107 protein-coding genes and 2 riboswitches (1 of these 109 cut by a window edge) are annotated in these 112568 nt (G+C 65.8%); of the genes, 40 read left to right on the forward strand and 67 right to left on the reverse strand.

Annotated elements, in window-relative coordinates:
• From GGQ64_RS01345 to GGQ64_RS01355, 3 genes are all read right to left on the reverse strand, one after another.
• Positions 1-76 carry the 5' end (the start) of an MlaD family protein gene (locus GGQ64_RS01345; protein ID WP_183798080.1) on the reverse strand. The gene continues 1295 nt to the left of window position 1, outside the view, so only the first 76 of its 1371 coding nucleotides appear in the window; it begins with the start codon at positions 74-76; the stop codon falls past the left edge of the window.
• A gap of 134 nt (positions 77-210) precedes the next feature.
• Positions 211-1047: an ABC transporter ATP-binding protein gene (locus GGQ64_RS01350; protein ID WP_183798082.1), complete on the reverse strand. Its 837-nt coding sequence runs from the start codon at positions 1045-1047 to the stop codon at positions 211-213.
• Positions 1047-2180: an ABC transporter permease gene (locus tag GGQ64_RS01355; protein ID WP_343059400.1), complete on the reverse strand. Its 1134-nt coding sequence runs from the start codon at positions 2178-2180 to the stop codon at positions 1047-1049. Before GGQ64_RS01355 ends, GGQ64_RS01350 begins: the two co-directional genes overlap by 1 nt.
• Before the next feature lie 158 nt (positions 2181-2338).
• Between GGQ64_RS01355 and dgcA the strand changes: the two genes are divergently transcribed.
• Positions 2339-3322 carry an N-acetyl-D-Glu racemase DgcA gene (gene dgcA / locus GGQ64_RS01360; protein WP_183798086.1) on the forward strand — a complete coding sequence of 328 codons (984 nt, stop codon included), beginning with the start codon at positions 2339-2341 and terminating at the stop codon, positions 3320-3322.
• Here the strand turns inward: dgcA and GGQ64_RS01365 are convergent.
• A complete protein-coding gene (locus tag GGQ64_RS01365) occupies positions 3274-4494 on the reverse strand; it encodes an MFS transporter (protein WP_183798088.1) in 1221 nt (406 codons plus the stop codon). The two genes, dgcA and GGQ64_RS01365, sit on opposite strands and share 49 nt — an antisense overlap.
• A gap of 137 nt (positions 4495-4631) precedes the next feature.
• Positions 4632-5450: a UDP-2,3-diacylglucosamine diphosphatase gene (locus GGQ64_RS01370; protein WP_183798090.1), complete on the reverse strand. Its 819-nt coding sequence runs from the start codon at positions 5448-5450 to the stop codon at positions 4632-4634.
• Between the two features lie 251 nt (positions 5451-5701).
• Here GGQ64_RS01370 and GGQ64_RS01375 point away from each other — a divergent pair, with 251 nt between their 5' ends.
• Entirely contained in the window at positions 5702-8014 is a 2313-nt protein-coding gene (locus GGQ64_RS01375) for an NADP-dependent malic enzyme (RefSeq protein ID WP_183798092.1), read from the forward strand.
• A gap of 81 nt (positions 8015-8095) precedes the next feature.
• On the opposite strand, the gene GGQ64_RS01380 is transcribed toward GGQ64_RS01375, so the two are convergent.
• Complete coding sequence (locus tag GGQ64_RS01380; RefSeq protein WP_183798094.1) at positions 8096-8461, reverse strand: winged helix-turn-helix transcriptional regulator; 366 nt, start codon at positions 8459-8461, stop codon at positions 8096-8098.
• Between the two features lie 110 nt (positions 8462-8571).
• Here GGQ64_RS01380 and GGQ64_RS01385 point away from each other — a divergent pair, with 110 nt between their 5' ends.
• Positions 8572-9276 carry a glutathione S-transferase family protein gene (locus GGQ64_RS01385; RefSeq protein WP_183798096.1) on the forward strand — a complete coding sequence of 235 codons (705 nt, stop codon included), beginning with the start codon at positions 8572-8574 and terminating at the stop codon, positions 9274-9276.
• A gap of 37 nt (positions 9277-9313) precedes the next feature.
• Here the strand turns inward: GGQ64_RS01385 and GGQ64_RS01390 are convergent, their stop codons facing one another.
• Positions 9314-10390, reverse strand: coding sequence for a phytanoyl-CoA dioxygenase family protein (locus tag GGQ64_RS01390; RefSeq protein ID WP_183798098.1), 1077 nt, complete (start codon positions 10388-10390; stop codon positions 9314-9316).
• Between the two features lie 365 nt (positions 10391-10755).
• Here GGQ64_RS01390 and GGQ64_RS28160 point away from each other — a divergent pair, with 365 nt between their 5' ends.
• Positions 10756-11853: a DUF2865 domain-containing protein gene (locus GGQ64_RS28160; RefSeq protein WP_183798101.1), complete on the forward strand. Its 1098-nt coding sequence runs from the start codon at positions 10756-10758 to the stop codon at positions 11851-11853.
• 21 nt (positions 11854-11874) lie between these two features.
• On the opposite strand, the gene bluB is transcribed toward GGQ64_RS28160, so the two are convergent.
• The 4 genes from bluB to GGQ64_RS01415 all read right to left on the reverse strand — a co-directional run bounded on the left by bluB (position 11875) and on the right by GGQ64_RS01415 (position 17071).
• Positions 11875-12561: a 5,6-dimethylbenzimidazole synthase gene (bluB, locus tag GGQ64_RS01400; RefSeq protein WP_183798103.1), complete on the reverse strand. Its 687-nt coding sequence runs from the start codon at positions 12559-12561 to the stop codon at positions 11875-11877.
• A gap of 46 nt (positions 12562-12607) precedes the next feature.
• Positions 12608-12840, reverse strand: a riboswitch (cobalamin riboswitch).
• Positions 12841-12916: 76 nt separating this feature from the next.
• Positions 12917-14416, reverse strand: a complete 1500-nt coding sequence (locus GGQ64_RS01405) for a diguanylate cyclase domain-containing protein (protein WP_183798105.1) — start codon at positions 14414-14416, stop codon at positions 12917-12919.
• 148 nt (positions 14417-14564) lie between these two features.
• The gene (locus tag GGQ64_RS01410) at positions 14565-15383 is read right to left on the reverse strand and encodes a TolB family protein (protein WP_183798107.1); all 819 of its coding nucleotides are present in this window, start codon (positions 15381-15383) and stop codon (positions 14565-14567) included.
• Between the two features lie 8 nt (positions 15384-15391).
• A complete protein-coding gene (locus GGQ64_RS01415; RefSeq protein ID WP_183798109.1) occupies positions 15392-17071 on the reverse strand; it encodes an NAD+ synthase in 1680 nt (559 codons plus the stop codon).
• Between the two features lie 278 nt (positions 17072-17349).
• Between GGQ64_RS01415 and GGQ64_RS01420 the strand changes: the two genes are divergently transcribed.
• Positions 17350-19242, forward strand: coding sequence for an LTA synthase family protein (locus tag GGQ64_RS01420; RefSeq protein ID WP_425488481.1), 1893 nt, complete (start codon positions 17350-17352; stop codon positions 19240-19242).
• 147 nt (positions 19243-19389) lie between these two features.
• Here the strand turns inward: GGQ64_RS01420 and GGQ64_RS01425 are convergent, their stop codons facing one another.
• The 10 genes from GGQ64_RS01425 to GGQ64_RS01470 form a co-directional block, all read right to left on the reverse strand.
• Positions 19390-19737, reverse strand: coding sequence for an RcnB family protein (locus GGQ64_RS01425; protein ID WP_183798113.1), 348 nt, complete (start codon positions 19735-19737; stop codon positions 19390-19392).
• A 133-nt stretch (positions 19738-19870) separates the two neighbouring features.
• Positions 19871-21493, reverse strand: a complete 1623-nt coding sequence (locus tag GGQ64_RS01430; protein WP_183798116.1) for a family 43 glycosylhydrolase — start codon at positions 21491-21493, stop codon at positions 19871-19873.
• A gap of 254 nt (positions 21494-21747) precedes the next feature.
• Entirely contained in the window at positions 21748-22779 is a 1032-nt protein-coding gene (gene mgrA / locus GGQ64_RS01435) for an L-glyceraldehyde 3-phosphate reductase (protein ID WP_183798118.1), read from the reverse strand.
• A gap of 93 nt (positions 22780-22872) precedes the next feature.
• Positions 22873-24060 (reverse strand): Gfo/Idh/MocA family protein, encoded by a 1188-nt coding sequence (locus GGQ64_RS01440; RefSeq protein ID WP_183798120.1) that lies wholly within the window; start codon positions 24058-24060, stop codon positions 22873-22875.
• An 11-nt stretch (positions 24061-24071) separates the two neighbouring features.
• A complete protein-coding gene (locus GGQ64_RS01445; protein WP_183798122.1) occupies positions 24072-24833 on the reverse strand; it encodes a TIM barrel protein in 762 nt (253 codons plus the stop codon).
• Between the two features lie 49 nt (positions 24834-24882).
• A complete protein-coding gene (locus GGQ64_RS01450) occupies positions 24883-27354 on the reverse strand; it encodes a beta-mannosidase (RefSeq protein WP_183798124.1) in 2472 nt (823 codons plus the stop codon).
• Positions 27355-27402: 48 nt separating this feature from the next.
• Positions 27403-28491 carry an ABC transporter ATP-binding protein gene (locus GGQ64_RS01455; protein ID WP_183798126.1) on the reverse strand — a complete coding sequence of 363 codons (1089 nt, stop codon included), beginning with the start codon at positions 28489-28491 and terminating at the stop codon, positions 27403-27405.
• Between the two features lie 4 nt (positions 28492-28495).
• On the reverse strand, positions 28496-29437 hold the full coding sequence (locus tag GGQ64_RS01460; protein WP_183798128.1) for a carbohydrate ABC transporter permease: 942 nt from the start codon (positions 29435-29437) through the stop codon (positions 28496-28498).
• Positions 29430-30359 (reverse strand): carbohydrate ABC transporter permease, encoded by a 930-nt coding sequence (locus GGQ64_RS01465; RefSeq protein ID WP_183798130.1) that lies wholly within the window; start codon positions 30357-30359, stop codon positions 29430-29432. The genes GGQ64_RS01460 and GGQ64_RS01465 overlap by 8 nt, the downstream gene beginning before the upstream one ends.
• A 107-nt stretch (positions 30360-30466) precedes the next feature.
• Positions 30467-31702, reverse strand: coding sequence for an ABC transporter substrate-binding protein (locus GGQ64_RS01470; protein WP_183798132.1), 1236 nt, complete (start codon positions 31700-31702; stop codon positions 30467-30469).
• A gap of 408 nt (positions 31703-32110) precedes the next feature.
• Between GGQ64_RS01470 and GGQ64_RS01475 the strand changes: the two genes are divergently transcribed.
• Complete coding sequence (locus GGQ64_RS01475) at positions 32111-33145, forward strand: LacI family transcriptional regulator (protein WP_183798134.1); 1035 nt, start codon at positions 32111-32113, stop codon at positions 33143-33145.
• Positions 33146-33249: 104 nt separating this feature from the next.
• On the opposite strand, the gene gndA is transcribed toward GGQ64_RS01475, so the two are convergent.
• From gndA to ccoG, 5 genes are all read right to left on the reverse strand, one after another.
• A complete protein-coding gene (gene gndA, locus GGQ64_RS01480; protein ID WP_183798136.1) occupies positions 33250-34686 on the reverse strand; it encodes an NADP-dependent phosphogluconate dehydrogenase in 1437 nt (478 codons plus the stop codon).
• A gap of 180 nt (positions 34687-34866) precedes the next feature.
• A complete protein-coding gene (ccoS, locus tag GGQ64_RS01485; RefSeq protein WP_183798138.1) occupies positions 34867-35043 on the reverse strand; it encodes a cbb3-type cytochrome oxidase assembly protein CcoS in 177 nt (58 codons plus the stop codon).
• Positions 35040-37340, reverse strand: coding sequence for a heavy metal translocating P-type ATPase (locus tag GGQ64_RS01490; protein WP_183798140.1), 2301 nt, complete (start codon positions 37338-37340; stop codon positions 35040-35042). The genes ccoS (GGQ64_RS01485) and GGQ64_RS01490 overlap by 4 nt, the downstream gene beginning before the upstream one ends.
• On the reverse strand, positions 37337-37840 hold the full coding sequence (locus GGQ64_RS01495; RefSeq protein ID WP_183798142.1) for a FixH family protein: 504 nt from the start codon (positions 37838-37840) through the stop codon (positions 37337-37339). Before GGQ64_RS01495 ends, GGQ64_RS01490 begins: the two co-directional genes overlap by 4 nt.
• Entirely contained in the window at positions 37837-39420 is a 1584-nt protein-coding gene (gene ccoG / locus GGQ64_RS01500; protein ID WP_183798143.1) for a cytochrome c oxidase accessory protein CcoG, read from the reverse strand. Before ccoG ends, GGQ64_RS01495 begins: the two co-directional genes overlap by 4 nt.
• A gap of 138 nt (positions 39421-39558) precedes the next feature.
• Between ccoG and GGQ64_RS01505 the strand changes: the two genes are divergently transcribed.
• The 3 genes from GGQ64_RS01505 to GGQ64_RS01515 all read left to right on the forward strand — a co-directional run bounded on the left by GGQ64_RS01505 (position 39559) and on the right by GGQ64_RS01515 (position 41017).
• Positions 39559-39972, forward strand: coding sequence for an SRPBCC family protein (locus GGQ64_RS01505; RefSeq protein WP_183798145.1), 414 nt, complete (start codon positions 39559-39561; stop codon positions 39970-39972).
• A complete protein-coding gene (locus tag GGQ64_RS01510; protein ID WP_183798147.1) occupies positions 39972-40328 on the forward strand; it encodes a VOC family protein in 357 nt (118 codons plus the stop codon). The genes GGQ64_RS01505 and GGQ64_RS01510 overlap by 1 nt, the downstream gene beginning before the upstream one ends.
• A 281-nt stretch (positions 40329-40609) precedes the next feature.
• Positions 40610-41017 (forward strand): type II toxin-antitoxin system VapC family toxin, encoded by a 408-nt coding sequence (locus tag GGQ64_RS01515; protein WP_183798149.1) that lies wholly within the window; start codon positions 40610-40612, stop codon positions 41015-41017.
• Between the two features lie 121 nt (positions 41018-41138).
• Here the strand turns inward: GGQ64_RS01515 and ccoP (GGQ64_RS01520) are convergent, their stop codons facing one another.
• The 4 genes from ccoP (GGQ64_RS01520) to ccoN (GGQ64_RS01535) are packed head-to-tail and all read right to left on the reverse strand — an operon-like array spanning position 41139 to position 44594.
• The gene (gene ccoP, locus GGQ64_RS01520) at positions 41139-42032 is read right to left on the reverse strand and encodes a cytochrome-c oxidase, cbb3-type subunit III (RefSeq protein WP_183798151.1); all 894 of its coding nucleotides are present in this window, start codon (positions 42030-42032) and stop codon (positions 41139-41141) included.
• Between the two features lie 4 nt (positions 42033-42036).
• Positions 42037-42189, reverse strand: coding sequence for a cbb3-type cytochrome c oxidase subunit 3 (locus GGQ64_RS01525; RefSeq protein ID WP_183798153.1), 153 nt, complete (start codon positions 42187-42189; stop codon positions 42037-42039).
• A gap of 12 nt (positions 42190-42201) precedes the next feature.
• Positions 42202-42933 carry a cytochrome-c oxidase, cbb3-type subunit II gene (gene ccoO, locus GGQ64_RS01530; RefSeq protein ID WP_183798155.1) on the reverse strand — a complete coding sequence of 244 codons (732 nt, stop codon included), beginning with the start codon at positions 42931-42933 and terminating at the stop codon, positions 42202-42204.
• 14 nt (positions 42934-42947) lie between these two features.
• Positions 42948-44594, reverse strand: coding sequence for a cytochrome-c oxidase, cbb3-type subunit I (ccoN, locus tag GGQ64_RS01535; RefSeq protein WP_183798157.1), 1647 nt, complete (start codon positions 44592-44594; stop codon positions 42948-42950).
• A 102-nt stretch (positions 44595-44696) separates the two neighbouring features.
• Between ccoN (GGQ64_RS01535) and GGQ64_RS01540 the strand changes: the two genes are divergently transcribed.
• The gene (locus GGQ64_RS01540) at positions 44697-45269 is read left to right on the forward strand and encodes a hemerythrin domain-containing protein (protein ID WP_246422231.1); all 573 of its coding nucleotides are present in this window, start codon (positions 44697-44699) and stop codon (positions 45267-45269) included.
• A gap of 27 nt (positions 45270-45296) precedes the next feature.
• Here the strand turns inward: GGQ64_RS01540 and GGQ64_RS01545 are convergent, their stop codons facing one another.
• The 6 genes from GGQ64_RS01545 to GGQ64_RS01570 all read right to left on the reverse strand — a co-directional run bounded on the left by GGQ64_RS01545 (position 45297) and on the right by GGQ64_RS01570 (position 50963).
• Positions 45297-46250, reverse strand: coding sequence for a lipid A biosynthesis lauroyl acyltransferase (locus GGQ64_RS01545; RefSeq protein ID WP_183798159.1), 954 nt, complete (start codon positions 46248-46250; stop codon positions 45297-45299).
• Entirely contained in the window at positions 46247-47275 is a 1029-nt protein-coding gene (locus tag GGQ64_RS01550; protein ID WP_183798161.1) for a zinc-binding dehydrogenase, read from the reverse strand. Before GGQ64_RS01550 ends, GGQ64_RS01545 begins: the two co-directional genes overlap by 4 nt.
• Before the next feature lie 275 nt (positions 47276-47550).
• The gene (locus GGQ64_RS01555) at positions 47551-48837 is read right to left on the reverse strand and encodes a beta-ketoacyl-ACP synthase (RefSeq protein ID WP_183798163.1); all 1287 of its coding nucleotides are present in this window, start codon (positions 48835-48837) and stop codon (positions 47551-47553) included.
• 11 nt (positions 48838-48848) lie between these two features.
• Entirely contained in the window at positions 48849-50051 is a 1203-nt protein-coding gene (locus GGQ64_RS01560) for a beta-ketoacyl-ACP synthase (RefSeq protein ID WP_183798165.1), read from the reverse strand.
• Positions 50048-50554 carry a 3-hydroxyacyl-ACP dehydratase FabZ family protein gene (locus GGQ64_RS01565; protein ID WP_183798167.1) on the reverse strand — a complete coding sequence of 169 codons (507 nt, stop codon included), beginning with the start codon at positions 50552-50554 and terminating at the stop codon, positions 50048-50050. Before GGQ64_RS01565 ends, GGQ64_RS01560 begins: the two co-directional genes overlap by 4 nt.
• A 130-nt stretch (positions 50555-50684) precedes the next feature.
• Positions 50685-50963: an acyl carrier protein gene (locus GGQ64_RS01570; protein ID WP_183798168.1), complete on the reverse strand. Its 279-nt coding sequence runs from the start codon at positions 50961-50963 to the stop codon at positions 50685-50687.
• 334 nt (positions 50964-51297) lie between these two features.
• On the opposite strand from GGQ64_RS01570, the gene GGQ64_RS01575 reads away from it, so the two are divergent.
• Positions 51298-52023 carry a Crp/Fnr family transcriptional regulator gene (locus GGQ64_RS01575; RefSeq protein WP_183798170.1) on the forward strand — a complete coding sequence of 242 codons (726 nt, stop codon included), beginning with the start codon at positions 51298-51300 and terminating at the stop codon, positions 52021-52023.
• Positions 52024-52106: 83 nt separating this feature from the next.
• On the opposite strand, the gene GGQ64_RS01580 is transcribed toward GGQ64_RS01575, so the two are convergent.
• Positions 52107-52862, reverse strand: coding sequence for an SDR family NAD(P)-dependent oxidoreductase (locus GGQ64_RS01580; RefSeq protein WP_183798172.1), 756 nt, complete (start codon positions 52860-52862; stop codon positions 52107-52109).
• 147 nt (positions 52863-53009) lie between these two features.
• Here GGQ64_RS01580 and GGQ64_RS01585 point away from each other — a divergent pair, with 147 nt between their 5' ends.
• Entirely contained in the window at positions 53010-53615 is a 606-nt protein-coding gene (locus tag GGQ64_RS01585) for a TetR/AcrR family transcriptional regulator (RefSeq protein WP_183798174.1), read from the forward strand.
• Here GGQ64_RS01585 and cbiB read toward each other — a convergent pair.
• Genes cbiB through GGQ64_RS01610 form a run of 5 tightly spaced genes read right to left on the reverse strand, consistent with a single transcriptional unit; the run spans position 53612 to position 58302 of the window.
• Entirely contained in the window at positions 53612-54592 is a 981-nt protein-coding gene (gene cbiB, locus GGQ64_RS01590) for an adenosylcobinamide-phosphate synthase CbiB (RefSeq protein ID WP_183798176.1), read from the reverse strand. The two genes, GGQ64_RS01585 and cbiB, sit on opposite strands and share 4 nt — an antisense overlap.
• A 17-nt stretch (positions 54593-54609) precedes the next feature.
• Complete coding sequence (gene cobD / locus GGQ64_RS01595) at positions 54610-55644, reverse strand: threonine-phosphate decarboxylase CobD (protein WP_183798179.1); 1035 nt, start codon at positions 55642-55644, stop codon at positions 54610-54612.
• Positions 55641-56948, reverse strand: coding sequence for a cobyrinic acid a,c-diamide synthase CobB (locus tag GGQ64_RS01600; protein WP_183798180.1), 1308 nt, complete (start codon positions 56946-56948; stop codon positions 55641-55643). Before GGQ64_RS01600 ends, cobD begins: the two co-directional genes overlap by 4 nt.
• Complete coding sequence (gene cobA, locus GGQ64_RS01605; RefSeq protein ID WP_183798183.1) at positions 56945-57787, reverse strand: uroporphyrinogen-III C-methyltransferase; 843 nt, start codon at positions 57785-57787, stop codon at positions 56945-56947. The genes GGQ64_RS01600 and cobA overlap by 4 nt, the downstream gene beginning before the upstream one ends.
• Positions 57787-58302 carry a cobalamin biosynthesis protein gene (locus tag GGQ64_RS01610; protein WP_425488474.1) on the reverse strand — a complete coding sequence of 172 codons (516 nt, stop codon included), beginning with the start codon at positions 58300-58302 and terminating at the stop codon, positions 57787-57789. Before GGQ64_RS01610 ends, cobA begins: the two co-directional genes overlap by 1 nt.
• A 379-nt stretch (positions 58303-58681) precedes the next feature.
• On the opposite strand from GGQ64_RS01610, the gene GGQ64_RS01615 reads away from it, so the two are divergent.
• Positions 58682-59509, forward strand: coding sequence for a TSUP family transporter (locus GGQ64_RS01615; RefSeq protein WP_183798186.1), 828 nt, complete (start codon positions 58682-58684; stop codon positions 59507-59509).
• Positions 59510-59515: 6 nt separating this feature from the next.
• On the opposite strand, the gene GGQ64_RS01620 is transcribed toward GGQ64_RS01615, so the two are convergent.
• From GGQ64_RS01620 to GGQ64_RS01665, 10 genes are all read right to left on the reverse strand, one after another.
• The gene (locus GGQ64_RS01620) at positions 59516-60322 is read right to left on the reverse strand and encodes a class I SAM-dependent methyltransferase (protein ID WP_183798188.1); all 807 of its coding nucleotides are present in this window, start codon (positions 60320-60322) and stop codon (positions 59516-59518) included.
• A 246-nt stretch (positions 60323-60568) separates the two neighbouring features.
• Positions 60569-61180 carry a cob(I)yrinic acid a,c-diamide adenosyltransferase gene (gene cobO / locus GGQ64_RS01625; protein WP_246422276.1) on the reverse strand — a complete coding sequence of 204 codons (612 nt, stop codon included), beginning with the start codon at positions 61178-61180 and terminating at the stop codon, positions 60569-60571.
• Between the two features lie 70 nt (positions 61181-61250).
• The gene (locus GGQ64_RS01630; protein WP_183798192.1) at positions 61251-61640 is read right to left on the reverse strand and encodes a GFA family protein; all 390 of its coding nucleotides are present in this window, start codon (positions 61638-61640) and stop codon (positions 61251-61253) included.
• Positions 61637-66046: a cobaltochelatase subunit CobN gene (cobN, locus tag GGQ64_RS01635; RefSeq protein WP_183798194.1), complete on the reverse strand. Its 4410-nt coding sequence runs from the start codon at positions 66044-66046 to the stop codon at positions 61637-61639. Before cobN ends, GGQ64_RS01630 begins: the two co-directional genes overlap by 4 nt.
• 290 nt (positions 66047-66336) lie before the next feature.
• Entirely contained in the window at positions 66337-67389 is a 1053-nt protein-coding gene (cobW, locus tag GGQ64_RS01640) for a cobalamin biosynthesis protein CobW (protein WP_183798196.1), read from the reverse strand.
• 4 nt (positions 67390-67393) lie between these two features.
• The gene (gene cobU, locus GGQ64_RS01645; protein WP_183798198.1) at positions 67394-67921 is read right to left on the reverse strand and encodes a bifunctional adenosylcobinamide kinase/adenosylcobinamide-phosphate guanylyltransferase; all 528 of its coding nucleotides are present in this window, start codon (positions 67919-67921) and stop codon (positions 67394-67396) included.
• Complete coding sequence (locus GGQ64_RS01650; RefSeq protein ID WP_183798200.1) at positions 67921-68721, reverse strand: CbtA family protein; 801 nt, start codon at positions 68719-68721, stop codon at positions 67921-67923. The genes cobU and GGQ64_RS01650 overlap by 1 nt, the downstream gene beginning before the upstream one ends.
• A 12-nt stretch (positions 68722-68733) precedes the next feature.
• Complete coding sequence (locus GGQ64_RS01655) at positions 68734-68910, reverse strand: CbtB domain-containing protein (RefSeq protein WP_183798202.1); 177 nt, start codon at positions 68908-68910, stop codon at positions 68734-68736.
• A 44-nt stretch (positions 68911-68954) separates the two neighbouring features.
• Positions 68955-69270: riboswitch (cobalamin riboswitch) on the reverse strand.
• Positions 69271-69368: 98 nt separating this feature from the next.
• On the reverse strand, positions 69369-71198 hold the full coding sequence (locus GGQ64_RS01660; RefSeq protein WP_183798204.1) for a peptidoglycan-binding domain-containing protein: 1830 nt from the start codon (positions 71196-71198) through the stop codon (positions 69369-69371).
• A gap of 182 nt (positions 71199-71380) precedes the next feature.
• A complete protein-coding gene (locus GGQ64_RS01665; RefSeq protein WP_183798206.1) occupies positions 71381-72841 on the reverse strand; it encodes a cobyric acid synthase in 1461 nt (486 codons plus the stop codon).
• A 227-nt stretch (positions 72842-73068) separates the two neighbouring features.
• On the opposite strand from GGQ64_RS01665, the gene GGQ64_RS01670 reads away from it, so the two are divergent.
• From GGQ64_RS01670 to GGQ64_RS01695, 6 genes are all read left to right on the forward strand, one after another.
• Positions 73069-73212, forward strand: a complete 144-nt coding sequence (locus tag GGQ64_RS01670) for a hypothetical protein (RefSeq protein ID WP_183798208.1) — start codon at positions 73069-73071, stop codon at positions 73210-73212.
• 750 nt (positions 73213-73962) lie between these two features.
• Complete coding sequence (locus tag GGQ64_RS01675) at positions 73963-74961, forward strand: ABC transporter substrate-binding protein (protein ID WP_183798210.1); 999 nt, start codon at positions 73963-73965, stop codon at positions 74959-74961.
• 258 nt (positions 74962-75219) lie between these two features.
• Positions 75220-76128, forward strand: coding sequence for an ABC transporter permease (locus GGQ64_RS01680; protein WP_183798212.1), 909 nt, complete (start codon positions 75220-75222; stop codon positions 76126-76128).
• The gene (locus tag GGQ64_RS01685; protein WP_183798214.1) at positions 76121-77170 is read left to right on the forward strand and encodes a quaternary amine ABC transporter ATP-binding protein; all 1050 of its coding nucleotides are present in this window, start codon (positions 76121-76123) and stop codon (positions 77168-77170) included. The genes GGQ64_RS01680 and GGQ64_RS01685 overlap by 8 nt, the downstream gene beginning before the upstream one ends.
• A 332-nt stretch (positions 77171-77502) precedes the next feature.
• Positions 77503-78516, forward strand: a complete 1014-nt coding sequence (bmt, locus tag GGQ64_RS01690) for a betaine--homocysteine S-methyltransferase (protein WP_183798216.1) — start codon at positions 77503-77505, stop codon at positions 78514-78516.
• Between the two features lie 298 nt (positions 78517-78814).
• The gene (locus GGQ64_RS01695) at positions 78815-79156 is read left to right on the forward strand and encodes a hypothetical protein (protein WP_183798218.1); all 342 of its coding nucleotides are present in this window, start codon (positions 78815-78817) and stop codon (positions 79154-79156) included.
• 63 nt (positions 79157-79219) lie between these two features.
• Here the strand turns inward: GGQ64_RS01695 and GGQ64_RS01700 are convergent, their stop codons facing one another.
• From GGQ64_RS01700 to GGQ64_RS01710, 3 genes are all read right to left on the reverse strand, one after another.
• Positions 79220-79963 (reverse strand): phosphodiester glycosidase family protein, encoded by a 744-nt coding sequence (locus tag GGQ64_RS01700; RefSeq protein ID WP_183798220.1) that lies wholly within the window; start codon positions 79961-79963, stop codon positions 79220-79222.
• A gap of 62 nt (positions 79964-80025) precedes the next feature.
• Positions 80026-80718 carry a 4Fe-4S dicluster domain-containing protein gene (locus GGQ64_RS01705; protein ID WP_183798222.1) on the reverse strand — a complete coding sequence of 231 codons (693 nt, stop codon included), beginning with the start codon at positions 80716-80718 and terminating at the stop codon, positions 80026-80028.
• Between the two features lie 107 nt (positions 80719-80825).
• Positions 80826-82400, reverse strand: a complete 1575-nt coding sequence (locus GGQ64_RS01710) for a trimethylamine methyltransferase family protein (protein ID WP_183798224.1) — start codon at positions 82398-82400, stop codon at positions 80826-80828.
• A gap of 306 nt (positions 82401-82706) precedes the next feature.
• Between GGQ64_RS01710 and GGQ64_RS01715 the strand changes: the two genes are divergently transcribed.
• A complete protein-coding gene (locus GGQ64_RS01715) occupies positions 82707-83405 on the forward strand; it encodes a corrinoid protein (RefSeq protein WP_183798226.1) in 699 nt (232 codons plus the stop codon).
• 57 nt (positions 83406-83462) lie between these two features.
• Here GGQ64_RS01715 and GGQ64_RS01720 read toward each other — a convergent pair whose 3' ends face one another.
• On the reverse strand, positions 83463-83621 hold the full coding sequence (locus tag GGQ64_RS01720) for an entericidin domain-containing protein (protein ID WP_183798228.1): 159 nt from the start codon (positions 83619-83621) through the stop codon (positions 83463-83465).
• A 17-nt stretch (positions 83622-83638) separates the two neighbouring features.
• Here GGQ64_RS01720 and GGQ64_RS01725 point away from each other — a divergent pair, with 17 nt between their 5' ends.
• From GGQ64_RS01725 to GGQ64_RS01765, 9 genes are all read left to right on the forward strand, one after another.
• A complete protein-coding gene (locus GGQ64_RS01725; RefSeq protein WP_183798230.1) occupies positions 83639-84298 on the forward strand; it encodes a DUF1638 domain-containing protein in 660 nt (219 codons plus the stop codon).
• A 198-nt stretch (positions 84299-84496) separates the two neighbouring features.
• Complete coding sequence (locus GGQ64_RS01730) at positions 84497-85261, forward strand: formyl transferase (RefSeq protein WP_183799097.1); 765 nt, start codon at positions 84497-84499, stop codon at positions 85259-85261.
• 179 nt (positions 85262-85440) lie between these two features.
• Entirely contained in the window at positions 85441-85743 is a 303-nt protein-coding gene (locus GGQ64_RS01735) for a virulence factor (RefSeq protein WP_183798232.1), read from the forward strand.
• A complete protein-coding gene (locus GGQ64_RS01740; RefSeq protein WP_183798234.1) occupies positions 85736-86311 on the forward strand; it encodes a methylenetetrahydrofolate reductase C-terminal domain-containing protein in 576 nt (191 codons plus the stop codon). The genes GGQ64_RS01735 and GGQ64_RS01740 overlap by 8 nt, the downstream gene beginning before the upstream one ends.
• A gap of 3 nt (positions 86312-86314) precedes the next feature.
• The gene (locus tag GGQ64_RS01745) at positions 86315-87409 is read left to right on the forward strand and encodes a methylenetetrahydrofolate reductase (protein WP_183798236.1); all 1095 of its coding nucleotides are present in this window, start codon (positions 86315-86317) and stop codon (positions 87407-87409) included.
• Positions 87410-87494: 85 nt separating this feature from the next.
• The gene (locus GGQ64_RS01750) at positions 87495-88460 is read left to right on the forward strand and encodes a methyltetrahydrofolate cobalamin methyltransferase (RefSeq protein ID WP_183798238.1); all 966 of its coding nucleotides are present in this window, start codon (positions 87495-87497) and stop codon (positions 88458-88460) included.
• A 5-nt stretch (positions 88461-88465) separates the two neighbouring features.
• Positions 88466-88813, forward strand: coding sequence for a hypothetical protein (locus tag GGQ64_RS01755; RefSeq protein WP_183798240.1), 348 nt, complete (start codon positions 88466-88468; stop codon positions 88811-88813).
• 177 nt (positions 88814-88990) lie between these two features.
• A complete protein-coding gene (locus GGQ64_RS01760) occupies positions 88991-91066 on the forward strand; it encodes an ASKHA domain-containing protein (protein ID WP_183798242.1) in 2076 nt (691 codons plus the stop codon).
• A gap of 182 nt (positions 91067-91248) precedes the next feature.
• A complete protein-coding gene (locus tag GGQ64_RS01765; protein WP_183798244.1) occupies positions 91249-94002 on the forward strand; it encodes a cation-transporting P-type ATPase in 2754 nt (917 codons plus the stop codon).
• Between the two features lie 10 nt (positions 94003-94012).
• Here the strand turns inward: GGQ64_RS01765 and GGQ64_RS01770 are convergent, their stop codons facing one another.
• Both GGQ64_RS01770 and GGQ64_RS01775 read right to left on the reverse strand, forming a co-directional pair.
• Complete coding sequence (locus tag GGQ64_RS01770) at positions 94013-94933, reverse strand: LysR family transcriptional regulator (RefSeq protein ID WP_183798245.1); 921 nt, start codon at positions 94931-94933, stop codon at positions 94013-94015.
• 41 nt (positions 94934-94974) lie between these two features.
• Positions 94975-95244: a hypothetical protein gene (locus tag GGQ64_RS01775; RefSeq protein ID WP_183798246.1), complete on the reverse strand. Its 270-nt coding sequence runs from the start codon at positions 95242-95244 to the stop codon at positions 94975-94977.
• Positions 95245-95362: 118 nt separating this feature from the next.
• On the opposite strand from GGQ64_RS01775, the gene GGQ64_RS01780 reads away from it, so the two are divergent.
• Positions 95363-95584, forward strand: coding sequence for a hypothetical protein (locus GGQ64_RS01780; RefSeq protein WP_183798247.1), 222 nt, complete (start codon positions 95363-95365; stop codon positions 95582-95584).
• A gap of 143 nt (positions 95585-95727) precedes the next feature.
• On the opposite strand, the gene GGQ64_RS01785 is transcribed toward GGQ64_RS01780, so the two are convergent.
• A complete protein-coding gene (locus GGQ64_RS01785; RefSeq protein WP_183798248.1) occupies positions 95728-96324 on the reverse strand; it encodes a GNAT family N-acetyltransferase in 597 nt (198 codons plus the stop codon).
• 312 nt (positions 96325-96636) lie between these two features.
• Here GGQ64_RS01785 and GGQ64_RS01790 point away from each other — a divergent pair, with 312 nt between their 5' ends.
• A complete protein-coding gene (locus GGQ64_RS01790) occupies positions 96637-97650 on the forward strand; it encodes a GlxA family transcriptional regulator (RefSeq protein ID WP_183798249.1) in 1014 nt (337 codons plus the stop codon).
• Positions 97651-97696: 46 nt separating this feature from the next.
• On the opposite strand, the gene GGQ64_RS01795 is transcribed toward GGQ64_RS01790, so the two are convergent.
• The 5 genes from GGQ64_RS01795 to GGQ64_RS01815 all read right to left on the reverse strand — a co-directional run bounded on the left by GGQ64_RS01795 (position 97697) and on the right by GGQ64_RS01815 (position 103919).
• A complete protein-coding gene (locus GGQ64_RS01795) occupies positions 97697-99019 on the reverse strand; it encodes a diguanylate cyclase (RefSeq protein ID WP_343059383.1) in 1323 nt (440 codons plus the stop codon).
• A 139-nt stretch (positions 99020-99158) separates the two neighbouring features.
• Positions 99159-99986 carry a response regulator gene (locus GGQ64_RS01800; RefSeq protein ID WP_183798250.1) on the reverse strand — a complete coding sequence of 276 codons (828 nt, stop codon included), beginning with the start codon at positions 99984-99986 and terminating at the stop codon, positions 99159-99161.
• Between the two features lie 324 nt (positions 99987-100310).
• Positions 100311-100574, reverse strand: a complete 264-nt coding sequence (locus GGQ64_RS01805) for a hypothetical protein (RefSeq protein WP_183798251.1) — start codon at positions 100572-100574, stop codon at positions 100311-100313.
• Between the two features lie 126 nt (positions 100575-100700).
• The gene (locus GGQ64_RS28035) at positions 100701-103202 is read right to left on the reverse strand and encodes a mechanosensitive ion channel domain-containing protein (protein ID WP_183798252.1); all 2502 of its coding nucleotides are present in this window, start codon (positions 103200-103202) and stop codon (positions 100701-100703) included.
• A gap of 156 nt (positions 103203-103358) precedes the next feature.
• On the reverse strand, positions 103359-103919 hold the full coding sequence (locus GGQ64_RS01815) for a DUF924 family protein (protein ID WP_183798253.1): 561 nt from the start codon (positions 103917-103919) through the stop codon (positions 103359-103361).
• Positions 103920-104133: 214 nt separating this feature from the next.
• On the opposite strand from GGQ64_RS01815, the gene GGQ64_RS01820 reads away from it, so the two are divergent.
• Positions 104134-104619: a hypothetical protein gene (locus GGQ64_RS01820; RefSeq protein WP_183798254.1), complete on the forward strand. Its 486-nt coding sequence runs from the start codon at positions 104134-104136 to the stop codon at positions 104617-104619.
• A gap of 92 nt (positions 104620-104711) precedes the next feature.
• Positions 104712-105140, forward strand: coding sequence for an OsmC family protein (locus GGQ64_RS01825; protein ID WP_183798255.1), 429 nt, complete (start codon positions 104712-104714; stop codon positions 105138-105140).
• Positions 105141-105169: 29 nt separating this feature from the next.
• Here GGQ64_RS01825 and GGQ64_RS01830 read toward each other — a convergent pair whose 3' ends face one another.
• Entirely contained in the window at positions 105170-105742 is a 573-nt protein-coding gene (locus GGQ64_RS01830) for a DUF1349 domain-containing protein (protein ID WP_183798256.1), read from the reverse strand.
• 318 nt (positions 105743-106060) lie between these two features.
• Here GGQ64_RS01830 and ccoN (GGQ64_RS01835) point away from each other — a divergent pair, with 318 nt between their 5' ends.
• The 7 genes from ccoN (GGQ64_RS01835) to ccoS (GGQ64_RS01865) are packed head-to-tail and all read left to right on the forward strand — an operon-like array spanning position 106061 to position 110771.
• Positions 106061-107719 (forward strand): cytochrome-c oxidase, cbb3-type subunit I, encoded by a 1659-nt coding sequence (gene ccoN / locus GGQ64_RS01835; protein WP_183798257.1) that lies wholly within the window; start codon positions 106061-106063, stop codon positions 107717-107719.
• 3 nt (positions 107720-107722) lie between these two features.
• Positions 107723-108454, forward strand: a complete 732-nt coding sequence (ccoO, locus tag GGQ64_RS01840; RefSeq protein WP_183798259.1) for a cytochrome-c oxidase, cbb3-type subunit II — start codon at positions 107723-107725, stop codon at positions 108452-108454.
• A gap of 4 nt (positions 108455-108458) precedes the next feature.
• Positions 108459-108632 (forward strand): cbb3-type cytochrome c oxidase subunit 3, encoded by a 174-nt coding sequence (locus GGQ64_RS01845; protein ID WP_183798261.1) that lies wholly within the window; start codon positions 108459-108461, stop codon positions 108630-108632.
• The gene (gene ccoP, locus GGQ64_RS01850) at positions 108623-109525 is read left to right on the forward strand and encodes a cytochrome-c oxidase, cbb3-type subunit III (protein ID WP_183798263.1); all 903 of its coding nucleotides are present in this window, start codon (positions 108623-108625) and stop codon (positions 109523-109525) included. Before GGQ64_RS01845 ends, ccoP (GGQ64_RS01850) begins: the two co-directional genes overlap by 10 nt.
• Complete coding sequence (locus GGQ64_RS01855; protein ID WP_183798265.1) at positions 109522-109710, forward strand: hypothetical protein; 189 nt, start codon at positions 109522-109524, stop codon at positions 109708-109710. The genes ccoP (GGQ64_RS01850) and GGQ64_RS01855 overlap by 4 nt, the downstream gene beginning before the upstream one ends.
• A 43-nt stretch (positions 109711-109753) precedes the next feature.
• Complete coding sequence (locus tag GGQ64_RS01860; RefSeq protein ID WP_183798267.1) at positions 109754-110542, forward strand: DUF2189 domain-containing protein; 789 nt, start codon at positions 109754-109756, stop codon at positions 110540-110542.
• A 46-nt stretch (positions 110543-110588) separates the two neighbouring features.
• Positions 110589-110771, forward strand: coding sequence for a cbb3-type cytochrome oxidase assembly protein CcoS (gene ccoS / locus GGQ64_RS01865; RefSeq protein WP_183798269.1), 183 nt, complete (start codon positions 110589-110591; stop codon positions 110769-110771).
• 36 nt (positions 110772-110807) lie between these two features.
• Here ccoS (GGQ64_RS01865) and GGQ64_RS01870 read toward each other — a convergent pair whose 3' ends face one another.
• Both GGQ64_RS01870 and GGQ64_RS01875 read right to left on the reverse strand, forming a co-directional pair.
• On the reverse strand, positions 110808-111464 hold the full coding sequence (locus GGQ64_RS01870) for a methionine ABC transporter permease (RefSeq protein WP_183798271.1): 657 nt from the start codon (positions 111462-111464) through the stop codon (positions 110808-110810).
• The gene (locus GGQ64_RS01875) at positions 111445-112551 is read right to left on the reverse strand and encodes a methionine ABC transporter ATP-binding protein (protein WP_183798273.1); all 1107 of its coding nucleotides are present in this window, start codon (positions 112549-112551) and stop codon (positions 111445-111447) included. The genes GGQ64_RS01870 and GGQ64_RS01875 overlap by 20 nt, the downstream gene beginning before the upstream one ends.
• Positions 112552-112568: the final 17 nt, after the last annotated feature.

Raw genomic sequence — 112568 nt, forward strand, 5'->3', positions numbered from 1 at the left:
AGACGAAGCCGAACGCGGCTGCGATGACCAGCAGCGTGAAGAAGCCGACGATTGCGTAGTTGGCCTTTGTTTCCATGGTTCTCTCAGTCACCCGCATTCGTCGAAGGAGCGCCCCGCGCCGCCTCGACAATCTCCACGTCACACAGCCGGGAATCGGTGCCCGGTTCCGTCAATTCAACCGTACCCTGTCCCTTGCGTCCAGCCGCGCCGTCAGTTCCGGACGATGGACCGCGCGCGCTTGCCCTTGAAATAGGCCTGCACCCAGGGATCGTCAAAGGCCAGCATGTCCTCGATGGTGCCTTCCACCAGCACCCGCTTCTTGCCCAGGACCGCGATCCGGTCGCAGACGGAGAACAGGCTGTCCAGGTCGTGGGTCACCATATAGACGGTAAGCCCCAGGGTGTCTCGTAACTTGGCGATCAATTCGTCGAATTCGGCAGCCCCGATCGGGTCGAGGCCCGATGTCGGCTCGTCCAGGAACACGAGGTCGGGATCGAGCGCGAGCGCACGCGCGAGTGCCGCGCGCTTGATCATGCCGCCGGAAAGCTCGGAGGGAAACTTCTCTGCCGCCTCGGGCGCAAGGCCGACCAGCTCGATCTTGAGCCGGGCCAGGTCGTCCATCATCGCCTGCGGCAGGTCGAGGTATTCGCGCATCGGCACCTGGATGTTCTCCAGCACCGTCAGCGAGGAGAACAGCGCGCCCTGCTGGAACAGCACGCCGAGCCGCATGTCGAGCGCCAGGCGCTCGGTCTCGCTCGCCTGGTCGAAATCGGCGCCGAGGATGCGGATCGTCCCGCCCCGTCGCGGCAGAAGCCGCAGCACCGTGCGCATCAGCACCGACTTGCCGGCACCGGACGCGCCGACGAAGCCGAGGATCTCGCCGCGGTAGATGTCGAGGTTCAGCTTGTCGAGCACCAGGTGGTCGCCGAAGCCGACGGTCAGGTCCTTGACCGACAGGATGATCTCCCGATCCGTTGCGGCTTTCCCCTTGTCGGTGCCGGTGCCTGCCTCCGCTTCCCCGCTCTCGTCCACGCCTGCCCCGCCCATCAGAAATCGATCGCCGCATAGAACATGGCGAAGAGGCCGTCCATCAGGATCACCACGAAGATCGACTTCACCACGGAGGCCGTGACGTGCAGGCCGAGCGATTCGGCGCTGCCACCGACCTTCAACCCTTCCACCGAGGCGACGATACCGATCACCAGCGCCATGAAAGGTGCCTTGATCATGCCCGACACGATGGTCGAGATGTCGATCGCCTCGCGCAGCCGCGACAGGAACGTATCATAGGTGATGCCCGAATAGGCCTTGGCCACCACCGCGGCCCCGGCCAGCGCGGCGAAATTGGCAATGACGGTCAGAAGCGGCAGGGCGATGGTCAACGCCACCAGCCGCGGGAACACCAGCACGCCGACCGGTGACAATCCCATGACCTTCAGCGCATCGATTTCCTCGCGCATCTTCATCGAGCCGATCTCGGCCGTGATCGCGCTGCCCGAACGACCGGCGATCATGATCGCGGTCAGGAGCACGCCGATCTCGCGCAACTGCAGGATGCCGACGAGGTCGACGACGAACACCTCGGCACCGAAATAGCGCAACTGGAAGGCGCCCTGCTGGGCGATGATCGCGCCGATCAGGAACGACATGAGAACGATGATCGGCACCGCCCTGACGCCCATCCGGTCGATCTGGTTCACGATCGCCGCCGGCGAAACGCCGCTGCGCCGGCCAAGCTTCAACTGCGCGCCACGGACTGCCGAGCCGAGGATGAACATCGCCGCGACCAGATCACCCCAGACCTCCACGACGTTGCGGCCGATCGGCGTGAAGAAGCGGGTGAACAGGCTCGGGCGCGCGCTTTCCGGTTCCGGCTCCGAAATCTCGGCAGGCAGCGCATTGATCAGGTCGGAAAAACGCCCCTGCGGGTCGACGAGGTCGACCTGCGCGCCCTTCTCCTGCCGCTCGCCGATCGCCTGGCGGATAAGCCAGGCCCCGGCCGTATCCATGCCCTCGATCCCGCTGAGGTCGATCTGGAGGGGCTGGTTGGAATTGCCGGCGGAAAGCTCATCGAGCTTACGCTTGGCACCGACGGCCGTCTGCGCACGCCACGCGCCCGTAAGCCGCCAGACCGAACCACGCTGCGGATCGTCTGCGACCTCGATTTCTGCGGAGGGGATGGCCGAAGACTTCAATGCTCTTGCTTCTTCCCGGACGATGTAACCAATGATGCCGTAAACCGTTGATCGCGACTCATACCCGCTCGACCGTCATCTGTCACCGCCGGAAGCCGGAACACAACCACGCCGATCTCGAATTTGCCAGGAAACCGAAAGATATGCGCCGACAACTCGCCTCTTCCACCGAGCGTTTCCCGATCGCCGGCAGCTTCACGATTTCGCGCGGCTCCAAGACGGAAGCCGTCGTCGTCACCTGCAGGCTTACGGCGGGCGGTCACACAGGCCAGGGCGAATGCGTGCCCTACCCGCGCTACGGCGAATCGGTCGACAGCGTGCTGGCCGAAATCGAGGCTGCACGCCCGGCGATCGAAGCCGGTCTGGAGCATAAGGAGCTCGGCCGGGCCATGCGCGCCGGTGCCGCCCGCAACGCCGTCGATTGCGCGCTGTGGGACCTGGAGGCGAAGCTTGCGGGCGAACCGGCCTGGAAGCACGTCAACGACGCCGAACCGCAACCGCTGGTGACGGCCTACACGATTTCGCTCGGCGAGCCGGACGCGATGGCCGCCCAGGCGGCGCACCACGCCCATCGCGCGCTGCTGAAGGTGAAGGTCGGCACGGCGGACGACGCCTCGCGCATCCGCGCCGTCCGCGCCGCAGCACCGACGTCGCAGATCATTCTCGATGCCAACGAGGGCTGGACCGAGGAAACGCTTACCCGCCACCTCGCGATCTGCGTCGAGTGCGATGTCGCCCTCGTCGAGCAGCCGCTTCCGGCCGGCCGGGACGAGGCGCTGCGGCATGTCGAGCGCAAGGTGCTCGTCTGCGCCGACGAGAGCGTGCACCTGAGCGCCGATCTCGCAGCGCTTTGCGATCGCTACGACGCCATCAACATCAAGCTCGACAAGGCCGGCGGGATGACGGAGGCGCTCGCCATGCGCGACGAAGCCCGCCGCCTCGGCCTGAAGATCATGGTCGGATGCATGGTCGGCTCGTCGCTGGCGATGGCGCCGGCCGTCCTCCTCGCACAGGGCGCGGACTTCGTCGATCTCGACGGACCGCTGCTGCTCGCGCGCGACCGCGACCCCGCGCTGCGCTACGAAGGTTCGCTCGTGTTCCCGCCGAACGCCAGCCTCTGGGGCTGAAGCGCCCGCGCCAGCACCGTCAGCGACAGCCCGAGCGCCGCCACCACCGACATCGCATAGAAGCCGTCGATGCCGTACCAGGAAAACAGATAGCCGGACAGAAACGTGGTCAGCGCCATCAGGATGCCGTTGTAGAAGAAATAGAGCCCCTGCGTGGAAGCCTCCCTTTCCTCGGCGACCCGTTCGACGATGCGCCCCTGCACGCCGACATGGACGCTCGCATAGGTCAGCGCATGCAGGCACTGCAGCGCGACATATCCCGAGAACCCAAGAGCATGCGGGAAGACAATCCACCGGAAGACCGCGACCGAACTGCCGAAGACGATCAGGGTCCACAGGCTGAAGCGGCGCAGCAGTCGGGCGGAGAGAATGAAGAAGGCGATCTCGGCGGCTACCCCGACGCTGAAGAGCAGGCCGACCTCGGTTCCCGAATAGCCCTCCGCGCCCCACAGGATCGCGGCGAAGGCGAAGTACATGCCATGGCTGGCGTTGACCAGCGCCGCACCGATCATCATCAGTTGCACGTCCATCTGCCCGGCGGGAGCCGCTGGCGCCACCGCCAGCGCCGAGATGGGGGACGGCCGCCGGGGCTTGCCGATCCGCGGCGCGATGAAGGCGCACACGACCGTCGACACGAAGCCCACGGTCATCGCCGGCAGTACCATGGCCCCTCCGAAGATGCCGGAAAGCCACCCGCCGATCATGGTCGAGACGATAAAGGCGACCGAGCCCCAGAAGCGCATCTGGCTGTAGTCGAAGTTCCAGCGGCGGACGCCGCTGAGCGCGATCGCATCGGTGATCGGCAGGTAGGGCGCATAGACGATGCCCTGCAGCGTATAGAGGATCAGGACCGGCCAGAAGTGCTCGACGAACAGGAGCGCGATCGCCGTCGCGAGCGACATCATCCCCGACCAGACCAGCACGATCGCCCGGTCGCCGATCCGGTCCGCGATCATGCCGGCGATCGGTGCCGCGATCACGCGCACCACCAGCGGCACGGCCAGCACCACCCCGATCTCCCAGTCGCTCATCGACAGCGAGTTCAGCCAGACGGGGAAGAAGGGCAATGCGATGCCGTTAACGAGCATCGGGGCGCAGAAGACGATGGCGGTGCGCAGGACGAAGAGGCGCGGCGCAGCGCCGCTTGCGACCATGCCGTAAGGCGCATTCATATCCGAAAAAACCTGAACAGAGGGACACAGCACGCCTAGCACGGCGAGGCACGTACGCCAATCCGTCAATTCACGGACGTGTCACGCCGCCGGATCACGTTTTCATTGTCCCTGTTTCCGCGCCGTGAGGGCGGCTTTCAGGCCGCCTCCGGCACGCCCTGGCTGCGCGGAAGGATCGTGATCGGCGCGGGCACGGCGGGCGATCGCCAGGTCACCAGTTCCATCGTCCCGTCCCAGTGCTCCACCACCGCCGTGCAGCTTTCGACCCAGTCGCCGGTGTTGATGTAGCGGATGCCGTCGATGTCCTCGATGACGGCGTGATGGATGTGGCCGCAGATGACGCCGTCCGCACCATGTTTGCGGGCCTCGTCGGCCACCACCTTCTGGAAGGCGCCGATGAAATTGACCGCATGCTTGACCTGCAGTTTCGCCCAGGCGGAGAACGACCAGTAGGGCAACCCCAGCCGCCGCCGCACGGCTGCCAGCGCGATGTTGATCACGATCGCCGCGTCATAGGCCCAGTCGCCGAGATAGGCGAGCAGGCGGGCATTGCGCACCACCACGTCGAACTCGTCGCCATGCAGCACGAGATATTTCTTTCCGTCCGCCGCCTCGTGGACGATCTGCTGGGCGACCTCGATGCCGCCGAAATGCACGCCGGGAAAGTCGCGCAGGAACTCGTCGTGGTTGCCGGGGACGTAGATGATGCGCGTACCCTTGCGCGCCTTGCGCAGCAGCTTCTGCACCACGTCGTTGCAGCTCTGCGGCCAGTACCAGCTGCGCTTCAGCCGCCAGCCGTCGACGATGTCGCCGACGAGGATGATCGTCGCCGCCTCGTGATAGCGCAGGAAGTCGAGCAGGAAGTCGGCTTTTGCTGCCTTCGAGCCGAGATGCACGTCCGACAGGAACAGGGTCCGGACACGCCGGACGTTCGGTTCTGGGGCGTGGGCGTTCATGGTCGTCTACTCCCGCGATCGAGCTTCGGTGAAGGTGCCTTTCGCGCTAGCTCAAAACCAGACTCGTGTTTCAGGGGAATGACAGGGCCTGTTCACAACCACATCGCCGCCTTATGCGACCGGTCCGGCGCACCCCCGGCATTTGACGGTTGCATGCACCGGCAATTGGGGCTTTATGGCAACGGCAAACTTCGCGGCGCACCCATCCGTGCCGGAAGACCGAACATCGATTGGAATCGGGCAGGAAGAAAATGACGACTGGCGACAAACCGAAAGCGAAACCCACCCCGCCGAGCGGCGACATCGACCAGCAGGCCCTGTTCTTCCACCGTTACCCCCGCCCCGGCAAGCTGGAGATCCAGCCGACCAAGCCGCTGGGCAACCAGCGCGATCTCGCGCTCGCCTATTCGCCGGGCGTCGCCGCCCCCTGCCTCGCCATCCGCGACAACCCCGAGACCGCAGCCGACTACACGGCCCGCGCCAACCTCGTCGCGGTCATCTCCAACGGCACCGCCGTCCTCGGCCTCGGCAACATCGGCCCGCTCGCCTCCAAGCCCGTCATGGAAGGCAAGGCGGTGCTGTTCAAGAAATTCGCCGGCATCGACGTGTTCGACATCGAGATCGATGCGGCAAGCGTGGGCGAGATGGTCAACGTCGTCTCCGCACTGGAGCCGACCTTCGGCGGCATCAACCTCGAGGACATCAAGGCGCCGGAGTGCTTCGAGGTCGAGCGCCAGTTGCGCGAGAAGATGGACATCCCCGTCTTCCACGACGACCAGCACGGCACCGCCATCATCGTCGCCGCCGCCATCCTCAACGGCCTGGAACTTGCCGGCAAGGACATCGCCAAGGCCAAGATCGTCGCCTCCGGCGCCGGTGCGGCAGCCCTTGCCTGCCTCAACCTGCTGGTAACGCTCGGCGCAAAGCCCGAGAACATCTGGGTGCACGACCTCGAGGGCCTGGTCTACAAGGGCCGCGAGGTGCTGATGGACCAGTGGAAGTCCGTCTATGCGCAGGACACCGACAAGCGGACGCTGGCCGAGACGATCGACGATGCAGACGTCTTCCTCGGCCTGTCCGCCGCCGGCGTGCTCAAGCCGGAGCTCCTGGCCCGCATGGCCGAGAAGCCGTTGATCATGGCACTCGCCAACCCGAACCCCGAGATCATGCCGGAAGAGGCGCGCGCCGCCCGCCCCGATGCGATGATCTGCACCGGCCGATCCGACTTCCCCAACCAGGTCAACAACGTCCTCTGCTTCCCCTACATCTTCCGCGGCGCGCTCGATTGCGGCGCCCGGACGATCAACGAGGAGATGAAGATGGCGGCGGTGCGCGCGATCGCAGCACTCGCCCGCGAGGAAGTCTCCGACGTCGCCGCCCGCGCCTACTCCGGCGAGACCCCGGTGTTCGGTCCGAACTACCTGATCCCTTCGCCCTTCGACCAACGGCTGATCCTGCGCATCGCCCCGGCCGTCGCCCGCGCGGCCGCCGAAAGCGGCGTCGCAAACCGGCCGATCACGGATTTCGACGCCTATCTCGACCAGCTCAACCGCTTCGTATGGCGCTCCGGCTTCATCATGAAGCCGATCTTCGTCGCCGCCAAGAACGCCGAGAAGAAGCGCGTCGTCTTCGCCGAGGGCGAGGACGAGCGCGTGCTGCGCGCCGCCCAGGTGCTGCTCGAGGAAGGTACCGCCAAGCCGATCCTGATCGGCCGCCCGCAGATCATCGAGACCCGCCTGAAGCGCTACGGCCTGCGCATCCGCCCCGGCGCCGACTTCGAGGTGATCAACCCCGAGGACGACCCGCGCTACCGCGACTATGTCGACGACTACTTCAAGTTGGTGGGTCGCCAGGGCGTGATCCCGGAAGCCGCGCGCACGATCGTGCGTACCAACCAGACCGTGATCGGCGCGCTTGCGCTGCGTCGCGGCGAGGCCGATGCACTGATCTGCGGCGTCGAGGGCCGCTACGCGAGGCACATGCGCGATGTCCGCCAGATCATCGGCCTGCGCGAGGGCGTCACAGATTTCTCCGCGCTCAGCCTGCTGATCTCCCAGCGCGGCGCGACCTTCTTCACCGACACCTATGTCAGCTTCGACCCGACGGCCGAGGAAGTGGCGCAGATGACGGTGATGGCGGCCAAGGAAATCCGCCGTTTCGGCATCACCCCGCGCGCGGCCCTGGTCTCGCATTCCAACTTCGGCTCGCGCGATTCCGTCAGCGCCTTCAAGATGCGCGAGGCGATGGCGATCGTACGCGAGAGGGCGCCCGAGCTCGAAGCAGACGGCGAAATGCACGGCGATTCGGCGATCTCCGAGGCGCTGCGCCAGCGCGTCATGCCGGGCAGCACGCTCACCGGAGAGGCCAACCTGCTGGTCTTCCCCAACCTCGACGCCGCCAACATCACCCTCGGCGTCCTGAAGACCATGACCGACGGCCTGCATGTCGGCCCGATCCTGCTCGGCGCCGCCATGCCCGCCCACATCCTGTCGCCGTCCGTGACCTCACGCGGCGTCGTCAACATGGCGGCGCTGGCCGTGGTCGAGGCGTCCTACCCGGCCTGAACGCCGCATCTGGCATTCACGAAAAGGCGCGTCACAGGCAGGCGCGCCTTTTGTCTTTTTGACCACCACGGACGTCCATGCTCAAGAAGCGACCTGCGGCGCGGGCACCTCGGCCACGCCCGAAGCCCTGGCACGGGCCGGCTCGTTCTGCTCCCACCAGTCGGAGATGGCGTCGATCAACGGCACCAGCGCCAGTCCCGCCGGCGTCAGGTCGTACTCGACGCGCAGCGGATAGCCCTCGAACGCCGTGCGCTGCACGATCCCCGCGGTTTCCAGTTTGCGCAGTTCCAGCGTCAGCATGCGGTGCGAGACCGTCGGATTGTCGCGACGCAGGTCCGCAAAGCGCTTTGTGCCATCCTTCAGGTAGTAGATCAAAAGCGTCGGCCAACGGCCGCTCAGGACCTGCATGACCTCCTCGATCGGGCAGCGCGAGACGAGATCCTTCATGGCGTTCTCCGGCGTGGTGACAAAAAAGTGCGTAATTTACATGGGGTACGGCAGGAGTTAGGTCCAGTGTCGCTGCGCAGCATGATCGACAGAAATCATGGAGAACGACATTGGAACCGATCCTCGTTTACGGCTTCCCCGCGGGAAGCTCGATGGGCCTCGTCGCAGCGCTGGAATGGCTCGGCAAGCCCTACCGCCTCTGCCGCGTCGACATGCTGGGCGAGATGCGCGAGCCCGCCTATGCCCGCATCAACGCACGCCACGAAACCCCTGCGCTGGTGACCGACGACGGCAGCGTGCTGACCGAGACGATGGCGATCGCGCACTGGTTCGCCGCCCGCGACAGCGATCGCCACATCAGCTTCGAACCGCGCTCCGCGGAAGCCGATCGCATGCTGCAACTGATGGCCTTCCTCAACACCGGCTTCACCGGCGCCTTCACGCCCCTCTGGGCGGCCCTTGAAATGGCGGAGCCGGACCCGCCGATGCAGGCTGTCCTGCGCCGCTTCGGCCGCGAGATGGTGATCGAGCGGCATGACAAGCTGGAAGCGATGATCGGGGAGACACCCTATCTGGTGGGAGACCATCCGACCCTTGCGGATGGCGTGCTGGTCGGGGTCGCACGCTGGCTCGAATTTCACGAGGTCGCTTCGTCTGATCGCTGGCCGAAGCTCGCCGCCCTCCGCCGCAGGCTGGATGCCGACCCCGCCGTGCGCTATGCGATCGCGATCGAAAGCGGCGAGGTACTCGCGGGAACAGGCGCCTGCCGCGGCCATGTTCCCCTGCCGGAAGTGATCGAACGCTTCGGGCGCTGAAAGACCGGAGGCCGGGGTCGCTCCCGGCCTCGACGCTCTACTTCTGCCTGTCAGCCCCCGGCTGCTTCAGCCGCTTCGACCACTCGCCGGCCTTGCCAAGGCCGGCCTTGACCCATGGGGAGCCCTTGAGGCCGAGCTTGCCGCGCAGGCCCATGGCGCCGATGATCAGGCGGTTCATCTGTGACTTGATGACAGGCAGAGAGGCGATGTGCAGGCCGGTAAACGGCAGGAACGGGTTGCGGCGCAGCGAACCGTAGATCTCGATGCGCGTCGTCTGCTTGTAGCTCGGGCACCGGGCGTGGAAGCCGTGGGTATCGGCGACGATCAGCGTGTTGGCCTTCACCACCATCTTCACTGGCTGGCCATAGCCGAGCGCGGTCAGTTCGTGCGGCATGATGCGCAGCGAGCCGCGGGCGGAATACTTGTTCTCGATCGTATCGGCGCTTTCGCTGATGCGCTGCTCCCAGGCCAGCCGCTGCGGCGTGATCTTGTGCGAGCCGGGCACGTAGGAGAACGGCCCGTCCTCCTCGCCGACGTCCTTCAGGAACAGCCACGCCTTCGCCGTCGGCTGGAACGTATCGCTGTGGAGCGCTGTCTGCGGATCGGACGAGACGGCCTTGGACGGCGGCGAGGCCAGCGCCATCACCACCTGCACCACCAGCAGCGGCTGGCCGTCGCTGGAGGAGACGTAGCGCAGGAGATTGGTCATGCGCGGATCGTTGCGCGCCGCCTTGAAGCCCGGAAGGCGCTCCACGTCGCTGTCGTCGATCAGCGCGCGGCGCGTGACCGTCGCACCCTGCAGCATGTCGTAACGGTCGAAGTCGCTGTTCTCCAGCTCAGACGTCACCTGCGCGAACACCTCCGGCGGCAGGAAGTTCTCGATCTTCACGAAGCCGTTCTCGTCGTATTCGCGTCGTTGCTCGGCCGTCACCAGGCGCGCGAGCGACTTGCGCCGCCAGTCGGCCATGTCCATGGCGAGCGACACCCGCTTGGCATGGAGGCCCATCTTGTTCAGGGTCTTGCTGCCTAGGATCGGATTGTCCGCGAAGGACTTGGCGCCGGACGCCAGCTGGAGCGCATAGAACGGGCTGAGCAGAACGGAGGAAAGGCGCATGCGATGACCTATGGTGCGTTCGACGGAATGGCGGCGCCGGAAGGCGGGCAACATGACCGCCAGGGGCCGCCGCAGCCAGCAATTTGCTACACCATGGGCACGGCGATGGCAATTCGCCGCACAAAACATGAAGACAAAATTCAACTATTATTGACGTTAATCACTTTTCGACGAGCGCATTGCTCATTCGCCCCCCAAAGCTATGATCGGGACAGGCGAGTTGCCCGGTGGGGATGCCCGAGCCTGCGGCGGAATTTCCGGTTTCCGCCCCGCCGCCGGAACCGAAAGGCCGATTCGGCGTTACCCGAGCCGCCCTCGCCTGCCGGAGCCGAGCCGCGAGGGGTAACGCGACAGGAGCTGATGACGTGCCGTGGGGATTGGGAAGAGTGGTGGTGCTGGCTGTCGCGACGGCCCTGACAATCGCCTTGCCGCACGCGCCGACTTCTGCCCAGACGACCGAACTCTGCGGCGATCTCCAGTCTCAGCTTGCAAACCTCCCGCTCGCGGTTGACAGCGGCGAGCAGGCGCGCAGCTATTCCAGCGCGATCGCCAGACAGAACATGGAGCTGCGCCGAGCGAGAGGCGACCTTCGCCGTCTCGGCTGCAGCACGGGCAGCGTCAAGGTCTTCGGCGGCCAGAACGCCGGCGCCTGCGCCTCCATCACCTCCACCATCGATCAGATGGACCGCAACCTCCAGGTCCTCGTGAAAAAGCGCAACGAGATGTCTTTCGCCGGCGGCGACCCGGCCGAGCGCGGCCGCATTCTGGCCAAGCTGTCCGAAAACGGCTGCGGGGAGGCCATCGCGATCGAGGCGTCCACGGAGGCCGAGATGACCCTGGAGGGCGGCGATCTTCCCGAGGCCGACGATCCGCTGGCGGCGATGCCGACGACGTTCAGCAACATGGGCGCGGCATCGCAGGACGGTCCCTTGCAAACGCTGTGCGTGCGCACCTGCGACGGCGGCTTCTTCCCGATATCGTCCGCCGCCACCCCACTCGACTTCCGCCGCGACCAGCGGACCTGTTCGACGATGTGCCCGCAGACGGAGACGGAACTCTTCTACCAGCCGATCCAGTCGCTCGACAGCGGCAACATGATCTCGACGCTGACCGGCCGGCCCTATTCCGCCCTGCCGAATGCCTACGCCTACCAGAGCCGCGACCGCACGGCCGACAAGGCCTGCGGCTGCGACCTTGCGGGCTACTACCGGAAGATGACGGGCACCGGCGGCGGCAGTGCGCCCGACGCAGCAAAAGGCGCGACGCCGGGCACGACCCGGCAGAATGTCGGTTCGGTCACGACGATCCGGATGCATCCCGTCGCCAGCGCCTCGGCATCCGAGAAGGTCGTCAACGAGCGGCCCTACGACCCCGAGAAGGACAAGGTGCGGATGGTCGGGCCGAGCTTCCTGCCCGACGACCAGCCGGCGCTGGACCTGCGCAATCCCGCCGGAGCGAACTGAACCGGCGATATATTGCAGGCGTCAGCGCCGCTGCCCCCACCGGTCGGCGAAAACCAGGTCCTCGAGCGGCAGCCGCTGACGCCAGCCCTTCACGGCCAGTTCAGGCTCCTCGTAGAGCGCATCGACGAAACCGAGGCACAGCCAGGCGACGATCTCGATCCGCTCGGGAATGCCGAGAAGCGCGCGGACATCGGCATCGTGGAAGATGCTGACCCAGCCGACGCCGACGCCTTCCGCCCGCGCCGCCAGCCACAGGTTCTGCACCGCGCAGACGGTCGAATAGACGTCCATGCGCGGATTGTGCGTGCGCCCCAGCACGACGCTGCCGGCCCGGTCCAGATCGCAGGTGACGCAGAGGCTGACGGGCGCCTTGAGAATCCCCTCGAGCTTCAGTGTGCGGTAGCGTTCCTGCCGCTCGCCGGAAAAGAGTGCGGCGGCCTCCTCGTTGGCGCGCTGGAACGCCCGGTGCGCGCCTGCAAGCACCTGCGGATCGCGAATGACGATGAAGCTCCAGGGCTGCATGAAGCCGACGGACGGTGCGCTGTGGGCAGCCCCCAGCAGGCGCTCCAGCAGATCGTCCGGCAGGGGATCGGCGAGGAACTGGTCGCGCACGTCGCGACGCGTCTCGATGGCGCGGTAGACGGCCGCCCGTTCGGCCGGCGTAAAGGGTTGGACGGCAACAGGCTCGTCCCGTTTGGAAGGTCGCATCGTCAACTCCCCAACAATGCTCACGACCCCTCCGCCGTCCGCGCGGGCAGGTCCATCTCGCCAGGCCGGTCTTCTGACTCCGGATCGTCCGGCCGGGCCCGCCTTCCCGGTCCTTCGACCAGTGGCGATATGGCGAGGGGCTTTCCCCCGCGGCCTTGCCGTCCCCGTCACAGCGTTGGGCACGTTCCGGCTTCGAGGCCCGGACGTCGTCCGCAACCCCACCGGATTCCCGATTCTCCCCGGCTCGTTCGCGGGGGCACCTGGCAGCTTCATTTGCACATGCCGCAGGCCACGGCGCAAGGGGCGCGAGCGACAGGCCGATGGCGTTTGCCGGATATCCCCCGAAGGCGCTCGTTCAGGCCGCCTCGATGTCCGAAGCAGCGTCGGACCCGCCAGGCACGCCGTAGTGGGCGCAATTGCGGCCCGCGTGCTTGGCTGCATAGAGGGCCGCGTCGGCGGCCAGCATGATCGCATGCGGCGTCCGGCCGTGCTCGGGAAAGGCGCCGATGCCGGCGCTGCCGCCGAGCTGGAGCAACTGCCCCTGGAAGGGCACGGGAACCTGCGCGTCGCGCACGAACGCCTCGGCAAGCGGAAGGGTGACGTCCCGGTCGGCGATCCCCGGCAGCAGGACGGCGAACTCGTCGCCGCCGAGACGCGCGACGACGCCGCGGTCGCCGAGCCGGGCCATGAACCGCGAGGCCATGACCCGCAACACCTCGTCGCCGGCCGCGTGGCCGTGCCGGTCGTTGACCGCCTTGAACCGGTCGAGGTCGATGGCGATGATCGAGAACGTCCTCTGCCCCTTGCTGGAAAGATCGGTGACCGCAAGGTCGAACCCGGAACGGCTGAGCACGCCCGTCAGCGCGTCATGGCGAGCCAGATGGGCGTTCTTCGCCTCGCTGCGCTCGAGCGCGCGCACGAGCGAGGAGAACTTGAGGGCACCAAACCCCATGACGACGACGAAGATGGCGATCAGGGCCGCGATGTGCGGCACCGCCATGGTCCAGACGAACGATCCCGGGCGGTTGGGATGCCACGACGCCACCATCGGGTTGTAGGCATCGCCCCCCACACCGGTCGTCAGCAGGTTGGCGTCGTCGGTCGTGATCGGCGAGAAGCCGAGGCCGGTGAGCCCCAGGCGCCGCTCCGAATCCGCCAGCATGGAGGCCGTGATCGGCTTCACTGTGATCATCAGTACCGGGCTCCTGCGATCGTCGGGGATGAACAGCCGCCGCGGCACCACCGCCTGCACCACGACGATGCTCATGACCTGCTCGATCACGCGCATGCCCGTCGCGCTGATCTGCGGCACGCCGCCATGAACCGCGTTGGCGTTCGACATCGACTTCGCCACGATCCAGCCATCGCGGGTGCGCCGCAGGGCGGCGTAGTAGTTCTCCGTGGCCCGTTTCACAAGGTCGCTCATCCAGTAGCGCACGCCGTCGGCCTCCTCGCCCGGCACGACGATCCCGTTGTGCATGGCAAGGACCGTCTCTCCGGACGGCCGTGCGAAGACGAGCCAGGAAAAGCCGGACTCGCGCCACAGCCAGTCCCTCAGGTCGCGCCGGACAAAATCTTCGCCGAGCCGCCCGTTTGCGAGTTCGTCGAAGCTCTTGTCCCAGACCGACAGGCCGCTCTGGTAGAGCACCACCTGTTCGATCTGGTTGCGGAACTCGCTCTTGACCAGCGTCTTTTCGGTCTCGGCGACGAAGTCGTTCGCCTGGCGGATGGAGTAGTCGAGGACCAGGAAATTGGCGCTGGCGAACAAGAGGACGATCACCGCCGATGCGATGACGATCCCCAGCCTGACGCCCCCCCGGCGCGTGGCCGGAACGCCGGCCCCTGCATTCGCCATGTCGATCCCCATTGACAGGCTAGCGGCCGTTCGCCGCGTTGTTCTTGGCAGGGACGTTACCGCGCAAGCAGGAACATTCACTTAACCGGACTGGTATCCAAACAATTAACCCGTGAGAATCTGGGGGGTGACTACCAGGGCGCCACGGCTAGGGAGCGTAGCGGACGAAGGCGAACTGCGATCCGTCGGGCGACCAGTTGGGGACGTTCATCGTCCCCTGCCCGCCGAAAAGCTCGAACAGCACACGGTCGTTGCGTCCATCCGCATCCATCATCCGCAGCCGGACATGCCGGTCGCGCGGATGGTCGAAGACATCGCCGTCGTAGGACAGCACCAGCAGCGCGCGGCCGTCCGGCGTCGGATGGGCGAACCAGTCACCGAAGGGGCTGTCGGTGATCCGGGTGAGTTCCGTCCCGTCCGGCCGGATCCGCCAGATCTGCATGCGCCCGGTGCGGCTCGAATTGAAGTAGATCCAGCCGTCGCAGGACCAGTCCGGACCGTCGTTGCGGCCCTCGCCGAACGTCAGCCTCGTCTCCTCGCCGCTATCGACGGAGATCGTGTAGATGTCGAAGACGTCGTCGCGGATGCCGCAGTAGCAGACCCTGGCCCCGTCCGGCGACCAGCCGTGCCAGTAGGAGGACTGCCTGGGCGTCACCAGCCGCGGCGTGCCGCCGTCCGCGGGCAGGATGTAGATCGCCGCCCTGCCGAACTCGACCTTGTCGGTGACGGCAAGCCATCGACCGTCCGGCGAAAGCCCGTGGTCGTTGTTGCACTGGACGGCAAACCCCGTATCGATGCGCGAAGGCGGGCCGCCGTCGAGCGGCAGGCGATAGACGAGCCCGTCGCCGTTGATGATCAGCGACCGGCCGTCGCGCGAGAAGTTCGGCGCCTCCACGAGCTGTTCGGTCTGCCAGACCACGCGGGCCTGTCCGCTCGCAACGTCGTAGATCTCGACGGAACTGCGCATCCGGCCTCCTATCGGTCGCGGAAACGGTTGGTGATCGGGTAACGCCGGTCGCGGCCGAAGTTCTTCTTCGTGATCTTCACGCCCGGCGCCGATTGCCGGCGCTTGTATTCGGCGATGTAAAGCAGATGCTCGACGCGATGCACGGTCGCTTCGTCATGGCCGCGCGCGACGATCTCCTCCGTCCCCATTTCGTTTTCGACCAGGCATTCGAGGATGTCGTCCAGCACCGGATAGGGCGGCAGCGAATCCTGGTCGGTCTGGTTCGGCCGCAGTTCGGCGGAAGGCGCCTTGTCGATGATATTCTGCGGGATCACCTCGCCCGAAGGCCCGAGCGCGCCCGGCGGCACGGTCGTGTTCCGCCAGCGCGAGAGCGCATAGACCTGCATCTTGTAGAGGTCCTTGATCGGGTTGAAGCCGCCGTTCATGTCGCCGTAGAGGGTGGCGTAGCCGACCGACATTTCCGACTTGTTGCCGGTCGTGACCACCATCGAGCCGAACTTGTTGGAGATCGCCATCAGGATCGTGCCGCGCGCGCGGCTCTGGAGGTTCTCCTCGGTAATGCCGGCCTCGGTGCCCTCGAACATGTCGGAGAGCGCATCCATGAAGCCCGTCACCGGCGCCTCGATCGCCACGATGTCATAGCGGCAGCCGAGCGCCCTGGCGCAGGCGGCGGCATCCTTCAGCGACTCCTCGGAGGTATAACGGTAGGGCAGCATCACGCAGCGCACCCGCTCCTCGCCGAGCGCATCGACGGCGATCGCGGCACAGATCGCCGAATCGATGCCGCCAGAAAGGCCGAGAACCACGTTCTTGAACCCGTTCTTGTTGACGTAGTCGCGAAAGCCCAACACGCAGGCGCGGTAGTCCGCCTCTTCGCGCTCCGGGATCTTCGACATCGGCCCGCCGTCGCAGCGCCAGTCCCCGTCCTCGTCCTTCTTCCAGGTAACGAGCGCGATCGTCTCCTCGAACTGGCTCATCTGGAAGGCCAGCGTCTTGTCGGCATTGAGCCCAAAGCTCGCGCCGTCGAAGACCAGTTCGTCCTGGCCCCCGACCTGGTTGGCGAAGACGAGCGGCAGATCGGTCTCGATCACCTGCTTCAGCGCGACCTGGTGGCGCACATCGACCTTGCCGCGATAGTAGGGCGAGCCGTTCGGCACGAGCAGGATTTCCGCCCCGCTCTCGGCCAGCGTCTCGCAGACGCCGAGGTCGTTCCAGATCTCCTCGCAGATGGGAATGCCGAGCCGCACGCCGCGGAAATTGACCGGACCGGGCATGGCGCCCTCGGCGAACACGCGCTTCTCGTCGAACTCGCCATAATTCGGCAGGTCGAGCTTGTCGCGATAGACGAGGATCCGCCCGCCGTCGAGGACGGCCACGGAATTGTGTCGCCCCGCCTCGCCCTGCCGGGGAAAGCCGACGACGACGCCAGGACCGCCATCGGCGGTATCCTCGGCAAGCGTCTCTACCGCCAACTGGCACGCCTTCAGGAAGGCCGGCTTCAGCACCAGGTCCTCCGGCGGATAGCCGGAAATGAAGAGCTCCGTCAGAAGCAGGAGGTCTGCGCCCTGCGCGGCGGCATCCGCACGGGCCGCGCGCGCCTTGGCGAGGTTGCCGGCAACATCGCCCACCGTCGGGTTGAGCTGTGCGACCGCAATTCGAAGCGTGGTCCTGTCGCTTTGTCCGTTCATGTCGATCCTCGATCCGCATCGTCCGAAGTTCATTCGGGCAAGGCTGTTCTTTAGATGATGACGGGCGGTTTGAAAATGAAGGGATTTTCGAATTGCCGTCCGCAGACGGCGACCGCGTCCAAAGGGACCTCGAGGCGTGCCCGCCCGGGCGTCAATCCCGGCTCAAAGAGCATTCATCCCCTGTTCAAGATAACAACGATATGACAATTGAGCGAAAGTTTTATGACATTTCGGAGTAGCGCGTGAGAACCTCAGCCCCGGCCGTTTCGGTGACAGCAGTGCAAGAGACGGTCGTCGCCGAGGTCGCGGACGCGCGCCGCCTTGCGATCGCAGCATCCGCAATCCGCTCGCTTGCGTTGACGTTCGTCTTCGCCTTCGTCACCGTCGCCGTCGTCGAACTGATCACGCGCCAGTCCACCGGCGCCACGTACACCTTCCTCACCACCCTTGCACAGCCGGGCTGGACCACCTGCGGCCTGTTCTTCCTGGCGCTTCTGGCGCTCGACGGCCTGATCGGCCGCCAGCACAAGGCGATCCTGATCCTCGGCCCGCTCGCCATCCTGCTGGCGCTGACATCCGAGCAGAAGCAGATCTTTCTGACCGACCCGCTCTATCCGACGGACCTGCTGTTCGGCCGCCAGATCATGGAGCTGATGCCGGCGCTGGTCCGCGATCGCCCCTGGACCGCCGTCGGGATCGTGGTCGGTTCTATCGCCGCCGCAGGCGCCCTGATCTCCCTATGGGTCTTCGCCTGGAAGCGCTTTCGACAGTTGACCCTGACGCAGCGCGCGCTCAGGCTGGCCATCACCGTTCCGTTGCTGGCAGGCTTCGGCTCCATCCTCGACTACAACCAGTTCTCCGAGGTTCGCGACCGCCTGCAGGTCTTCCCGATCATGTGGGACCAGACCGAGAACTACCGCCACAACGGCTTCATGCTCGCCTTCGCCATCAACGTGCCGATGGCGAACGTGAAGGCGCCCGCCGGCTATTCCGCCGATGCGATCGACCACATCAACCAGGAGCCGCTGCCGGCCGGCACCAGCCACCGCGGCAAGCCGGACGTCATCGTGGTGATGAGCGAATCCCTGTGGGATCCGACCCGGCTCTCCAACGTCAAGCTCAGCCCCGATCCGATGCCGGTCATCCGCAAGAGCGAATCGGGTGCGATCTTCTCGCCGGAATTCGGCGGCCTGACGGCAAATGTCGAGTTCGAGGCGCTGACCGGCTTTTCGAACGCCTTCCTGCCGACCGGCAGCATTCCCTACCAGCAGTATGTGCGCGACCCGATCCCCTCGCTTGCGACCTTCTTCCGCGGCGAGGGCTACACCGCCCGCGCGATCCACCCCTTTGCGGGCTGGTTCTGGAACCGCACCTCCGTCTACAAGTCCTTCGGTTTCGAGACCTTCAAGACCGAAGAGACGATGCCGCCCATGACCAAGCGCGGGATTTTCGCATCCGACGAGGCCCTGACCAAGGAGATCATCCGCCAGGCCGATGCGCAGCAGGATCCGTTCTTCTTCTTCACGGTCACCCTGCAGGGCCACGGCCCCTACGAGGCCAATCGTTACGCGAAGAACACGATCAAGGTCGAAGGCGGCCTTCCCTATGCCGACCGCCAGGTGCTGTCGACCTATGCGCAGGGCGTCAAGGAGGCCGACGACAGCCTGAAGACGCTGATGGACTGGGCGAAGAACCGCGACCGCGAGACGATCATCGTCGTCTTCGGCGACCACCTCCCGCCGCTCAACACGGTCTACACCTCCGCAGGCTACATGAACGACGTCACGGCCGCGCGCCGCGGCCCGGTCGAGCAGATGAAGCGCGAGCACGAGACGCCGCTCATCGTCTGGTCGAACAAGACCGGCGTCAGGGAAGAGATCGGCACGATCAGCCCTGCCCTCCTGCCCTATCACATCCTCAAGGAAGCCGGTTACGAGCATCCCTACTACACCGGCTTCCTCGGCCGGGTTCAGGAGCGCTACGACATCATCGACCGCTACCAGTTGATCCGCAACGACGGCAACGCCATGACCGACTGGTCGCGCAAGAAGTCCATCGATCCGCTGGTCCGCGACTACCGCTTCCTGCAGCACGACATCATGTTCGGCAAGCGCCGCGGCCTGGACCGCTTCTTCCCCGCCCACGCCGGCGTCGTCGGCGCCGCAAGCTGACCGGCACCGGCACCGGCGCGGCCGCCGGGCCGGCATGCCTTCTGGACCGGCTTACCCTTTTGCAGGGACCGACCGAACAGCGAAACCTCATCCGGGAATCGGAAAGGGCGGCCTGAGCCGCCCTTTCATCTTCAGTTCTCAGGCCGTTCAGTTGGCGGCCACCAGGCCGACGATCAGGCCGGTGGCGGCGCTGATCAGCAGAAACTGGTTGTCGACCCGTACCCACTGCTCGCCACGGCGTGGCGCATGCAGATGGTGGCGGCGGTAGTCGCGGGCGTTGATGATCTGCCGCCTTTCGGCGCGCGTCAGCTTGTTGCCCTTCGACCAGCGGTGCTTGTGGACGACTGTCCGTTTCTCGATGACCACCTTCTTGTTCACCACCCGCTTGTCGACATGGTGCTGCTGGACCGGATACCGGTTGTCACGGGCCTCTGCCACGGAGAAGGAAGTGGCGAGAATCGAGGTCGCGATCAGGGCTGCAAAGAGCTTTTTCATGGGTGTCTCCTTTTGTCTGGACACCCTCTTGATACGGCTCGACCGATGAACGGAAACTGAAAATAAGATTAAACTTATGTAATGTAATCAGCACATTATGGACAACATATAGAGTAACGCACAAACTAGATACCTACTCATCGACCACGCCGCCCCTATAGGCAAAACGCTCGAAATCGGCGACCTGTGCGCGGCCGGAGGTATCGAAGGCGAACATACCGGCAAAGGCGCCGGTAAAGGACCCGTGTTCGCCGCGCCCGCCCTCGTCCGACACCACGCCCGCATCCAGCACCGGGCCGATCTCGTTCCAGCGGTCGCCGGCGGCCTGCCGCCAGAAGAACTGCAGGTCGTTTCCGCGCACGCGCATCGAAAGCGCGACGGGGGCCTCGCCGACGGGGACGCCGCCGGCGACCGGAAACACCAGCCGCCCGTTCGCATGGTCGCCCGGGCAGGACAGGATGGTCAGGACCCGTCCCAGCTTTTCGTGCAGCGTCAGCCCGAGCGCGTGAAACTTGTGGCGGTTGTAGTAGTGCACCAGGCCCGCGACCTGCTGGTAGCTGTCCGGATGAAATTCCAGCAGCGTCTCGGTGGAAAAGTCGTGGTGCTCCTGCCGCCGGGCCACGAGGGCCTGCTCGAACCAACTGCCGATGCTCTCGCGGCCGAACAGTCGCAGGTAGCCGGGACGCTCGGAAAGCGAGAACAGCCGGTCCGGCTTCGGTGTGCGCAGCCACTGGAAATCGTCCGGCAGCGCCGCTTCGTCGAAGCGATAGGCGACCTCGGACGCGCTCTCGGCGGCCGGCGCCCCGAACGGTCCGGCCACGTCGAGCCGCGGCACCGGCCCGCCACCTTCGAGGTAGAGCCAGTCGTCGTCGCGCCAGACGCATTTCTGGATCGCTGTCTCCCGCCCCAGCGTGCAGCGCCGCTTCGGCGGCAACGGACGTCCGGCGAGGTGCGTGTGATAGGCCTGCCCGTCCGGTGTCTCGATATACTGGCCGTGTCCCGCCCGCTGCAGCTCCGCCTCCGGATGGTCCTTCGAGGTGATCAGGTGCACGTCCGGGTGCATCTCGTAGGGACCGTCGATGGTCCGCGAACGGGCCATGGTCACGGCGTGATCGTAGCCGGTGCCGCCCTCGGCCGTCGTCAGGTAGTACCATCCGTTGCGCCTGAACAGATGCGGGCCCTCGACGAGCCCGAGCGGGCTTCCGGCGAAGATGTTCTTCACCGGCCCGACAAGCCGCCTTTCCGTCGGATCCCACTCCTGCAGCAGGATGCCGTCGAAGGCGGGCGACTTCGGCATGCCGCCGTAGCTCTCCGTGCGATGGTTCCACTGCATGTTGAGGAACCACTTGCGCCCGTCATCGTCATGGAACAGCGACGGATCGAAGCCCGAGGAGTTCACATGCACGGGATCGGACCACTCCGCCGCGATGGACGGCGCCGTGACGATGTAGTTGTGCGCGTCCTTGAAGTTTCCGTCGAACCGCTTGACGTCGGTGTAGACCAGCCAGAACTGCCCGTCGGCATAGGAAAGGCAGGGCGCCCAGACGCCGCAGCTGTCCGGATTGCCGCGCATGTCGAGCTGGCTCGCCCGCTCCAGCGGCCGGCGCACCAGCCGCCAGTTCACCAGGTCTCGGGAATGGTGGATCTGCACGCCCGGATACCACTCGAAGGTGGAGGTGGCGATGTAATAGGCCTCGCCGACGCGGCAGATCGACGGATCCGGATTGAAGCCCGGCAGGATCGGATTGCGGATCACGTGTTTGGCTCCTCCAGCATCATTGTCATTCGGTCTTGCACGCCACCCCCCTCTGCCCTGCCGGGCATCTCCCCCTCGAGGGGGGAGATCAGCAGGATGCTTTGCTCCCTGCCCCGAATTGCTGCCGGGTGCTGAAGATGCGACGATGATCGGGGTTTGGGCAGCGCCCCATCCAATCTCCCCCTTGAGGGGGAGATGTCCGGCAGGACAGAGGGGGTCTCCCCAGAGGAGTAACCGCCCCTCTGCCCCATCCGTCACGCCAATTCGGCCGAGCGCGTCCACAGGTTGATGTCCGCCTCGCGGGCGTGGGTGTCGATCTCGTTCAGCTCCTCGGCGGTGAAGTCGGGCCTGTCCAGCGCCCTGACGCAATCGACGATCTGCGCGGCGCGGCTGGCCCCGATCAGCGCCGAGGTGATCCGGCCGCCGCGCAGCACCCAGGCGATCGCCATCTGCGCCAGCGTCTGGCCGCGGCGCTCAGCGATCGCGTTCAGTTTGCGGATGTTGTCGATCGTCTCCGGCCGGATGAAATCCTTCTTCAGGAAATGGTTCTGCGCCGCACGGCTGTCGCCGGGGATGCCGGAAAGATACTTCGTCGTCAGCATGCCCTGCGCCAGCGGCGAGAACACGATCGAGCCGATGCCGAGATCGTCGAGCGTATCCACCAGTCCGTCCGTCTCGATCCAGCGGTTGAGCATCGAATAGCTCGGCTGGTGGATCAGGCAGGGCGTGCCGAGCGCCTTCAGGATCGCCGCCGCCTCGCGCGTGCGCTGCGAATTGTAGGACGAGAGGCCGACATAGAGCGCACGTCCCGAGCGGACAATATGGTCGAGCGCGGCGCAGGTCTCTTCCAGCGGCGTCTCGGGATCGAAGCGGTGCGAATAGAAGATGTCGACATAGTCGAGCCCCATCCGCTTCAGGCTCTGGTCGCAGGAGGCGATCAGGTACTTGCGGCTTCCCCACTCGCCATAAGGACCCGGCCACATGTCGTAGCCGGCCTTGGACGAGATGATCAGTTCGTCGCGATAGCCCGCGAAGTCGGTGCGCAGAATCTCGCCGAAGGCGGTTTCCGCCGAGCCGGGCGGGGGGCCGTAGTTGTTGGCGAGGTCGAAATGGGTGATGCCGAGGTCGAAGGCGGTGCGGCACATCTCGACCTTGCGCTCGTGCGGCGTGTCGCCGCCGAAATTGTGCCACAGGCCGAGCGAGACGGCCGGCAGCTTCAAGCCGGAGCGTCCGACGCGGTTGAATTTCATGGTCTCGTAGCGGTTTTCCGCAGGCTGCCAGCTCATGGCTGTACTCCATTTAATGTCTAGGGCGGGAATGGATACTCCCGCCCGTGTCGTTCCGGCAAGGGGCGCGGACGCCCGAGGTGAGCGGGCCGCCTATTCCGCCGCCGCTTCGACGGCCGGTGCGGCGACGTCGTCGCGAAGGAGCGCACGCGCCTCCTCGATGCCGAGCGCTTCCGGCTGGGTGCAGGTGGTGACGATGTCGATCGCCCGTCCCTCCTCCGCAGACCGCAGGATCGCCGTCAGCACGTCGATCGTATGGAGCGAGCGGTCGAGCGAGCAGCGATAGTCGCGCCCGCTCGTCACCGCCACCATCATGTCGGAAAGCCCGATGCCGCGGTAGTTGGCCTGCACGCCCCAGTCGAAGGCGTAGTTCTTCGCCGTCAGCGGATGGTCCCACACCTCGACCGGCTTCGGCTCGCGATCCTTGCCCGCGACCTCGACCGTTCCGCCGAAGAAGTTCGGGTCCGGCACGAAGATCGCACCCTCGGTGCCATAGAGCTCCATGTTCTGGTGGCGGTGCGCCCATACGTCCCAGCTGGTCATCAGCGAGATCTGCGCACCGCTTTCGAACTCGAGCACCGCATGGATGTTCGTCGCAACGATCACCGGCACCTTCTCGCCGGCGCGCGGTCCGTTGCCGATCGTGCGCTCCTCATGCGCCTTGTTGGCGAGCGCGACCACGCGTTTGACCGGCCCGACGAGGTTGACGAGGTTATTGACGTAGTAGGGGCCCATGTCGAGGATCGGCCCGCCGCCCGGCGCGAAGAAGAAGTCCGGGTTCGGGTGCCAGCTCTCCATGCCCGGGCCGAGCACATGCGCCGTGCCCGACATGATCTTGCCGACGCTGCCGCTGTCGATCAGGTGGCGGGCGAACTGATGGGAGCCGCCGAGATAGGTATCCGGCGCAGACCCCACCTTCAGCCCCTTGGCATCGGCGATACCGCGTAGCGCCTCGCCCTGTTCCAGCGTCAGCACGAAGGGCTTTTCGGAATAGACGTGCTTGCCCGCCTCCAGCGCACGCCGGGAGACGGGATAGTGGGCTTCCGGCACCGTCAGGTTGACGACGACATCGACGGCGGGGTTCGACAGGAGATCGTCGATCTCCTGTGCGGCGACGCCAAACTCCTCCGACCGGGCCTTCGAGGCCGCCGGATTGATGTCGGCGCAGGCGACGAGCTTCAGGTTCCTGTAGAGCGGGATCAGCTTGAAATAGGCGCCGGAGATATTCCCGCAGCCGATGATGCCGACGCCGTATTGCTTGGTCCCGTATTCCCTGGTCATGGTGTCCATCCTCAGAATGCCTTGATCGTTGCGATGGACCGCTCGGCGAGCCGCTTCAGGTCCTTCGGGTTGTCGTGCTCGACGATGAAGTACCGCGCCTTGGTCCCGGCCAGCACCTTCATCAGTTCGCCCCAGGGCAGCGTCCCGTGGCCGACGTCCGCCCATCCGTCCTCTTCCGCGCTCTCGCCGGCGGGTGCGATGTCCTTGACGTGGACGGAGGTGATGCGGTCGGCATATTTCCTGATCCACGCGACCGGATCGGCGCCGCCGCGAACGATCCAGGCGATGTCGGCTTCCCAGGAGAGATCGGGACCGCCGGCGAAGATGTGGTCCTGCGGAAAGCTGCCGTCCGGCAGGGCGATGAACTCGAAGTCGTGGTTGTGCCAGCCGAAATCGAGCCCGGCCTTGCGATAGGGTGCGGACGCCTTCTGCAGCCGCTCGCCGAAGGCGCGCCAGCCGCCGGCGTCCGTCGGGCGGTCCTCCGGCAACAGATAGGGGCAGTAGATCGCCTTGATGCCGAGCGTGCGGGTGATCTCGAGCACGCGCTCGACCTCGTTCTCCAGCATGTCGATGCCGAAATGGGCCGTCGGCATGGCAAGCCCGTTCTTGTCGAGGTCTGCCTTGGTCGAGGCGATCGCCGCATCGTCGAGCGCGGCGTAGAGCGCGCCGTACCCCTCCACCTGGCTGTAGCCCGCCTGCGAAACGAGGCGGAACACGTCCGTGAAGGGCTGGAAATTGCGGGCGCTGTAGAGCTGGAAACTGACTTTCTGCACTGGGTTTGCTCCTGGGATTGGCACGCGGGGACGCGGCGCAGGTTGAAGTCTAGCCGTCCGAACCGGACTGGCAGGAATGAAGGTCCAAGGCGTGGAAGGCGGGCAACTCACCGGCCACAAGCGGCTGCGCGGGTGTGAAGACCAGCCGCCGTTCCTCGCCCGCGAGAAGATCGAAGACATTGTCGGACCAGCGCCCTGCGACGTTCGCCTCGACCATCACATGAAGGGCAAGCGCCCGCGCGGAGACGGTGACGTCGAAGCCGCCGTCCGCCCTCGGCGCAGAGGTGACCGCCAGCCCGGAAGGCGCAAGGTCGAGCGCCTTGTAGGGCACCGGCGCGTGGTGTCCGCTGCCGCTCATGCCATTCGATGCCTGGAACGACCAGAACAGCAGCGCGTCCTGCGGCACCTCGCTCGCATCGATCGAAAGAAGCGTCTCGGCCAGATCGGGTCCGCAGGTCCCCGAAGCGGTGCGGAAAGCCCTTGCCTCGCCGGAAAGCGAGACCAGCCGGCTACTGAACGAGACCTCGACCGCCTTCGCGGTATCGTTCACCATCGAGAAGTCGATGCGCCTGCCGTCCTTCGACGGGATGGCGGCAACGGCGACCGGCTGGAAGAAGCGGCGCGCCATGTAGTGCATCGCCTTCCATCCGCCGCCGTGGTCGAGGCTGGACCAGGAGGCGACCGGCCAGGTGTCGTTGAGCTGCCAATAGAGCGTGCCCATGCAATGCGGCTTGAGCGAACGCCAGTATTCGACGGCGGTGCGGATCGCGAGCCCCTGCTGGATCTGGCTCAGGTAGACGAAGCTCGGAAAATCCTTCGGGAAGCGGAAGCTGCGGAACATGGTCGCCGCGATCCGCTCGTTGCCGCCGGCGTTCTTCTGGTGCCACTCCATCACCGGCGAGGCGATGTTCATGTCCTTTTCGTCGGCGAACCGGCGGATCGCCGGCATCGACGTGTAGGACTGGAAGCCGAACTCCGAGCAGAAGCGCGGCCGGACGCTGCGATAGTCCTCGAACGGCTTGTTCTCGTGCCAGACCGACCAGTAGTGCATGTCGCCGGAGCCGTCGGCATGCCAGGCGTCGCCGAAATCGAGAGGGCCCGAAGCCGGGCTCGACGGCCACCAGATCGCGCCAGGCGCGGCCTTCTTCAGCGCCAGCTCGATCGTGCGGTTCAGCCGATCGTAGGAGACGAGATAGCGGTCGCGGTCCTTGCGCGAGACGTCGAACCAGCCGAGCGCGCCGACGAGTTCGTTGTCGCCGCACCACAAGACGATCGAGGGATGCGAGGACAGCCGGCGCACCTGGTAGTCGACCTCGGCGGTCACGTTGTCGAGGAATTCCGGCGTCGAGGGATAGAGGTTGCAGGCGAACATGAAGTCCTGCCAGACCATCAGCCCCATCTCGTCGCAGAGATCGTAGAACCAGTCGGGCTCGTAGAAGCCGCCCCCCCAGACACGGATCATGTTCATGTTGGCGTCGACCGCCGACTGCAGCAGGTCGCGCACGCCTTCCCGGGTGACGCGCGAAAACAGCGCATCGGCGGGGATCCAGTTGGCTCCGCGGCAGAAGATCTCGCGGCCGTTGATCCGGAAGGCAAAGCGGCTTCCCGCCTCGTCCCGGTCGGTCAGGTGTTCGACTTGGCGAAAACCAACTGTGCGCGACGCTGTCTCCGTCGGCGTCTCCACGACCACCCGCGACAACGGCTGCCCGCCGCTTCCGGCAGGCCACCACAGGTCCGGTTCGTCGACATGGAACAGATGCGTCAGCACCGTCTCCCCGGCATTGACGCCGATGTCGAGCCGCACCCGCTCGCCGTCGAGCGAGAAATGCACCGGCAGGATGCCCGGCTCCTCGGCGAGGAAAGTGGCGGTGACGTAGAGGTCGACGGAACCGTCCGCATGGTGGAACTGTCGCGTGGTGACGTGCTCGATGCGTGCGATCTCCAGCTTGCGCAGCACGATCGGCTCGTAGATGCCGAGCGGCGCGATCGCGAGGTTCCAGTCCCAACCGAAATGGCATTGCGGCTTGCGCAGCATGTTGCCGTTGGCGATCGGCGAGTTGCCCTCGTGCCAGGGCACGAAGAAGGGCAGCTCCGCCTGCCGGGCCGCCCCGGCTGCGACCGCCGAATGGATGACGACGCGGACGTGGTTCTCGCCGGCCTTCAGCGCCTCGGTAACGTCCGGCCGGTAGCGGCGGAAGCAGTTGTCGGTGTCCTGTACCAAAACGCCGTTCACATAGACGGAAGCCACCGTGTCGATGCTGCCGATGTCGAGATACCAGCACGCCTCCAGCATTTCCGGCTGCACCAGGAAGGTCCGCTCGATCGCCCAGTCGGCCTCCGCGACCCAGCGCGCATCAAGCTCGTTGCGGCCGACATAGGGGTCGGCGACGATGCCGGCGGCAATCAGCGCCGAATGCACGTCGCCGGGGACAGCCATTGGCGCCGCATGGGCGCCCTCCAGTGTCGAGAGCTGCCAGCTGCCGCTGAGGTCGATGGATGTGATGTCGGGTCTTGTGGTCATCGTTCAGTCTCGAACTCTTGGTTTTATTTCCTGGGGATCCACGCGCCCTCAGATCCGCTCCTCCGTCGCCGCATCGAACAGCGAGGCCAGCGACATGTCGAAGGAGAGCCTCACCTTCGTGCCCGGCCGGAAGCGGCGCGAACCGGCGGTCCGCACGGCCATCGTGTGCCCCGCGTGCTTGAGCCACAGGAGGTTGTCCGCCCCCATCGGTTCCTCGATGTCGACCACGGCCTCGTGCAACTCGCCGCCCGCCGCCGCCTCGTCCACCGCCACGTGCTCCGGCCGCACGCCGAGCACCACCTTGCGGCCGGGCAAGAGCGGATCGCCGGCCCTGTATCCGTTGAGCGAAAACGTCACCCCGCCGGCCACGAAAACGGTCTTCCCGTCTGCGCCGGTAGCGATCTCGCCCTTGAGGAAGTTCATCGACGGCGAGCCGATGAAGCCCGCGACGAACATGTTCCTCGGCGCGTTGTAGATCGTGTTCGGATCGGCGAGCTGCTGGATGACGCCGCCCTTCATGATGGCGATGCGGTCGGCCAGCGTCAGCGCCTCGATCTGGTCGTGCGTCACATAGATCATGGTGTTCTTCAGCGACTGGTGCAGCCGCTTGATCTCGACACGCAGTTCCGAGCGCAGCTTGGCGTCGAGGTTGGAGAGCGGCTCGTCGAACAGGAACACGTCGACGTCGCGCACCAGCGCCCGCCCGATCGCCACGCGCTGGCGCTGGCCGCCGGAAAGCTCGGACGGCTTGCGCTTCAGCAGCGGCCCGATCTGCAGGATCTCGGCGGCGCGCGCCACCCGCTTGTCGATCTCGCCCTGCGGCAGCTTCGCCACCTTCAGGCCGAAGGAGAGGTTCTTCTCCACCGTCATCTGCGGATAGAGCGCATAGGACTGGAACACCATGCCGATGCCGCGGTCCTTCGGCTCGTCCCAGGTGACGTTGCGGCCGTTGATGAAGATCTGCCCGTCGGTGATGTCGAGCAGCCCGGCGATGCAGTTCAAGAGGGTCGACTTGCCGCAGCCGGACGAGCCCAGCAGCACGAGGAACTCGCCCTCCTGGATATCGAGGTTGAGCTGGTCGAGGACGGTGACTTGGCCGAAGCTGAGTCTGAGGTCTTTGACGGAAACGCTGGTCATGCGCTTAGCCTTTCACGGCGCCGGCGGCGATGCCGCGGACGAACAGCCGACCGGAGACGAAGTAGACGAGGAGCGGGAAGGCGCCCGTCAGGATCGTCGCGGCCATGTTTACGTTGTATTCCTTCACCCCCTGGACGGAGTTGACGATGTTGTTGAGCTGCACCGTCATCGGGTAGTATTCGGGTCTCGTGAACACGACGCCGAACAGGAAGTCGTTCCAGATGCCGGTCACCTGCAGGATCATCGCCACGACGAAGATCGGCAGCGACATCGGCACCATGATCTTGAGAAAAATGCCCCAGAACCCTGCCCCGTCCACGCGCGCCGCCTTGAACAACTCTTCCGGCAGCGAAGCGAAATAGTTGCGGAACAGCAGCGTCAGGATCGGCATCCCGAAGATGGTATGGACGATGACGAGACCGGCGAGCGAGCCGTAGAGGCCGATCTCGCGCAGCACGATCACCAGCGGGTAGAGCATCACCTGATAGGGGATGAAGGCGCCGACGATCAGGATCGTGAAGAAGATGTCCGCGCCCTTGAAGCGCCAGTTGGACAGCGCATAGCCGTTGATCGAGGCGACCGCGATCGAGATGATCGTGGAGGGCACGGTGATCATCACGGAGTTCCAGAAGCCGCGCGAAAGCCCGTCGCAGTTCAGCCCCGTGCACGCGCTCGACCAGGCCTTCACCCAGGGCTCGAAGGTGATCTCCAGCGGCGGCGAGAAGATGTTGCCGACCCTGATCTCCGGCATGCCCTTCAGCGAGGTGACGATCATCACGTAGAGGGGCAGCAGGTAGTAGGCTGCGGCAACGAACAGCGTGCCGTAGACAACGATGGTGCGGGTCGACACCAGCCGGCGGGGCTTCGCTCCCCTCGGCCCTGCCTCCAACGCGGCAGGCACTTCCGCCAGATGGGCGGTCTTCTTCAGATGGCCACGGTCAGACACGCTTGCGCCCTCCCGAAAATTCCAGATAGGCCCAGGGAACGATGATGATCGCAACCGTGATCAGCATCATCGTGGAGGCGGCAAACCCCTGGCCGAGGTTCTGCGCCTGGAACATGTAGTCGTAGACGTATTTTGCCGGCACCTCGGAGGCGATGCCCGGCCCGCCGCTGGTCTGCGCCACGACGAGGTCGTAGACGCGGACGATGCCGCTGGCGATGATGACGAGCGTGGTCACGAACACCGGCCGCATCATCGGGATGACGACGAAGAGATAGGTCTTCCACATCGGGATGCCGTCCACCCGCGAAGCCTTCCAGATGTCCTCGTCGATGCCGCGCAGGCCGGCCAGCATCAGGCACATCACCAGGCCTGTCCCCTGCCAGAGTGCTGCAATCAGGATGCCGTAGATGACGATGCTGGAATCATAGAGCGGGTTAAAATCGAAGCCCGTCCAGCCCATGGCGCGCACCACCGATTGGATGCCGTGCTCGGGGTTCAGCAGCCACTGCCAGACAAGGCCGGTGACGATGAAGGAGAGCGCGAAGGGATAGAGGAAGATCGTCCGGAACGTGTTCTCGAAGCGGATCTTCTGGTCCATCAGCGCGGCCAGCATGAAGCCGATCACCATGCTGAAGATGAGCGAGAAGACGCCGTAGATCGCCAGGTTCTCGATCGACACGAGCCAGCGGGGCGCCGCCCACAGGCGCTCGTACTGGTCGAGACCGACGAACTTGAGGCGCGGCAGCAGCTTCGAACTCGTGAACGAATAAAGCACTGTCCACAGCGTGCCGCCGAGAAAGACGACGACGGCGGTCAGCATCATCGGAATGGATGCGATCTTGGCACTGAGGTTGCGCGTCAGGCGGCTCGGCCGCCCGGGGTGTGCGCGAACGGTCGCTCGACCCGTCACTTGACCCGTCATGGGTGTCTCCTCTCCGGTGTATATTCCTCGCCGCGGCAAGGCAACGTTGCCGTGCCGCCGGCCCCGTCCGGAGACCGGAGCCGGCGGCGTCAGCGCGAACAGGCCGATCAGTCGGCTGTCGCGATGATTTCGGCGAAGCGCTTCTGGGCGTCTTCCGGCGACATCAACCCGCTGGCGAAGAATTCGGAGAACAGGTCCTCCTTCTGCTTCTGGCTGTCGGCCGACAGCAACTGGTCGGTCCACTGGATGACGTTGCCCTTGGCCAGGATGTCGAGGCCCTTCTTCATGCAGTCGTTGGCGGCGCCAAGGTCGACGTCGCCGCGCACGGGCAGCGAACCCTTCTTAAGATTGAAGGCGACCTGGGCCTTGGGATCGACCAGCGTTTCAGCCAGCGCCTCCTGCGCCTTGGACTTCGCCTCGTCCTCGAGCAGCGGGAAGTAGAAGGCATCGCCGCCGGTGGCGATCATCTCGGTGACGCCGAGCCCGGGCAGGCAGCTATAGTCCTCGCCGGCCTTCAGGCCAGCCAGCTGGAATTCGCCCTGCGCCCAGTCGCCCATGATCTGGCCGCCGGCCTTGCCGGTGATGACCATGTTGGTCGCCTGGTTCCAGTCCTGGACGTTGGTGCCCCTGGAAATCCGCCGCGCGTCGTCGGCCGCCTTGAACACCTTGGCCATCTCCGGACCGGCGGCCACCTCGGCGTTCTTCTCGCCGAACACCTGCAGGAACACGTCCTTGCCGGCAAGCGCCAGCATCAGCACGTCGAAGGCGCCGTTCGCCTGCCAGGCCTGCCCGCCGACGGCGAGCGGCACGATCCCCGCCTTCTCGAGCGCCGGCGCGGCCGCGACGAGCTCGTCCCAGTTCTTCGGCACGGGAACGCCGGCCTTCTCGAACGCGGCGTTCGACAGCCACAGCCATTGCCAGGAATGGATATTGATCGGCGCGCAGTAGATCTTGCCGTCGATCGTGCATGAATCGAGCAGGCTCGCCGGCCGGATCACGTCCTTCCAGTTGCCCCGCTCGGCCACGTCCGTCAGGTCGCGCATCAGACCTTCCTGGACCAGTTCCTCAGCCTGCCGGCCGTGATTGAACTGCGTGGCGCCCATCGGGTCGCCGCCGGTGATGCGGCTGACCATGATCGGTCGGGCCGTGCTGCCGGCGCCGGCGATGGCGCCGTCCACCCATTTGTTGCCGGTAGCGTCGAAGGCCTTGGCCAGCTCGGCGACCGCCGCGGCTTCCCCGCCGGACGTCCACCAATGCGTCACCTCCAGGTCCGTCGCGTAGCTCGCTGCGACCGGAAGCGCGACAGTTGCCGCCAGAGCGGCAATCGCGGAACGAATTTTCATGAGTCTCCTCCCTCACTGAAACGTTGCAGTAAAAACCTAGAGCAATCGATTTGCTCGCGCAACCCGCCGTCGCGAGAATCCGCAGAATTTGTACCCGGTCAGCCAGGCGCTGAAATGCTGCAATGCGAAGAACTTTGCGTAATGCCTTGCTTTAATTGCACTTTATACGCAACCAATCGTGATCGATAGCACATATTTGCGCAAGCTGTTCAAACAAGCCGGACACAGCATTGACGCTGGCACGCAACCACGGCGGGCCAGAAAGCCACTCGACCGCCTCACAAGAAGCTAAAAGACGCCTCGACAACCGAACTGTATCGTTTCAGTATGGAAGTGCCATCGACGCAGGAGTGGCAACCGGTTCGCAGGCGTGGTACCGGCGATGGCAGAAGGGGATTGCAGACGCGCATGGACAGGATCACGAAGGAGCGGGCCAGCGGCGCCCCGTCCGGTCAGGAGCGACCGACGCTGAAGACGATCGCTTTCATGACCGGCCTCGGCATCACCACGGTTTCGCGCGCATTGAAGGATGCGCCGGATATCAGCCAGGAGACGAAGGAGCGCGTCCGCCTCGTCGCCAGCCAGATCGGCTACCAGCCGAACCGCGCCGGCGTGCGCCTCAGGACCGGAAAGACCAACGTGATCAGCCTCGTCCTCAGCCTCGAGGAAGAGATCATGGGCCTGACGAGCCCGCTCGTGGCCGGCATCTCGGAGATCCTCGGCGGCACCCCCTATCACCTCGTCGTGACGCCCTACCGCACCGCCAACAATCCGCTCGACCCGATCCGCTACATCCTTGAGACCGGTGCGGCGGACGGCGTCATCATTTCCCGCACCGAGCCGCGCGACCCCCGCGTCGCCCTGATGATGGAGCGCAACTTTCCCTTCGTCACCCACGGCCGCACGGTGATGGGGCTGGAGCATCCGTTCCACGACTTCGACAACGAGCGCTTCGCCTACGAGGCGGTCAAGCGGCTGGCCGAGCGCGGCCGGCGCCACCTGATGCTGCTGGAGCCGCCCCCGCACCTGACCTTCAACATCCACATGCGAACCGGCTTCGAGCGGGCGGTGCGCGACTTCGGCGCCTCGATCTATCCCTTCAGCGAGGTCAACCTCGATTCCGGCCTGCCGGACATCCGCGCAGCCTGCGAACGGGTGATGCGGAGCGCCGACGCGCCGGACGGCATCGTCTCCGGCAGCGGTTCCGGTGCAGTCGCGCTGATCGCCGCCGTCGAGGGCAGCGGCCGCCGGATCGGCCACGACATCGACATCGTCTCCAAGGAGCCCAGCACCTTCCTGCAGTGGCTCCGGCCCGAAATCATGACCATGCGCGAGGACATCCGCCTTGCCGGCCGCGAACTCGCCAGCGCCGTCATCGGCCGCATCAACGGCCGCCCGGCGAGCGAGTTGCAGACGCTGAGCTACCCGATTCCGACGGATTGATGCCTGCCCTCTGGGCGGAAGAAGCGCTGCCGCATCCGTAAACAAGAAGGGCCGGCGCACAGTGGCGCCGGCCCTTCGATGTTCCTGTAGACCGTGCGCCCCGCTCAGGCGCCGGCGACGAGGCCGCTGCCCCAGGGGCCGTGGTGGTTGTCGGCGCCGTCGATGCGGTCGAAGCCGTGCGCGCCGAAAAAGTCGCGCTGGGCCTGGATCATGTTGGCCGTGCCGCGGCCACGGCGGTAGCTGTCGAAGTAGCCGAGCGCAGAAGCCAGCGCCGGAACCGGTAGACCGGCGAGAACGGCAGCCGAGACGACGCGACGCAGCGCACCGTCGGTCTCCTTGACCATGGTGGAGAAGGCGGGCGTGACGATCAGGTTCGCCGCATCGGGTGCTGCGGTGAAGGCGGACGTGATCTCGTCGAGGAACTGCGAGCGGATGATGCAGCCGGCACGCCAGATCTTGGCGATCGTCGGCATCGGCAGGTTCCAGCCGAATTCCTTCGAGGCTGCTGACATGACGGCGAAGCCCTGCGCATAGGCGCCGATCTTGCCGGCCAGCAGCGCGCTTTCGAGATCCTTGATGAAGGCGTCCCTGTCGGAAACGGACAGCGCAGAGAGGCCGGGCAGGCCGAGGGTCTTCTCGGCCGCCTCGCGCTCGTCCTTCATCGACGACAGGCTGCGGGCAGCCACGGCCGCCTCGATCGCGGTCGCCGGCACGCCCATGTTCTGCGCCTCGATCACCGACCACTTGCCGGTGCCCTTCTGGCCGGCCTTGTCGAGGATCATGTCGACGATCGGCTTTCCGGTCAGCGGATCGGCGGTCTCGAGCACCGTTCCGGAGATCTCGATCAGATAGGAGTTCAGGCGGCCCTTGTTCCAGGTGTCGAACACCTTGCCGATCTCGGTCGCGCTCATGTTCAGGCCGTCGCGCAGGATGCCGTAGATCTCGGCGATCATCTGCATGTCGGCATATTCGATGCCGTTGTGGATCGTCTTGACGAAGTGGCCGGCGCCGTTTTCGCCGAGCCAGGCGACGCAGGGCTCGTCATTGTACTTGGCGGCGATCGAGGTCAGCACCTTCTCCACGCGCTTCCAGCTGTCTTCCTTGCCGCCGACCATGATCGAGGGGCCGTGGCGGGCACCCTCCTCGCCGCCGGACACCCCCATGCCGATGAAGGTCAGGCCGCTGTCCTTGAGCGCGTCGAAGCGGCGCATCGTGTCGCGGAAGTTGGCGTTGCCGGCATCGATCATGATGTCGTTCTTCTCAAGGAACGGCTTCAAAAGTTCCATCTGCTGGTCGACCGGATCGCCGGCCTTGATCATGATGATGATCGGCCTCGGCGGGCGGATGGCGGCGACAAATTCCTCGATGGTCTCGCAGGGGACGATCTGATCCTTGAGGCTGCCCGCCTCCTCGTAGAATTCCCGGGTACGCTCGGCCGTGCGGTTGAAGACCGCGATCTTGTTGCCCTTCTCGGCAATGTTGAGCGCCAGGTTCGATCCCATAACGCCGAGACCGATCAAACCGATTTCCGCCTGTGCCACGTTCATACCTCCGTCTGGAATGGTGCTTTGCCGGACGGCCGCAGAGGTCGAGAGGCGCTGCATAAAGATGGTTGCCCGTAGCGGAACAAGAAGAACCCGCTCCACTTTCGGTAGGCGGCTGTTTTGGCATTCAAATCGATTTACGACAAGCCGTTGTTTGGTAACAATCGCGCATGGCAGCTACCCGCCGTGCGCACCCGGCGAGCCGCGCTTGCCGCCTTCTTCGTCGTCGAGCACGCGCCACGCCGCTCCGTCCAGGTCGTCATACTGACCGCTGCGGATCGACCAGAGGAAGGCGGCAAGGCCGAGCCCGCCGAGGAAGAGCGCAATCGGGATGAGGTAGATCAGCGTGTTCATGCCGGCCTCGCCAGTCCCGACGCCGGCTTCGGCCCGGCCGCATCCTGCCGCAGCACCGGTGCCGGACCGCGCAGCCGCAGCGAATTCGCCACGACGATGATGGACGAGGTCGACATCGCGACAGCCGCGATCAGCGGGGTCGCATGGCCGAGGATCGCGACCGGCACGGCGATGACGTTGTAGCCGATCGCAAGCGTGAAGTTCTGCCGGATCAGGCTGCCTGCCCGCTTCGAGGTCTCGACCGCGAAGGAGACGGCGTCCAGCCCGTCGCGCAGGAAGACGAGGTCGGCCGCCTGCCGGCCGATGTCGGCGGCTGTTGCCGGCGCCATCGACACATGGGCCGCCGACAGTGCCGGCGCATCGTTGATGCCGTCGCCCACCATCAGCACCTTTGCGCCTGCCGCGGCACTTTCCTTGACCGCCTCGGTCTTGTCGCGCGGCGCAAGCCCTGCCCGCCAGCGGCTGACGCCGAGCTGGGCTGCGACCCGCTCCACGGCGGCCGGACGGTCGCCGGACAGGATGCCGACTTCGATCCCGTCCTTGCGCAGGTGGGTGACGGTTTCGCGGGCGGCAGGCCGCAGCCGGTCCTCGAACCGGAAGGTCTCGATCGCGACGCCGTCGAGCGACAGCACGACCTCCGAGGCCGGAATGCCATCGTCTGCCGGCTCGCCGCCGCTGCAGGCAAAGGCACGGTTTCCGAGCCGCCAGGTCCCCTCCGGCGTCACCGCCTCAAGGCCACTGCCCGGAATCTCCGCCACCGCCTCGAACTGCGGCACCGGCCCGAGATGGGCGGCGGCCAGCGCGGCCGAGAGCGGGTGGCGGGAATGGGCTGCAAGGGCTGAGGCGACGGCGAATGTCTGGTCACCCTTCAGGGTACCCGGCCGGCGGCCGACAGCCTCCCGCCCGATCAGGCGCGGCGCCCCCATGGTGAGCGTACCGGTCTTGTCGAAGACCGCGGTATCGATCTCGGCGAGCCTCTCCATCGCCGAACCGTCCTTGACCATGATGCCGCTCGCAAACAGGCGTCCCGCCGCCACCACCTGCACCACCGGCACGGCGAGGCCGAGCGCACAGGGGCAGGTGATGATCAGGACGGCGACGGCGACCAGCATCGCATGCTTCCAGTCGCCGTCGGCAAAGCCCCAGCCGAGGAAGGAGGCCAGCGCCAGCAGGTGCACCGCCGGCGAATAGTAGGATGCCGCCCGGTCGGCGATGCGCCGATAGCGGGCGCGCCCGCCTTCGGCCGCCTCCATCAGGCCGATGACCTCGGCCAGAAACGAATCCCGCGCCACCGCCACGGCCTCGACCACCAGCGCCCCGGTGAGGTTCATCACGCCTGCCTCGAGCATGCTGCCCGGCTTTGCCGTGACCGGTGCACTCTCGCCGCTGACGAGCGAACGATCGACGTCGCTCATGCCGGCGACGACGCGGGCGTCGACGGCCAGCCGTTCGCCGGCTGCGACCGACAGCCGGTCGCCCACCGCGATCTCCTCGACGGGGCGATACTCCCGCGCTCCGTCATCCTTGATCACCATCGCGCCGCGGGGCGAAAGCCTGGCAAGGCTGGTGATTGCCGAACGCGCCCGGTCGCGCATGACATGGTCCAGCGTGCGACCGATCAGCAGGAAGAACAGCAGCGTCACCGTGGCATCGAACCAGGCATGTTCGCCGTGATGGATCGTCTCCCACAGCGAGACGAAATAGGAGAGCGTCACCGCCAGCGAGATCGGCACGTCCATGTTGGTCCGCCCGTGCTTCAACGCGCCCCAGGCGGAGCGGAAGAAGAAGCGCCCGGCATAGATCAGCACCGGACCCGCGATCAGCGCCGAGATCCAGTGGAACAGGTCTCGCGTGGACGCTTCCGCACCCGACCAGATCGAGACCGAGAGCAGCATGATGTTCATCGCCGCGAATCCCGAGACGGCGACGGCACGGATCAGTTCGTTGCGCAGCGCGTCGTCGGCTGCGATCGGCACGGTGAAGAGGTGGGCGGTGTAGCCGGTGCTGGCGATGGCGGCGGGGATCGCCTGCGGATCGAAGCCCTCGACATCGCGCCAGCGCACCGACACGCGCCGGGCGGTCAGGTTGACGCGGGCGCTTTCGATCGACGGCAGGCCCGACAACGCGCCTTCGATCGTGGAGATGCAGGCGCCGCAGTGGACGCCGGGAACGCTGAGATCGCTCTGGCGCAGGCCCTCGCCCAGATCGCGGGCGGCCAGCCGCATCTCTTCTGCAGACGGCAGCGCGCCGCCGGCAGCGTCGATCGCGCCTTCGGTACCCGGTGCGCAGCAGCTCATGGCCTGCCTCCTGCGACGACCGTGCGGATCGTCTGGTGAAAGATCGGCTGCCCTCCGCGAACGCTCGCGATGTCCGCGATCCATTGGCCTGCGGGCAATGTCCGTGCGGCAGAGTAGTTTCCCTCCCCGTCGCCGACAAGCGTCAGCGTGAAATCTTCCCGCTCGTCGGTGGGACGCTTGAACGTGACGGTCACCGCGTCGGCGGCAATCGGCCCGCCCGCAGCATCGTGGAGCCGGTAGCTGACCCGGCCGTCGGCGATGGTCAGTTCGCCGGCAAAACCGCTCTCGGCAAACGCCCTCGCCTTCTCCACCTTGCCGTTGAACTCCTGGCTGGCGACATAGGTGTTCTGCACCACCAGCCCGCTCCAGCTGCTGACCGCGTTCCAGGCCATGACGAGGTTGACCGTGATGATGGTACCGAAGAACAGCAGCATCACCCCCAGCATGTGCCAGCCGGTAAAGCGGAAGCCGGGCTCGTCGGTTTTTGCGGGCGTGGTCATCTTGCGCCTCCGGGCACGTTGAAATGGGCGTCATAGGTTCCGCGTTCGCCGCCCGGCCTGTCCTCGGCGATCAGGCTGAAGCCCTCGCCGGCCTCGGCGCGGAAGTCCTTGGGCAGCGTCACGAACACCTTCACCGCGGTCACCTTGTCGGGCTGGACCGGGATGTCGAAGCTGCGCCCGTTGCCGTCCGGGATGCCGGAAATGCGCATGGTCGCATGTGGCAGTCCCTCGATCGAAAGCGTGATGGTGCGCGGCTCGGGGATCATGTTCAGGAGCTTCACCTCGTAGCCGTTGCGGATCGATCCGTCCGATTCGACCACGAATTGCGGGTTGCGGTCGTGGATGACGTTGAGCCCCAGCCGGTCGCGCGAGACCAGCGCGAACACGAGCCCGAGACCGGCCAGCGTCCATATGACCAGATAGAAGACGGTGCGCAGCCGGAAGATGATGCGCCAGTCGAAATGCCGCACCTTTTCCGAGAAATTGCCGTCCGCCATGCGCACGCGCGCCGGATCGATCGGACCGGCGCCACCGCCGGTGGCAAGCGCCATGTTGGCGCTATAGTCCGAAAGCGTCGCATAGGCGATCAGCCCCCTCTCCCTGCCGAGCTTGTCCATCACCCCGTCGCAGGCATCGATGCAGAGCGCGCAGGTGATGCATTCCATCTGCTGGCCGTCGCGGATGTCGATACCCATGGGACAGACGGCCACGCAGGCGTTGCAATCGACGCAGTCGCCGACGCTCGCACCCTCCGCAACCGCCTTCTTGGCATGGCGCGAGCGCGGCTCGCCGCGCCAGTCGTTGTAGGTGACGACCAGCGAATTCTCGTCCACCATCGCCGCCTGGATGCGCGGCCACGGGCACATGTAGGTGCAGACCTGTTCGCGCATCAGGCCGCCGAAGACATAGGTCGTCGCCGCCAGCACGGCCACGGTAATGTAGGCGACGGGCTGCGCCTTCAGGGTAACGAAGCTCGCAAGCAGGTGCGGCGCGTCGGCGAAGTAGAAGATCCAGGCACCGCCGGTGGCGACCGCAATCGCGAGCCAGATGGCATGCTTGGCGATGCGCTTGCGGATCTTGTCGAAGGTCCAGGGGCCGGCGTCGAGCTTCATGCGCGCATTCCGGTCGCCTTCGATCGCCCGTTCGACCACGAGGAAGAGATCGACCCAGACGGTCTGCGGACAGGCATAGCCGCACCAGGCGCGCCCGATCGCCGAGGTGACGAGGAACAAGCCGAAGCCCGCCATCACCAGCAACCCCGCCACGAAGAAGAATTCCTGCGGCCAGATCTCGATGAAGAAGAAATAGAACCGCCGACCGGCGAGGTCGACCAGCACCGCCTGGTCCGGTGCATGCGCACCGCGGTCCCAGCGGATCCAGGGCGTCAGGTAGTAGATGCCGAGCGTGATCAGCATCACGATCCACTTGAAGCGCCGGAACTGGCCCTCGGCCCGCTTCGGGAAGATCTTCTTCCGCTTTTCATAGAGCGGCTTGCGCACCTTGGCGGAATTGACCGCCTCGGCGTCAAGCCGTTCGATTGCGGCATCCTCTGAGGGCTCAAGGGCGTTGTAGATGTTCATCGATGCACCGTCTCCACGCCCTGTTTGTGCGCCGCCGGCCCGCCTCGCTCCTTGACTTAAGTCAAAGATCGGGGTTGCCGGGCGCCCCGCCGGATGCGACAAAACAGCCGTTGTGACGGCACGGAGGAGGATACGACGATGACCACAATGCCCGCCCGGATCGTCCACGTCTCGATCGCGCGGAACTGGTCCGAGGTCTATGCCTTCGCCGCAAGGCCGGAAAACATGCCGCTCTGGGCCTCCGGCCTCGCCGCAGGGCTGACGCGAGAAGGGCAGGACTGGATTGCCGACGGCGGGCCTGTTGGCAACGTCCGGGTCCGCTTTGCCGAAGACAACGGCTTCGGCGTGATCGACCACAGCGTGACGATGCCGGACGGCCTCGTCGTCCGAAACGCCCTGCGGGTGGTGCCGAACGGCGACGGCGCCGAGGTGATGTTCACCCTGCTCCGGCTGCCGGGCATGGACGATGCGGCGTTCGAGGCCGATGCGACCCATGTGGCGCGGGATCTGCAAACGCTGAAAACATTGCTGGAAAAGGACGGAGAGAACTGATGGCCACCGCCGGCAACGATCGCAAGATCGACTACATCGAATTCAATGTCACCGACATCGCCCGCGCGAAAGCCTTCTACGGTTCTGCGTTCGACTGGACCTTCACCGACTACGGGCCAGAATACAGCGAGTTCCAGGACGGCCGGCTGACCGGCGGCTTCACCACGCTGGCACCGGTCAAAGCAGCCGGCGGCCCGCTGGTCATCCTCTTCGCCGACGATCTCGAAGACGCCGTCGCCCGCGTCGAGAAAGCCGGCGGCCGCATCGTCAAGCCGATCTTCCCCTTCCCCGGCGGACGCCGCTTCCAGTTCGCCGATCCGGACGGGTACGAGCTGGGGGTGTGGTCGGATCGTTAGAGTCGGTTCCGGCGCCACCAATTCTGGATAGTCTTCACGCGCCACAGCTTGTAAGGTGTCCGACAAAACCTGGAGCAAGCGGCCATGAGTGCCAACGCGAAGCACGGTCAAAACCTGCCAAAGCCGCGAAGCGGGGTTGACGCCACGCGCAAGACGGCCGTGGGGGCATCGGATCGGATCCGGCGACTCCACGCGATCTTGAAAACGACGGAACAAGGTCGTCGCCATCTTTCGGAAGAGGAAGTGTTGCGGCAGGTCGCTGACGTCCGTGGCGACTGAGAATGCCGCAACGCATCTATGTCGACAGCAATATCTTTATCTACCTGATCGATGGCGATGACGACACGCGCCGCCGGGCACTGTCGGCGCTGGAGGAATTCGACCGACAGAACGCGAACATGTTCACATCCGAACTGACGATCGCCGAGTGCACCATCGCCCCGATCAGGGACCAACGGACGGACATCGTTGCGGCCTTTCACGGCCTGCTCGAAGATCCGAAGATCGTCGAACTGATGGCGATAACTCGTGACACTCTGGGACTGGCTGCGAACATGGCCGCCAGACTTCGATTGAAGCTGCCGGATGCCATCCACGTCGCAACCGCAGAAACCCTCTCCTGCGGAGTCTTCCTGACGAACGACCGGGGCATTCGCGCCCCAGCCGGCATCGAGATCCGGCAAATCTAAAGCACATCGCGATCTTTCAGATTCGCTCCCGCGCTTTAGACCTTTGATTTTGCGCATGTCGTAGTCGTAAAACCGCTACACACTTTTGCGCGACATGCTTTGGCCGGCAGCGCCGGGCAGGCTACTCGCCGCCGCCCAGCGAATGCACGAACACAGCGAGTTGCTTGACCGTCGGTTCGCCGAGACGCGGCAGCCAGGCGGGCATGACCCCGTGCCTGGGGGCGCGGACCTGGTTGGCGATCGCTTCCTCGCCCTCGCCCTTCAGCCAGATCGCGTCCGCAAGGTTCGGGGCGCCCATCTCGCGGTTGCCCCTTGCATCGTCGCCGTGGCACGAGGCGCAGTTGTCGGCGAAGATCTGCTGGCCCGGTTCGACCATGGCCGCATCGTGCGGCACACCTGTCAGGCTCACCACATAGGCGGAAACCTGCTTGATCTCGTCAGGCTGCAGCATGTCGTCAAACGCCGGCATCTCGGAGACATGCGTATCGGCGTCGCCTTCGAAGCGGATGCCGTGGGCGATCGTGTTGTAGATCTCGTCGACGCTGCCGCCCCAGACCCAGTCGTCGTCGTTCAGGTTCGGGAAGCCCGCCGAGCCCGCCGCACCCGAGCCGTGGCACTGCACGCAGTTGACCTTGAAGGCGGCGGCCCCGCCAGCGATCGCGAACTGCGACAGTTCCGGGTCGGCGACGATGTCGGCAAGCGGCGCAGACGCGATCCGGTCCACGTAAACCACCTGCGCGGCCTTGGCCGCCTCCAGGTCCCTGGCCACGTCGGCACGGCCGGAATAGCCGAGAACGCCGCGCGTCGCCTCCGTCAGCATCGGCCAGGCCGGATAGGCGATCATGTAGCCGATCCCCCAGACGATGGTGGCATAGAAGGTCCAGACCCACCAGCGCGGCATCGGGTTGTTCAGTTCGCGGATACCGTCCCATTCATGGCCGGTGGTCTCGACGCCGGAGATCTCGTCAATGTGCTTTTCAGCACCATGTTTGTCAGCCCCATGCTTGTCAGCCATGGTGTCAGTCCTCCTTGAGAGGGATTTGCGCGGCATTCTCGGCGGCCTTGCGTCCGCTGGGCCGGAAGGTGAAGAGTATGACGCCGACGAAGAAGATCGCCATGGCGAGCAGTCCCCAGACGTCGGCGAAGTGCCGCATGGCCGTGTAGGTTTCCATGGTCCGCCTCCCTCACCGGTAACCGCTGGCGTCGTCGTAGGTGGAGAAATCCACCAGCGTGCCGAGCATCTGCAGATAAGCCACCAGGGCATCCATCTCGGTCAGCTTCTGTGGGTCGCCGTCGAAGTCGCCCACCTTGGCCTTCGGATAGCGTTCCAGCAGTCCGGACGTGTCGGCGTTCGGGTCCGCCTGTGCCTTGAGGTCCGCCTCTGCGTTCTCGATCATCGCATCGCCGTAGGGAACGTTCACGGCGCGGTTCGCCTTGAGGTTCATCGACACGTCGGAAATCGTAAGCGGCGTCGTCTTCAGGAAGGCGTAGCTCGGCATGACCGATTCCGGGACGACCGAGCGCGGCTCGATCAGGTGCTGTACGTGCCATTCGTTCGAATAGCGGTCGCCGACGCGGGCCAGGTCCGGCCCGGTTCGCTTCGAACCCCACTGGAAGGAATGGTCGTACATGCTTTCGGCGGCGAGCGAGTAGTGACCGTAGCGCTCGACCTCGTCCCGGAACGGCCGGATCATCTGGCTGTGACAGACATAACAACCTTCGCGGACGTAGATGTCGCGACCGGCGAGCTCCAGCGGCGAGTAGGGCCGCATGCCCTCCACCTTCTCGATGGTGTTCTCCAGGTAGAAGAGCGGTGCGATTTCAACGATGCCGCCGACCGTGACCACGGCGAGCGACGCGACCAGCAGCAGCGTTGCGTTTCTCTCCAGAACGGAGTGTTTGTTCAGTATCGACATGGATCACACGCTCCTTATTCGGCAGGCTGCAGGGTTGCTTCGCGCGCAGGCCGGGCGCCGCCCATCGAGACCTCGTCGCGCAGGCGCCCGCGAATGGTCTGGTAGACGTTCCATGCCATGACCAGGCCGCCGGCGAGGTAGAGCACGCCGCCCAGCGTGCGGATGACATAGTAGGGGAACATCGCAAGCACGGTTTCCGCGAAGGAATAGACCAGGAAGCCCTGATCGTTATACTCGCGCCACATCAGGCCCTGCTGGATCCCGGCAACCCACATGGCGGCGGCGTAGAGCACGATGCCGAGGGTGGCGAGCCAGAAGTGCCAGCTGACCATGTTGACCGAATAGAGCCGCTCGCGGTTCCACAGCCTCGGCGCGAGGTAGTAGACGGCGGCGAACGAGATCATGCCGTTCCAGCCGAGTGCGCCGGCGTGGACGTGGCCGATGGTCCAGTCGGTATAGTGCGACAGCGAGTTGACGGCCTTGATCGACAGCATCGGTCCCTCGAATGTCGCCATCCCGTAGAAGGCGATGGCTGCCACCATCATGCGGATGATAGGATCAGTGCGCACCTTGTCCCATGCGCCGGACAGCGTCATCAGGCCGTTGATCATGCCGCCCCAGGAGGGCATCCACAACACGATCGAAAACACCATGCCGAGCGTCTGCGCCCAGTCAGGCACCGCGGTGTAATGCAGGTGGTGTGGACCGGCCCAGATGTAGAGGAAGATGATCGACCAAAAGTGAACGATGGAAAGGCGGTAGGAATAGACCGGACGCCCCGCCTGCTTCGGTACGAAATAGTACATCATCGCCAGGAACGGGATGGTCAGGAAGAAGGCCACGGCATTGTGGCCGTACCACCACTGCGTCACCGCGTCCTGCACGCCGGCAAAGGCTGAATAGCTCTTGACGCCGAGGAAGGACACCGGAATCGCCAGGTTGTTGATGACGTGCAGCATGGCGATGGTGACGATGAAGGAGAGGTAGAACCAGTTCGCCACATAGATATGCGGCTCCTTGCGCCTCAGGATCGTGCCGAGGAAGACGACGAGATAGGCGACCCAGACGATGGTGAGCCACAGGTCGACATACCACTCCGGCTCCGCATACTCGCGGCTCTGGGTGATGCCCAGGAGATACCCGGTCGCGGCCATGACGATGAAGAGCTGGTAGCCCCAGAAGACGAACCAGCCGAGATCGCCGCCAAACAGGCGCGCCCGCGACGTCCGCTGGACGACGTAGAACGAGGTCGCGATCAGGGCGTTGCCGCCGAAGGCGAACACCACCGCCGAGGTGTGCAGCGGACGCAAGCGCCCGAAATTGAACCACGGCTCCAGATTGAGATCGGGAAACGCCAGTTGGGCGGCGATGAGGACGCCGACCAGGAACCCGACGACGCCCCAGAAGACTGTGGCGATGACGCCGTATTTGACGACCTCGTCGAAATAGGGGTTGGCAGTACCCTTTGGAAGGCTGCTGTCGCCCGGCACCCGGTAGGGCGCGAAGGAAACGCGCCTGATCATGACCACCGTGCCGGCGAGCAGCACGAAGAACAGCACCCACATATGGGCCTGGAACAGGTTGTCGTGGGCGAAGGCGGCGCCGAGCAGCGCGAAAAACGCGCCGATGGCCAGGAGCCCTGTCTCTAATCCGTATTTCATTGTTGGCATCCCCAACCAGACGTGCGTTGCGAGCAGCGGGGACGAACGCGAATCCGTCCCCTGCAATCAGCCCATTGCTCGCAGATGCAGCACGAATTGGCCTTGACGCAGATCAAGGAGAAGGACGGGTCGCAGGCGCATCAATGCGGCAGGTTGCGGGTCACTCAGGGAGAAATGGACGCGATGACGCTGGAAAACGGGGAACAGAACAGGGTCTGCCACCTTCTTTCCGCCATGCCCGGCGACACCGTGTCGCTCGACTGGCTGGCGGGCGCCCATCGCGAGCAACTTCTTCTCTGTGACGCGCTGGAGGAGATCGCCGACAGCCTGCCGGCGAGCGTGAACCGGCAGAAATGCATCTATGCGGCCATGGTGCTGGGTCCGCTGATCCATGGGCTGCACCGCTACGAGGAGGAGGTGCTCTTCCCCCACCTGACGGCGAGGACAAAAGGCAACGCGCTGCTCGCCGAGACGCTGAAGCGGCTGAAATTCGAGCATTGCGAGGACGAATGTTTCGCAGAAGAGCTCGTCGATACGCTCTTGAAGCTCGGCAGCGGCGCACCGGATGTCAACATCGAGGCCGCCGGCTACATGCTGCGCGGCTTCTTCGAGACGATCCGACGCCACATCGCGTTTGAGCGCGACCACCTGCTGCGCGGGCTCCACGACGCCTGACGACGACGCCTCGCAACAGGTTTCCCGTCAGGCCTTGACGGTCTTGACGGTCTTCTTGATGTCCCAGCGGTCGTGGTACCAGAGCCACTGGCCCGGATACTCGCGCACCCACTGCTCGACCTTGTCGTTCAGCTTCTGCGCCGTCGCATCGACGTCGATGGCGCCGTCCGGGCGGCGCGGAATCTCCATCGCCGGTTCCAGTTCGAGGCGGAAACGGTTGTCCGGCAGGCGGATGCAGCGCGCCGGATAGACCTCGCAGTCGAACTGGCGGACCAGCTTGGCAAGCAGTGGATTGGTATGCACCGGACGGCCGAAGAAGCTCGTCGACAGACCCTTGCGGTACTTCTGGTCCACCAGCACGCCGACCGGTTCGCCGGCGTCGAGCTTGCGGGCCAGCGAGAACGACGAGCCCGCATGCGAGGGCACGAGATTGCCCATCCGCGCCCGGCGGAACTCGAACACCTTTTCGGCGATGTAGGGGTTGTTGGGCGGGCGGAACAGCACCGTCACCTCGATGCCGAAGGCGGCACCCGCCACCGGCAGCATCTCGAAATTGCCGGTATGGCCGGTGAAGACGATGAACGGTCGCCGGTTCTCGTAGAGGTCGATGAAGATCGGCACGCCCTCGACCTCGACGCGGCCGACCTTGTCGCTGAACGGATCGAAGTCGAACAGGCGATCGAGGAAGACGTACTCCGCCGCCATCCGCCCCATGTTGCCCCAGCTGTCCATGGCGATCACGGTGAGCTCGGCTTCGGACTTCTCGGGGAATGCATTGCGCAGGTTCGTCAGCATCAGCTGATGCCGGCCGGTCTTCGGCCCGACGAAGCGGCCGAAGCGGTCAGCGAAATTCATCGCGCCATCAGCCGGAAACAGCTTCAGGACGTTCAGCAGCCCGAAGACGAGCTGCGCGACCAGCCACTGCTCGAAATTTCGCAGCGCCAGAACGGCGCGGGTGATGAGGCGGCGCACCGTGGTCAATCCACCCGCAGCACGATCTTGCCGAAGATCTGGCGCGATTCCATCCGTTCCAGCGCGGTGGCGATCCCGTCGAAGGTGATCTCGGTGTCGATCACCGGATGGACGATGCCGCGCGCCATCTTCTGCATGGCGTTGGCCATGTTCTCCATGCGGCAGCCGAACGAGCCGAACAGCTTCAACTGCTGCTGGAACAGCATCATCAGGTTCATCTCGGTCGACACACCGGAGGTCGAGCCGCAGGTGACGAGGCGGCCGCCGCGCTTCATGCAGAGCATGGAGCCGGCCCAGGTATCCTTGCCGACATGCTCGAACACGACGTCGACGCCCTTTTTCTTCGTCAGCTTGCGCACGACGCCTTCGAAGCGGTCCTCGCGATAGTTGATGACGTGGTCGGCGCCGAGCGCCTTGGCCCGTTCGATCTTGTCGTTGGAACCCACCGTGGTGATGACGGTGCAGCCCATCTTCTTGGCCAGCTGGATCGCAGCCGTGCCGATGCCCGATCCGCCGGCATGGACGAGGATCGTCTCGCCCGGCTCGAGCTTGGCATTGTCGAACAGCATATGCTCGACGGTGCCGAAGGTGACGGGCGCAAGAGCTGCAGCGATCGCATCGATCCCGGGCGGCGCCGGCACGAGCTGGCGGGCGGGAATGTTGATCTTCTCCTGCGCGAAGCCGTCGAGATGGAAGCCGTGCACGCCGCCGACATGTTCGCACAGATTGTCGCGGCCCTCGCGGCAGGGCTTGCACAGCCCGCAGATGCGCGCGCCGTAGACCGAGACGAGCTGCCCCGGCAGCACGTTTGCGACGCCCGGGCCGATCTGGTCGACCACGCCGGCAGCCTCCGCGCCGATGACGAGCGGCATCTTGCGCTTGGCGAACGCCATGCCGCGCCAGCCCCACACGTCGATGTGGTTCAGCGCCACCGCCTTGACCCGAAGCGTCACCTCGCCCGGGCCTGGCGCTTCCGGTTCGGGAATGTCGGTCAGTTCGAGCTTGCGGTCGTCGAGAAGCTGCAATGCGCGCATGGTCTTATCCTTTGCCGCAGGTCGCGGCGTCGTGGTCGTCGCTTTTGGCATCCGGCGTGCCGTGCGGCTGGCGCCGGATGCGAGGTGCTGGATTGGCGGCCTGCCGACAGCCAGCGCGCCCCGATTGGGAACGATGCTCTAGAGCAACGGACATGCAAATGAAACCTCTTTCCCGCTGCAACCGGCGGGAAAGTCGCGACTGGGCGCCGCCCGATGTATTCGAGCCGCAGCCGGCCGGCAGGATGGACAACGCCCTGCCCCGCGCCAGGTTGTCGTCAGGCCGGCTCGGCCGTCATCACCAGACTGGCGTTCTGGCCGCCGAAACCGAAGGAGTTCGACAGCACGGCGGAGACCTGCTTGTCGCGTTTCACATTCGGCACGACATCGAGAACGATGGTCGGGTCGGGGTTCTGGTAGTTGATGGTCGGCGGCAGCGTGCCGGTCAGCATGGTCTGCAGCGAGAACACCGCCTCGATCGCACCGGCCGCCGTCAGCGTATGGCCGATCATCGACTTGTTGGAGGAAACCGCAATCTTCGACAACCCCTCGCCGAACACCGTCGACATCGCAAGATATTCCATCTTGTCGTTTTCCGGCGTCGAAGTGCCGTGGGCGTTGATGTAGCCGATCGCGTCCTCGGCAATGCCGGCATCCTCCAGCGCCGCCCGGATCGTGGCGATCGCAGGCCCGCCGTCCGGCGAGGACCGGGTGCGGTGGAAGTGGTCGGCCTTCTCCCCGCAGCCCTTCATGATGCCGAGCACGCGTGCGCCGCGGGCAATCGCCGATTCCAGCGATTCCAGCACCAGCGTCGCCGCCCCTTCCGCGATCACGAAGCCGTCGCGATCCTTGGTGAAGGGCTTGGAAGCTTTCTGCGGCGGGTCGTTCTGGGTCGAGAGCGCCGAAAGCAGCGCAAAGCGGATCAGCGCCTCGGCCGTCACCGAACCGTCGGTGCCGACGGTCAGCGCCCGTTCCGTGCGGCCCTGGCGGATCGCCTCGACGCCGAGCTGGATTGCGGTCGCACCGGAAGCGCAGGCCGTCGACAGCGTCACCGGCAGGCCGCGCGTGCCGAAGCGGTCGGCAAGCCGCTCGGAGATCGCGCCGAACAGCCAGGCCTCGTAGAGGGCTGGATCGGGCTTGTCGCGCAACACGGTCAGAAAGCGGTCATAGGCATCGCCCGGACGCTGCGACGGCGGCGCGCGGTCGGCGAGCGCGAAGCGCGCGCTCCATTCCGGCTCGATCGGCGGTGCGGCCAGGAACAGCGGACCACCGAAATCGCCGGAAAGCCCGGCCTGCGCCAGCGCTTCCTCGGTCGTCTCGCGGGCGTAGAAATAGGAGCGCTCGACCGGGTTCTCGGCCGGCAGGTCGACGAAATCGACCGTGCCCGCGATCCGCGTGTTGAGCCCGTCGACGGGAAAGCGGGTGATGCCGTGGATGCCGGAAACGCCGCCCGAGAGGGCTGCCCAGTTGTCCTTGAGCCCCTGGCCGAGCGAGGTGATGACGCCCATGCCGGTGACGGCGACGATCGGGCGTCCGAGATGGTCCCTGTAGGCTGCCTTGGTCATGCGCCCGTCCTCTATTTCTCTGCCTTCAGGATGGCGACGCCCTCGCCGCGGTGATGGCCGATCGTCGTGACGATCGCGGTCTCGGCAGGCCGTTCCATCGCCGTTTCGCCGGCCGGATCGAAGGCCGGCACCTTAGCCTCGTTTGCCAGCGCAAGCCCGGCAAGCGCCAGGCCCAGCGGAAACTGTGTCTCCAGCGCATGGCCGGTCACACCGGCATAGCCGCGCACCGGTGCGTTCGGGAACCGGCCTTCCAGCCAGGTCTTTTCGCGGGTCGACAGGTCATTGATGCCCGACGCGCCGGAGAAGACGACGGTTGCCCCGCCCTCGCCGTTCGCCAGCCCGGCGAGTACGTCGAGGCGGCGTTCCAGCCGCCCGTCCTCGCGGCCGCCGCGGTCGCCGCCGATGTCCTCGATCATGGCATAGATGCGCGCGCCCCGCGCCTCGGCATGCGCGCGCGATTCCAGCACCAGGAAGGCGCCGACCGAACCGGAGACGATGCCGCCGCCGGCCTCGGGGTCGCGCGACCAGAGCGGCGTCCAGCCGCCGGTCGCATGCGCGCCGAGTGCCTCGTACAGCAGGATCACGTCCGGGCGCTCGGCGATGAAGCCGCCGCCGACCAGCGTATGCGTCGACTGCCCGGCGCGGATGCGCGCGAATGCTGTCTCGATGGCGCTGATGCCGGCGGCCTCTTCGCCCATGAAGGTGCGCGAGGAGCCGGTAACTTTGTGGACGATCGAGATGTTGCCGGCCATCAGGTTGGAAAGCTGGGCGAGAAAGAGTGTCGGGCGCAGCTCCGTCGTCAGCTTCTCGTTGAGCAGATGCTCGCGGTCGTTGCGCTTCAGCCCTTCGTCGACGATCAGGGAATCGACGTTGATGTCGCGCTCGCCGCCACCGGCGGCCACGATCATGTCCATAGTGCCGCAGGCCTCGGCATTCTCCTTCAGCCCGGCATCGTCGAGCGCCAGGCCGGCGGTGAAGACGCCGAGCCGCTGCCAGTTCTCCATCTGCCGCTGGTCGCCGCGCTTGGCGATCTGCTGCGACCAGTCGATCTCCGGCATCGGATGAACCGGATAGGGCGCAAAGCGCTCCGCCTCGATCTTCAGTTCCGGTGCGCTCCCGGCCTTGAGCAGCGCGATATGCGGCTCGGTGCCGACACCCTGGCAGGTGACGATGCCGATGCCGGTGATGACGACGTCGTTTGGCGCCTTCGTCATGCGTCGTTTCCTCTTGAATTGCCCGTTGCGGCCCCGGTTGTGGCAAGCGCGTCCATAAGGCCGAGTTCCTCGGCCCGCTTGCGCACGATATCGCCGAGCGGCACCTCGCTGAAGGGCACGGTGCGCAGCTTCAGCTGCGCGTCGCAGACCTTCTTGCCGCCGGAGGTGATCTTCGCCTTGGTGACGGCGAAGCCCGAGCCGTCGTGCTCCAGCACTACTTCGATGTCGAGCACGGCGTCGGGCTCGACGAAGGCGCGCATCTTGGCGCCGTCGACCGACATCAGGAACGGCATGGCGGCGAAGTCGGTGGCGGCAAGAACCAGAAAGCCCGAGGCCTGCGCCATCGTCTCGATCAGGAGTACGCCCGGGACCAGCGGCATGCCGGGAAAATGTCCTTCGAAGACGGGGCTCTTGGAGGGAACGACGGAGCGCGCCCTCAGCGTCTTGCGCTCGGCGTCCACCGTTTCCACCCGGTCGATCATCTGGAAATATTCAAGCAGCATCGAAAACCTATCTTGCAGCCAGGTTACCTCGATGTAACCGGGGTCCGGAACGTGAAAGGCCTGCCAGGTGCGGCAGGCCGTCAGCGCCCGAAAACGGGATGCGGATGGCCGCGCGCGGCAGCCGCGGCCATCACGCCTTGGCGGCGCGCAGCTCGTCGATCTTGGCGCAGAGGTTCTGCAGCACGAAGTATTCCTCGGTCGCCACCTTGCCTTCGTTGACGTCCTGCGTCCACTTCTCGAGCGGGATCTTGATGCCGAACTCCTTGTCGATCGCAAATACGATGTCGAGGAAGTCCAGGCTGTCGATGCCGAGATCGTCGATCGTGTGGCTCTCGGGCTTGATGGTTTCGCGATCGATCTCGCTGGTTTCCGCGATGATGTCGGCAACCTTGTCAAATGTAGCTGTCACGCCAGTACCTCTTAAAATCCTTTGTTGCGCGATCCTATAAGTAAATTGGGCGGAATTGCCAATGGGCTGTTCCGGGCGCGCTGCAAATTGACTGTGGCCTGTTGCCCGGACATCGATCGCCCTGCCCGCGGTGGAATTCTGCCGAAATCCGCAGCAAACGCATCCCGAATTGATTTCGATCAAGTCCGACCGCAAGAATTCGACTTAACAATCGTCAATAGCAGCCTGATGGTGGCAGCGAGGCGCAAGGAGGCAACAATGTCGCATTGTCTCCCTTTCGATTCTCGTTCACTGGTGGGTCGCGGTCATTCCGTGTCAGAAAAAGGCGATCCCGATGGACATGCAGCGCAGCGACATTCACAGCTCCGACATTCCCATCGTCTGCCGCGCCTGCGAGGCGCGGCACGGTGGCGCGTGCAGCGCGCTCTCGCCGCAGCAACTGGGAGAACTGAGCAAGCACTCCAGCCGCAGGCGCCTGCAGGCCGGCACCGAAGTCGTCGGCCAGGGCGAGGAGATGGCCACCTGTGCCAACATCATGCGCGGCGTGGTCAAGCTCACCCGGATGATGCCGGACGGCCGCCAGCAGATCGTCGGCCTCCAGTTCGCCCCCGACTTCCTCGGCCGCCCCTTCGCAGCCGAGAGCCCGCACAGCGCGGAAGCTGCAACGGATACGGAGATCTGCACCTTTCCGCGCCACCTGCTGGAACGCATGGTGACCCGGGCGCCGGAACTGGAGCACCGGCTGCACCAGCAGGTGCTGAAGGAACTGGACGAAGCGCGCGACTGGATGCTGACGCTCGGCCGCAAGAACGCCCAGGAAAAAGTGGCGAGCTTCCTCTTCCTGATCGCCACGCACTACGATCCCGAGACCGTCGACGGCTCCGCCTTCGACCTGCCGCTGTCGCGCGCAGACATTGCCGATTTCCTCGGCCTGACCATCGAGACCGTCAGCCGCCAGTTCACCAAGCTGCGCAAGGAAAACGTCATCCGCATCGAGAACAACCGGCACGTCACGGTGCCCGACATCGAGCGCCTGCAGCAGTTCGCCGGCATCGACTGACCGGGCAGCGACGACACGCCAATCCTTCGGGCGCGTGCACGAAGGTTCTGGCGGACGCCCACGTAGGCGCCCGCCGTTGTTCGCTAGACCTGCAGGCCGCCGGCCACGTCGATCACGCCGCCGGTGATGTAGCCGCCATTCGGCCCCGCCAGGAAGCAGACGGTGGCCGACACCTCCTCGAGCGTCGCGATCCGCCGGATCGGATGCAGGTCCATGATTGCGTCCGGCAACTTGTCGCGTACATCGGCCGCCATGTCGGTCGGCATGATGCCGGGCTGGATGACGTTGACCGTGATGTCGCGTCCGCCGAGATCGCGGGCGACACCCCGCGCATATCCGGCGATGGCCGCCTTGGTTCCCGAATAGTCCGCGACGCCGGCGAACGGGACGCGGCTGCCGAGGAGTGAGCCGATGAAGATGATCCGGCCGCCGTCCGGCAGCACCGGCGCTGCCGCGCGCGTGGTCGCCACCGCGCCCATGACGTTGATCTGCCACTGGCGGTCGAGATTGACCGTGTCGAGCTCGGGATCGTCGATCGTCCTGCCCTGCACGGCGATCGCCGCATTGTTGACGAGGATGTCGAGCCTGCCGAAATGCGCCGCCACCTTGTCGACCAGCGGTTTGGCTGCCGCCGTGTCGGCCTGGTCGCTCCGGATCGCGAGTGCCCTGACCCCTTTCGCCTTCAGCTTCTCGACCACGGCTTCGGCTTTCTCGGCCGAGGCGACGTAGCTGATCGCCACGTCCGCCCCCTGGTCGGCGAGCGCCTCGGCCACGGCTGCGCCGAGCCCGCGCGAGCCGCCGGTCACAAGCGCAACCTTGCCCTTCAATATGTTCGACATGAGAGGATCCTTTTCCATCGCCATCGGGGCACCGCTGCAAGCGATGCGCCATTTCATAACAATCGTTACGATAACGATCGGTATGAAATTTGACGCGCACCGTCAAGTGGTTTAATAACGGTCGTTACGGAAAGGCTTGATCGTGCAATGGGACGCCATCGCGAATTTGATGTGGAGAAAGCACTGGACGCCGCGCTATGCGTCTTCTGGCGCAAGGGCTACGAGGGTGCCTCCTACACCGACCTGACTGAGGCCACCGGGGTGGAGCGGCCCGCCCTCTATTCCGCATTCGGCAACAAGGAAGCGCTCTTCCGCCGGGTCCTGAATCGCTATTACGAGCGTTACTTCGACTACCTGCCGGAAGCACTCGATCTACCGACAGCCCGGGAAGTCGCCGCCCACATCCTCTACAGCGCAGTCGACCTCAACACCCGTTACCCCGATCGTACGGGGTGTCTCGTCATCAACGGGGCGCTGGCGGGATCGGATGAGGCGGAACCCGTGCGACAAACGCTGATCGATGCCCGCGCGGTGGCCGAGGCGCAGCTTCGTGAACGCTTCGAACGGGCAAAGGCCGAGGGAGACCTGCCCGAGACGGCCAAGCCTGACGCGCTTGCGGCGTTCCTGATGGCCGTCACGCATGGCATGGCGGTTCAGGCCAAGGCCGGCTTCAGCCGCGACAGGCTCGAGGCCGTTGTCGAGCAAGCGCTTTCCGCCTGGCCCGCCGGCCGTACCAGTATCTCCGGAACCTAGACTGCGGCCGCCAGAGCAGCACCGGTGAGAGCAAAGAGCACCAGCGCATCGCAGGCGCGGTTGAACACTTTGATCCCGCGGCGAATATCGTCCGGCGTCGCAGCGGTGCGACCGGCTGCGTTCATCATCGGCTCGTCCACCCGCACGCCGCCATAGACGCGCGGCCCCGCAAGCCCGACCCCGAGAGCGCCCGCCATCGCCGCTTCCGGCCAGCCCGAATTGGGCGAGCGGTGCAGGCCGCTATCGCGCAGGCCGAGGTCGAGCGCCGCCTGCGCCGCCCGCCTGCCGATCGTCGCCCAGGCACCCGCTGCGACAAGGACGATGGAGAGCCGCGCCGCCGGCCAGTTGGCAAGGTCGTCGAGCCTGGCGGCTGCCCGGCCGAACTCCAGGTATTTCGCGTTCCTGTGGCCGATCATCGAATCGGCCGTGTTGAGCATCTTGTAGGCCAGCACTCCCGGCAGCCCCAGCAGCGCGTACCAGAGCGCAGGCGCCACGACGCCATCGGAAAAGTTCTCCGCAAGGCTCTCGATCGCCGCACGGCAGACCGCCGGCTCGTCCAGTGTCGCCGGATCGCGGCCGACGATCATCGAGACTGCCTGCTGCCCGCCCTCAAGCCCGCCCTGCCGCAGCCCGAGTGCCACGGCGCCCACATGGTCGGCGAGGCTCTTCTGGGCAAGGAACAGCGCGACGACGGCCGCTTCGAGAGCAAGCCCGGGCCAGCCGAGCAGCCCCAGCAGGCCGTGGATCACCGAGCCGACCAGCATACTCGCCGCCAAAAGCGCACCGATCGCCACCGCGCCGTTGAAGCGGCGCGTCTCCGGCTTCATCCGCTTTCCGTTGAACATCCGGTCGAAGAAGGAGATGGCCCGGCCGAACACCACGACCGGATGCGGCACGCGCTCCCAGAGCTTCGGCGGATCACCGACGATGCGGTCGATGACGAGGGCGGCGGCGAGGACGATCAACGTGACGGTCATGGATCGGGACCCATCGTTCAGGCGCTGGGCAGCGCGAGCGGCCGGGCCGGGGTCAGCGCCAGCGTCAGAGCTTGCGCCAGACGGCGATCGGCGGCGACATCCGGGGCAAGCCCGAAGCGGAGCCAGGTCCGGTCATAGGCGAACGGACGCACGAGCACATGCTGCCGGCAGAGCGCCTCGTACAGATCCGCCGCGCGCGAATGCGAGACGAGCGAGAACAGCGCTGTCCCTCCGACGACATCGAGCCCGGAGTGCCGCAGGACCGCATCCAGCGCCGACTTGCGCTCTGCGATCGACTGCCGGATCGGGGTGCAGTCGCCCGCCATCAGGCCCGTCGCGATCGTCAGCGCCGGCCCGGAGACCGCCCAGGGGCCGAGCCACTCGGCAAAGTCAGCAAGCAGGCGTTCCTCGCCAAGGACGAAACCGAGCCGCAGGCCCGCAAGGCCGAAGAACTTGCCGAAGGAGCGGAACACCACCAGCCCCGGCGCGATACCCGCATGGGCTGAGAGCGAGGCCCCGGGCTCCATGTCGCCGAAAGCCTCGTCCACCACCATCGTTCCGCCCGACCGTGCCAGGCGGTCGCGAACCTGCAAGAGCTCTTCCGGCCGATGCAGGCGCCCGTCGGGATTGTTGGGGTTGACCGCCACCACGAGCCCGTGGTCGTCGCCAACGCCGTCGAGCGTGCCGATTTCATCCACAACGCATCCGGCCGCGCGCAGCACGCGCGCATATTCGCCATAGGTCGGGGACAGGATGGCGACACGCCGGCCTGCGGGGACCAGCCGCGGCAACAACTGGATCGCAGCCTGCGTTCCCGGCACCGGCAGCGGCAGGCAGCTGTCACTGCGGTAGTAGCGCGCGGCGGCCTTTCTCGTCGCGTCGAGGCGTCCCCGGTCCGGAAGACGGTGCCAGGCAGCAGCATCGACCGCCGGCAGTGCCACCGGGCAGGGATTGATGCCGGTGGAAAGGTCCAGCCAGTCCTCCGGCCGCCCGCCATGGCGTTCGGCCGCCGCCGAAATACCACCGCCGTGCTGGATCGGCGCCTCGGTCATCGTGCCCCCTCCGCGAGGTCGATCACGTGCATGTAGGAGCCGGCGACGTTGTCCCGGCGCAGGCCCGTGACGCCGAGGTCCTGCCCTGTCGCGTCGACTACCGAGAACAGCCGTTCCGCCTCGCCCTCCCGCGCCACGGTCGAATAGTGGAATTCATGCGCGGTCATCGCATGGGTAAAGCCCGAACCCGGAAGCGGGCTCAGCCGCCGGTAGCCGAGTTGACGCCGGCGCTCCGCGAAGCTGGTCACGAGCGGCAGCAGGCCGAGCATGCGGTGCCGGGTTCCCTCCGCATCAACCAATCCCTCGCCCAGCGCCATGTAGCCCCCGCATTCGCCGTAGATCCGCATACCGCGCCCGGCCGCAGCGCGCATGCCATCGCGGAAATTGGCCGCATCGGCCAGACGGGCGCCATGCAGTTCGGGATAACCGCCGGGCAGAAACACCGCATCGCACGCTGTCTGTGGCCCCTCGTCGGCGAGCGGCGAGAAGAAGGAGATCTCCGCGCCCTGCCCGGCCCAGCCGGCGAGCAGGTGCGGGTAGATGAAGGCGAAGGCATCATCGCGGGCAACCGCGATGCGCCGGCCGAGCGGCGGCAGGCGTGCGACATCGGCCGTGGTGACCGAAACTCCGCCCTGCCCGGCCGTGGCCTGCACCCGTTCGAGATCGACGCTGCGGCGCACGGTCTCCGCCGCCCGCGCGACGAACGCTTCCAACGCCGCATGCTCGCCTGCCTGCACCAGTCCGAGATGGCGCTCGGGAAGCGACAGCGCCGGATCGTGCCGGATCGCGCCGAAGATGGCGATGCCCGCCTTTTCCAGCGCCGACCGCAGCATCGCCTCATGGCGCTCGCTTCCGACCTTGTTCAGGATCACGCCGCCAACGCGCACGTCGTCGCGGAAGCGGACATAGCCCTGCACGAGGGCAGCGACCGAATGCGACAGCCGGCTGCAATCGACCACGAGCACCACCGGCAGCCCGAGCATGGCTGCGAGATCCGCCGGCGAGCCGTTCCCGTCCGCGGCACCATCGAACAGCCCCATCATCGCCTCTATGAGAAGCAGCCTGCCGCCGCGCTGCTGTACTGCCGCATTGTCGACCAGCAGTTCCGGCCGCATCGCCCAGGGATCGTAGTTCAGGCAGACCGAGCGGCTGGCGGCGGCGTGGAAGGCGGGATCGATGTAGTCGGGGCCGGCCTTGCCGGGCGAGAGCGCGACGCCCGCGTCCGACAGCGCCCGCAGGAGGCCGAGGGTGACCGTCGTCTTGCCCGAGCCCGACGCCGGGGCGGCGATCATCAGCCCGCTCATGCAGGGTCCTTCAGCGTGCGGGCGCCGAGCGGATCGGGCACCAGCACCCTGCCCTCGCGCAGAGCGCCGAGCCAGTCGAGCGAGCCGCGCAGCCGGACGACTTCGCCGACCACGACGATCGCCGGCGGCTCCAGCCCCGAGGCAGCCGCATCCGCTGCCGAACGCGAAAGCGTTGTCTCCAGCACGGCCTGCCCGGCCGTCGCGGCGTTGCAGACGAAGGCGACCGGTTCGTCCGGCGAGCGACCGGCTGCCATCAGCTTTGCGGCGATCTGGCCGATATGCTTCATCGCCATGTACATGACGATCACCGGCGAGCCGGCGGCGATCGCCGCCCAGTCGATGCGGTCGGGCACGACGCCCGAGGAATCGTGCCCGGTCAGGAACGTCACCGCATGGTTCACCTCGCGATGCGTCACCGGGATCCCGGCATAGGCGAGCCCGCCGATGCCGGCGGTGATGCCCGGCACGACGCGGAAGGGGATCTTGTGCTCGACCAGCGTCAGCGCTTCCTCGCCGCCACGACCGAACACGAACGGATCGCCGCCTTTCAGCCGCAGGACGCGCTTGCCCGCACGCGCGAGCTCCACCAGCCTGAGCGAGATGTCGCGCTGCTTCGGCGACGGCTTGCCGCCCCGCTTGCCGGCGAATTCGATCGCGGCATCCGGCCTGGCGAACTGCAGGCAATCGGCGTTGACGAGCGCGTCGTGGACGATGACATCGGCCTGTCGCAACCCGTGGACGGCAAGCATCGTCAGGAGCCCCGCATCGCCCGGGCCCGCGCCGACGAGCCAGACGCTGCCGGGCTCCAGTTCGGGCAAGGAGGAGAACAGTGCATCCATCAGCCCGCCCTCACGACTACCGGATCCGCGACCGAAAAGACGGATTCATTTTCTGAAGAAACTTTCGCATCGAATTGAAAAGGCGCCGCGATCGCCGCAGTCGCACGCACTGAGCGCATCTTCGGCACGACCAGTCGCGCACCGGCGCCGGCGGCGGCGAGTGCTGCGGCCTCGGCAACGCCATGGCATCCCGTATGGCGAAAGACGACATCGGAAGGATTGGCAAGCCGCGGCGTCTCGGCCTCGAGCGTTGCGGCATCGAACGTGCGGAAAGGGACTTCGAAATGCCGGGCCGCGGCGAACATGGCCGGCTCCTCGGCGCGGGTATCGAGCGAGACGATCAGGGCAAGGCGATAATCGCGCCCGGCGGCGCGCAGCGCCTCTTCGGCAAGGCCGATCACTTCGGCCGCCGCCGTTCCGCGCTCGCAGCCAAGACCCAGCACGAGCGAGGGTGTCGCACCGTCGTTCACCTGCACCGCTTCCGTCATCGGGCTGTCCTCGTTCCCCCTGGACATGCGCGGTGCGGGTGATCCGTCTCGGCAGCCCCGGATCTGGCCCCCTTCGAGGGTCGGCCGCTCCAGGCACCTGTCCGGCCCGCAAGGGGCACCGCCGCATGTCTGACCTGTTTACCGAAGCGGCATTTCCCGGTCAAACGGGTTTGCGTCGTCGGATGGAACGGAAACGGCATCGTCGAAAAAACCAGCAGTCGAAGAGGTTCGATCGGACGGGGTTCTGCTGGCCGTACGAGGAACAGGCCACAAGAACCAGTCGCGACATGGCCCTTGTCAGCAGCGGCACCGTCCCGGCGCTCGTCGCCGTTCCGGTGATCGCAGCGACGGTCGGCACTTTTCGAGGCGATCGCTTTCGGCTTTGCATTTGCCGGCGGCATCTGACATGGAAAGCCGTCCTTCCTCCAGCCTGCCCGGACTCCTACGCGTGGTCGACGTCACACTGCAGCTTCTCCTCCTTCTGTTCCTCGCAGCCTTCATCGCCGGCTTCATCGACGCCATCGCCGGCGGCGGCGGCATGATCACGATACCCGCCATGCTGATCGCCGGGATACCGCCGCTGGAAGTGCTGGGTACCAACAAGCTGCAGTCGCTGTTCGGTTCCGGTTCCGCCACGGTCGCCTATGCCCGCGCCGGCCACGTCGAGGTCAGGCGGCAGTTGCCGATGGCCGCGCTGGCCGCGGTCGGTGCGGCGTTCGGCGCAGCACTCGCCACCGTCATCCCCGGCGAGGCGCTGCGCGCGGTGCTGCCCTTCCTGCTCCTCGGCATCGCGCTCTACTTTGCGCTGAAGCCGAGCATCGGCGACGTCGACAAGCATCGCCGCCTGTCGGAAAAAGCCTTCGCCCTCTCGGTGGTCCCGCTGATCGGGTTCTACGACGGCGTCTTCGGCCCCGGCACCGGCTCGTTCTTCATGCTCGCCTTCGTCTCGCTTGCGGGCTTCGGCGTCCTCAAGGCGACGGCCAACACCAAGCTCCTGAACTTCGGCTCCAATGTCGGCGGCTTCGCCTTCTTCCTCGGCTACGGCGTCGTGCTGTGGAAGGTCGGCATCACCATGGGCATCGGCCAATTCCTGGGCGCCCAGGTCGGCTCCCGCTTCGCCATGCGAAAGGGTGCAGCGATCATCAAGCCGCTGCTGGTCGTCACCAGCATGGCGCTCGCCATCCGCCTCCTGGCCGACCCGACCAATCCGCTACGGGTCTGGCTCGGCTGGTAGGTCCGTTCAGGCCCCGGGCTTGCGCGCCACCACATAGAAATACTCGACCGCCGGCCCGATCCCCCGCGCCAGCGAATTGCCGTCGAGGTCAAGAAGCGCATGGGGCGCCTCGAAACCGGACGAACGGAGTTGTCGGTCGGCCTGCTCGGGTGTCGTCGCATAGACGAGGATACCGAAGTCATGGGCTCCGTGCAGCATGATCGCATGCTCGGCATCCCGTTCCTCCAGGCGCGCATGGCGGAACTTTCGCCAGAAGCCGGTGGCCGAACGCGTCGCGTAGGCGCCGGCGCGGAGCACGAGGCGAACCGGATCCCTGGTCCAGTGGAGCCGCCGATAACCGACGCGCCGGCTGAAGCCGGACCAGCCACGATGGAAGGTGGAGAAGACGAACACCCCGCCCGGCGCCAGCACCCTCTCGACCGCCGCCATTGCCCGCAGCCTCCCCTCGGGATTGACCGAGTCGATCCCGTTGTAGCTGAAGAACGCCACGTCGAACGCCCCTTCGGGCAGGCCGGAGAGATCGCGTGCGTCCATCAGTTCCAGCCTCAGGTCGGGGTTTTTCCTGCGGGCAAGGGTGATCATCTCGGGCGTGTAGTCGATGCCGAGATAGCTTTCGGCGCGGTCCCTGAGGAGTGCGGACGTGCGCCCGCCGCCGACGCCGATGTCCAGCACGCGTCGGCCCGGCGCCAGAGCGAAGCCGGCATCGAGAGCAGCCGCCTCGCCCGCGTTGAGATAGCCGCCGCCGTGTTGATAGTCACGGAGCACGAACGGATCGCTCCAGCTCTTCCGGTTGATCGTCTCCATCGCGTGCATGGCCGTCTCCCTAGCAAATGCAGATATCCCGCGATCTGCGGAATTGAGACGGAGCATAGGGAGCAAAGCGTGGTCGGGATGGTAAAAACCGTATTAACGGCCTGCAAAAGCCGGCTTATGCTTAACACGGAAAGGATCCGCCCGATCCGGCACGCCAACACCTTTGTGCCCCGCAGCGAAGCGGGACACGATCGCCAGGCATGTCTCATTCCGGCACGGACAGCGGTACCGGCCAAATCGTGAGGTTCAGAACTCGACGCCGATCTGCGCCTTGATTCCCGAGCGGAACGGATGCTTGACGAGTTCCATCTCGGTGACGAGATCGGCGATCTCGATCAGTTCGTCCTTGGCATTGCGCCCGGTCAGCACGACATGCGTCATGTGGGGTTTCTGCGTCTGCAGGAACGCCACCACCTCGTTGACGTCGATATAGTCGTAGCGCAGCGCGATGTTGATCTCGTCGAGCAGGACCATCGAATTGCGCTCGTCGCAGATCAGTTCCTTCGCCTTCTCCCAAGCCTTCTGCGCGGTGGCGACGTCGCGCGCCCGGTCCTGCGTCTCCCAGGTGAAACCCTCGCCGAGCGTATGGAACTGGCAGAGATCGGAGAAATGCTTCTCGATCAGCTCGCGCTCGCCGGTCACCATCGCGCCCTTGATGAACTGCACGACGGCCGACGGCTTGCCATGGGCGATATGCCGGAAGATCATGCCGAAGCCGGCCGTGGACTTGCCCTTGCCCTTGCCGGTATGGACGATGACCAGGCCCTTCTGGTCCGTCTTGGTGGCCATGATCTTTTCGCGGGCCTGCTTCTTCTTGGCCATCTTCTCCGAATGGCGCGCAAGCTCGGCCTCGGTCATGCCGGCTTCGACGGTCTCATTGACGGTCTCATTGACGGTTTCTGTGTCAATATCGCTCATGGCGTGCTCCTCAATTGTCATGCTTGGGCAGGTCGTCGTCGCAGGAAAGCCAGGCAACCCGCTCACTCCAGAACCAGTGCTGGGTGACGGTCACGCCCGAGGCGTCGTCGAGCGCGGCGACGTAGAGGTCGATCTCGCCGGGCCGCCTGACCGTCGCAAAGCTCAAGGGCGAGCCGCAATCGCCGCAAAAGCCGCGCGAAACCCCGGGCGACGACTCATAGTGGCGCAGCGCCTCGCCCTCGAAGGTGACATTCGCATCCGCGACGCAGAAGAAGCTCGTCACCGGCGACGACGTCGCCCGCCGGCAACTCTCGCAGTGGCAGTGGCCGGTGCGAATGATCGGGCCTGAGACCTTGAAGCGCACCGATCTGCACAGGCAGCGTCCGGAAAGCCCGGTCATGACGCCCTCCTCTTGCCGGCGATCTCTCCCAGTTCGAACCGCGCCGAATTGGAGCGCGGCGACCATAGCCGGCGATCGATCGCCTCGACCAGACGGTCGGACATCTCCTTCAGCGCCGCGGGGTTCTTCTCGGCCATGAAGGCGCGCACGCGCTCGTCGAGAATATACGCCTTGTAGACTGCTTCGAAATGATGGTCCTTCACCGCTCCCGTGGTCGCGGCGAAGGCGAACATGAAGTCGACGGTCGCGGCCAGCTCGAAGGCGCCCTTGTAGCCGTGGCGCATCATGCCCTCGATCCACTTCGGATTGACGACGCGAGCGCGCACGACGCGGCCGATCTCGTCCTCGAGCGTGCGCACCACGGGCTTTTCCGGGCGCGAATGGTCGTTGTGGTAGACAGTCGGCTGCGATCCCGTCAGGTGCGCGACCGCGGCCGCCATCCCGCCCTCGAACTGGTAGTACTCGTCGCTGTCGAGCAAATCGTGCTCGCGGTTGTCCTGGTTCTGGATGATCGCCTGCAGGCTCTTCATCCGTGCCTCCAGCCGGTCGCGGCTGGCTGCGTCCTCGCCCTCGCCGGCATAGGCATGCGCGCCCCAGGCGAGCCAGGCCTCGGCAAGGTCGCCCCTGTCCTTCCACAGCCCCTCGTCGATCATCGTCTGCAGCCCGGCGCCGTAGCTTCCGGGCCTGGCCCCGAAGACGCGGTAGCCCGCCCTGGCGCGCGCCTCGCCTTCGGTGGCGCCGTGTGCGGCAAGGGCTGCGGCCTCCGCCCGCATCCGCGCTGCGATCGGGTTGTCCTCGCCGTCCTCGTCCAGCGCGCCGATCGCACGCACGGCGCGGTCGAACAGCGCGATCTGCTCGGGAAAGGCGTCTCGGAAGAAGCCGGAGATGCGCAGCGTCACGTCGACGCGCGGCCGGCGCAAAAGCGCGGGCGGAATGACCTCGTAGCCGGTCACCCGCCGCGAGACCGTGTCCCAGACGGGCTTCGCGCCGATCAGCGCCAGCGCCTGGGCGATGTCGTCGCCGCCGGTGCGCATGTTCGACGTGCCCCAGGCGGTGATGCCGAACGAGGTCGGCCATTCGCCATGGTCCTGCGCATAGCGCGTCACCAGCAGTTCCGCCGATTTTCGCCCCAGTTCCCACGCCGCCGGCGTCGGTACGGCACGGCTGTCGACCGAATAGAAGTTGCGCCCCGTCGGCAGCACGTCCGGCCGCCCGCGTGTCGGCGCGCCGGAGGGGCCGGGCTCGACGAAACGTCCGGACAGCCCGCGCATCAGCGCCGCCATCTCGGCTTCGCCGCAGGCCTCGATGGAGGGGCGGATCGAGTGCCTGACCTGGTCCAGCACCGCCCGCGTCGCTTCCCAGCCGTCCGGGCAAGGCAGTTCGCCCGAGACGAGCCGTGCCGCCAGCAACTCGATACGCTCGACCGTGTCCCCGGCCGTCCGCCACGCAACATCGGTCTGCGAAGCCAGGATATCCGGCATCGGACCCGTCCACGGATCGGAGGAAACACAATCGAGCGGGTCAAACGCTGTGTGCGGCGGGGTACCCCCCTCTGTCCTGCCGGACATCTCCCCCTCATGGGGGGAGATCGATGGAGCGAGGCCCCGACCATCACCAGCGTGGCCGTCAACAGCCGCGTCCGCACCATCCGCGTCACCACGCCCGCTGCCATCCGTATGGACCGCCGCCATCCGCCTGGTTCCGATCTCCCCCCTTGAGGGGGAGATGCCCGGCAGGGCAGAGGGGGGTGCGTCCCGTGTGGCAGCGATGTCGACTGCGACAGGCGAACCACCACCCAACGCATCCGCGGCGATCGCCCGTTGCAGGCTGGCGTCGCCGCCTTCGCCCAGCCCGCGCGGCACCCGCGCGAGCGCCAGCGTCAGGTCGGTCAGAAGCCGCCCCGACGGCGAGACGCCGAAGACGTGCAGGCCGTCGCGGATCTGCATCTCCTTCAGGTCGCAGAGATAGGCGTCGAGCTTCTGCAGCGCCGCCTCCTCGCCGTCCGACCTGGCGATCCCCGCATCCTGGTCGAGGCCGATGTCGCGGACGAGGTCGAGGATCTGCCTGCTCAGGAGCCGCAGCCGCCGCGGATCGCCGCCGGAGGCGTCGTAGAATTCGTCCACCAGCGCCTCGAGGTCTTTCAGCGGCCCGTAGGTCTCCGCCCGCGTCAGCGGCGGCGTCAGGTGGTCGATGATGACCGCGGCGGACCGGCGCTTGGCCTGCGTGCCCTCGCCCGGATCGTTGACGATGAAGGGATAGAGATGCGGCACCGGCCCGAACACGGCTTCCGGATAGCAGGCCTCCGACAGCGCCAGCGCCTTGCCCGGCAGCCATTCGAGGTTGCCGTGCTTGCCGACATGGACGATCGCATGGACATCGCAGACCTCGCGCAGATAGGCATAGAAGGCGAAATAGCCGTGCGGCGGCACCAGATCCTGCGAATGGTAGGTTTCTTTCGGGTCGATATTGTAGCCGCGCGCCGGCTGGATGCCGACCAGCGTCCCGCCGAAACGGCAGAGCGGCAGCGCGAAGACGTCGCCGGTCACGAAGGGATCCGCCTCGGGCGCACCCCAGCGGGCCGTGACCTGCTCCTGAATCGATCCGGGAAGAGACGCAAAGAAGCGATTGTATTGTTTAAGCGAAATCGTCTCGCGGATCTCGCGTCCGTCGTTCGCAGCATTGGTCGACCCCGCCATCAGGTGCGCGATCAGCGCATCGCCGCCGGAAGGCAAGTCGGCGACGGCATAGCCGTCCGCCTTCATTTTTCGCAGGATCTCGAGCGTGCCCGCCGGCGTGTCCAGCCCGACGCCGTTGCCGAGCCGGCCGTCGCGGTTCGGATAGTTCGCCATCACCAGCGCGATGCGGCGCTCGCCCGGTCCGGTCCGCCGCAGCCGCGCCCAGTTGGCCGCAAGCCGGGCCGAAAAGCGGATCCGGTCCGCCACCGGCTCGAGGCTGACGATGTTCGTCTCGACCTCGGCGTCCCAGCGGGCGGCAGCCTTGAACGATACGGCCCGCGCCAGCACCCGGCCGTCCACCTCCGGCAGCGACACGTTCATGCCGAGGTCGCGCGCCGTAAGCCCCTGCCCGGACGCCTGCCAGGCCTCGCGGGAGGAGCCGGAAAAGATGACCTGCAATACCTGCGCACCGGTCTCGTCGAGCACCGTCGGCCTGCGGTTTGCGCCGGGCGCGGAGACGGCGAAGCTCGTCGCGTTGAGCGCCACCTCCGGCCGCACGGCCGCAAAGGCTGCGCGCACGATCTCGATCGAGGCCGGGTCCTTGAGGCTGGAGACGAAGATCGGCAGCGCCCGCACGCCAACGTCTGCAAGCGCCTCGATCAGCAGTTCCACCGGCCGTGTCTCACCGCTCTGGACATAGGCGCGGTAGAAGCAGATGGCGACGGTCGGGGGTTCGGAGGCCTCGCCCGCGACCACGCCCCCTTCGTCCGCAGCGCCCCGCTCATCCCGCGCGAAGATACCCCCCTCTGTCCTGCCGGACATCTCCCTCTCAAGGGGGGAGATCGATGGAGTGAGGCCTTGCCCTGGAACTGCGTCGGCATTTGTAGAACCGTCCGACAGAAGACCGCGAAGCTCATCCCCGGCCACAGCACCACGCACTGCAGCTGCCATGTCACGCCGCCCATGCCCCTGGCCGATCTCCCCCCTTGAGGGGGAGATGTCCGGCAGGACAGAGGGGGGTGCACTTCTCGCAACCCGCCCCTCATCCGCCCTTCGGGCACCTTCTCCCCGCAAGCGGGGAGAAGGAGAGACATCCGCTGCCTGTGCCACCCCCTCTCCCCGTTCACGGGGAGAGGGCTGGGGTGAGGGGCAAACTTCGCGCCACGTCTCGACGTCGACCACGCCGCTCCCCGGCCACCAGATCCCGGCCTTCTCCAGCGGCGCTGCCGCCTCCGGTTTCTCGCCGCCGAAGACGAGCGCGTCCGCATAGGAGAGGAAACGGGCGGCATTCTCCGCCCCGCCCTCGGTAAGATAGGCCCAGAGCCGCAGCCGGTCGTCGTCCGGGATCCGGTTGAACGGCGCGAGCCCCTCGTCCGGCCGGTCGTCGCCGGGAAGCGCCACGATGGTGATGTCGTTTGCGACCGCCGTGGCATGGAGCGCTTCCAGCACGTAGCGGAAATAGCTGGCGCCGCCGAGCGCCCGCACCACGATCAGCCTGGCATGCCGCGCCGTGCGCTCGACATAGGTATCGACCGACATCGGATGGGTAAGCGAGGCAAGGCTTGCAAGCCTCAGCCGCATCCGCGCCTGCCGGCCGCGATGGGCGGCGGCGATCGACGCCAGCTCGGTATCGGCCGCCGACAGAAACAGGACGTCGCCCGGCGACTGCCCGAGATCGATCGCCTCCTTGCCGTCGGCGATGGTGCCCTTCTGGGCTAGCAGCAGGTGCATGACGGCTCTCCGCTTCGGCGCGACAGATTACACCCGGCCTGCCGGCTATCTCCCCCACAGGCAATGTTATCGCGTGTGAGCTGCCACAGGCGCAGCAAACGCCCACTTCTCCCCGCCGGGGAGAAGTGCCGAGCGGATGCGAGGCGATGAGGGGGGATCGGGGCACGCCATGGCGCTTCGCGCCGCCCCCTCATCCGGCCCTGCGGGCCACCTTCTCCCCGCTGGGGAGAAGAGGGAGCCAGTCGCCGAGCTCGGTCCCAGCGGTGGCCCTGTTCCCTAGACACGGCCGCTCAGCCTACCGCGCCGGCGATCGCCGCACGCACGGCTGCCTCGTCCATGTCGTGCAGGCCGATGACGACGAGGCGGGTGCCGCGGGTCTCGCCGGCGTTCCAGGCGCGCTCGAAATACTGGTCGATCCGGCTGCCGACAGCCTGGATCAAAAGCCGCATCGGCTTGCCGGGCACGTCGGCGAAGCCCTTGACGCGCAGCACGTCGTGCTCGGCGATGACGCCCTTCAGCCGCTCCACGAAGCCGGCCGGATCGGCGACCGGGCCGAGCTCGACGACGAAGCTGTCGAACTCGTCGTGATCGTGTTCCTCGCCGTTCTCGTGCTCCAGCTCGTGATGCGACTTGCGGTTGGCGATATCGTCCTCGGTGCCGACGCCGAGGCCGAGGAGAACGGCGGCGGCGACGTCGCCGTTCTTCGCCTCGATCATGGTCGGCTTGCGGGAGATGCGGGAGGCCACCTCGTCGCGCACCGTCTTCAGCCCGGCAGCGTCGATCAGGTCGGTCTTGTTGAGCACGATCAGGTCGGCCGCCGTCAGCTGGTCCTCGAACAGTTCCTCCAGCGGGCTCTCGTGGTCGAGGTTGTCATCCTCGACGCGCAGTGCATCCACCCGGTCGTGGTCGTCGGCGAAGCGGCCGGCGGCAACCGCGGCGCTGTCGACGACAGTGATGACGCCGTCGACCGTCACCTGCGTCTTGATCTCCGGCCAGTTGAAGGCGGCGACCAGCGGTTGCGGCAGCGCCAGGCCGGACGTCTCGATGACGATGTGGTCGGGGCGGTTCTCGCGCTCCAGCAGCTTCGACATGGTCGGGATGAAATCGTCGGCGACGGTGCAGCAGATGCAGCCGTTGGTCAGTTCGATGATGTCGTCCTCGCTGCAGGCCTCCGCGCCGCAGCCCTTCAGCACGTCGCCGTCGACGCCGAGGTCGCCGAACTCGTTGATGATCAGCGCGATCCGCTTTCCATTGGCGTTCTGCAGCAGGTTGCGGATCATCGTCGTCTTGCCCGCGCCGAGAAAGCCGGTGATGACGGTGGCGGGGATCTTTTGCTGGAGCATGGGCTCAACCCTTCATTTTCAGCGGCAGGCCTGCCGCGACAAAATAGACTTCGGAAGAAAGCTGCGCCACCTGCTGGTGCAGCCTGCCGGCGTGGTCGCGGAATTCGCGCGCCATCTGGTTGTCCGGCACGATCCCGAGCCCGACCTCATTAGAAACGAACACGAGCCGCCCCGGCGCAGTGACGACGGCGGCTGCGAGATCGTCGAAGGCGGCCGCCATGTCGTGCTTTTCGAGCATCAGGTTCGTCACCCAAAGCGTCAGGCAATCGACGAGCAGCACCCGGTCGTCTCGCGCCGTATCGTTGATGCGTTCCGGCAGCGCTAAGGGCTCCTCGTGCGTCACCCAGCCATGGCTGCCGCGCTGCGCCTTGTGCTGGTCGATGCGCGCGCGCATCTCCTCGTCCCAGGCGCGGCCGGTGGCGATGTAGTGCCTGGAAAGGCCGCTCTCGGCGGCCAGCCCTTCGGCAAATGCGGATTTTCCGGAACGCGCACCGCCCAGAACCAGGACGGCTCCGGGCGATGTCGTTTTCATCAGGCTGCCTTTGCTGCGATCTTCCTGGTGACGCCGATCTTCTCGTTGGCGAACCCGAGCGAAAGGCCGAGCACGATCCAGAAGAACAGCGTGGTGGCGAGCGCCGCCACGGCGAACTCCGCCCCGAGCACGGCCGGCACGTTGCTGGCGATGTCGGCAGGCTGCGGCGCGCCGTAGACCTGCGGCGCCGCGATCAGCACGACGCCGGCGACCTTCGCCGCAATCCCGTCCTTCAGGATCAGCAGGTAGAGCCCCACGGCCGAAAGCACCACGGTCGCAATCCACCAGGCCTGGCGATCCCCAAGTTCGGCTGCCGGGAAGCCCGGAAGCTCCGGCGGCAGGCCGATGGCCGGCAGGAGATGCACGGCAAGCCAGCCGGCAGCGCCCCAGAGCGCACCGTTGGCGACCGTGATCGCATTGCCCGTCACGAGGCTCACACCCGCCAGCAGCAGCGCGAAGCCCGCACCGGTGACGAGGTTGGCAAGCAGCGTGCCGGAGAAGCGGCTCATGCCGAACATGATGCCGCCGTCCTCGTGCTCGCCCTCATGGGCATGGGCGACCGAGATCGGCGAGAGATAGGCGGCCACCTCCGACAATGCCGCGCCGATGCCGAGCGCGGAATGCTCGTGCGAAGCGTCCGGCCGGGCTTCGGCACCGGGGGCGGCAGGCTCTTCATCGCCGCCCTCGAATTCCTCGGCATGAAGGATGAGCGGAATCACCCGCGCCTCCTGGGCGGCCGTCATCAGCGCACCGGAGAACAGCCCGGCCACCAGTGCGGCCAGGAGATATTTGACGATCATGACATCTGCTCCTTAGTGGCAGGGAAAGCCGTAGGAGTGGCGGGTATCGTGCGCGGTGTCGTGCAGGACGGACGAATTGGCGAGGCCTGCGCCGAACACCAGGAATCCGCCGAGCAGAAGCGCTACGAGACCGGCATAGAGACGATCGTTGAGGGAAAGGGAAACAGAAGAAACGTGAGACGCAGCCATGACAACCTCCGTGCTGGCAACGGGGAAAATCCCCAGGTCGGGCACAATGCCCTTATTGGCCGGCAGGTCTCCTGGCTCGCGGCGTCGGGCGTCATGCGCCTGCGGCCCATCCTCGCCTTCCCGGGTGATGTGCGACATGAAAGGCGGACGATTCGTAGAGATAGAGGCGTCCAGACCCCGGTTCATCATGCCGCCACCCAGTGGCTTTGCCGGTCTGATCCGACCGGCTGGATAGGCCTCGCCACTCTACAGTCGCGGGGTCGGCCGTGATTGGAGCGCCCTGATTGGGTCCACCCCGTCACGTTCCCATTTAAGCGCCCGTCCATCACTGGACCGACGCACCTTCCAATAGTGGCGATGATTATGCCTGCGGGGGCTGGAAGTCAATTGGCAGGAAACGGCATCCGCCGCGCCGAATGCGTCGCCGCGGCGGCTGTTCGATCAGTTCCGCGGGCCGCTCAGTAGCCCGGCCCGCTGATCGTCAGGTCGCCCCCAGGGCCGTAGTTGCCCCCGACCGGCCCCTCGTAGACGCCGCCGACCGGACCCTCGCGATAGTAGCCGTCGACCGGCCCCTCGTAGACGCCGTAGCCGTCATTGTAGTAGCGGTCGCGCCGGGCGCGCTGGCGCGTGACATATTCGCGACTGCGGTTCTCGGCGAAGCGCGCCGACTGGCGCAACTCGCGGTACTGCTTGCGCGTCAGGTACCCGTCGCCAGCGTAGCCGGCCGAGCGCTGCCAGGAGGAGATCGCAGCCCGCGTGCGTGGACCGTAGACGCCGTCCGCCCCGCCGGTGCCGTAACCCAGCGCATTCAGCCAGCGCTGGGACTGGGCACGCGCGGCCGGATCGAGATAGGCCTCGCGCACATCCGAAGGCGTCTGGAAGACCTTCGGCTGCTGGCCGGGCGCAGGCTGCGTCTGGCGAATCAGCGGTTCCGTCCCAGCGCCGAGCGGCGCGGCAGCGGCGGGAGCGTTGATGGCGGGCTCCCGCGCGGCGACGTCGCCGGAGGTCTCTTCGTCGCCTGTGGTGTTACCGCCCTTTTCCAGCGCGGCAAGGCGCTGGCGCGCCTCGTCGGCAAAGCGGCCTTGCGGGAACTCGCGCAGGTAGCCCTCGAAAGCCTGCGGCCGGCCGTTCAGCACCGCGCGGCTCCAGTTGTTGTCCTCACGACGGGCCAGCCGCTCGGCCTCCCCGTCTGCGGCCCCGTCCACCGGCCCGGCTGCGGCTGCATCGGCGGCCCCGTCTACGGCCAAGCCACCCTCAGGATTGGCCGCAGGGCTCGCGTTCGCATTCTCGCCATCGGTCGGGAGTGCCTCGGTGTCGAGCGCGTCGGCAACGCTGCCGTCAGCGACCGGCGGCGCGACGGACGGCTCTGCCGCCTGCTGTTCCTCTCTTGCGCGTTCGGCGTCGGCCTCGGCCGCTTCCCCCTGGGCCTTTTCGGCAGCAGCGGCATCCGCCCTCGCCTGCGCTTGCGCAGCCGCACGGGCCTCTTCCTCCGCCTTCGCCTTCTCGGCTTGCGCCTCGGCGATCGCGCGCTCGCGTTCGGCTTCCGCGGCCGCCTGTTCCGCCTCGGCCCGCGCGGCAGCGGCCGCATCGGCGCGCACCTTCGCCTCGGCCGCGGCCTTCGCTTCCTCTTCCGCCTTCAAGCGGGCCTGCTCGGCCTTTGCCTGCTGCTCGGCCTTGAGCCTTTCGGCCTCGGCCGCTTCCTCGGCGCGCTTGCGCTCGGCCTCAGCCGCCTGCCGTTCCGCCTCGGCCTTCGCCGCCGCTACACGCTTCGCCTCGGCCTCCGCGCGCGCCAGTTCTTCCTTGCGCTGCCGCTCGGCCTCTTCCACGCGCTTCGCCTCGGCCGCAGCGGCCAGCCGCTCCTCTTCCGCCCGCTGCTTCTCGGCGACGATCCTGGCCTCCTGCTCGGCCTTCAGCCGCGCGGCTTCGTCGGCCTTGCGGGCGGCCTCGGCCTTTTCCTTCTCAGAGCCAGCACCGGTGGCCACGGTTGGATCCTGCGCCTTCTGATCGCTTGCGGCCGCGGTGCTGGCAACGCCCCTGGCGTTCAGTTCGGCCAGCCGGAGCCGGGCCATCGAGGCGAAGGTGCCGTTCGGATAATCCTTCAGATAGGCCTCGTAGCCTGCCGGGTCGCTGCTGGAGGATACCTTCTGCCAGAGGGAGAACTCGTTTTCCCAGCGCTTGCTGGCGCTGACAGCCGGCTTCGTCTCGGCCGCCTGCACCGCCGGTCCGCCAGCGATCGCAAGCCCGATCAGCCCCGCCCATCCGAGTTTCGCAAAACGGCCACTGGTCATTCGACTTTCCCTTTCGATCGCATGCGACATCCCCCGACAGATAGCCGCAGGGCGATGCCACTCAAGGTCTTTGCATCGGATTCTGGCGCAACTTTGGTGGTAACCTTAACCGACGAAGATGACGAAACGGCTTCGCCATTCGCTCGGAAAACGTCTCAGCGGCCCCGATTAATCGGGATGGTTCAATCACTTTCCATCAGCGTCGAAAGCCACCTGTGATCCAGCACCGCCTCGAGCTCGGCGGCAACGCCGTCGAGCGCCGCGTCCACCGCGCCCCGGTAGTCGAAGCCGCCGCCGGCGATGCCGAATTCTGCAAGCAGCCGGCTGCGAAAGGCATCGCTCGCCATGAAGCCATGCAGGTATGTGCCGAACACCCGGCCATCCGCCGAGGTCGCGCCGTCCGCCCTGCCGTCGATCATAATAGGTGGACGAGCGCAGTCGGGGCCGGTGGTCCGGCCGAGATGGATCTCATAGCCTTCCAGCGGCACGTCGTAGTCGAGCGAGCGCGCCCGGCTGTTACGTACCGTCTTCTCCGGCGCCATCTCGGTCTCGACGTCGAGCAGGCCGAGACCCTCCACCGCGCGGTCGCTGCCCTCGATGCCGAGCGGATCGCGCACCGACCGGCCCAGCATCTGGTAGCCGCCGCAGATGCCGATGGTGCGCCCGCCGCGCCGGTGATGCAGGGCGAGGTCGCGATCCCACCCTTGCGCGCGGAAATCCTTCAGGTCGGCTATGGTGGATTTCGAGCCCGGCAGGATGACGAGGCCGGCATCCGCCGGCAACCGCTCGCCGGGACGAACGAAGACGAGCTCCACGTCCGGCTCCTGCGCCAGCGGATCGAGATCGTCGAAATTGGCGATGCGCGGCAGCACCGGCACTGCAACCTTCAGCGCGCCGGGCCGGCCGGAAGCCAGCCGTTCCAGCACCACCGAATCCTCCGGCGGCAGTTGCCGCGCATGCTTCAGCCAGGGCACGATGCCGAGGCACGGCCAGCCGGTATGCTGCCCGATCGCCGCGATGCCGTCGTCGAACAAGGTGACGTCGCCGCGAAACTTGTTGATCAGGTAGCCCGACACCATCGCCCGGTCCTGCGGCGGCAGGATCGCCTTCGTGCCGACCAGCGAGGCGATCACCCCGCCGCGGTCGATATCGCCGACGAGCACGACGGGAACGCCTGCCCGCGTCGCAAAGCCCATGTTAGCGATGTCGCCGGCGCGCAGGTTGATTTCGGCCGGGGAACCCGCCCCCTCGACGACGACGAGATCGGCACCGTCGCAGACGCTTTCGAAGCTCTCCATCACCGCGTCCATCAACCTTGGCTTGAGCGCCTGGTAGTCGCGTCCCTTCGCCTGGCCGAACAAGCGACCCTGCACGATGATCTGGCTGCCGGTGTCGGATTGCGGCTTCAGCAGCACCGGATTCATGTGCACCGACGAAGGCGTGCGCGCCGCCATCGCCTGCAGCCATTGCGCCCGCCCGATCTCGCCGCCGTCATCCGAGACAGCGGCGTTGTTCGACATGTTCTGCGGCTTGAACGGCCGCACCCGCAATCCGCGATTGGAGGCAATCCGGCAGAGCCCCGCGACCAGTACCGTTTTTCCGACATCGGAGCCGGTTCCCTGCAGCATGATTTTTCGTGTCATGCCCCTTCCCTAGCACCGCGCCGGAGCACCGCAAAGCCCTGAAAGCGCCGCGATGCCGGCGCAATCGGGCTGCGGCCCTGCGACCTGCGACGAAAGTGCTAATATGCATATTCCGTTTACGACATCCGATGGCGGCGGCAATGGCGATTTCGTTTCCGTCCAGGCCTATATCGCCACTATCGGAGCAGCGGAGAACACCGCCGCCGGAAACCCCAAGGACAAAGACCATGCTGTTCATCTTCAGCAAGCCCAATTTCGTTCAGATCGCGTGGAACGGCAAGGCTCCCGAGCGCCAGTCGCGCGTGCGCAACCTCGTCGCCGAAGCCCCGCTCGGCCCGCTCAGCATCGTGCGGACGCGCAACGTCGGCTGAGGCCATCTTGACGGAACAAATGACGGGCGCCCTTGTGCAAGCGGGGGCGTTTTTCTTTGTCTGATGAAAACGGGAAAGCAGCAAAAGAAAAAGCCGCGGACCGCCCAACGGGTGCTCCACGGCCGGTCCGAAACACGGACGACACCGGATGAACGCACCGGCGAAAGATCGACCCCGGTACGCACTACCTGACCCGGGGACCGGCAGGGACATTGCCCGCCGCATGCCGATTGATAGCCTGACATCGTTACCGGATCGTTATCACGCGCCTCACCAGACGCAAATTGCGCATTTTTAGAGCCCTGCGTAGAAATTTTTATGAAAATTGCATGCGCCGTATTCAGGACAGCATCTGTCCTGATCGGGCTACCGGCGTATCCGTTTGCGACCGCCGGAATATCAACGGTGCCCAGCAATGAGCAAAAGCTCACTTTTTGCCCGCCGCCCTGCCGCAATTGCAGCACCCGGATATCCCGCGGCAGGTTGCCAACAGCCTGCCGCCCCGCCTCGACGGTTGATTTCCTTGTCAGAATCCTTACGCTGCCTCCAGCGACGAAATAAGGCTCTCGCGGCGACAGGGTTCCGCCGCCGGCCATCAAGAACCGGTGTCGCTGTAAGCAGGGGATCGACTTGCCTGACCCGGTTTTTCGCCCCTGCCTGTGGAACGTAATCGATCGGGCAGCCAGGTGTTGCAGTGCCCTGACACGCCCCGGATGAATTGCTGCCATCAGACTGGGAGATGACAAGATCATGAAGAAGCTGCTCGCTTCAACCGCCCTCGCCGCCGGCCTCTATGCCGGCGCCGGCGCGGCACAGGCTGCCGATTGCGGTAGCGTATCGATCGCCGAGATGAACTGGGCTTCGGCCGGCGTTGCCGCCTATGTCGACAAGATCATCCTCGAAAACGGCTATGGCTGCACGGTGACGCTCGTCACCGGCGATACCATGCCGACCTTCACCTCCATGAACGAGAAGGGCGAACCCGACCTCGCTCCGGAGTTCTGGGTCAATTCGGTCCGCACCTCGCTCGACGCGGCGATCGCCGAGGGCCGCCTGATCCAGGCCGCACCGCTGCTGTCGGAAGGCGGCGTCGAAGGGTGGTGGATCCCGAAGTTCATCGCCGACGCCCATCCCGACATCAAGTCGGTCCAGGACGCGCTCAAGCATCCCGAGCTTTTCCCGGCGCCCGAAGACGCGTCGAAGGCCGCGGTGCACAACTGCCCGTCCGGCTGGAACTGCCAGGTTTCCACCGCCAACCTCTACAATGCGCTGAACGCCAAGGACGCCGGCTTCGACCTCGTCGACACCGGCTCGGCTGCCGGCCTCGACGGCTCGATCGCCAACGCCTTCGAGAAGAAGACCGGCTGGCTCGGCTACTACTGGGCGCCGACGGCCATTCTCGGCAAGTACGAGATGACCAAGCTCTCCTTCGGCGTCGAGCACGACAAGAAGGAGTGGGACGCCTGCACCGCGATCCCCGACTGCCCGAGCCCCAAGGTGAACGCCTATCCGGTCTCCGACGTCTTCACCGTCGTGACCAAGGCCTTCGCCGACAAGGCCGGCGTCACCATGGACTACATGAAAACGCGCCAGTGGGACAACCAGACGGTCGGCAAGGTTCTCGCCTGGATGGGCGACAACCAGGGCACGAACGAGGATGCCGCCAAGTACTTCCTCGAGACCTATCCCGACATGTGGACCAAGTGGGTATCCCCGGAGGTCGCCGAGAAGGTCAAGGCGTCTCTCTGAGCCGCCGTTTCACGGAGGGCCGGCGGCGGATGACCGGCGGCCCTTTTTCGTTGCCTGCAGATTGAACACGGCGCACGGTTGCTGCCGGCGACTGCGAACAGAAAAAGCAAGGTCGCAAACAGCACAGGCTGATGCGCCGCTTCATGTGAAAAGACAAGGATAACGAAAAGCCGGTGCGCACACGCACAAGAACAATCCCGAAGGTTGTGCCCTGGCGCGATCGGCGGGGAGCGTAACCGGCGGAACAAGGGGATTGATATGGCACTGTGCGACTACTTGCCGGCGATGCTTTGCAAGTTTCCCGCGCTCAGCGACTCGACGATCCGCGCGGGGCGCAAGACGATCGACGACGGCTTCAAGGCCTTCGTGCGCTCCTACAGCGACATCATCGACACCGCCGTGCAGCCGCTACAGGTCTTCCTGAACTTTCTCGAACGCCTGTTCGTCACCTCGCCCTGGCCGATCATCCTCATCGCGATGCTCGTGATCGTCTATCTCGGCAGCCGCAGCGTGCGCGTCACGATCGGCACCGCGCTCGCCATGTACTTCATCGGCCTGTTCGGCCTTTGGAACGACGCGATGGTGACGCTGGCCATGACCACCGTCTGCACCATCTTCGCGGTCCTGCTCGGCATCCCGATCGGCATCCTGATGGCGCGCTTCGACCGGGTGCAGGCAACCGTCAATCCCATTCTCGACGTGATGCAGACGATGCCGAGCTTCGTCTATCTCATCCCTGTCGTGATGATCTTCGGCATCGGCAAGGTTCCGGGCATGATCGCCGTCGTCATCTATGCCGTCCCGCCGATGATCCGGCTCACCAATCTCGGCATCCGCCTGGTCGACAAGGAGGTTCTGGAAGCGGCCGACGCCTTCGGCTCCTCAGGCTGGCAGAAGCTGAAGAACGTCCAGATCCCATTGGCGCTGCCGACCATCATGGCCGGCATCAACCAGACGATCATGATGTCGCTGGCCATGGTCGTCGTCGCCTCGATGGTGGGTGTCGGCGGGCTCGGCAAGAACGTGCTCGGCGCCATCAACAACCAGTTCTTCACCGTCGGCTTCCTCAACGGCTTCGCACTCGTCGCGATCGCCATCATTTTCGACCGTACCAGCCAGGCCTTTGGCAAGCGCCTGCAGAAGCACTCGGAGGTAATCCATGGCTAGTCACGCCATCGAAGTCAGAAACCTTTACAAGATCTTCGGCCCGCGGGGCGCGGATTACGTCGACCAGGTCAAGAATGGCCTCTCGAAGACCGACCTGAATGCGCAGTACGGCCACGTGCTCGGCCTCCAGGACATCAACATCGCGATGCCGGCCGGCGGCGTCATGGTGGTCATGGGCCTGTCGGGCTCGGGCAAGTCGACGCTGATCCGCCACATCAACCGGCTGATCGAGCCGACCTCCGGCGAGGTCCTCTATGACGGCGTCGACGTCTGTCGCATGAACGAGCGCGACCTGCGCGAATTCCGCCGCCACAAGACGGCGATGGTGTTCCAGAAGTTCGCGCTGCTGCCGCACCGCACGGTCGTCGAGAACACCGTCTACGGGCTCGAGATCCAGGGCGTTCCGACTGCCGAGAGCGAGAAGCGCGCGCGCTACTGGATCGACCGTGTCGGCCTTTCCGGCTTCGAGAACCACTATCCGAACCAGCTCTCCGGCGGCATGCAGCAGCGCGTCGGCCTCGCCCGCGCGCTGACCAACGACGCCGAAATCCTGTTGATGGACGAAGCCTATTCGGCGCTCGACCCGCTGATCCGCGTCGACATGCAGTCGGTCCTGCTCGACCTGCAGAAGGAGTTGAAGAAGACCGTGGTCTTCATCACCCACGACCTCGACGAGGCGCTCAGGCTCGGCGACAAGATCGCGATCCTGCGCGACGGACGCGTCGTCCAGCAGGGCACCGGCCAGGAGATCGTGCTGGACCCGGCCGACGACTACATCACCGCCTTCGTCAAGGAAGTGAACCGCGGCCGCGTCATCAATGTCGAGACGATCATGAAGCCGCTCGCCGGCAATCCGGAGGGACTGCCGATCGCCAAGGGCACCGTGCTGGAATCCGCGGCCCGCGCGATGACCTCGGCAGGCCAGTCCGTCGCCCACGTGGTCGACGAGGCCGGCCGGCCGGCCGGCACGCTCGCCCTCGACACGATCATCGCCGCCATGGTGACGCCCATAGGCCATGACGAGGCGCAGCAGGCGGCTTAGGCAAGCCTCAAGACACAGGAGGCTGCGGGTCGGAAAGCGCCCTGCCCGTCGCCGGCGACCGCCGAATCATGCCTCTTGTTCCGTGAAGCTCTCGCGCGCATTCCGGTGACGCGGGGGTAGCCCACACCCATTCCCACGGGCGAGGACGCCCGCAACGTAAGGCGTGCAACGCAGACAGCGCTTTCCTCGCCGCCGGCGCAACTCTCTCTGCCTTCAATGCTTGCACGGACATAAAGAAATCTTTATATCTAGATGCAAGCATGGCCTATACCGACATGACAATGTGCCTTCGACCGCCCGCCGGTCCGGGGACGGACGGGAAAGTTGAACCGATGACGACCGAAAACAATGCGCTGGCAGCGCTGCTGGCCGAAAAGCCTTTCCTGCTCGCCGACGGTGCCACCGGCACCTCCCTGTTTGCCATGGGTCTGGAGGCCGGCGAGGCGCCGGAGCTCTGGAACGAGGCCAAGCCCGACAACATCACCCGGCTGCACCAGGACTTCGTCGATGCCGGCGCCGACATCATCCTGACCAACACCTTCGGCGGCACCCGCCATCGCCTCAAGCTGCACCACGCGCAGGACCGCGTCTTCGCGCTCAACAAGCGCGCCGCCGAGATCGCCCGCACCGTCGCCGACAAGGCACAGCGCAAGGTGATCGTCGCCGGCTCCGTCGGTCCCACCGGCGAACTGCTGATCCCGCTCGGCGCGCTAACCTATGACGACGCGGTTGCAGCCTTCGCCGAGCAGATCGAGGGCCTGAAGGCCGGCGGCGCCGACGTCGCCTGGATCGAGACCATGTCGTCGCCGGAAGAGATCCGTGCAGCCGCCGAGGCCGCCGTCAAGGTCGGCCTGCCCTTCGTCTATACCGGCTCGTTCGATACCGCCGGCAAGACGATGATGGGCCTGCATCCGAAGGACATCCACGGCGTTGCCGGTGACATCGGCACCGGCCCGCTCGCCGTCGGCGCCAATTGCGGCGTCGGCGCCTCCGATATCCTCTCATCCCTGCTCGACATGACCGGCGCCGACCCGTCTGCCACGATCGTGGTCAAGGGCAATTGCGGCATCCCGGAATATCGCGGCGCCGAAATCCATTATTCCGGCACGCCGCCGCTGATGGCCGAATATGCAAGGCTCGCCCGCGACGCCGGCGCCCGCATCATCGGTGGCTGCTGCGGCACCTCCTGCGAGCACCTCGCCGCCATGCGCCAAGCGCTCGACGCCCACGAACCGCGCGAGCGCCCGACGCTGGAGGCGATCGTCGAAGTCATCGGCCCCCTTCGCAACAAGTCCGCAAACGAAAGCGCCCCCGCCCGCGAACGCAGCCGCCGCGGCAGGGCCTGAGCGGACGCCCACCTCCCCCTTGAGGGAGGAGGGTAGCCCCTCACCCTAACCCTCTCCCCGCGAGCGGGGAGAGGGGACGCGCCCAGGGCAAAGCACCCTGCACTGTCTCGCAGAATCCCGAATACGCCGCGGCAATCGCCCTTCTCCCCGCCTGCGGGGAGAAGGTGCCGGCAGGCGGATGAGGGGCTGCGGGAGTTGCGCCCGGTCCGTCGCGCCCCGACCGATTCCCGCCGCTTGCACGCCCCCGCCCCGTCCTCTATCCGGGGAATCTGATAGAGATTCGCTGGAGACCGGGCCGATGAACGCAGCCGCCTTTCCCGACCGGGACACAATCGCCGAGAAGATTTCCGCGCTCAGTGAGGCCGACCAGTCGTTCCTGAAGCTCCTGATGGAGAACCCGCAGCAGGACGAGAACCTGATGGCGGGACTCGATTTCCATCTCGCCACGGCGGCACAGGGACGGTTCCTGAACTCGCTCAAGCTGGAAAAGCTCGGCGCATGGTTCGGCAACACCGCACCTGCGCGCCTGCAGATGCGGCTGATGGAGGCCGCCCGCGCGAGCCAGCACGCCGCCCACCAGGCCTTCCGCACCGGCCTGACCCGCTCGGGCGGCCTCGAAAGAGCCTATCCCAAGGTCTGAGCTCCCCGCCCTGAGCCTTGAGGCCTATCGGTTGTCATGGCACAGCTCGAACGGACGACGCCTTCAATAGGGCAACCCACCCGCCACCGCGATCACCGTGCCCATGCGCGAAAAGCGGTCGTTGCGCCGGACGTCGGGCGCATAGAGGCTGGAAATACTGCCATCAAGAAAGAGCGCGCCCCGGCAGCCCAGCGCATCACGAAACAGTGTGGCGAAGTCGTGAAAGCGCACCGCACTTCGCGAAATCGCGAACGCCACGCGCCCGTCCGGCAGGATGCCGACGCCGTTGCGCACGTAAAGACTGTCGCTATTCGGCAGGAAGCGCGGATGGATGCGGCCGTCAACGACCAGCATCGGTCCCGACTGGGTGGCGAACTGCACCTCCGGCTGCGCCTTTGCGAAAGCCTCCGTCTCCATCACCCCCGCCGCACCCTTGCCGACAAAGAACACGCCGTTCGGCTTGAGGAAGAAATTTCCCTCGCCCGCCTCGCGGTTCAGCGGACGGCGCTCGCGCCCGTATTCGACGAGCAGCCCGACCGGCAAATAGCCAGGGTGATACATCCCGCCGTTCATCCCGAAGACGAGGAACTCCCGGTCCTCGCGCAGGATGTCGCGCACCGCCCAGTAGGTCAGCGGATCGGTCGCCCCGTCCGGCACCCCATAGACGCGGATCGTCTCGCGCGCCGGATCGAAGCTGCAGATGATGTAGCTGTCGGCAAGATGGCGGATTTCCTCGCAGGCCGCGGAGGCCGGGCCGGCGGCGAGCGATGAGGCGGCGAGCGCAAGGCCGAGAAGATGGCGCTTCATGGATTGTCGAACTCCGAGATCGAGTCGATCACAAGCTCGCATCTTCGCCCCTCTGTCGCAAATCACAGCCCCAGCGCGGCCATATGGAAGCGCAACTGATCGTCGCAGTAGCGATATCCCTCACCGACCGGACAGGCGTTGCGGGCGAGGCAGCCGCCGGTCATGCAGCCTTCGCGGCCAGCCTCCGTACGCAGGTGCCCCCGGCAGGCCGCAACGTCGAAACCGGCGCCCGTCACCGCTACGGCCGGACATGGGCGCAGACACGGCCGGTCGCGACAGGTATCGCACGGATGTGGCCCGACCGGCTCCACATCCGCCTCGAGCGGGTGATCGAAGCCGAGCGCGCCGCGATAGCCGTGCCACAGGCCGAAACGGGGGTGGATCAGGATACCAAGCGGGGAGGCCCGCAGGCCCTCGGCCCGCATCGCCCATTGCTGGAAGGGCTGCCAGGGTGGGTCGGAGGGAAAATAGGCCGCGGCACCCCATGCTGCCGCGATCGGCGTGATCACCGCTTTCGACCAGGCGTCGAGCGGATCGCCGCCGTCGCGATCCGGCGCCTCGTCCTGCCAGGCGCGAAAATGCGGCCAGATCGAGCTTCCGATGTTTCCGATCAGCGCGACGCTCGCCGCCCTGCCGCCGCCGGGAAGGATGGGTGACGCCTCGCCCTCGGCAAAATTCACGAGGCCGCGCAAAAAAAGACCGTGCGGCTGGAGAGCCGCACGGATCGTATCGCTGGTGGGGCGTCCCGCCGTCATTTCGGCTTCGGCCCCTGAAGTTCGTAGTGCGGTCGCCAGACTTCCTTCTGGATCATGTCTGCCACCGTCGATGCTCCGCCTTGCTCCCTGGCGCGTTCGGGAACCTTTCAGGTGAAGGCGTCGGGCATGGATTCCTTGCGCTTGGCGACATAGGCGAGCAGCGCCTCGTCGATCGCCGGGTCCAGGTAAGGTGCCTCGTACTGCTCCAGCCAGGTGCGGCACAGCGCATTGGCGCGCTGCTCGATGCGCTTGCTTCCCTCGATCTCCCACTGCTCGAACGAGTTGTTGTCGGCGAGCGGCGAGCGGTAGAACGCCGTCTGGAAGTTGGCCTGCGTATGCGCGCAGCCGAGATAGTGGCTGCCGGGCCCGACTTCCCTGATCGCGTCGAGCGCCTGGGCCTCTTCGGTCAGGTCGATGCCCTCGGCCATCTTCTGCATCATGCCGAGCTGGTCCTGGTCGATCATGAACTTCTCGTAGGACGACACGAGGCCGCCCTCCAGCCATCCGGCCGCATGCAGCACGAAATTGGTACCGGCGAGCAGCGTCATGTTCAGCGTGTTGGCGCTCTCGTGCGCGGCCTGCGCATCCGGAACCTTGGAGCCGCAGAGCGAGCCGCCGGTCCTGAACGGCAGGCCGAGTCGGCGGGCGAGCTGGGCTGCACCATAGGAGACGAGCGACGGCTCCGGCGTGCCGAAGGTCGGCGCGCCCGACTGCATCGAGATAGAGGCGGCGAACGTGCCGAACAGCACCGGCGAGCCGGCGCGGATCAGCTGGGTGAAGGCCGCACCGGCCAGAACCTCGGCCAGGATCTGCGTCAACGTGCCTGCGACCGTGACCGGGCTCATCGCGCCAGACAGGATGAACGGCGAGACGACCGAGGCCTGGTTGTGGCGGGCATAGACCTTCAGCGCCCCCACCATGGTCTCGTCGAAGACCATCGGCGAATTGGCGTTGATCAGGTTCAGCGTCACGGTGTTCTGCTCGACGAAGTCTTCGCCGAAGACGAGCTTCGCCATGGCGATCGTGTCCTCGGCGCGCTCGGGCGCGGTCACCGAGCCCATGAACGGCTTGTCGGAATATTTGAGGTGGCTGTAGATCATGTCCAGGTGGCGCTTGTTCACCGGGACGTCCACCGGCTCGCAGACCGTGCCGCCCGACGAATGCATCGACGGCGCCATGTAGGCGAGCTTCACGAAATTGCGGAAGTCCTCGATCGTCGCATAGCGGCGGTTGCCCTCCAGGTCGCGCACGAAGGGAGGCCCGTAGACGGGGGCGAACACGGTCGCCTTGCCGCCAATCTCCACACTGCGGACCGGATTGCGGGCGTGCCAGGTGAAGGATTTCGGAGCCGTCTTCAAGAGTTCGCGGCAGAGCCCCTTGGGAAAGTGCACCCGCTCGCCCTTGATTTCGCAACCAGCGTCCTTCCAGAGCGCCAAGGCCTCCGCATCGTCGCGGAACTCGATGCCGATCTCCTCCAGCACGGTGTCGGCATTGCGTTCGATCAGTTGCAGGCCTTCCTCGTCCAGCACCTCGTACTCGCGGATCTTGCGGGTGATGTAGGGCAAGGACGGGCCGGGGCCACCGCCGGAACGCGATGCACGGCGTGCCGCAGCTCCGCGTCCTTCGCCGCGTGCACGGCGACCGCCACCTTCGCCTTCCGGCTGCTCTGTCGTCAAACTCATGTCCGTACTTCCTCGGTTCTTGAACGGCGCTCCGTCGCCTGATGCTCATATGCTACCAAGCGATCGACTCGGGACGGGTCTTAATGCGCCAACGGCTGGCGCAGGGGAGACACCGCCGGAACCCTCCAGTCGCCCCTTTGATTTGCCCTGTCAATCCCGGCGTCCAGCCGCTACCATCAACATATTCGCGTCGTCGCTTTTTGCTCCATGCGACGTCGCTTTCGAAATCGGATCTTAACGGCAACATCGCTAACACTGGAATGCCCGGCCCGTGCCTGCCGCGCCACTGGAGACGAGGAGACATTCATGGCAGACGACGAAATCATTCTCGCCGACCTCTCCGACGAAGAGCTCGTGCAGCAGATGCACGACGATCTCTACGACGGCCTGAAGGAGGAGATCGAGGAAGGGACCAACATCCTGCTCGAACGCGGCTGGGCCCCCTACGACGTTCTCACCCAGGCCCTCGTCGAAGGCATGCGCATCGTCGGCATCGATTTCCGCGACGGCATCCTCTTCGTCCCCGAAGTCCTTCTGTCGGCCAATGCGATGAAGGCCGGCATGTTCATCCTGCGCCCGCTCCTCGCCGCCACCGGCGCGCCGAAGCAGGGCAAGATGGTCATCGGCACCGTCAAGGGCGACATCCACGACATCGGCAAGAACCTCGTCGGCATGATGATGGAGGGCGCCGGCTTCGACGTCATCGACCTCGGCATCAACAACCCGGTCGAGAACTACCTGGAAGCGATCGAGCGCGAGCAGCCGGATATCCTCGGCATGTCGGCGCTGCTGACGACGACCATGCCCTACATGAAGGTCGTGATCGACACGCTGAAGGAAAAGGGCATGCGCGACGACTACGTCGTCCTGGTCGGCGGCGCGCCGCTGAACGAGGAGTTCGGCAAGGCTGTCGGTGCCGACGCTTACTGCCGCGACGCGGCCGTGGCCGTCGAGACGGCCAAGGACTTCATGAAGCGCAAGCACAACATGCTGGCCGGCGCCTGAGACCGAAAAGGCGGCGTCCGCTTGCGCAGGCGCCGCCGCGATCTCATATGCTGATGATTACTGGGCTGCCCGGGCGACATCCCTGCCCGCAGCCTCTGTGGCGTTGACGGTGTTGGCCGTGTCCTGGCCGATTCCGCGGATGGTGTTGCCGCAGGCGCTGAGCGAGGCGAGCGCTGCGAGTACGAGGCTGATCTTGGACAGGGTCTTGATGGTCATGGTCGGAGTTCCTCTCGATGGATGCGAACACAAATGAAGTATGGGAAGACAAGTCCCGGCTTCAACGCGCGAACGGCGAAAAAGTTCGCGTAATCGCCTGTGGCGCCATCGCACGCGAAGTGATCGCCGTCTGCAAGGCAAATCGCCTCGACCATATCGACCTGCAATGTCTTCCCGCCATCTGGCACGCCTACCCGGAAAAAATCACCCCCGGCATCGAGCGGGCGATCACAGAGGCGCGCGCAGACGGGATCGAGCGGATATTCATCGGCTATGCTGACTGCGGCACGGGCGGGCTGCTGGACGTGCTCTGCACACGCGAGGGCGTCCAGCGCATCGAAGGTCCGCACTGTTATTCCTTCTTCGCCGGCAACGAGGCGTTCTCGCGCAACGACGACGACGTTACCTCCTTCTTCCTCACTGATTTCCTGGCCCGCCAGTTCGAGGCCTTCGTCGTCGAACCGCTGGGGCTCGACCGGCATCCGCAGCTGCTGCCGATGTACTTCGGCAACTACCGCAAGCTCGTCTATCTCTCCCAGGTCGAGGACGAGGCCCTCCAGCAAAAGGCGCGGCAGGCGGCCGACTATCTCGGCCTCGAATACGAATACCGCTTCACCGGCTATGGCGACCTCTCCCCGGCCCTGACCGCTCTCGCGACGTCCTCCACCGACGCTTGACGATGGCTTGTGGCGGACGAGATCCTCGCGCATAGAATGCACGATTTCAAAAGATCCTGACGCTAAGGTTCGCCCGGAAAGATCCCGTCGGCTGGCGGCGGGGCGATGCGGGACGGCGGGACAGGCATGACAGACATCGCAGGAGAAGGCACGGCAGCAGACGACGGCCAGGCACCATCGCGGCCACCAGACGCTGCGATGGGCCGCGTCGTCGTCCTCACCCAGGGCGGTCCCAACCCGGAAATCCTCGTCAACGCATTGAAGCGCCGCGTCCCCGATCTCCTCGTCGTCGAGGAGAAGCCGGAATCCAAGAAAGCGATGCTGCGCCAGAAGGTGCGCCGCCTCGGCTGGGTCACCGCATTCGGCCAGATGGCGACGATGGCTGTGTCGAAATTCGGCAAGCCGCTCGCCCGCCGCCGCGCCAGCGAGATCGTCCGCCAGTTCGGTGTCGACGTCCGGCCCGACCCGGCGCTGCCGCGAATCTCGATCGACAGCGCCAACAGTGCGGAATTCGTGCGCCTGGTCGGCGAACTGAAGCCCGCCGTGCTGTTCCTCGTCAGCTGCCGCATCCTCAGGCCCGAAACGCTGCGGGCCGTTCCCTGCCCGGTGCTCAACTTCCACGCCGGCATCAATCCGCAGTATCGTGGTCAGCAGGGCGGCTACTGGGCACGGGTGATGGGCGACGAGGCGAACTTCGGCGCGACCGTCCACCTGGTCGACGCAGGCGTCGATACTGGCGGCGTTATCGGCCAGGTCCGCGTGACGCCCTCGCGCAAGGACACGATGCACACCTATCCGCTGCTCCTGACCGCAGCCGGCACCGATATCGCTGCCCGCGCCGTGGCCGACGCCCTCGCCGGCGCGGTGCGGCCGCAGGAGACGACGACGGAACCGTCCCGCCAATGGTACCACCCGACGCTCTGGCGGTGGCTGTGGACCGGAATGACGCGCGGGATCTGGTGATACTTGGCCAGTGCGCCGGCCAGTGCCTTGGCCAGTGCCTCGGCAGGCCGTCATTGCCATTGCGCAAGCGGAGCATGCCCGGCCGAATCCCACGTCGTTTTTGAGCGATGCCCGGTCGTGGCGAGCGCAGCCACCGGGCCCTGCAGCAAGCATTGTCGGAACCGAGGAGTACTTTCACCATGGCAGACCGCATCATCGTCTATTGGCGCGACATCCCCGCCCAGGTCATCATCAAGCAGGGCCGCAGGACGGCCAAGCGCGAACTGTCGCTGCGCTTCACCGAGGCGATCGACATGTGCGCCATGCGCACGGGCGCCGCCGAGACCGACGACTACCTCGCCGAATGGCGCAAGGCCGATCCGGTCCCGGTTTCCGACGACCTGGAGGCCGAGGCCGACAGGGCCGCAGCTGAGTTCGAGGCAGCCTACGACCGCGAACGGCTGGTGGCGCTGGTCAAGGCCGGGGGCCGCGACGATGGCTGACCCCAAGCCCGGCAACGCTGCCCCCGCCAAGAAGGCGGCGACCGGCGCCTATACGCCGGTCGGGGTCTCGCCGGACCGCCGCTCCCGGCACAAATATACGGTCCGGCTCTGGGCTGTCCGTCATTCGCGCTTCTTCGAGTGGTTCTACAATCGATTCGCCGCAGCCTTCCTGCTGCTCGATCCGGTCTGGAGGCTGTTCGGATACCAGCGCGTCGAGCGGCCGGTCACCTTCGTCGAGCGCCATGTGAAGGGCTTCCTGTTCGACTGTCGCATGTGCGGCCAGTGCGTGCTGTCGTCGACGGGCATGTCGTGTCCGATGAACTGTCCCAAGCAGTTGCGCAACGGTCCCTGCGGCGGCGTTCGGGCCAACGGCAATTGCGAGGTCGAGCCGGATATGCCCTGCGTCTGGGTGCAGGCCTGGAAGGGATCGCAGAACATGGCGAATGGAAATGCCATCATGAACGTGCAGAAGCCGGTGAACCAGTCGCTGCGCGAGACATCCTCCTGGCTGCGCGTCACCGCCGAGGCCGCGGCGGCCCGCGAGGCTGCGAGCGGAAAGGACGCCTGATCCATGGCCCATATCGACGAGAACCCCCTCGGCCCCCACCTGCCGCTCGATCCCCAGCCCGGCCATTCGTCCCTCGGCCGGCTGGAACGCGTGCTCAGGCGCGGCGAATTCGCCGTCACCGCCGAGCTGAACCCGCCCGACAGCGCCAATCCGGAAGACGTCTACGAACGCGCCGCGATCTTCGACGGCTGGGTGGACGGCATCAATGCGGTCGATGCCTCCGGCGCCAACTGCCACATGTCGTCGGTCGGCATCTGCGCGCTCCTGACCCGTATGGGCTATGCCCCGATCATGCAGATCGCCTGCCGTGACAAGAACCGCATCGCCATCCAGGGCGACGTGCTGGGCGCGGCCGCCATGGGCGTCTGCAACATCATGTGCCTCACGGGCGACGGCGTGCAGGCCGGCGACCAGCCCGGCGCCAAGCCGGTCTTCGATCTCGACTGCATGTCGCTGCTCGAGACCGTCCGCATCATGCGCGACAATTCCAAGTTCCTGTCCGGCCGCAAGCTGACGACGCCGCCGAAGGTCTTTCTCGGCGCGGCGATCAACCCCTTCGCGCCCCCCTACGATTTCCGCCCCTACCGGCTCGCCAAGAAGATCGAGGCCGGCGCGCAGTTCGTGCAGAGCCAGTACTGCTTCGACGTGCCGATGTTCAGGGAATACATGAAAAAGGTCCGCGACCTCGGCCTGCACGAGAAATGCTTCATCCTCGTCGGCGTCGGTCCGATGGCGTCGGCCAAGACGGCCAAGTGGATCCGCTCCAACGTACCCGGCATCCATATTCCGGATTCCATCATCGCCCGCCTCGAAGGCGCGCAGGACCAGAAGAAGGAAGGCAAGCAGCTCTGCATCGACATCATCAACGAGGTGAAGGAGATCGAGGGCGTGTCCGGCGTTCACGTGATGGCCTACCGCCAGGAGGAATACGTCGCCGAGATCGTCCACGAATCCGGCGTCCTCAAGGGCCGCAAGCCCTGGACGCGCGAACCGAACCCGGTCGATACCCTCGTTGCCGAGCGCCTGGAGGAAGCCCGCGCCGGCAAGGAGCAGAACCAGCAGGAAATGGCCGAGATCGCCGCCCAACACCCGCATTGATCGCGGCGGGCGCCATCCGACACGCCACCTTGTAACCCGAAAATTCGCGCGATAGCTTGTCGCCCACACCACCAGAGGAAACTTAATGACCCGCACCATCGTCGCTTCCGCCACCCGCGAGATCGTCATCGGCTTCGACCAGCCGTTCTGCGTCATCGGCGAGCGGATCAACCCGACCGGCCGCAAGAAGCTGGCAGCCGAGATGATCGAGGGCAATTTCGACACGGTCATCAAGGACGCGCTGGAACAGGTCGCGGCCGGCGCCACCATGCTCGACGTCAATGCGGGCGTCACCTCGGTCAACCCGAACGAGACCGAGCCGGGACTGCTGGTCAAGACGCTGGAAATCGTCCAGGGCCTGGTCGACGTGCCGCTCTCGATCGACAGCTCGGTAACGGCTGCGATCGAGGCCGGCCTCAGGGTCGCCAAGGGTCGGCCGCTGGTCAACTCGGTCACCGGCGAGGAAGAAAAGCTCGAGGCGATCCTGCCGCTGGTCAAGAAGTACAACGTGCCGGTCGTCGCGATCTCCAACGACGAGACCGGCATCTCGATGGACCCGGACGTGCGCTTCGCCGTCGCCAAGAAGATCGTCGAGCGCGCCATGGACCATGGCATCAAGCCGGAAGACATCGTCGTCGATCCGCTCGTCATGCCGATCGGCGCGCTGGGCGACGCCGGCCGCCAGGTGTTCGCGCTGCTGCGCCGCCTGCGCGAGGAGCTGAAGGTCAACACCACCTGCGGCCTCTCCAACATCTCCTTCGGCCTGCCGCACCGCCACGGCATCAACGCCGGCTTCATCCCCATGGTGATCGGCGCCGGCATGACGAGCGCGATCATGAACCCCTGCCGCCCGCAGGAGATGGAGGCCGTGCGCGCCGCCAACGTCCTGAACGGCACCGACGCCAACTGCAGCAACTGGATCATGACCTACCGCGACCACAAGCCCGCCGAGGGCGGCGCCGTGGCAGCCGCCTCGCCCGCCCCGTCGGCAGGTGGCGGCCGTCGTGGCGGACGTGCCGGCCGCACCGGCGGGGGCGCGTCGCGGGAGTAGCGTCGATGACCCCGCGTCGCCTGCGCAAGGATGCCTCCACGCTCTGGTTCCAGGCGCCCTTCGTCATGGCGATGCGGATCCACGAGATGCAGATGGCGGCGCTGACCGGCAAATCGCAGGACGCAGCCGAGATGAACCGCATGGTGACGGAGAAGGTGATGGCCACAGCCGAAAGTGCCGTGGCCGTCAACATGGCGATCTCGCGCGCGGCCTTCGGCGCGGCGATGCAGATGATGACCGGCGGCCGTCCCTCCACCGCCAAGGCCGGCGAAACCATCGCCGCGGCAGCCCTCAAGCCTTACGGAAAGCGCGTGCGCGCCAATGCGCGGCGCCTGTCGAAAAAGAAATCCTGATCCCGCCAATGTGACAGGCGCACGTGCCCTCCCTGAAATGATGCTGGCAGATCTTTCCAAGTCGGGACTTTCCATGTCGGGATTTGACGGTTATCAGGCGGCATTCCGGTGCAGTCTGGTAACGAGGCGTGATGCGGCGGCCCGCTAGGCCCGCGTCCGGGAGGAAAGACTTTATCCATGCGCATCGAAGGCAATTCCGAAAACGAGAGCAACATGAGCGAAGCGGCGCAGACCGATCCCCTCGTCCTCTTCATGCCGTCCGGCAAGCGCGGCCGCTTCCCCGTGGGCACCCCGGTCCTCGACGCGGCGCGCAAGCTCGGTGTTTATGTCGAAAGCGTCTGCGGCGGCCGAGCCACCTGCGGGCGCTGTCAGATCGAGGTGCAGGAAGGCAGCTTCGCCAAGCACAAGATCGTCTCCTCGCTGACACATATCTCGGAAAAGGGCCCCAAGGAGGAGCGCTACGAGAAGGTCCGCGGCCTGCCCGATGGCCGTCGCCTCTCCTGTTCCGCCCTCATCCTCGGCGACCTCGTCGTCGACGTGCCGCAGGATACCGTCATCAACGCCCAGGTGGTGCGCAAGGCCGCGACCGACCGCGTCATCGAGCGCAACGCCGCCGTCCAGCTCTGCTATGTCGAGGTGGACGAGCCCGACATGCACAAGCCGCTCGGCGACCTCGACCGGCTCAAGGTGGTGCTGGAGAAGGACTGGGGCTGGAAGGATCTGCTGATCGCGCCCCATCTGATCCCGCAGGTGCAGGGTATCTTGCGCAAGGGCAACTGGGGCGTGACCGCCGCGATCCACCGCGACATGGATAGTTCCCGCCCCTTCATCATCGGCCTGTGGCCGGGCCTGAAGAACGAAGCCTACGGCATTGCCTGCGACATCGGCTCGACGACGATCGCCATGCATCTGGTCTCGCTCCTCTCCGGCCGTATCGTCGCTTCATCCGGCACCTCCAACCCGCAGATCCGCTTCGGCGAGGACCTGATGAGTCGGGTCTCCTACGTGATGATGAACCCGGACGGCCGGGAAGCGATGACCAAGGCGGTGCGCGAGGCCGTCAACGGCCTGATCGGCAAGGTCTGCGACGAGGGCGGCGTCGACCGCCACGACGTTCTCGACATGGTCTTCGTCGCCAACCCGATCATGCACCACCTGTTCCTCGGCATCGACCCGACCGAGCTCGGCCAGGCGCCGTTCGCGCTCGCCGTCTCCGGCGCGCTGCAATACTGGGCAAGCGACATCGACATCGACGTCAACCGCGGTGCCCGCGTCTACCTCCTGCCCTGCATTGCCGGCCATGTCGGCGCGGACGCCGCCGGCGCCACGCTTTCCGAAGGCCCCTACCGCCAGGACAAGATGATGCTGCTCGTCGACGTCGGCACCAATGCCGAGATCGTGCTCGGCAACCGGCAGCGCGTCGTCGCCGCCTCGTCGCCCACGGGCCCCGCCTTCGAGGGCGCGGAAATCTCGTCCGGCCAGCGCGCCGCGCCGGGCGCGATCGAGCGCGTGCGCATCGATCCCGTCACCCTTGAACCGCGCTTCCGCGTCATCGGCGTCGACCAGTGGTCCGACGAGGACGGCTTCGCCGAGGCCGCGGCGTCCGTCGGCGTCACCGGCATCTGCGGCTCGGCGATCATCGAGGTCGTGGCCGAGATGTACCTGACCGGCCTGATCTCGGAAGACGGCGTGGTGGACGGCGCGATGGCGGCCAGGACGCCGCGTATCATCGCCAACGGCCGCACCTTCTCCTACCTGCTGCAGGACGGCGAGCCGCGCATCACGGTGACGCAGAACGACATCCGCGCGATCCAGCTCGCCAAGGCAGCACTCTATGCGGGGATCAAGCTCCTGATGGAGAAGCAGGGCGTCGACCATGTCGACACGATCCGCTTCGCCGGCGCCTTCGGCTCCTTCATCGATCCGAAATACGCGATGGTGCTCGGCCTGATCCCGGACTGCGACCTTTCCGAGGTCAAGGCGGTCGGCAACGCCGCCGGCACCGGCGCGCTGATGGCGCTGCTCAACCGCGGCCACCGCCGCGAGATCGAGCAGGTGGTCGGCCGGATCGAGAAGATCGAGACGGCACTGGAAGGCAATTTCCAGCAGCTCTTCATCGATGCCATGGCGATGCCGAACAAGGTCGACGCCTTCCCCAACCTTTCGACCGTCGTCACCCTGCCCGAACGAAAAGCGCCGTCCGACGACGGCGGCGAAGGCGGCGGCCGCCGCAGGCGCCGCAGCCGGGAATAGGCCTACGGGGACAGGTTTCGGCACGGAACCCGCTCCGACCTGTGCGGCTGATGACGCATTCCTGATCGCCCCCAACTTGACGTGCATCAAGCGGGCACCCCTATACTCGTGATAGGCCTCGGGGTATCACGCCGCGCCTCCTGCCGGACGCGGTCGCCCGAAAGCTTGCACGGAGGACCGGGATGAACGTTCGCACCGCCGTTTCGGACGAAAGGCAGGCCGCCGAAATCGCGCAGCCGGTCGCATGGCATGCCCTGCCCGCAGATGCGGTGCTCGCGCGGCTCGAAACCTCCGATGAGGGCCTCGACCTCGACGAGGCGAAGCGGCGGCTCGAACGCTACGGGCCGAACCAGCTTCCGGCCCCCCGGCCCCGCCATCCCGTGCTGCGCTTCCTCGCCCAGTTCAACAACACCCTGATCTATTTCCTGCTGTCGGCCGCCGTCGTAGCCGCGATCATCGGCCATGTCGTCGATGCGGGCGTCATCGTCGGAGTCGTCCTCGTCAACGCGATCGTCGGCTTCATCCAGGAAGGGCGCGCCGAAGAGGCGCTGAACGCCATCCGCGACATGATCGCCCCCCATGCCCGCGTCCTGCGCGGCGGCCGGCAGCACGACGCCGATGCCCGCGCCATCGTTCCCGGCGACGTCGTCCTGATGGAGGCGGGCGACAAGGCGCCGGCCGATATCCGCCTCCTGCGCGCCCGCAACCTGAAGGTCGACGAGGCGATCCTGACCGGCGAATCCGTACCGGCCGAAAAGGAGGAACGGCCGACCGGGACGGATGCCGCCCTCGGTGACCGCCACTCCATGGTCTTCTCCGGCACGCTGCTGGCCACCGGCCAGGCGACCGGCATCGTCGTGGCGACAGGGAGCGGAACCGAGATCGGCCGCATCTCGACGATGATCGGCGGGATCCGGACGCTGGAAACCCCGCTGCTCGTGCAGATCAACCGCTTCGGCCGGATCTTCACCCTGGTCGCGATGACGACCGCGGCAGCACTGATGGCATTTGCCATGCTGGTCCACGCCTATCCATGGGCCGATGCGCTGATGATCGTCGTGGCGCTGGCCGTCGGCGTCGTGCCCGAAGGGCTACCGGCGGTGATCACGATCACGCTTGCGATCGGCGTGCGGCGGATGGCGCGGCGCAATGCCGTCGTCCGCCGCCTGCCCGCCGTCGAGACCCTCGGCGCCGTCTCCGTGATCTGCTCCGACAAGACCGGAACCCTGACGAAGAACGAAATGACCGCCCGGCGGATCGCCACGTCGGACGGGGAGAGCCTTGTCTCCGGCTCCGGCTATGCCCCGGAGGGTGCCATCGGCGAAGACGACACGCCGCCGAACCGGTCGGAGACGGAACTGGTGCGCTCCGCCCTCCTGTGCAACGACGCGCAACTGGTCGAGGCCGACGGCCGCTGGTCCGTGCTCGGCGACCCGATGGAAGGCGCATTGGTGACGCTCGCCATGAAGGCCGGCCTGCATCCGGAGACGGAGCGGTCGAGCTGGGCCCGAATGGACGAGATCCCCTTCGACGCCCAGCACCGCTTCATGGCAACCCTCAACCGCGATCCCGCCGGCGGCGGCCGCATCTTCGTTAAGGGCGCGCCGGAACGCGTGCTGGCCATGTGCGCCCGCCAGGCCGCGAGCAATGCCGGCGCGACAGAGGGGGGCGAAACGGAACTGGACGCCGCCTATTGGCGCAGGCGGATCGCCGCCGCTGCGGCCAATGGCGAGCGGGTGCTGGGCTTTGCGGCGGCCGTAGCACCGGCGGCGCTGGAACGGCTCGCCTTCGAGGATGTCGAAACGGGCCTCGTCTTCCTCGGCATCGTCGGCTTCATCGACCCGCCGCGCGAGGAGGCGATGGCGGCGGTGGCCGACTGCCGTTCCGCCGGCATCGCGGTCAAGATGATCACCGGCGACCACGTCGATACCGCTGCGGCGATCGCCCGCCAGCTCGCCATCGCCCACGATCCGAGGGCGATGACCGGGGCCGAGATCGATGCCGTTCCCGATGCCGAGCTCGGCGCGGTCGTCGAGGCGGTCAGCGTATTCGCCCGCACCAGCCCGGAGCACAAGCTGCGCATCGTCCGCGCCCTCCAGAACAACGGCCACGTCGTCGCCATGACCGGCGACGGCGTCAACGACGCGCCCTCGCTGAAGCAGGCCGACGTGGGCATCGCCATGGGCCGCAAGGGTACCGAAGCTGCCAAGGAGGCGGCGGAGATGGTGCTGGTCGACGACAACTTCGCCTCGATCGTCGCCGCCGTCCACGAGGGCCGGACCGTCTTCGACAACATCCGCAAGGTCATCTCCTGGACCGTCCCCACCAATGGCGGCGAGACCATCTGCGTGGTACTGGCCATCCTCCTCGGCCTTGCGCTGCCGATGTCGCCGGTGCAGATCCTCTGGATCAACATGATCCTGACGGTCACGCTCGGCCTGGTGCTGGCCTTCGAGCCGGCCGAGCCGAATGTCATGCGCCGGCCGCCGCGCGGCCGCAACGCGCCGCTGGTCACCGGCTTCCTCGCATGGCGGATCCTGTTCGTCTCGATCCTCTTCACCATCGGCGTGTTCGGCATCTTCGAATATGCGATGCGCTCGGGCCAGGGCGAGCGGGTCGCGCGCACCATGGTGGTCAATACGCTGGTGGTGATGGAGATCTTCTATCTCTTCAACGTGCGTTACCTGCACATGACGTCGTTCAATCTCAAGGGCGTGCTCGGCACCCCGGCCGTGCTGGGCGCGATCGGCGTGGTGGTCGCAGCACAGCTCGCCTTCACCTATGCGCCGTTCATGCACGCCCTCTTCGAGAGTGCGCCGGTTGCGATCGGCGACGGCGCCGTCATCATCGCCATCGGTGTCGTCACGATGCTGGTCCTGGAGGCGGAGAAGGCGCTGATGCGACGCATGGGCGCGCTTCGTCCCGCCGACACCTGAGCCCGTCTCGTCAGCAGGCCACGGGCAGCAGCATCTCCTTCGGGCTGCGCTCGTAGCGGGCGAATGCCGCGCGGATGTAGTCGGCGACTGCAAGTACCGGCGCCTCCGCATCCTCGGCGACGACCATGCCGATCGTATAGTGGCCGAGATCCGGCAGTCCGTCCTTTTCACCGAGCGCGACCATGTCGTCCTGGACGAGGAAGCGGGCGAGCGGGGCGACGGCGAGGTCGGCGCGGATCGCCGCACGCTGGCCCATGTGGTGGGCGCAGAAATAGGCGACGCGGAACTCGCGCCCGGACTTGCTCAGTTCCTCCAGCGCGCGTGCGCGCCAGATGCAGCCCTCCTCCCAGATCGAAACCGGGAGCGGATGCTTCAGATGCGCGGTGCCGCAATTCTTTGCGGCCCAGACGAGCTGCTCCTTCATCAGGATCTCGCCCGGAACCGGCGTCGTGCCGTCCGGCGAATTGAAGATCGCCAGGTCCAGGCGCCGCTCGGCGACGGCGCGGCGCAGGCTCGAGCTCTGCTCGATCGAGACGTTGACGGCGATCGAGGGATAGGTGTCGGCAAAGCGGCGCAACACCTCCGGCAGGATCAGTTCGCCGACGTCGTCCGGCGCGCCGAGCCGCACCACGCCGTTCATCTCGGGCATCATGAAGCGCGAGACGGCCTCGTTGCTGAGCGAAAGCAGCCGGCGCGCATAGGAGAGCAGGACCTCGCCATGGTGGGTGAGCGTGACCGATCGGGCGTCGCGCCGGAACAGCGAACACCCCAGCATCTCCTCCAGCTTCTTGATCTGCATCGACACGGCCGACGGCGTGCGGTGCACGGTCTCCGCCGCCGTGGTGAAGTTCCCGGTCTCGGAAATCGCGACGAAGGTCCTGAGAATGTCGAGTTCCAGCAAGGGAAGCGGCTGCCGCAGCATCAGGTTCATGGCATCCTCCTCATTCAGTTTTACTGATTGATAGCTTCATTTCATTTCGTTTGATTGAACACCGCTTCGGCGCGATAGTCAATCCAACGAAACCGGATCCGGAAAGGATGGGTGTCATGAGAGACCAAAAACCACACGCAGATGCCGTTCCGTTCGCAATTCGCGCTGCCGGCAAGGGCTTCGCGCTCCAAATCCGTCAGTTCTTCGATGACCGGGCGGCCCGCCGCGTTCGCCGCCAGGCGGAGCGTGAACTGGACATGCTGCCGCCGGAACTGCAGTGCGACGTCGGCTGGCGCGGCAGGCGAACACATGACGGAAGCTGATGCTTTGCATCAATTATATTCGATTGATTGATGGATAAGGCCGCGACATGATGATGATCAAGGTCGCGACCTTTCGAAGCCTCCCAAGATCGAAAGGAACCTGAAAATGCATACGTCCATCCCACATCTCCACGGCGGTTCAAGCGCAAGGCGCGTGTCCGGGGGTGAAACTCGGTCGCCGTTCCGGCGCTTCGCCGGTCGACTGGCGGACGCCTGGCGTCATCACCGCGACGAGATCGAACTGGAGAACCTCCCGTTCGACCTGCGCAAGGACATCGGCTTTCCTGCCAACGACGAAATCGCCACGCTCACCAGGAAGACGCGATGAGAATATGCCATCCGGCGATGAACTCGTCGCCGCAATCTCCCAGGACGACGACGCACTGTCGCCGGACATGAAATCGCCGAGGCGGTTTTGGTCCGGCGATTTTTTTCGCCGCGGATGCGGTACGCGCTGACCTCAGAGTAGGATCACCCCCGCAGGATCGGCACCTGCGGCGCGGCGTCGGCCGGCAGGATCCCGGCAAGCCGCGGGTCGTCGAACACTTCCACCATCCGTTCATAGGGCACGAAACCGGAGCGCACGTAGAAATCGAGCGCCTGCGGGCTGTCCAGGCTGCAGGTATGGACCCAGAAGCGTGAAATCGGCTTCGACCACGCATTTTCGATCGTGTGGTTCATCAGCCAGCGTCCCGCACCGCGTCCGATCATCGCTTTCGTCAGCCCGAAGAAGGCGAGTTCGCACTGCCCTTCCGCGCGAAAATCGAGCTCCATCAGCCCTTCCGCACGACCGCCGGCCATCACCGCACGCACCTCCACCGCTGGATCGTGCAGGATCTCCGCCAGCGCCGCGTCGGCAAGCGACAGGCGCGAACTCCACAGCCAGTCCGTGCCGATCCGCCGGTAGAGGTCGCGGTACCAGTCGAGATCCGGCTCCCGCACCAGCGCAAGCGACAGCCCCTCCGGATCGGGCGCGCTCGCGGTCGGGGCAGGTGCGAGCATCTCCAGGCAGGTGACCGCCGCCACCAGCTTTCCGGGCGCCACTTTCGAGTATCCGTCGGCCAGCATCGTCTTCTCCTTTACCGCATCCTCTTTTCTTAAAGCCTGTACCGGTTCGTTCAAGCCGTATTCCGCGCACATCGTCGCCGCATCTCGCGACCTCGACCTCGCCCCTGCCCTCATCGGGCAGTGGAAAGCCGTGTCGCAAATGCCGCACGGCCGTCCCGCGGCAGCATTCTTGCACGCAAACCCTCAAACGCTGGGAACCCAAAAGGTTCGCCAAGGCTTCACAGTCGCACCAATCCATGCAAATGTCGCAAACAGGCAAGCCAGGCGATCGGCTTCAGGAGACGCTTGCCAAAAACCAGAGCGGAACTCCCCATGACCAAGACAGCAGCTAAAAAGCGTTCGCTTGTGTTCTTCCTTGTGCCCAATTTCTCCATGCTGCCGTTCTCGGCGGCGATCGAGGCGTTGCGCATCGCCAACCGCATGCTGGGCTACGAGGCCTACAGCTGGCGGCTGTCCTCCACGGATGGCCAGCAGGTGCTGTCCTCGAGCGGTATAGGCATCGAGGTCAATTCGTCGCTGGCCGACGAGCGCAAGTTTCTCGGCGGAGAGAACCGCCCCTCGATGGTCCTTGTCTGTTCGGGCATCTACGTCGAGGACTTCAGCAACAAGTCCGTGAATGCTTGGCTGCGGGAATCCTATAATCGCGGCGTCGCGGTCGGTTCGCTCTGTACCGGCGCACATGTCCTGGCACAGGCCGGGCTGCTCACCGGAAAGCGCTGCGCCATTCACTGGGAGAACCTGCCGGGCTTTGCCGAGGCATACCCCCAGGCGGAGGTCTATGCCGACCTCTACGAGATCGACAGCAACATCTACACCTGTGCCGGCGGCACCGCGTCGCTGGACATGATGCTCAACCTGATCGACCAGGACTTCGGCGAGAACCTCGTCAACAGCATCTGCGAGCAGGCCCTGACCGACCGCGTCCGCGGCCCGCACGATCGCCAGCGCCTGCCGCTGCGCGCGCGCCTCGGCGTGCAGAACGCCAAGGTGCTCTCGATCATCGAACTGATGGAGAACAATCTCTCCGAGCCGCTGTCGCTGCTGGAAATCGCCGAGGGCGCCGACCTGTCCCGTCGCCAGATCGAGCGCCTCTTCCGCCAGGAGATGGGACGCTCGCCCGCGCGCTACTATCTGGAGATCCGCCTCGACCGTGCCCGCCATCTGCTGGTGCAGTCGTCGATGCCGGTCGTCGAGGTCGCCGTTGCCTGCGGCTTCGTCTCTGCCTCGCACTTCTCCAAGTGCTACCGCGAGCTCTACAATCGCTCGCCCCAGCAGGAGCGTGCCGATCGCAAGCTGATGGTACCAGCCGCAGCCGCGGCGCGCTGAGAAATCCGGACGGAGGAAGGGCGGGTCTCGGGATAAAGGGTTGGCGCTATCCCGCCAGCGCCGGCTGCAGCGACAGCTCGGAGAACACACGATTTCGCCCGGCGTGCTTGGCCATGTACAGGAACTGGTCGGCCGCGTTCAGATAGTTGTCGAAGACTTCGTCGCCCTCGATGGCGGCCACCCCCATCGACACGGTGATCGTCAGCGGCTCCCCGTCGGCTTCGATCGGCGTGGCCGCCAGTTCCTCGCGCAGCATTTCGCACCGCGCCATCGCATCCGCCACGCCGAGCCCGTCGAAGATCACCCCGAACTCCTCGCCCCCGAGCCGGGCCAGCAGGTAATTTCCGCCGAGCCTCGCCTTGAGACGCTTCGAGACGGCCTTCAGGACGGCATCGCCGACCTCGTGGCCGTAGGTATCGTTCAGGCGCTTGAAGTGATCGATGTCGACGATCGCGATCGACCCCTTCGCGCCGCGCCGCATGGCCTGGCTGACGATCCTCTGTCCCGCCTCGAAGAAGTAGCGGCGATTGTAGACGTCGGTGAGGTAGTCTCGCGATGCCAGCAGGTTCAGCGCCTGGAACTGCTTGTGCAGAGCCGCCAGATGCAAAATCCGGGCCGTGAAGTCGTCGTCGCAGAACGGCTTGAGGATGAATTCGTCGCCGCCCGCCTTCAGGAAGCGGGCTCCGGTCATGTCCTGCCCCCGGTTCGAGAGCCCGACGATGCGCACGCTCATCGCCGAGTAGTGGCGGCGGATTTCGCCGAGCAGCAACACGCCGTCGCAGCCGGGGTGGTCGAGATCAAGCAGAACGATGTCTATGTCACGGGCCTCGTCGAGCAGGTCCAGCGTCCGCTCGGCGCCGTCTGCCTTCTGCAACTGGAAACGCTGCCTGGCGAGCAGCGCCTCTTCCAGCACCATACTGCCCGGCTCGGGCGATACGAGCAGCACCTTCGTCCGTTCGCTCGCCAGGATGCGGTCGACGCCCACGATCACCTGCTGCAAGGCCGAGGGGCTGTCCTTCATGACATAGTCGAGGGCGCCCTTCGCAAGCGCGCTTTCGCGCATCGGCTGGCCGAACGAGGCCGTGAAGACAAGCGGCCGGATGCCGCGCGAGACCAGGTAGTCGAGCGCCTCGCAGTCCGGCGAGCCCGGCAGGTTCAGGTCGACGATCGCAAGGGCGAACGGCTCCCCGCTGTCTTCGACGACGACCCTGAGGCTGTCCATGTCCCCGCAATGGGTGACCCGGACCCCGAGTTCCGTCTCCAGCCGGAACCGCAAGGCGGTAGAGAACATCCGCGAATCTTCGACGATCAGGACGGACCGGCCGAAATGGCGCAGAAACGCAGCCTGTCGTTGCGAATTCCGATCCACTTCACGCCCCTTCTCCACTGCGCCCCACACGGTGCATTACAACGTCCCGGGTTTACCATGCGGTTAATTCCCCAGAACTATCTCACGTAACGTAAGCATATCGCCCTGGACTCCAAAACCGGGGTCAGCAAAACCGAAGTCAGGCGGCCTTGCGCTCGTTCGCCTTCCTGATCTGCGTCAGCGTGTCGAGGTTCTGGTTGACCCGGCAATAGAACTCCTCGTCGATGAACGGTCGCAGGATGAAGTCGTTGCCGCCGGCCTTGAGGAAACGCGCCGAAAGCATCCGGTCCGTCGAAGAGGAAACCCCGATGATGCGAAGCTGGTGCGAGCCCATGAACGACCTGATCCGCCGGGTGAGCTCGAAGCCGTCGATGTCGGGCATGTTGTAGTCGGTGACCATCAGGCCGATATCCGGGTTGGCCTGCAGGATGGCAAGTGCGGCAGCCCCGCTCTCCGCCGTGCTGACACGGAAGTTGTAGCGCTTCAGCCTGGTGGACAGCAGCGCCCGCGCCGTCGGGCTGTCGTCGACGATCAGCACGTGGTGATTGTGGTTGGTCAGGAATCGGCAGACCGATTCCGCCAGCATGTCGACGGCAAACACGTTGTCCTTGATGATGTAGTCGACGATCTCCTTCGACATCAGATGGTCGCGCGTCTGCTGGTGGAACATGCCGGTAAACACGATCGTCGGCACGCTGAGATCGATCAGGTAGTTGAGGGCCTCGCCGTTCTCGGCACCCGGCAGGTTGATGTTGGAGATGGCAAGCGTGATCGGATCAGGAGAGCGCTCGTAGCTCTCTTCCAGTTGCAGGAAGTCGCGGCAGAACTCGACCTCGATGTCGAAGAGCTCCTTCAGCCGTGCCCCGATCATGGAGGTGAAGACGTTGGAATCCTCGACGAGCAGGATACGGTGATGGGAAAGCGACGCGCCGGTATACTGCATACCGGAGATACCGATGAATGACATCTTATGCCTTCTGACATGGGGGTTTCGCGTGCCGTCTGCGATCGCCTTTTGGCGGCGCGGCACCGGACCTGCACATGGTCCCGTCCGAAGGGATCATACACTCTTCGGTCAACACGAAAACGATAGGGAGCGCGCTTTGAGAAAGCGTTAAAACGCAATGCGCTGACAATCGGATGATTTACAAAGGGATAACGACGCGGGCGAAGCCCCAGGCCGGGCGATGGCGGGACCGGCCCGGCAGCCACTGAACCTCGGCGGGAAGGACGCTGCGGACGCACATGGCGCCTCGATGCCGAGGCGCCGCTGCCAAGTCCCTGCCGGCAGCTACTTGACGAAGGCCGATCCGCCGCTGATCTCGACCGTCTCGTCGCCGTTCAGCGCGACGCGGTCCCCGTTCGGCAGCGTGACGAAGCATCCCGACGGGCAGACCGATTCGGTCTCTCCGGCGCCCAGCGCCAGCTCCGTCCGGTTGCCGTTCTCGACGATCGTCACGATCACCGAATCGCCATCCTTGTTGGTGATGGATGCCGCAAAGGCCGGCGCGGCAATCGTCGTCGACATCAGCAGCATCGTTACAAGCATTCGCATCATCCATGCCCGGCGCTAGACGCCGCCCCTGTTACAACCCCGTGAGGACCGTAGCCTCACTCCCGGGTCTTTGCATGTGTTTTATGACGCGTACACTGAATATGGCGTGAATGGGGCATTCATCTGTCAGCCCGTTTCGTCGGCGCCCTCCTCGACCGGCTTCGGCACCGGCTTGCGCGATGGCGCGGGCTTCTGCGCGATTTCCCCCTTGGCGCTGTCGATCATGGCGCCGAGAAGGCGGGCGCTCTCAGGATCCATGGTCACCGGCACGGTCGGCGCCGCCGGCCCCGCGAGCGCGATTTCGTCCTGGCGCAGGCGCTCCAGGATCGCCGTGCGCAGTTCCGTCTTCATCTCGCCGGCATCGAGGACGTCGGCGACGAACGCCCGCAGCTCGAAATCGAGCGTGGTCGCCGAGAACCCGAGGAAGGCGACCGAGGGCTCGGGATTGCGCAGCACCGGCTGAGTCGCCGCCACCTCCAGCAGCATCTGCGTCACCTGGCGCGGATCGTTGCCGGCGAACACGCTGACCGGGATCTCGATGCGACCGAGCTTGTTGCGGTGGGTCCAGTTGCCCACCTGCCCGTTGATCAGCACCGAATTCGGCACGATGATCGTCTGCCGCTGGAACGTCTCGATTTCGGTCGCGCGCACGGAGATGCGCTTGACGAAACCTTCGGTCGTGCCCGCCACGACCCAGTCGCCGACCTTGAACGGGCGCTCGGCCAGGAGGATCAGGCCGGAGACGAAGTTCGACACGATGTTCTGCAGGCCGAAACCGATACCGAGCGAGAGGGCACCGGCAACAAGCGCGAGACTGGAAAGATTGATGCCCGCCGCCGAAATGCCGATCAGCCCGGCAAGGCCGACGCCGGCATATCCGACCGCCGTCCTGACCGAGTTGCGCACACCCGGATCCACATGGCTGCGAACCATGATCGTGCCGTCGAGCCAGCGCTGGAACCAGCGCGTGACCATCAGTCCGAGCACGAACAGCAACAGCCCGGCGAAGATGCCGACGAGCGAGATGGAGATGCTTCCGACCCGGATTTCGGTAAAGAGCTGGTAGGCCCAGCTTTCGATGTCGCCGGTCTGGAACCCCCACTGCAGCAGGATTCCCGGCAGGCCCAGCAGCAGCACGATCAGGTAGATGCCGAGGCTCGCGGCCAGTCCGGCCTGGTCCAGCGTCACCTCGCCGAGCTGGTAGCGTTCCGCCATGCGCTGGCCGAGATAGGTCCGCGCGAACGCGCCCTGCGTGCCGATGGCCCGGCCGGAGAGAATGCCGATATACATCGTCACCATGATCGCGCCTGTGACCACGATCTGGGCGGCAACGAATCGCGCGAGCCCGACATAGCCGATCACCGCCATGGCGATCAGGCCGAAGCCGGTCAGCATCAGCAGCATGGACAGCGCCCGCGGCCACGGGCGCCCCCTGGTGGCGGGATCCTCGCCCTCGCGGAGCATCGGCCGGATGAACGAGATCCAGATCAGGATCAGGCCGATGACGATCGAGGCGATCATGCTCTTGGCGACGGTCAAGACGACGGCGGAGCCGAGCGCGACGCTGACGGTGCCGAGGAAGTAGTCGAGCGAATTGGCGAGCGCCATCGCGAAGATCGAACGTTCCAGCCGCCTGGCGCCGTCGTTGGAGACGTTGACGAGCCGCCATTCCGGCCGGTTCGGGGCCAGCACAGCGCGGCTCAGCGCCGAGACGAAATAGAGACCGACGCAGACCCCGAACAGCGTCGAGACCATCGGTGATATATCCGGTCTGAGGACATTGAAGCTGTAGAGCAGCGAGTAACATGCGAACGCGAACGCGCCCACGGCCAGGGTCGGGATCATGATCGACCAGTAGGCAACCATCAGCCGCGTGATGTAGTGGGGCTTCTCGATCATCTTGTTGCGCCGGATGATCGGGCCGGCGAGGCGATAGCCCACGGAATAGAGGACGAGGCCGACGACGAGCGAAAGCGAAATCGCAGCCAGCAGGGATTCCCGCTTGAAATTCCACACGAAACGCGCCCAGCCGCCGACCGTGCGCTTCAGGTCCGCCCCTTCGTTCGCCCCGGCGCCGATGGCCTCCTCCAACACCTCGGGCGTGATCTTGGTGCGCTCCAGCAACGTCTCGGTGAACAGCGTGCGGCGCATCTCGGTGATCTCGTTCGACAGCTGCGTCGCATCGATCGAGAGCGCCTCGGCACTGCCTGTTGCGGCATTGATGGCGGCCCGCTCGTCGGAAAGCCGGGCGCGCTCCTCCTTGATCACCTCGGATTCGGCCGGCTGCCCCTCGGCCGGCACCGGCCCGATTTCGTCGAGCCTGGCCTTGATCTGGTTGAAGCGCTCCCGGGTCGAGACCGAGGCCTCGAGCGCGGTGCGGCCCAGTTGCTCGACCTGCAGCTTGAGTTCGCCGAGCTTGATTTCGTTTTCCCGCGCCGCCTCGATCTTGTTGCGCAGGTCCGCCAGTTGCTGGCGGGACTGCTCAAGCTTCTTCTTCGCCTCCACGATCGGGTTGGACGTCACCGGCGCCTCGGTCGCCGGCGGCGGATCCTGCGCGATCGCAATGGCAGGCAGGAGAAGCGGCACGATCGCGAGCAGGGCGAAAAGGGCGCGTTTGAGTGTCGTCACGGACGGTCCTTGCTACATCTGTTGCGCGCGATAGTCGTGACAATCGCGTGCGAAATCAACGTCTGGCTGATGCACCGGAGGCCTGGCCCTGGGGGTGCGGGAGATTCGGCGCGCAAACTATTGCGCGACCCGGGCGAAGTGAAGGCAGGATTTTTGTCAGAAGCCTGATCCCGGGATAGCGAGGTAGTCGAGCTCCTCAGAGGTCGATTCCCGCCCGAGATAGGCGTTGCGGTGGGGAAAGCGACCGAAGTCGCGGATGACGGCGTGGTGTCGCAGCGCATAGTCGAGATAGCGCATGTCGCCGAGTGACTTGAACAGGGCAACGGACCGGTCCTGGTCGGCCAGGTCTTCCGAATGCTCGAAGGGCATGTAGAAGAAGTGCCGGCGGCCGAAGGCGACCTTGGTATCCGCACCGGCCTCCAGCGCCAGCCGGGCCTCGCGCAGCGCAATCCAGTCGGTCGCAAACGCGAGCGGCGAACAGCGGTACATGTTGCGCGCGAACTGGTCGAGAACGATCACGGCCGCAAGTCTCGCCTCAGGCGTCTCCCGCCAGGCATCCGAAACCTGCCGCGAAAGCGCCAGGTGCGTCGCCGCAAAACGCAGGCGGATATGGGCGTCGAGCTGCGGCGGCGGCGAAAACCAGTGTTCCGGGCTCAAGAGTTCGCACCAGAACTCGACGACTTCCGCCGGCTGTGCCACGTCGCTGTCAGACCGCATCTAATCCTCCCGCCATCCGCTTGCGGGTGGCCTTTTCGCTTCCGGCATGCCGCCCTTCGGCGTGCCTGCCGGCGCTCCATGCCCCGCCACACGACAATAGCGCATAACCGGCAACGGACGAAATTTACAAACGTCAGGGAACAACGTCTAATACCTGCGCCGCGACGGCTGCAACTGAGAACATCGACTGGCGACATCAACTGGGGACATCAAGATGATACTCGGCATGGCACCTTTCACCCTCTTCCACGTCATCCTCAGCCTCATCGGTATCGTGACGGGTCTCGTCGCGCTGCGCGGCTGGCTCGCCTCGCAGCTCCGGCCAGGCTGGACGGCGGCATTCCTCGCCTCGACGCTGGCAACGACCATCACCGGCTTTCTCTTTCCGATCACCGCGTTCACGCCGGCGATCGGGGTCGGCATCATCACCACCGCATTCCTGATCGGCGCGATCGTCGCCCTCTATGTCTTTGGGCTCTCGGGGCGGTGGCGTTCGGTCTTCCTGATCTGTTCCACCATAGCGCTCTACTTCAACGTCTTCGTGCTGGTGGTGCAGGCCTTCCTGAAGATCGAGACCCTCAACGCGCTGGCGCCGAACGGCAACGAACCGCCCTTCGCGATCGTCCAGGGCATCGTCCTGCTGGCCTTCCTGACCGCAGGCTATCTCTCACTCCGGCGCTTCCGCACCGTCTCGCCGTAGAAGCCTGTTTGTGCGGGTTGTTGCGCCGCTCCTTGTCACCGCCGGCCGGTGCGCCTATCACCGGTCGGACGATAGCAGGGACGACGACGGCAATGCCCGAACCGAAGCTCAAGACCAGGACGACCGGCGCCACGGCCAGCCTCGGCCGCACCGGGTTCCCGCATGTGATCTCGGCGATCGGCGGCACGCTCGACATCGTCACCGGCCCCTCCCAGCCGGGCTTCAACCCGATCGACCTGCTCTACGCGTCGCTGTCCTCGTGCCTCGCCATGAGCGCGCGCATCGCCGCAAGCCAGCTCGGCGTCCTGGATCGCATCGACGAGATCACGGCATCCGTCTCGGGCGAGAAGGCGAGCGAAGGCCCCAGCCGCATCCAGGCGCTCAAAATCGCCTTTTCCATCACCGGCGACATCGACGCGCAGACCCGCGAGGCCATCGCCCGCTTGGCGGAGGAGATCTGTACGGTCAGCAACACCCTGCACAGTCATCCGGAGATCACGACGACCGTCTCGGCGGGCTGACGCACAGGCCCGCGGCAACCGGCCTTTCCTCAATCGTGCAGGGCGCGCGCGATCGGCGGCCCGACCACCAAACCCGAGAAGACCGCCTCGAAGCCCTCGCGCTCCGGCGAGCAGGCGGTGACGCCAACGAAGGCATCGCCGGCCGAAAACGGGCACAGCCGCGCCATCTGCCAAGGACTTTCGCCGAACCGGAACTGCACCCGGACCGCGTCGTCATGCCGCGTCAGGCGAACCGACAGCGGATCGTCGGGAGAGACGCCGTGCAGCGGAATGACCGACCAATCCGAGACCCCACGCGTGACGACGACGCTGAAATGCATCAGCCCGTCGGTAAACTCGATGCCGCACTTGATCCAGTTCGCCGCGTCGAGGCGCAGCATCAGGCCGGCCTGGTCGTACAGCGCTTCGTAGCGCCCGGAAACGGTCGCGGACGCGGTGAAGTCGCCCTGCACCGGCGCCAGATAGGCGTGCCCGCTGTCGCGCTCGAAGCCGTAGAAGGTCTTCCGCCAGAAATCGGTCCCAGCATCCGTGCGCAGCGCGAGGTGCTGTGCGTCGCCGCTCCATTCCTTCGGCTCGTTCAGCCAGAAAAACGCCGCCCCCATTTACCGCTCCCATCGTTTCACGCAAAGCCAACCTGTCCCGACGGAGCACCTCTGTTCAAGGGGCAATCCATATTTGTCGGTCGGGGACCCTATCCCATCGGATAGTTAAGGGCGTCAGTACGTCGCACAATCTGCAGCTTACCAAACCGCAAACCCGATTGATGGACGACGATAATCGTGCAACCATCAATATCTTAGTGCGGCCGTCCGGGATGACGGCCGTTCACACCGTTGTAAGAATCCTGAGTAACAACGCGGTGATTTCTTACAGGTTATGCGGTGATCGGGCGCAGGCGGATCATCGTGTTCGGGGGACGCATGATTGGACAGCTGACAGCCTTGGAGCGCACATATGCCGCGATCATTCTGATCGTGATCATATGCGTCGGCGTGGCGATGGCGGTCGTCGGGCGCGGCGACCTGCTCGCCGTGCACGGCTGGATCATCGCGGCCTACGGCATGGCGGTGATGGTGGTGCTGCTGCGCGGCATCGACGCTGCCGAGCCCTGGGAAGAACGCTTCCGCGAGTACTACGACGACCCGACCAAGGTCGGCATCATCCTTTCGCTGATCTGGGGCGTCATCGGCATGGCCGTCGGCGTCTGGGTGGCGTCCCTGCTCGCCTGGCCGGACCTGACCTTCGATGCCGCCTGGGCGAGCTTCGGCCGGCTGCGCCCCGTGCACACCAGCGGCGTGATCTTCGGCTTCGGCGGCAACGCGCTGATCGCGACCTCCTTCCATGTCCTGCAGCGGACCACGCGCGCGCGCCTGCCCGACCAGTTGAGCCCCTGGTTCGTGCTGCTCGGCTACAATCTCTTCTGCGTGATGGCCGCCACCGGCTACTTCATGGGCATGACCCAGTCGAAGGAATACGCCGAGCCGGAATGGTATGCGGACCTGTGGCTGGTGATCGTCTGGGTCGTCTACTTCGCGATCTACATTCGCACCCTGGCCCGAAGGCGCGAACCGCACATCTACGTCGCCAACTGGTACTACATGGCCTTCATCCTCGTGGTCGCCATCCTCCACATCGTCAACAATCTCGCCGTCCCCGTCTCGATCGGCCACGCCAAGAGCTACTCGCTGTTCTCCGGCGTCCAGGACGCGATGACGCAGTGGTGGTACGGGCACAACGCCGTTGCCTTCTTCCTCACCGCCGGCTTCCTGGGCATGATGTACTACTACCTGCCCAAGCGCGCCGGACGGCCGATCTATTCCTACCGCATGTCCATCATAAGCTTCTGGGGCATCACCTTCATGTACATGTGGGCCGGCTCCCATCACCTGCACTACACCGCCCTGCCCCACTGGGTGCAGACGCTCGGCATGGTGTTCTCGCTGGTGCTGCTCGTGCCGTCCTGGGCATCGGCCGGCAACGCGCTGCTGACGCTCAACGGCGCCTGGCACAAGGTGCGCGACGACGCGGTCCTGCGCTTCATGATGCTGGCTGCGATCTTCTACGGGATCGCCACCTTCGAGGGCTCGTTCATGGCGATCCGTGCCGTCAACTCGCTCTCGCACTATACCGACTGGACCGTGGGCCATGTGCACGTCGGCGCACTCGGCTGGGTCGCCATGATCACCTTCGGCTCGTTCTACGCGCTCGTTCCCTGGATGTGGAAGCGGCCGGCGCTCTATTCAGCCAAGCTGGTCGAGGTCCATTTCTGGTTGGCGCTGACGGGCACGGTCGTCTACATCTTCGCGATGTGGAACTCCGGCATCATCCAGGGTCTGATGTGGCGCACCTTCGACCCGAACGGCACGCTCGCCTACTCCTTCCTCGACACGCTGGTCGCCATGCATCCCTACTACATTGCCCGCGCATTCGGCGGACTGCTGTTCCTCGCAGGTGCTGTGGTCGCCTTCTACAATATCTGGATGACGATCACACAGCCTGCGCCGGTCGATGAAGGCGCGGCCACGGACCTCCCGGTCGAGCCGCCCGCGCCGCGGGCCTGGGCACAGGCGGGGGAATAGCCGATGTTCAATTTCCACTACCGGCTCGAACGCAACGCCATGGGCCTCGTGCTCGCCATCATCTTCGTCGCCAGCATCGGCGGCCTGATCGAGATCGCCCCCCTCTTCACCATCGATGAGACGGTTGAGGACGCGCCCGACATGCGCGTCTACACGCCGCTCGAACTCGCCGGGCGCAACATCTACATCCGCGAGGGCTGTTATGCCTGTCATTCGCAGATGATCCGCACCCTGCGCGACGAGGTGGAGCGCTACGGCCCCTATTCGCTGGCGGTCGAATCCAAATACGACCACCCGATGCTCTGGGGCTCCAAGCGCACCGGGCCGGACATCGCCCGCCTCGGCGGGAAATATTCCAACGAATGGCATGTCGCCCATCTCTACAATCCCCGCGACCTCGTGCCGGAATCGAAGATGCCCGCCTATCGCTGGCTGCTGCGCAACACACTCAAGATCGAGGATCTCGGCGAGCACCTGGCGGCGATGCGGGTCGTGGGCGTCCCCTATACCGACGAGATGATCGCAAACGCCACCGCCGACGCTTACGGCCAGGCCAATCCCGACAGTGGCCAGGCGGCCGGGGTGACTGAACGATACGGCGATGCGACCAATGTCGGCCTGTTCGACGGCAAGCCCGAGACGCTGACCGAGATGGATGCCGTCGTGGCCTACCTGCAGATCCTCGGGAAGCTGACGGACGCAGCAAAGCAGGCCGAGCAGGCCGGGGTGGAGTAGCGCCATGAGCTTCGACCATGACACCATCGTCGGTTTTTCGAAGTCCTTTGGGCTTCTCTATCTCGTCGCCATGTCGATCGGCGTGGTGATCTATGCCTTCTGGCCGGCGAACAAGAAGCAGTTCGACCGGGCGGCGGAATCGGTCGTATCGGACGAAGAGGACCGGCCATGGCTGTAGGCGAACGCGATCCGATCACCGGCCACATGACGACCGGCCACGAGTGGAACGGCATCAAGGAACTGCACACGCCCGTTCCGAAGCCCGTCTGGTTCTTCCTGATCGCGTTCACGCTCTTCGGCGTGATCTGGTCGCTGCTGATGCCGAGCTGGCCTTACGGGACCGGCTATTTCAGCGGCTGGCTGGGGATCGACCAGAAGCGGACGGTGGCGAAGCGGCTGGACGAGGGCGCAGCCGAGCGCGCGGCATGGGCGGCGCGCATCGAGAGCGAAGACTTCGCAGCCGTCCTCACCGACGCCGAGTTGATGCCGATCGTCCGGGAGACCGGGCACACGCTGTTCGGCGACAACTGCGCCGCCTGCCATGGCGTCGGCGGAGGCGGCAACGGCGGCTATCCGAACATCGTCGCCGCCCCCACCTTGTGGGGTGACGACCCGGCGACCATTGCGGAGACCATCCGCGTCGGTATCAACGGCGCCGATCCCGAGACCCGCATCTCGCAGATGATGGCCTTCGGCCGCGACCAGGTCCTGGAGCGGCCAGCGATCCTGCAGCTCGTCACCTATGTCCGTTCCCTGTCCGGGCTGGAGGAACAGACGGAAGCGAACGCGGCCGCGATCGAGGCCGGCCGCGAACTGTTCGCGCAGAACTGCGTCGCCTGCCACGGCGAGGATGCCAAGGGACTGAAGGAGGTCGGCGCGCCGGATCTCACCGACCATTTCTGGATCTACGGCTCGGGCCGCGAAGCGGTCTACCAGTCGATCTATGGCGGCCGGCAGGGCCACATGCCGAGCTGGGGGCTCCGGCTGTCGCCGCTCGACATCAAGATCCTCGCACTCTACGTGGCCGACCTGAGGGAGCAGCAGCATGCCGCTGGTGGCGACGGAACATGAGCGCGCCGGCATTGCGGCCGCGCGCGGTAGCACTTGCGCTCGCCGGCGCCGCCGTCGCGCTGCTTCTCATCGCCAATGCCCACCTCGTCTATGTCGCAGTCGTCTCCCAGCCGGAGTGCGTGCCGCACCTGAAGACGGAAGCGCACGCTGCCGGCAATTTCCGCGCCGCCCGCTCGTCATGCTGATGAAGAATGTCGCCCGATCAAGGCCTTGCAGGAGGAAGCTGACATGAGGATGCCTCAAACCGTTCCTCCGCTGGCGAGGGCCATCGACCGCAACCGCCATCTGCCCGCCACCCGGGCCTTCACCTGGCTGGCGCAGGGCTGGCGGGACCTGTGGACGCAGCCGCTGCCCAGCCTGATCTACGGGCTGGGCGTAGCGGCCGTGTCGATCATCATCGTCGGCGGCCTCTACTATTTCGGCTACGACTATGCGCTGTTCCCGGCACTCGCCGGCTTCTTCGTCGTCGGCCCGGTGCTGGCCGCCGGCCTCTATGAAAAGAGCCGCCGCATCGAGGAAGGCCTGCCGGTCTCGCTGTCGGTCATGGTCCGGCCGAAGCCCGGCACCGGCCAGCACGTGCTCTTCGTCGGCGCCGTCCTGTGCGGGCTGATGCTGCTGTGGATGCGGGCGGCGGTGATCCTCTACGCGCTGTTTGTCGGTTGGCAGCCGTTCCAGGGGCTCGATCACGTGGTGCCCATGCTATTCGGCAGCCCGATAGGCCTGGCCCTGCTCGGCTTCGGAACGGCCGTCGGCGCCCTTTTCGCCGCCTTTGCCTTCGCCATCAGCGTCTTCGGCGTGCCCATGGTCGTCGACAGGGACGTCGACGCCTTCACCGCGATGGGCACCAGCATCTCGCTCGCCTGGAACAACCTCCCGGTCATGCTGACGTGGGGCGTCATCGTGCTGGTGCTGACGGCGGCGAGCCTGCTGACCGGCATGCTCGGCTTCATCGTCACCTTTCCGCTCCTCGGCCACGCCACCTGGCACGCCTACCAGGCGATCAAGGACCGGGATTGAGACGCGTGCGACGGACAGCCGGCGCCCCCGCACCAGAGGCAAGGACATGAACGCCTTCTACTACCTGATCCCGGTATCGCTCCTGCTCGGCACCGCCGGCCTCGGGCTGTTCCTCTGGTCGATGCGCAACAACCAGTACGAGGATCTGGACGGCGCCTCCGAACGCATCCTCTACGACGAGGACGTCCCCGCCCCTCCAAGGGGCAAGGAAGCATCCGGGACGCACTGAGCAAGGCAGCGTCCCACGCTCCCCGCCCCTCGTCGTTCAGCTCTTGTGGTCCAGCCGCTCCACCAACAGGTCCCCGGCCCACTGGATGACGCAGACGAGCACGATCAGCACGGCGACGACGGCCACCATCACGGTGGTCTCGAAGCGCTGGTAACCGTAGCGGATCGCCAGGTCGCCGAGGCCGCCTGCCCCGATCGCGCCCGCCATGGCGGAAGCGCCGATCAGCGTGATCAGCGTCACGGTGAAGCCGGCGACGAGGCTCGGCAGCGCCTCCGGCACCAGCACCTCGCGGATGATCGTCCAGCGATTACCGCCCATGGCGCGCACGGCCTCGATCAGGCCGCGGTCGACTTCGCGCAGGGACACCTCTGCGATCCGCGCGTAGTAGGGCGTTGCCGCGATCGCCAGCGGCACGATCGCCGCCCACATGCCGATCGCCGTGCCGACGATGAACCGCGTCACCGGGATCAGCGCCACCAGCAGGATGATGAACGGGACGGAGCGGAAGCCGTTGACGATCGCACCGAGGACGAGGTTGACCGCCCGGTTTTCGGCAATCCCGCCCTTCGCGGTCGCCACCAGTGCCAGCCCCAGCGGCAACCCGGCGACCAGCGAGATCGCGCCCGAGGCCACGGTCATGACGACCGTCTCCCAGAACGAGCGGAAGAACAGCTCAAGCATGACCGGCGACATGGCCGAAGACCTCCACTTTGGCGCCGCGGCGCTCGAGATAGGCGATGGCCTGCGCGGCCGCACCGTCCGCCGACGGAACGCCGATGAAGAACCGTGCGACCGGCTGCCCCTGGATATCGTCGACGCCGCCATGGATCAGCCGGAAGCCACCCGAAAGCTCGACCGATAGCCCGGACAGCAGCGTGCCCGCCTCCGGCCCCGAGAGGTCGACGCCGAGGATCGTCTCACCGGCACCCGTTTCGCCGGCTTTTGTGCCACCCGGCCCGCGCACAAGCCGGGCTGCCACGGTCTGCGGCAGCCCCGGTCGGACGCCGGCCAATAGGTTCTGCGTCGTCGCCGTCTGCGGATCGGCGAAGACCGACCAGACCGGCCCCTCCTCCACGATCAGGCCGGCGTCGATCACCGCGACGCGGTCGGCTATCGTGCGGATCACCTCCATCTCGTGGGTGATCAGCAGGATGGTGAGCCCCAGCCTGGCGTTGATATCCTTCAGCAGTTCCAGGATGGAAGCCGTCGTCTCCGGGTCGAGCGCCGAGGTCGCCTCGTCCGACAAAAGCAAAGCCGGGCCGGCCGCAAGCGCGCGGGCAATGCCGACACGCTGCTTCTGGCCGCCGGAAAGCGCTGCCGGATAGCTCTTTGCCTTGCCAGTGAGACCCACCAGTTCGAGGAGTTCGGCTGCCCGCGCCAGCCGTTTCTCCCGGCTCCAGCCCTCGATCTTCAGCGGCAGGGCGACGTTCTCTTCCACCGTCTTGGCCGACAGCAGGTTGAAATGCTGGAAGATCATGCCGATGCGACGGCGCAGCGGCTGCAGCTCCGGCTCGCTCAGGCCCGTGATCTCGCGGCCCTCGATCTCAATCGAGCCGCTGTCGGGTCGTTCCAGTCCGTTCAGGCAGCGGATCAGCGTCGACTTGCCGGCGCCGCTGCGACCGATCAGGCCGAGGATCTCGCCTTTGCGCACCGTCAGCGACACGCCGTCGATCGCCGGCGTATCGCCGAAATGCCGACGCACGTCGGTCAGCCGGACGACGGCTTCCTGGCCGTTTTCCGTCTCTGCCGCCGGGCCGGCCGACAGGGTCTGGGAAGACATGGATATTCCTTTCTGCC

Source organism: Mycoplana azooxidifex (assembly GCF_014196765.1).
GTDB classification, from domain to species: domain Bacteria; phylum Pseudomonadota; class Alphaproteobacteria; order Rhizobiales; family Rhizobiaceae; genus Mycoplana; species Mycoplana azooxidifex.

Coding starts and splice junctions, on each gene's coding strand:
- GGQ64_RS01765 (WP_183798244.1), top strand. CDS start 91,249: ATGAACGTTCGCACCGCCGTTTCGGACGAAAGGCAGGCCGCCGAAATC.
- GGQ64_RS01875 (WP_183798273.1), bottom strand. CDS start 112,551: ATGTCTTCCCAGACCCTGTCGGCCGGCCCGGCGGCAGAGACGGAAAAC.
- mgrA (WP_183798118.1), bottom strand. CDS start 22,779: ATGAGCTGGCAGCCTGCGGAAAACCGCTACGAGACCATGAAATTCAAC.
- GGQ64_RS01675 (WP_183798210.1), top strand. CDS start 73,963: ATGAAGAAGCTGCTCGCTTCAACCGCCCTCGCCGCCGGCCTCTATGCC.
- GGQ64_RS01670 (WP_183798208.1), top strand. CDS start 73,069: ATGCTGTTCATCTTCAGCAAGCCCAATTTCGTTCAGATCGCGTGGAAC.
- ccoP (WP_183798151.1), bottom strand. CDS start 42,032: ATGGCTGACAAGCATGGGGCTGACAAACATGGTGCTGAAAAGCACATT.
- GGQ64_RS01550 (WP_183798161.1), bottom strand. CDS start 47,275: ATGCGCGCATTGCAGCTTCTCGACGACCGCAAGCTCGAACTGACCGAC.
- GGQ64_RS01770 (WP_183798245.1), bottom strand. CDS start 94,933: ATGAACCTGATGCTGCGGCAGCCGCTTCCCTTGCTGGAACTCGACATT.
- dgcA (WP_183798086.1), top strand. CDS start 2,339: ATGCGCCGACAACTCGCCTCTTCCACCGAGCGTTTCCCGATCGCCGGC.
- GGQ64_RS01845 (WP_183798261.1), top strand. CDS start 108,459: ATGAGCTTCGACCATGACACCATCGTCGGTTTTTCGAAGTCCTTTGGG.
- GGQ64_RS01370 (WP_183798090.1), bottom strand. CDS start 5,450: ATGAACGCCCACGCCCCAGAACCGAACGTCCGGCGTGTCCGGACCCTG.
- GGQ64_RS01745 (WP_183798236.1), top strand. CDS start 86,315: ATGGCCCATATCGACGAGAACCCCCTCGGCCCCCACCTGCCGCTCGAT.
- GGQ64_RS01630 (WP_183798192.1), bottom strand. CDS start 61,640: ATGACCGGGCTTTCCGGACGCTGCCTGTGCAGATCGGTGCGCTTCAAG.
- GGQ64_RS01470 (WP_183798132.1), bottom strand. CDS start 31,702: ATGAAAATTCGTTCCGCGATTGCCGCTCTGGCGGCAACTGTCGCGCTT.
- GGQ64_RS01860 (WP_183798267.1), top strand. CDS start 109,754: ATGAGGATGCCTCAAACCGTTCCTCCGCTGGCGAGGGCCATCGACCGC.
- GGQ64_RS01755 (WP_183798240.1), top strand. CDS start 88,466: ATGACCCCGCGTCGCCTGCGCAAGGATGCCTCCACGCTCTGGTTCCAG.
- ccoP (WP_183798263.1), top strand. CDS start 108,623: ATGGCTGTAGGCGAACGCGATCCGATCACCGGCCACATGACGACCGGC.
- GGQ64_RS01495 (WP_183798142.1), bottom strand. CDS start 37,840: ATGACCACGCCCGCAAAAACCGACGAGCCCGGCTTCCGCTTTACCGGC.
- GGQ64_RS01780 (WP_183798247.1), top strand. CDS start 95,363: ATGCATACGTCCATCCCACATCTCCACGGCGGTTCAAGCGCAAGGCGC.
- GGQ64_RS01510 (WP_183798147.1), top strand. CDS start 39,972: ATGGCCACCGCCGGCAACGATCGCAAGATCGACTACATCGAATTCAAT.
- bluB (WP_183798103.1), bottom strand. CDS start 12,561: ATGCGACCTTCCAAACGGGACGAGCCTGTTGCCGTCCAACCCTTTACG.
- GGQ64_RS01715 (WP_183798226.1), top strand. CDS start 82,707: ATGGCAGACGACGAAATCATTCTCGCCGACCTCTCCGACGAAGAGCTC.
- GGQ64_RS01660 (WP_183798204.1), bottom strand. CDS start 71,198: ATGACCAGTGGCCGTTTTGCGAAACTCGGATGGGCGGGGCTGATCGGG.
- GGQ64_RS01740 (WP_183798234.1), top strand. CDS start 85,736: ATGGCTGACCCCAAGCCCGGCAACGCTGCCCCCGCCAAGAAGGCGGCG.
- GGQ64_RS01505 (WP_183798145.1), top strand. CDS start 39,559: ATGACCACAATGCCCGCCCGGATCGTCCACGTCTCGATCGCGCGGAAC.
- GGQ64_RS01475 (WP_183798134.1), top strand. CDS start 32,111: ATGGACAGGATCACGAAGGAGCGGGCCAGCGGCGCCCCGTCCGGTCAG.
- cobD (WP_183798179.1), bottom strand. CDS start 55,644: ATGACCGAGGCGCCGATCCAGCACGGCGGTGGTATTTCGGCGGCGGCC.
- GGQ64_RS01580 (WP_183798172.1), bottom strand. CDS start 52,862: ATGTCGAACATATTGAAGGGCAAGGTTGCGCTTGTGACCGGCGGCTCG.
- GGQ64_RS01650 (WP_183798200.1), bottom strand. CDS start 68,721: ATGATCGTCAAATATCTCCTGGCCGCACTGGTGGCCGGGCTGTTCTCC.
- GGQ64_RS01390 (WP_183798098.1), bottom strand. CDS start 10,390: ATGCGCCTTTCCTCCGTTCTGCTCAGCCCGTTCTATGCGCTCCAGCTG.
- GGQ64_RS01760 (WP_183798242.1), top strand. CDS start 88,991: ATGCGCATCGAAGGCAATTCCGAAAACGAGAGCAACATGAGCGAAGCG.
- GGQ64_RS01455 (WP_183798126.1), bottom strand. CDS start 28,491: ATGACCAGCGTTTCCGTCAAAGACCTCAGACTCAGCTTCGGCCAAGTC.
- bmt (WP_183798216.1), top strand. CDS start 77,503: ATGACGACCGAAAACAATGCGCTGGCAGCGCTGCTGGCCGAAAAGCCT.
- GGQ64_RS01410 (WP_183798107.1), bottom strand. CDS start 15,383: ATGCGCAGTTCCGTCGAGATCTACGACGTTGCGAGCGGACAGGCCCGC.
- GGQ64_RS01775 (WP_183798246.1), bottom strand. CDS start 95,244: ATGTGTTCGCCTGCCGCGCCAGCCGACGTCGCACTGCAGTTCCGGCGG.
- ccoS (WP_183798269.1), top strand. CDS start 110,589: ATGAACGCCTTCTACTACCTGATCCCGGTATCGCTCCTGCTCGGCACC.
- GGQ64_RS01815 (WP_183798253.1), bottom strand. CDS start 103,919: ATGCGGTCTGACAGCGACGTGGCACAGCCGGCGGAAGTCGTCGAGTTC.
- GGQ64_RS01685 (WP_183798214.1), top strand. CDS start 76,121: ATGGCTAGTCACGCCATCGAAGTCAGAAACCTTTACAAGATCTTCGGC.
- GGQ64_RS01515 (WP_183798149.1), top strand. CDS start 40,610: ATGCCGCAACGCATCTATGTCGACAGCAATATCTTTATCTACCTGATC.
- GGQ64_RS01620 (WP_183798188.1), bottom strand. CDS start 60,322: ATGCACGCGATGGAGACGATCAACCGGAAGAGCTGGAGCGATCCGTTC.
- GGQ64_RS01350 (WP_183798082.1), bottom strand. CDS start 1,047: ATGGGCGGGGCAGGCGTGGACGAGAGCGGGGAAGCGGAGGCAGGCACC.
- GGQ64_RS01720 (WP_183798228.1), bottom strand. CDS start 83,621: ATGACCATCAAGACCCTGTCCAAGATCAGCCTCGTACTCGCAGCGCTC.
- cobW (WP_183798196.1), bottom strand. CDS start 67,389: ATGCTCCAGCAAAAGATCCCCGCCACCGTCATCACCGGCTTTCTCGGC.
- GGQ64_RS01415 (WP_183798109.1), bottom strand. CDS start 17,071: ATGAACGGACAAAGCGACAGGACCACGCTTCGAATTGCGGTCGCACAG.
- cobO (WP_246422276.1), bottom strand. CDS start 61,180: ATGACCGAGGCCGAGCTTGCGCGCCATTCGGAGAAGATGGCCAAGAAG.
- GGQ64_RS01365 (WP_183798088.1), bottom strand. CDS start 4,494: ATGAATGCGCCTTACGGCATGGTCGCAAGCGGCGCTGCGCCGCGCCTC.
- GGQ64_RS01820 (WP_183798254.1), top strand. CDS start 104,134: ATGATACTCGGCATGGCACCTTTCACCCTCTTCCACGTCATCCTCAGC.
- GGQ64_RS01565 (WP_183798167.1), bottom strand. CDS start 50,554: ATGCTGCTTGAATATTTCCAGATGATCGACCGGGTGGAAACGGTGGAC.
- GGQ64_RS01855 (WP_183798265.1), top strand. CDS start 109,522: ATGAGCGCGCCGGCATTGCGGCCGCGCGCGGTAGCACTTGCGCTCGCC.
- GGQ64_RS01870 (WP_183798271.1), bottom strand. CDS start 111,464: ATGTCGCCGGTCATGCTTGAGCTGTTCTTCCGCTCGTTCTGGGAGACG.
- GGQ64_RS01450 (WP_183798124.1), bottom strand. CDS start 27,354: ATGACCACAAGACCCGACATCACATCCATCGACCTCAGCGGCAGCTGG.
- GGQ64_RS01440 (WP_183798120.1), bottom strand. CDS start 24,060: ATGACCAGGGAATACGGGACCAAGCAATACGGCGTCGGCATCATCGGC.
- GGQ64_RS01655 (WP_183798202.1), bottom strand. CDS start 68,910: ATGGCTGCGTCTCACGTTTCTTCTGTTTCCCTTTCCCTCAACGATCGT.
- GGQ64_RS01825 (WP_183798255.1), top strand. CDS start 104,712: ATGCCCGAACCGAAGCTCAAGACCAGGACGACCGGCGCCACGGCCAGC.
- GGQ64_RS01600 (WP_183798180.1), bottom strand. CDS start 56,948: ATGAGCGGGCTGATGATCGCCGCCCCGGCGTCGGGCTCGGGCAAGACG.
- GGQ64_RS01790 (WP_183798249.1), top strand. CDS start 96,637: ATGACCAAGACAGCAGCTAAAAAGCGTTCGCTTGTGTTCTTCCTTGTG.
- GGQ64_RS01490 (WP_183798140.1), bottom strand. CDS start 37,340: ATGAGCTGCTGCGCACCGGGTACCGAAGGCGCGATCGACGCTGCCGGC.
- cobU (WP_183798198.1), bottom strand. CDS start 67,921: ATGAAAACGACATCGCCCGGAGCCGTCCTGGTTCTGGGCGGTGCGCGT.
- GGQ64_RS01785 (WP_183798248.1), bottom strand. CDS start 96,324: ATGCTGGCCGACGGATACTCGAAAGTGGCGCCCGGAAAGCTGGTGGCG.
- GGQ64_RS01730 (WP_183799097.1), top strand. CDS start 84,497: ATGGGCCGCGTCGTCGTCCTCACCCAGGGCGGTCCCAACCCGGAAATC.
- GGQ64_RS01705 (WP_183798222.1), bottom strand. CDS start 80,718: ATGACGGCGGGACGCCCCACCAGCGATACGATCCGTGCGGCTCTCCAG.
- GGQ64_RS01750 (WP_183798238.1), top strand. CDS start 87,495: ATGACCCGCACCATCGTCGCTTCCGCCACCCGCGAGATCGTCATCGGC.
- GGQ64_RS01575 (WP_183798170.1), top strand. CDS start 51,298: ATGGACATGCAGCGCAGCGACATTCACAGCTCCGACATTCCCATCGTC.
- ccoN (WP_183798157.1), bottom strand. CDS start 44,594: ATGAAATACGGATTAGAGACAGGGCTCCTGGCCATCGGCGCGTTTTTC.
- cbiB (WP_183798176.1), bottom strand. CDS start 54,592: ATGACCGTCACGTTGATCGTCCTCGCCGCCGCCCTCGTCATCGACCGC.
- GGQ64_RS01665 (WP_183798206.1), bottom strand. CDS start 72,841: ATGACACGAAAAATCATGCTGCAGGGAACCGGCTCCGATGTCGGAAAA.
- ccoG (WP_183798143.1), bottom strand. CDS start 39,420: ATGAACATCTACAACGCCCTTGAGCCCTCAGAGGATGCCGCAATCGAA.
- GGQ64_RS01405 (WP_183798105.1), bottom strand. CDS start 14,416: ATGGCGAATGCAGGGGCCGGCGTTCCGGCCACGCGCCGGGGGGGCGTC.
- GGQ64_RS01695 (WP_183798218.1), top strand. CDS start 78,815: ATGAACGCAGCCGCCTTTCCCGACCGGGACACAATCGCCGAGAAGATT.
- ccoS (WP_183798138.1), bottom strand. CDS start 35,043: ATGAACACGCTGATCTACCTCATCCCGATTGCGCTCTTCCTCGGCGGG.
- cobA (WP_183798183.1), bottom strand. CDS start 57,787: ATGGATGCACTGTTCTCCTCCTTGCCCGAACTGGAGCCCGGCAGCGTC.
- GGQ64_RS01710 (WP_183798224.1), bottom strand. CDS start 82,400: ATGAGTTTGACGACAGAGCAGCCGGAAGGCGAAGGTGGCGGTCGCCGT.
- ccoO (WP_183798259.1), top strand. CDS start 107,723: ATGTTCAATTTCCACTACCGGCTCGAACGCAACGCCATGGGCCTCGTG.
- GGQ64_RS01375 (WP_183798092.1), top strand. CDS start 5,702: ATGACGACTGGCGACAAACCGAAAGCGAAACCCACCCCGCCGAGCGGC.
- GGQ64_RS01700 (WP_183798220.1), bottom strand. CDS start 79,963: ATGAAGCGCCATCTTCTCGGCCTTGCGCTCGCCGCCTCATCGCTCGCC.
- cobN (WP_183798194.1), bottom strand. CDS start 66,046: ATGCACCTGCTGCTAGCCCAGAAGGGCACCATCGCCGACGGCAAGGAG.
- GGQ64_RS01425 (WP_183798113.1), bottom strand. CDS start 19,737: ATGAAAAAGCTCTTTGCAGCCCTGATCGCGACCTCGATTCTCGCCACT.
- GGQ64_RS01560 (WP_183798165.1), bottom strand. CDS start 50,051: ATGACGAAGGCGCCAAACGACGTCGTCATCACCGGCATCGGCATCGTC.
- ccoO (WP_183798155.1), bottom strand. CDS start 42,933: ATGTCGATACTGAACAAACACTCCGTTCTGGAGAGAAACGCAACGCTG.
- GGQ64_RS01525 (WP_183798153.1), bottom strand. CDS start 42,189: ATGGAAACCTACACGGCCATGCGGCACTTCGCCGACGTCTGGGGACTG.
- GGQ64_RS01680 (WP_183798212.1), top strand. CDS start 75,220: ATGGCACTGTGCGACTACTTGCCGGCGATGCTTTGCAAGTTTCCCGCG.
- ccoN (WP_183798257.1), top strand. CDS start 106,061: ATGATTGGACAGCTGACAGCCTTGGAGCGCACATATGCCGCGATCATT.
- GGQ64_RS01380 (WP_183798094.1), bottom strand. CDS start 8,461: ATGAAGGATCTCGTCTCGCGCTGCCCGATCGAGGAGGTCATGCAGGTC.
- GGQ64_RS01610 (WP_425488474.1), bottom strand. CDS start 58,302: ATGTCCAGGGGGAACGAGGACAGCCCGATGACGGAAGCGGTGCAGGTG.
- GGQ64_RS01735 (WP_183798232.1), top strand. CDS start 85,441: ATGGCAGACCGCATCATCGTCTATTGGCGCGACATCCCCGCCCAGGTC.
- GGQ64_RS01800 (WP_183798250.1), bottom strand. CDS start 99,986: ATGTCATTCATCGGTATCTCCGGTATGCAGTATACCGGCGCGTCGCTT.
- GGQ64_RS01830 (WP_183798256.1), bottom strand. CDS start 105,742: ATGGGGGCGGCGTTTTTCTGGCTGAACGAGCCGAAGGAATGGAGCGGC.
- GGQ64_RS01465 (WP_183798130.1), bottom strand. CDS start 30,359: ATGACGGGTCAAGTGACGGGTCGAGCGACCGTTCGCGCACACCCCGGG.
- GGQ64_RS01555 (WP_183798163.1), bottom strand. CDS start 48,837: ATGACCAAGGCAGCCTACAGGGACCATCTCGGACGCCCGATCGTCGCC.
- GGQ64_RS01585 (WP_183798174.1), top strand. CDS start 53,010: ATGGGACGCCATCGCGAATTTGATGTGGAGAAAGCACTGGACGCCGCG.
- GGQ64_RS01725 (WP_183798230.1), top strand. CDS start 83,639: ATGGATGCGAACACAAATGAAGTATGGGAAGACAAGTCCCGGCTTCAA.
- GGQ64_RS01805 (WP_183798251.1), bottom strand. CDS start 100,574: ATGCGAATGCTTGTAACGATGCTGCTGATGTCGACGACGATTGCCGCG.
- GGQ64_RS01615 (WP_183798186.1), top strand. CDS start 58,682: ATGGAAAGCCGTCCTTCCTCCAGCCTGCCCGGACTCCTACGCGTGGTC.